This is a genomic window from Streptomyces roseofulvus (assembly GCF_039534915.1).
In the GTDB taxonomy this organism is placed as follows: Bacteria; Actinomycetota; Actinomycetes; order Streptomycetales; family Streptomycetaceae; genus Streptomyces; species Streptomyces roseofulvus.
Genome location: NZ_BAAAWE010000001.1, coordinates 3,568,692 through 3,679,633, shown reverse-complemented (window position 1 = coordinate 3,679,633; position 110,942 = coordinate 3,568,692). Strand labels below are relative to the sequence as shown.

Annotated in this window: 106 protein-coding genes and 3 rRNA genes (2 of these 109 cut by a window edge); 65 read left to right on the top strand and 44 right to left on the bottom strand. The window is 72.3% G+C overall.

All coding sequences use genetic code 11. The features are described 5' to 3' along the window. Positions 1-813: the final stretch of a BACON domain-containing protein gene (locus ABFY03_RS16830; protein ID WP_346170250.1), read on the top strand. The gene continues 1,008 nt to the left of window position 1, outside the view; only the last 813 of its 1,821 coding nucleotides appear in the window; its start codon lies beyond the left edge, outside the window; its stop codon occupies positions 811-813. A gap of 45 nt (positions 814-858) precedes the next feature. Here ABFY03_RS16830 and ABFY03_RS16825 read toward each other — a convergent pair whose 3' ends face one another. Beyond that, complete coding sequence (locus tag ABFY03_RS16825; protein ID WP_319009092.1) at positions 859-1,665, bottom strand: DUF3109 family protein; 807 nt, start codon at positions 1,663-1,665, stop codon at positions 859-861. A gap of 149 nt (positions 1,666-1,814) precedes the next feature. Here ABFY03_RS16825 and ABFY03_RS16820 point away from each other — a divergent pair, with 149 nt between their 5' ends. The 4 genes from ABFY03_RS16820 to ilvD all read left to right on the top strand — a co-directional run bounded on the left by ABFY03_RS16820 (position 1,815) and on the right by ilvD (position 6,336). Next, positions 1,815-2,759 carry a Ppx/GppA family phosphatase gene (locus tag ABFY03_RS16820; protein WP_319008981.1) on the top strand — a complete coding sequence of 315 codons (945 nt, stop codon included), beginning with the start codon at positions 1,815-1,817 and terminating at the stop codon, positions 2,757-2,759. A 107-nt stretch (positions 2,760-2,866) separates the two neighbouring features. Continuing rightward, entirely contained in the window at positions 2,867-3,691 is an 825-nt protein-coding gene (locus ABFY03_RS16815; protein WP_319008980.1) for a sugar phosphate isomerase/epimerase family protein, read from the top strand. After that, a complete protein-coding gene (locus ABFY03_RS16810) occupies positions 3,688-4,302 on the top strand; it encodes a TetR/AcrR family transcriptional regulator (RefSeq protein ID WP_319008979.1) in 615 nt (204 codons plus the stop codon). Before ABFY03_RS16815 ends, ABFY03_RS16810 begins: the two co-directional genes overlap by 4 nt. A gap of 180 nt (positions 4,303-4,482) precedes the next feature. Beyond that, a complete protein-coding gene (gene ilvD / locus ABFY03_RS16805) occupies positions 4,483-6,336 on the top strand; it encodes a dihydroxy-acid dehydratase (RefSeq protein WP_319008978.1) in 1,854 nt (617 codons plus the stop codon). Between the two features lie 99 nt (positions 6,337-6,435). On the opposite strand, the gene ABFY03_RS16800 is transcribed toward ilvD, so the two are convergent. Further along, on the bottom strand, positions 6,436-8,667 hold the full coding sequence (locus ABFY03_RS16800; RefSeq protein WP_346170249.1) for a protein kinase domain-containing protein: 2,232 nt from the start codon (positions 8,665-8,667) through the stop codon (positions 6,436-6,438). A gap of 138 nt (positions 8,668-8,805) precedes the next feature. Between ABFY03_RS16800 and ABFY03_RS16795 the strand changes: the two genes are divergently transcribed. The 5 genes from ABFY03_RS16795 (at position 8,806) to proC (ending at position 12,135) form a co-directional block, all read left to right on the top strand. Then, entirely contained in the window at positions 8,806-9,060 is a 255-nt protein-coding gene (locus ABFY03_RS16795) for an SH3 domain-containing protein (protein WP_319008976.1), read from the top strand. A 49-nt stretch (positions 9,061-9,109) separates the two neighbouring features. Beyond that, positions 9,110-9,616: a hypothetical protein gene (locus tag ABFY03_RS16790; RefSeq protein ID WP_319008975.1), complete on the top strand. Its 507-nt coding sequence runs from the start codon at positions 9,110-9,112 to the stop codon at positions 9,614-9,616. Between the two features lie 86 nt (positions 9,617-9,702). Next, positions 9,703-10,506, top strand: coding sequence for an ABC transporter ATP-binding protein (locus ABFY03_RS16785; protein WP_319008974.1), 804 nt, complete (start codon positions 9,703-9,705; stop codon positions 10,504-10,506). Next, positions 10,503-11,240, top strand: a complete 738-nt coding sequence (locus ABFY03_RS16780; protein ID WP_319008973.1) for an ABC transporter permease — start codon at positions 10,503-10,505, stop codon at positions 11,238-11,240. The genes ABFY03_RS16785 and ABFY03_RS16780 overlap by 4 nt, the downstream gene beginning before the upstream one ends. A gap of 85 nt (positions 11,241-11,325) precedes the next feature. Further along, positions 11,326-12,135, top strand: a complete 810-nt coding sequence (proC, locus tag ABFY03_RS16775; protein ID WP_319008972.1) for a pyrroline-5-carboxylate reductase — start codon at positions 11,326-11,328, stop codon at positions 12,133-12,135. Between the two features lie 3 nt (positions 12,136-12,138). Here proC and ABFY03_RS16770 read toward each other — a convergent pair whose 3' ends face one another. Further along, positions 12,139-12,723, bottom strand: a complete 585-nt coding sequence (locus ABFY03_RS16770) for a cysteine hydrolase family protein (protein WP_319008971.1) — start codon at positions 12,721-12,723, stop codon at positions 12,139-12,141. 75 nt (positions 12,724-12,798) lie between these two features. Here ABFY03_RS16770 and ABFY03_RS16765 point away from each other — a divergent pair, with 75 nt between their 5' ends. After that, on the top strand, positions 12,799-13,797 hold the full coding sequence (locus ABFY03_RS16765; protein ID WP_346170248.1) for a GlxA family transcriptional regulator: 999 nt from the start codon (positions 12,799-12,801) through the stop codon (positions 13,795-13,797). On the opposite strand, the gene trpS is transcribed toward ABFY03_RS16765, so the two are convergent. Continuing rightward, entirely contained in the window at positions 13,764-14,762 is a 999-nt protein-coding gene (trpS, locus tag ABFY03_RS16760; RefSeq protein WP_319008969.1) for a tryptophan--tRNA ligase, read from the bottom strand. The genes ABFY03_RS16765 and trpS overlap by 34 nt on opposite strands. A gap of 804 nt (positions 14,763-15,566) precedes the next feature. On the opposite strand from trpS, the gene ABFY03_RS16755 reads away from it, so the two are divergent. The 11 genes from ABFY03_RS16755 to ABFY03_RS16705 all read left to right on the top strand — a co-directional run bounded on the left by ABFY03_RS16755 (position 15,567) and on the right by ABFY03_RS16705 (position 27,540). After that, positions 15,567-17,092, top strand: a 16S ribosomal RNA gene (locus ABFY03_RS16755). A gap of 282 nt (positions 17,093-17,374) precedes the next feature. Further along, positions 17,375-20,490: ribosomal RNA gene (locus ABFY03_RS16750) — 23S ribosomal RNA — on the top strand. Positions 20,491-20,564: 74 nt separating this feature from the next. Further along, a 5S ribosomal RNA gene (gene rrf, locus ABFY03_RS16745) occupies positions 20,565-20,681 on the top strand. Together the 16S, 23S and 5S rRNA genes form the textbook arrangement of a ribosomal RNA operon. 78 nt (positions 20,682-20,759) lie before the next feature. Next, positions 20,760-21,407 (top strand): HAD family hydrolase, encoded by a 648-nt coding sequence (locus tag ABFY03_RS16740; RefSeq protein ID WP_346170247.1) that lies wholly within the window; start codon positions 20,760-20,762, stop codon positions 21,405-21,407. 43 nt (positions 21,408-21,450) lie between these two features. Next, positions 21,451-22,647, top strand: a complete 1,197-nt coding sequence (locus tag ABFY03_RS16735) for an MFS transporter (RefSeq protein ID WP_346170246.1) — start codon at positions 21,451-21,453, stop codon at positions 22,645-22,647. Further along, positions 22,616-23,791, top strand: a complete 1,176-nt coding sequence (locus ABFY03_RS16730; protein ID WP_346170245.1) for an acetoin utilization protein AcuC — start codon at positions 22,616-22,618, stop codon at positions 23,789-23,791. Before ABFY03_RS16735 ends, ABFY03_RS16730 begins: the two co-directional genes overlap by 32 nt. 72 nt (positions 23,792-23,863) lie before the next feature. Beyond that, positions 23,864-24,679 (top strand): phosphatase, encoded by an 816-nt coding sequence (locus tag ABFY03_RS16725; protein WP_319008496.1) that lies wholly within the window; start codon positions 23,864-23,866, stop codon positions 24,677-24,679. Between the two features lie 127 nt (positions 24,680-24,806). Continuing rightward, positions 24,807-25,016 (top strand): helix-turn-helix domain-containing protein, encoded by a 210-nt coding sequence (locus ABFY03_RS16720; protein WP_030495139.1) that lies wholly within the window; start codon positions 24,807-24,809, stop codon positions 25,014-25,016. Between the two features lie 153 nt (positions 25,017-25,169). Beyond that, entirely contained in the window at positions 25,170-25,268 is a 99-nt protein-coding gene (locus ABFY03_RS16715; RefSeq protein ID WP_003948845.1) for a 30S ribosomal protein bS22, read from the top strand. A 156-nt stretch (positions 25,269-25,424) separates the two neighbouring features. Next, positions 25,425-26,495, top strand: coding sequence for an NAD-dependent epimerase/dehydratase family protein (locus ABFY03_RS16710; protein WP_346170244.1), 1,071 nt, complete (start codon positions 25,425-25,427; stop codon positions 26,493-26,495). Positions 26,496-26,511: 16 nt separating this feature from the next. Continuing rightward, on the top strand, positions 26,512-27,540 hold the full coding sequence (locus tag ABFY03_RS16705; protein ID WP_346170243.1) for a lysophospholipid acyltransferase family protein: 1,029 nt from the start codon (positions 26,512-26,514) through the stop codon (positions 27,538-27,540). A 221-nt stretch (positions 27,541-27,761) separates the two neighbouring features. Here the strand turns inward: ABFY03_RS16705 and ABFY03_RS16700 are convergent, their stop codons facing one another. The 3 genes from ABFY03_RS16700 to ABFY03_RS16690 form a co-directional block, all read right to left on the bottom strand. After that, entirely contained in the window at positions 27,762-29,027 is a 1,266-nt protein-coding gene (locus ABFY03_RS16700) for a DUF5667 domain-containing protein (RefSeq protein WP_346170242.1), read from the bottom strand. A gap of 370 nt (positions 29,028-29,397) precedes the next feature. Next, the gene (locus ABFY03_RS16695; RefSeq protein ID WP_031013670.1) at positions 29,398-30,183 is read right to left on the bottom strand and encodes an ECF subfamily RNA polymerase sigma factor, BldN family; all 786 of its coding nucleotides are present in this window, start codon (positions 30,181-30,183) and stop codon (positions 29,398-29,400) included. 423 nt (positions 30,184-30,606) lie between these two features. Continuing rightward, a complete protein-coding gene (locus ABFY03_RS16690; RefSeq protein WP_346170241.1) occupies positions 30,607-31,572 on the bottom strand; it encodes an HAD family hydrolase in 966 nt (321 codons plus the stop codon). Positions 31,573-31,665: 93 nt separating this feature from the next. On the opposite strand from ABFY03_RS16690, the gene ABFY03_RS16685 reads away from it, so the two are divergent. The 6 genes from ABFY03_RS16685 to hemB all read left to right on the top strand — a co-directional run bounded on the left by ABFY03_RS16685 (position 31,666) and on the right by hemB (position 38,360). After that, positions 31,666-31,956, top strand: coding sequence for a glutaredoxin family protein (locus tag ABFY03_RS16685; RefSeq protein WP_319008501.1), 291 nt, complete (start codon positions 31,666-31,668; stop codon positions 31,954-31,956). A 272-nt stretch (positions 31,957-32,228) separates the two neighbouring features. Then, positions 32,229-33,017: a redox-sensing transcriptional repressor Rex gene (locus ABFY03_RS16680; RefSeq protein WP_319008502.1), complete on the top strand. Its 789-nt coding sequence runs from the start codon at positions 32,229-32,231 to the stop codon at positions 33,015-33,017. Beyond that, positions 33,014-34,369, top strand: a complete 1,356-nt coding sequence (locus ABFY03_RS16675; protein ID WP_346170240.1) for a glutamyl-tRNA reductase — start codon at positions 33,014-33,016, stop codon at positions 34,367-34,369. Before ABFY03_RS16680 ends, ABFY03_RS16675 begins: the two co-directional genes overlap by 4 nt. Continuing rightward, complete coding sequence (hemC, locus tag ABFY03_RS16670; RefSeq protein ID WP_319008504.1) at positions 34,366-35,352, top strand: hydroxymethylbilane synthase; 987 nt, start codon at positions 34,366-34,368, stop codon at positions 35,350-35,352. Before ABFY03_RS16675 ends, hemC begins: the two co-directional genes overlap by 4 nt. After that, entirely contained in the window at positions 35,349-37,019 is a 1,671-nt protein-coding gene (locus tag ABFY03_RS16665; RefSeq protein ID WP_319008505.1) for a bifunctional uroporphyrinogen-III C-methyltransferase/uroporphyrinogen-III synthase, read from the top strand. The genes hemC and ABFY03_RS16665 overlap by 4 nt, the downstream gene beginning before the upstream one ends. A gap of 336 nt (positions 37,020-37,355) precedes the next feature. Then, on the top strand, positions 37,356-38,360 hold the full coding sequence (gene hemB / locus ABFY03_RS16660; protein WP_319008506.1) for a porphobilinogen synthase: 1,005 nt from the start codon (positions 37,356-37,358) through the stop codon (positions 38,358-38,360). Positions 38,361-38,366: 6 nt separating this feature from the next. On the opposite strand, the gene ABFY03_RS16655 is transcribed toward hemB, so the two are convergent. Further along, positions 38,367-39,227 (bottom strand): DUF4253 domain-containing protein, encoded by an 861-nt coding sequence (locus tag ABFY03_RS16655; protein WP_346170239.1) that lies wholly within the window; start codon positions 39,225-39,227, stop codon positions 38,367-38,369. Positions 39,228-39,343: 116 nt separating this feature from the next. Here ABFY03_RS16655 and ABFY03_RS16650 point away from each other — a divergent pair, with 116 nt between their 5' ends. Continuing rightward, on the top strand, positions 39,344-39,616 hold the full coding sequence (locus ABFY03_RS16650; RefSeq protein ID WP_319008627.1) for a DUF1876 domain-containing protein: 273 nt from the start codon (positions 39,344-39,346) through the stop codon (positions 39,614-39,616). Between the two features lie 12 nt (positions 39,617-39,628). On the opposite strand, the gene ABFY03_RS16645 is transcribed toward ABFY03_RS16650, so the two are convergent. Beyond that, on the bottom strand, positions 39,629-40,345 hold the full coding sequence (locus ABFY03_RS16645) for a DUF4232 domain-containing protein (RefSeq protein ID WP_319008508.1): 717 nt from the start codon (positions 40,343-40,345) through the stop codon (positions 39,629-39,631). Between the two features lie 266 nt (positions 40,346-40,611). Here ABFY03_RS16645 and ABFY03_RS16640 point away from each other — a divergent pair, with 266 nt between their 5' ends. After that, positions 40,612-41,718, top strand: coding sequence for a helix-turn-helix domain-containing protein (locus tag ABFY03_RS16640; protein WP_346170238.1), 1,107 nt, complete (start codon positions 40,612-40,614; stop codon positions 41,716-41,718). 18 nt (positions 41,719-41,736) lie between these two features. Here the strand turns inward: ABFY03_RS16640 and argS are convergent, their stop codons facing one another. After that, on the bottom strand, positions 41,737-43,500 hold the full coding sequence (argS, locus tag ABFY03_RS16635; protein ID WP_346170237.1) for an arginine--tRNA ligase: 1,764 nt from the start codon (positions 43,498-43,500) through the stop codon (positions 41,737-41,739). A 245-nt stretch (positions 43,501-43,745) separates the two neighbouring features. Here argS and lysS point away from each other — a divergent pair, with 245 nt between their 5' ends. After that, positions 43,746-45,467, top strand: coding sequence for a lysine--tRNA ligase (lysS, locus tag ABFY03_RS16630; protein ID WP_319008511.1), 1,722 nt, complete (start codon positions 43,746-43,748; stop codon positions 45,465-45,467). An 82-nt stretch (positions 45,468-45,549) separates the two neighbouring features. Here lysS and ABFY03_RS16625 read toward each other — a convergent pair whose 3' ends face one another. The 3 genes from ABFY03_RS16625 to ABFY03_RS16615 all read right to left on the bottom strand — a co-directional run bounded on the left by ABFY03_RS16625 (position 45,550) and on the right by ABFY03_RS16615 (position 48,865). Next, positions 45,550-46,926 (bottom strand): DUF2637 domain-containing protein, encoded by a 1,377-nt coding sequence (locus ABFY03_RS16625; RefSeq protein WP_346170236.1) that lies wholly within the window; start codon positions 46,924-46,926, stop codon positions 45,550-45,552. Between the two features lie 172 nt (positions 46,927-47,098). Further along, positions 47,099-47,833: a DUF3558 domain-containing protein gene (locus ABFY03_RS16620; protein ID WP_346170235.1), complete on the bottom strand. Its 735-nt coding sequence runs from the start codon at positions 47,831-47,833 to the stop codon at positions 47,099-47,101. A 123-nt stretch (positions 47,834-47,956) separates the two neighbouring features. Beyond that, a complete protein-coding gene (locus tag ABFY03_RS16615; protein WP_346170234.1) occupies positions 47,957-48,865 on the bottom strand; it encodes a DUF3558 domain-containing protein in 909 nt (302 codons plus the stop codon). Positions 48,866-49,039: 174 nt separating this feature from the next. Here ABFY03_RS16615 and ABFY03_RS16610 point away from each other — a divergent pair, with 174 nt between their 5' ends. Next, positions 49,040-50,233, top strand: a complete 1,194-nt coding sequence (locus ABFY03_RS16610; protein ID WP_346170233.1) for an RtcB family protein — start codon at positions 49,040-49,042, stop codon at positions 50,231-50,233. Between the two features lie 71 nt (positions 50,234-50,304). Here ABFY03_RS16610 and ABFY03_RS16605 read toward each other — a convergent pair whose 3' ends face one another. Continuing rightward, positions 50,305-51,060 (bottom strand): SDR family oxidoreductase, encoded by a 756-nt coding sequence (locus ABFY03_RS16605; RefSeq protein WP_319008516.1) that lies wholly within the window; start codon positions 51,058-51,060, stop codon positions 50,305-50,307. Between the two features lie 129 nt (positions 51,061-51,189). Between ABFY03_RS16605 and ABFY03_RS16600 the strand changes: the two genes are divergently transcribed. Continuing rightward, entirely contained in the window at positions 51,190-51,756 is a 567-nt protein-coding gene (locus tag ABFY03_RS16600) for a hypothetical protein (protein WP_346170232.1), read from the top strand. Positions 51,757-51,769: 13 nt separating this feature from the next. On the opposite strand, the gene ABFY03_RS16595 is transcribed toward ABFY03_RS16600, so the two are convergent. Then, positions 51,770-53,221 (bottom strand): FAD-dependent oxidoreductase, encoded by a 1,452-nt coding sequence (locus tag ABFY03_RS16595; RefSeq protein WP_346170231.1) that lies wholly within the window; start codon positions 53,219-53,221, stop codon positions 51,770-51,772. Positions 53,222-53,324: 103 nt separating this feature from the next. Between ABFY03_RS16595 and ABFY03_RS16590 the strand changes: the two genes are divergently transcribed. Beyond that, a complete protein-coding gene (locus tag ABFY03_RS16590) occupies positions 53,325-53,885 on the top strand; it encodes a TetR/AcrR family transcriptional regulator (RefSeq protein WP_319008519.1) in 561 nt (186 codons plus the stop codon). 16 nt (positions 53,886-53,901) lie between these two features. Here the strand turns inward: ABFY03_RS16590 and ABFY03_RS16585 are convergent, their stop codons facing one another. Then, complete coding sequence (locus ABFY03_RS16585; RefSeq protein ID WP_346170230.1) at positions 53,902-54,636, bottom strand: Mut7-C RNAse domain-containing protein; 735 nt, start codon at positions 54,634-54,636, stop codon at positions 53,902-53,904. 110 nt (positions 54,637-54,746) lie between these two features. Here ABFY03_RS16585 and ABFY03_RS16580 point away from each other — a divergent pair, with 110 nt between their 5' ends. Continuing rightward, the gene (locus tag ABFY03_RS16580) at positions 54,747-55,187 is read left to right on the top strand and encodes a GNAT family N-acetyltransferase (RefSeq protein WP_319008521.1); all 441 of its coding nucleotides are present in this window, start codon (positions 54,747-54,749) and stop codon (positions 55,185-55,187) included. Here ABFY03_RS16580 and ABFY03_RS16575 read toward each other — a convergent pair. Together ABFY03_RS16575 and ABFY03_RS16570 are read right to left on the bottom strand one after the other, a co-directional pair. Next, positions 55,171-55,710, bottom strand: coding sequence for a GNAT family N-acetyltransferase (locus tag ABFY03_RS16575; protein WP_346170229.1), 540 nt, complete (start codon positions 55,708-55,710; stop codon positions 55,171-55,173). The two genes, ABFY03_RS16580 and ABFY03_RS16575, sit on opposite strands and share 17 nt — an antisense overlap. Positions 55,711-55,724: 14 nt before the next feature. Further along, positions 55,725-56,582: a helix-turn-helix domain-containing protein gene (locus ABFY03_RS16570; protein WP_319008523.1), complete on the bottom strand. Its 858-nt coding sequence runs from the start codon at positions 56,580-56,582 to the stop codon at positions 55,725-55,727. A gap of 147 nt (positions 56,583-56,729) precedes the next feature. Here ABFY03_RS16570 and ABFY03_RS16565 point away from each other — a divergent pair, with 147 nt between their 5' ends. Further along, positions 56,730-57,359: a TIGR03086 family metal-binding protein gene (locus ABFY03_RS16565; protein ID WP_346170228.1), complete on the top strand. Its 630-nt coding sequence runs from the start codon at positions 56,730-56,732 to the stop codon at positions 57,357-57,359. Between the two features lie 77 nt (positions 57,360-57,436). Here the strand turns inward: ABFY03_RS16565 and ABFY03_RS16560 are convergent, their stop codons facing one another. Then, a complete protein-coding gene (locus ABFY03_RS16560; protein WP_319008525.1) occupies positions 57,437-57,679 on the bottom strand; it encodes a hypothetical protein in 243 nt (80 codons plus the stop codon). 280 nt (positions 57,680-57,959) lie between these two features. On the opposite strand from ABFY03_RS16560, the gene ABFY03_RS16555 reads away from it, so the two are divergent. Next, a complete protein-coding gene (locus tag ABFY03_RS16555; RefSeq protein ID WP_346170227.1) occupies positions 57,960-58,814 on the top strand; it encodes a substrate-binding domain-containing protein in 855 nt (284 codons plus the stop codon). A gap of 15 nt (positions 58,815-58,829) precedes the next feature. Here ABFY03_RS16555 and ABFY03_RS16550 read toward each other — a convergent pair whose 3' ends face one another. Together ABFY03_RS16550 and ABFY03_RS16545 are read right to left on the bottom strand one after the other, a co-directional pair. Continuing rightward, on the bottom strand, positions 58,830-59,222 hold the full coding sequence (locus ABFY03_RS16550; RefSeq protein ID WP_319008628.1) for a MerR family transcriptional regulator: 393 nt from the start codon (positions 59,220-59,222) through the stop codon (positions 58,830-58,832). Positions 59,223-59,479: 257 nt separating this feature from the next. After that, positions 59,480-60,076: a hypothetical protein gene (locus tag ABFY03_RS16545; protein WP_319008527.1), complete on the bottom strand. Its 597-nt coding sequence runs from the start codon at positions 60,074-60,076 to the stop codon at positions 59,480-59,482. Positions 60,077-60,343: 267 nt separating this feature from the next. Between ABFY03_RS16545 and hemL the strand changes: the two genes are divergently transcribed. From hemL to ABFY03_RS16505, 8 genes are all read left to right on the top strand, one after another. Continuing rightward, entirely contained in the window at positions 60,344-61,651 is a 1,308-nt protein-coding gene (gene hemL, locus ABFY03_RS16540; RefSeq protein WP_319008528.1) for a glutamate-1-semialdehyde 2,1-aminomutase, read from the top strand. Further along, complete coding sequence (locus ABFY03_RS16535; RefSeq protein ID WP_319008529.1) at positions 61,648-62,343, top strand: histidine phosphatase family protein; 696 nt, start codon at positions 61,648-61,650, stop codon at positions 62,341-62,343. The genes hemL and ABFY03_RS16535 overlap by 4 nt, the downstream gene beginning before the upstream one ends. A 286-nt stretch (positions 62,344-62,629) precedes the next feature. Continuing rightward, positions 62,630-63,886: a polysaccharide deacetylase family protein gene (locus ABFY03_RS16530; protein ID WP_319008530.1), complete on the top strand. Its 1,257-nt coding sequence runs from the start codon at positions 62,630-62,632 to the stop codon at positions 63,884-63,886. 77 nt (positions 63,887-63,963) lie between these two features. Beyond that, positions 63,964-64,578 carry a TlpA family protein disulfide reductase gene (locus ABFY03_RS16525; RefSeq protein WP_319008531.1) on the top strand — a complete coding sequence of 205 codons (615 nt, stop codon included), beginning with the start codon at positions 63,964-63,966 and terminating at the stop codon, positions 64,576-64,578. A 6-nt stretch (positions 64,579-64,584) separates the two neighbouring features. Beyond that, positions 64,585-65,322 carry a cytochrome c biogenesis CcdA family protein gene (locus ABFY03_RS16520; protein WP_319008532.1) on the top strand — a complete coding sequence of 246 codons (738 nt, stop codon included), beginning with the start codon at positions 64,585-64,587 and terminating at the stop codon, positions 65,320-65,322. Beyond that, complete coding sequence (gene resB / locus ABFY03_RS16515) at positions 65,322-67,088, top strand: cytochrome c biogenesis protein ResB (protein ID WP_319008533.1); 1,767 nt, start codon at positions 65,322-65,324, stop codon at positions 67,086-67,088. Before ABFY03_RS16520 ends, resB begins: the two co-directional genes overlap by 1 nt. Further along, a complete protein-coding gene (gene ccsB, locus ABFY03_RS16510) occupies positions 67,085-68,164 on the top strand; it encodes a c-type cytochrome biogenesis protein CcsB (RefSeq protein WP_319008534.1) in 1,080 nt (359 codons plus the stop codon). The genes resB and ccsB overlap by 4 nt, the downstream gene beginning before the upstream one ends. A gap of 37 nt (positions 68,165-68,201) precedes the next feature. Next, the gene (locus ABFY03_RS16505) at positions 68,202-68,729 is read left to right on the top strand and encodes an SRPBCC domain-containing protein (RefSeq protein WP_319008535.1); all 528 of its coding nucleotides are present in this window, start codon (positions 68,202-68,204) and stop codon (positions 68,727-68,729) included. 67 nt (positions 68,730-68,796) lie between these two features. On the opposite strand, the gene ABFY03_RS16500 is transcribed toward ABFY03_RS16505, so the two are convergent. The 6 genes from ABFY03_RS16500 to ABFY03_RS16475 form a co-directional block, all read right to left on the bottom strand. After that, a complete protein-coding gene (locus tag ABFY03_RS16500) occupies positions 68,797-69,951 on the bottom strand; it encodes an FUSC family protein (protein WP_346170226.1) in 1,155 nt (384 codons plus the stop codon). Between the two features lie 182 nt (positions 69,952-70,133). After that, the gene (locus tag ABFY03_RS16495; protein ID WP_346170225.1) at positions 70,134-71,666 is read right to left on the bottom strand and encodes an ABC transporter substrate-binding protein; all 1,533 of its coding nucleotides are present in this window, start codon (positions 71,664-71,666) and stop codon (positions 70,134-70,136) included. Positions 71,667-71,670: 4 nt separating this feature from the next. Then, the gene (locus ABFY03_RS16490) at positions 71,671-73,731 is read right to left on the bottom strand and encodes a hypothetical protein (RefSeq protein WP_319008538.1); all 2,061 of its coding nucleotides are present in this window, start codon (positions 73,729-73,731) and stop codon (positions 71,671-71,673) included. 86 nt (positions 73,732-73,817) lie between these two features. After that, the gene (locus tag ABFY03_RS16485; RefSeq protein ID WP_346170224.1) at positions 73,818-74,753 is read right to left on the bottom strand and encodes an isopenicillin N synthase family dioxygenase; all 936 of its coding nucleotides are present in this window, start codon (positions 74,751-74,753) and stop codon (positions 73,818-73,820) included. After that, a complete protein-coding gene (locus tag ABFY03_RS16480; protein WP_319008540.1) occupies positions 74,746-75,198 on the bottom strand; it encodes a nucleoside deaminase in 453 nt (150 codons plus the stop codon). The genes ABFY03_RS16485 and ABFY03_RS16480 overlap by 8 nt, the downstream gene beginning before the upstream one ends. Positions 75,199-75,244: 46 nt before the next feature. Beyond that, the gene (locus tag ABFY03_RS16475; RefSeq protein WP_346170223.1) at positions 75,245-75,874 is read right to left on the bottom strand and encodes a flavodoxin family protein; all 630 of its coding nucleotides are present in this window, start codon (positions 75,872-75,874) and stop codon (positions 75,245-75,247) included. Between the two features lie 212 nt (positions 75,875-76,086). Here ABFY03_RS16475 and ABFY03_RS16470 point away from each other — a divergent pair, with 212 nt between their 5' ends. Then, positions 76,087-77,007 (top strand): DMT family transporter, encoded by a 921-nt coding sequence (locus ABFY03_RS16470; protein WP_346170222.1) that lies wholly within the window; start codon positions 76,087-76,089, stop codon positions 77,005-77,007. Here the strand turns inward: ABFY03_RS16470 and ABFY03_RS16465 are convergent. Then, positions 76,919-77,800, bottom strand: coding sequence for a LysR family transcriptional regulator (locus ABFY03_RS16465; RefSeq protein WP_319008543.1), 882 nt, complete (start codon positions 77,798-77,800; stop codon positions 76,919-76,921). The genes ABFY03_RS16470 and ABFY03_RS16465 overlap by 89 nt on opposite strands. Then, entirely contained in the window at positions 77,800-78,228 is a 429-nt protein-coding gene (locus ABFY03_RS16460; protein WP_319008544.1) for a PLD nuclease N-terminal domain-containing protein, read from the bottom strand. The genes ABFY03_RS16465 and ABFY03_RS16460 overlap by 1 nt, the downstream gene beginning before the upstream one ends. 90 nt (positions 78,229-78,318) lie before the next feature. Here ABFY03_RS16460 and ABFY03_RS16455 point away from each other — a divergent pair, with 90 nt between their 5' ends. The 3 genes from ABFY03_RS16455 to ABFY03_RS16445 are packed head-to-tail and all read left to right on the top strand — an operon-like array spanning position 78,319 to position 81,369. Next, the gene (locus ABFY03_RS16455; protein ID WP_319008545.1) at positions 78,319-79,770 is read left to right on the top strand and encodes a menaquinone biosynthesis decarboxylase; all 1,452 of its coding nucleotides are present in this window, start codon (positions 78,319-78,321) and stop codon (positions 79,768-79,770) included. Beyond that, entirely contained in the window at positions 79,767-80,669 is a 903-nt protein-coding gene (gene mqnP / locus ABFY03_RS16450; protein ID WP_319008546.1) for a menaquinone biosynthesis prenyltransferase MqnP, read from the top strand. The genes ABFY03_RS16455 and mqnP overlap by 4 nt, the downstream gene beginning before the upstream one ends. 10 nt (positions 80,670-80,679) lie before the next feature. Further along, complete coding sequence (locus tag ABFY03_RS16445) at positions 80,680-81,369, top strand: UbiX family flavin prenyltransferase (protein ID WP_319008547.1); 690 nt, start codon at positions 80,680-80,682, stop codon at positions 81,367-81,369. Here the strand turns inward: ABFY03_RS16445 and ABFY03_RS16440 are convergent. Continuing rightward, positions 81,366-81,491: a hypothetical protein gene (locus tag ABFY03_RS16440; RefSeq protein ID WP_267883599.1), complete on the bottom strand. Its 126-nt coding sequence runs from the start codon at positions 81,489-81,491 to the stop codon at positions 81,366-81,368. The two genes, ABFY03_RS16445 and ABFY03_RS16440, sit on opposite strands and share 4 nt — an antisense overlap. A 124-nt stretch (positions 81,492-81,615) precedes the next feature. Between ABFY03_RS16440 and ABFY03_RS16435 the strand changes: the two genes are divergently transcribed. Together ABFY03_RS16435 and mqnE are read left to right on the top strand one after the other, a co-directional pair. After that, on the top strand, positions 81,616-82,071 hold the full coding sequence (locus ABFY03_RS16435) for an Lrp/AsnC family transcriptional regulator (protein ID WP_031013392.1): 456 nt from the start codon (positions 81,616-81,618) through the stop codon (positions 82,069-82,071). A 49-nt stretch (positions 82,072-82,120) separates the two neighbouring features. Next, a complete protein-coding gene (mqnE, locus tag ABFY03_RS16430; protein WP_319008548.1) occupies positions 82,121-83,284 on the top strand; it encodes an aminofutalosine synthase MqnE in 1,164 nt (387 codons plus the stop codon). A 71-nt stretch (positions 83,285-83,355) separates the two neighbouring features. Here the strand turns inward: mqnE and ABFY03_RS16425 are convergent, their stop codons facing one another. Next, entirely contained in the window at positions 83,356-84,222 is an 867-nt protein-coding gene (locus ABFY03_RS16425; protein ID WP_319008549.1) for an AraC family transcriptional regulator, read from the bottom strand. 84 nt (positions 84,223-84,306) lie between these two features. Continuing rightward, positions 84,307-84,840 carry a GNAT family N-acetyltransferase gene (locus ABFY03_RS16420; protein WP_319008550.1) on the bottom strand — a complete coding sequence of 178 codons (534 nt, stop codon included), beginning with the start codon at positions 84,838-84,840 and terminating at the stop codon, positions 84,307-84,309. 168 nt (positions 84,841-85,008) lie between these two features. Between ABFY03_RS16420 and ABFY03_RS16415 the strand changes: the two genes are divergently transcribed. The 6 genes from ABFY03_RS16415 (at position 85,009) to ABFY03_RS16390 (ending at position 91,584) form a co-directional block, all read left to right on the top strand. Further along, a complete protein-coding gene (locus ABFY03_RS16415; protein ID WP_319008551.1) occupies positions 85,009-85,275 on the top strand; it encodes a DUF4229 domain-containing protein in 267 nt (88 codons plus the stop codon). A 477-nt stretch (positions 85,276-85,752) separates the two neighbouring features. Next, positions 85,753-86,298, top strand: a complete 546-nt coding sequence (locus ABFY03_RS16410; protein ID WP_346170221.1) for a GntR family transcriptional regulator — start codon at positions 85,753-85,755, stop codon at positions 86,296-86,298. Continuing rightward, entirely contained in the window at positions 86,298-87,065 is a 768-nt protein-coding gene (locus ABFY03_RS16405) for a GntR family transcriptional regulator (RefSeq protein WP_346170220.1), read from the top strand. Before ABFY03_RS16410 ends, ABFY03_RS16405 begins: the two co-directional genes overlap by 1 nt. Before the next feature lie 380 nt (positions 87,066-87,445). Beyond that, positions 87,446-88,741: a dicarboxylate/amino acid:cation symporter gene (locus ABFY03_RS16400; protein WP_386723815.1), complete on the top strand. Its 1,296-nt coding sequence runs from the start codon at positions 87,446-87,448 to the stop codon at positions 88,739-88,741. Between the two features lie 137 nt (positions 88,742-88,878). Next, a complete protein-coding gene (locus tag ABFY03_RS16395; RefSeq protein ID WP_319008629.1) occupies positions 88,879-89,496 on the top strand; it encodes a TetR/AcrR family transcriptional regulator in 618 nt (205 codons plus the stop codon). A gap of 228 nt (positions 89,497-89,724) precedes the next feature. Then, positions 89,725-91,584: an AMP-dependent synthetase/ligase gene (locus ABFY03_RS16390; protein ID WP_346170219.1), complete on the top strand. Its 1,860-nt coding sequence runs from the start codon at positions 89,725-89,727 to the stop codon at positions 91,582-91,584. A gap of 45 nt (positions 91,585-91,629) precedes the next feature. Here ABFY03_RS16390 and ABFY03_RS16385 read toward each other — a convergent pair whose 3' ends face one another. The 3 genes from ABFY03_RS16385 to ABFY03_RS16375 all read right to left on the bottom strand — a co-directional run bounded on the left by ABFY03_RS16385 (position 91,630) and on the right by ABFY03_RS16375 (position 93,984). Continuing rightward, on the bottom strand, positions 91,630-91,878 hold the full coding sequence (locus tag ABFY03_RS16385) for an SCO4226 family nickel-binding protein (protein WP_319008554.1): 249 nt from the start codon (positions 91,876-91,878) through the stop codon (positions 91,630-91,632). 32 nt (positions 91,879-91,910) lie between these two features. Continuing rightward, entirely contained in the window at positions 91,911-92,576 is a 666-nt protein-coding gene (locus tag ABFY03_RS16380; RefSeq protein WP_346170218.1) for a pyridoxine/pyridoxamine 5'-phosphate oxidase, read from the bottom strand. A gap of 229 nt (positions 92,577-92,805) precedes the next feature. After that, positions 92,806-93,984 (bottom strand): thiolase C-terminal domain-containing protein, encoded by a 1,179-nt coding sequence (locus ABFY03_RS16375; RefSeq protein WP_319008556.1) that lies wholly within the window; start codon positions 93,982-93,984, stop codon positions 92,806-92,808. A gap of 105 nt (positions 93,985-94,089) precedes the next feature. Between ABFY03_RS16375 and ABFY03_RS16370 the strand changes: the two genes are divergently transcribed. Beyond that, the gene (locus tag ABFY03_RS16370; RefSeq protein ID WP_346170217.1) at positions 94,090-95,199 is read left to right on the top strand and encodes an acyl-CoA dehydrogenase family protein; all 1,110 of its coding nucleotides are present in this window, start codon (positions 94,090-94,092) and stop codon (positions 95,197-95,199) included. Continuing rightward, the gene (locus tag ABFY03_RS16365) at positions 95,199-95,696 is read left to right on the top strand and encodes a nitroreductase family deazaflavin-dependent oxidoreductase (protein WP_346170216.1); all 498 of its coding nucleotides are present in this window, start codon (positions 95,199-95,201) and stop codon (positions 95,694-95,696) included. Before ABFY03_RS16370 ends, ABFY03_RS16365 begins: the two co-directional genes overlap by 1 nt. A 133-nt stretch (positions 95,697-95,829) precedes the next feature. On the opposite strand, the gene ABFY03_RS16360 is transcribed toward ABFY03_RS16365, so the two are convergent. Then, positions 95,830-96,477 (bottom strand): TetR family transcriptional regulator, encoded by a 648-nt coding sequence (locus ABFY03_RS16360; protein WP_319008559.1) that lies wholly within the window; start codon positions 96,475-96,477, stop codon positions 95,830-95,832. 257 nt (positions 96,478-96,734) lie between these two features. On the opposite strand from ABFY03_RS16360, the gene ABFY03_RS16355 reads away from it, so the two are divergent. Together ABFY03_RS16355 and afsK are read left to right on the top strand one after the other, a co-directional pair. After that, a complete protein-coding gene (locus ABFY03_RS16355) occupies positions 96,735-97,625 on the top strand; it encodes a VOC family protein (RefSeq protein WP_319008560.1) in 891 nt (296 codons plus the stop codon). Between the two features lie 125 nt (positions 97,626-97,750). Continuing rightward, complete coding sequence (gene afsK, locus ABFY03_RS16350) at positions 97,751-100,114, top strand: protein serine/threonine kinase AfsK (protein ID WP_319008561.1); 2,364 nt, start codon at positions 97,751-97,753, stop codon at positions 100,112-100,114. A gap of 14 nt (positions 100,115-100,128) precedes the next feature. Here the strand turns inward: afsK and ABFY03_RS16345 are convergent, their stop codons facing one another. After that, positions 100,129-100,734, bottom strand: coding sequence for a hypothetical protein (locus tag ABFY03_RS16345; RefSeq protein ID WP_346170215.1), 606 nt, complete (start codon positions 100,732-100,734; stop codon positions 100,129-100,131). Positions 100,735-100,872: 138 nt separating this feature from the next. Between ABFY03_RS16345 and ABFY03_RS16340 the strand changes: the two genes are divergently transcribed. Beyond that, entirely contained in the window at positions 100,873-101,430 is a 558-nt protein-coding gene (locus ABFY03_RS16340; protein WP_346170214.1) for a hypothetical protein, read from the top strand. Between the two features lie 23 nt (positions 101,431-101,453). On the opposite strand, the gene ABFY03_RS16335 is transcribed toward ABFY03_RS16340, so the two are convergent. From ABFY03_RS16335 to ABFY03_RS16325, 3 genes are read right to left on the bottom strand one after another with little or no spacing between them, the layout of a single operon-like run. Next, positions 101,454-102,230: an enoyl-CoA hydratase/isomerase family protein gene (locus ABFY03_RS16335; protein WP_319008564.1), complete on the bottom strand. Its 777-nt coding sequence runs from the start codon at positions 102,228-102,230 to the stop codon at positions 101,454-101,456. Then, entirely contained in the window at positions 102,227-102,658 is a 432-nt protein-coding gene (locus tag ABFY03_RS16330) for a Zn-ribbon domain-containing OB-fold protein (RefSeq protein ID WP_346170213.1), read from the bottom strand. The genes ABFY03_RS16335 and ABFY03_RS16330 overlap by 4 nt, the downstream gene beginning before the upstream one ends. Before the next feature lie 4 nt (positions 102,659-102,662). Then, positions 102,663-103,805, bottom strand: a complete 1,143-nt coding sequence (locus tag ABFY03_RS16325) for a lipid-transfer protein (protein ID WP_319008566.1) — start codon at positions 103,803-103,805, stop codon at positions 102,663-102,665. 101 nt (positions 103,806-103,906) lie between these two features. Between ABFY03_RS16325 and ABFY03_RS16320 the strand changes: the two genes are divergently transcribed. Together ABFY03_RS16320 and ABFY03_RS16315 are read left to right on the top strand one after the other, a co-directional pair. Further along, positions 103,907-105,457 (top strand): FadD3 family acyl-CoA ligase, encoded by a 1,551-nt coding sequence (locus ABFY03_RS16320; RefSeq protein WP_319008630.1) that lies wholly within the window; start codon positions 103,907-103,909, stop codon positions 105,455-105,457. 141 nt (positions 105,458-105,598) lie between these two features. Next, entirely contained in the window at positions 105,599-106,273 is a 675-nt protein-coding gene (locus ABFY03_RS16315) for an LppU/SCO3897 family protein (RefSeq protein WP_319008567.1), read from the top strand. Between the two features lie 4 nt (positions 106,274-106,277). On the opposite strand, the gene ABFY03_RS16310 is transcribed toward ABFY03_RS16315, so the two are convergent. The 4 genes from ABFY03_RS16310 to afsR form a co-directional block, all read right to left on the bottom strand. Continuing rightward, positions 106,278-106,418: a hypothetical protein gene (locus tag ABFY03_RS16310; protein ID WP_346170212.1), complete on the bottom strand. Its 141-nt coding sequence runs from the start codon at positions 106,416-106,418 to the stop codon at positions 106,278-106,280. A 252-nt stretch (positions 106,419-106,670) separates the two neighbouring features. Next, entirely contained in the window at positions 106,671-106,802 is a 132-nt protein-coding gene (locus tag ABFY03_RS16300) for a hypothetical protein (RefSeq protein WP_346170211.1), read from the bottom strand. Between the two features lie 307 nt (positions 106,803-107,109). After that, entirely contained in the window at positions 107,110-107,304 is a 195-nt protein-coding gene (locus ABFY03_RS16295; protein WP_319008572.1) for a hypothetical protein, read from the bottom strand. A 220-nt stretch (positions 107,305-107,524) separates the two neighbouring features. Continuing rightward, a complete protein-coding gene (gene afsR, locus ABFY03_RS16290; RefSeq protein WP_346170210.1) occupies positions 107,525-110,590 on the bottom strand; it encodes an SARP-family global regulator AfsR in 3,066 nt (1,021 codons plus the stop codon). A 155-nt stretch (positions 110,591-110,745) separates the two neighbouring features. On the opposite strand from afsR, the gene ABFY03_RS16285 reads away from it, so the two are divergent. Beyond that, a protein-coding gene (locus ABFY03_RS16285; protein WP_319008574.1) for an amidohydrolase family protein crosses the window boundary here: on the top strand, positions 110,746-110,942 show its start. The gene runs 1,030 nt beyond the window's last position; the window shows 197 of its 1,227 coding nt (coding positions 1-197); its start codon is at positions 110,746-110,748; the stop codon falls past the right edge of the window.

The window sequence follows — 110,942 nt, the reverse complement described above, 5'->3', positions numbered from 1 at the left end:
GAGGCGGGCCGGGACGGAGCCCGGGTCAGCGCCGGCGAGCGCGGGGACGGGACGGAGGAGGGGCGCCCGTACGACCGGTACGAGAACGCCGGCAACGCCCGTGCGACCCCCGACCCCCGTGCCACCCAGGGCAGCCGTTCCCCCGACGTCTCCGTCGAGGTCGTCACCCCGGCCCGGTCCGCCGGACCGGTCGCCCCCGCGCGGCCCGGAGACCCGGTGCCGGGCTGGATCGGCGTCACCGCGCGCTGCCTCGGCGACGTCACCCTCATCACGCTCACCGGCGAGGGCGGCACCCCGGTCGACTGGTCGCTGTGGACGGACGGGCCCTGGCTGTACGTGAGCCAGGCGTCCGGCACCCTCCGCCCCGGCGAGACCGTCACCGTCGCCGTCCGCGTCGACCGGGCCCGTGAACCGCGCGGTCCCTGGAGCGCCCGGATCGGCGTCGATCCCACCGGCGCGGTGCTGCGGATCAGCGGCCGGGGACCGGCCGCCCCGATCGACGACCGGGTGATCCCGCTCCCGCCGGTCACCACGGAGCCCACCACCCCGCCGACCGGGCCACCGCCCACCGGCGGGCCGGTCGACCCGGGCCCGACCGGCCCCACGGAGCCCACCGAGCCGACGTCGCCCCCGCCGACGACGGAGCCGCCCACCACGCCGCCGCCGACCACGGAACCCACCACCCCGCCCCCGACGACCGAACCACCGACGACGGAGCCGCCCACCACGCCGCCGCCCACGACGGAGCCGACGACCGCGCCCCCGACGGCCGAGCCGACGACGGACGCGCCGCCTCCGCAGCCCTCCTCCTGAAAGGAGGAGGCAGGGCCTCGCTGAAAGGAGGAGGCAGGGCCTCGGCTACCGCTTCGGGTCGGCCGGGTGCGGTGCCACCATCGGCAGCGCCGAGGCGAGCCGCGCCTCGCAGAGCCCGACCAGCACGTCGTACGCGTCCTTGCCCATCATCTCGATCAGCTCCGGCCGGTACGAGACGTAGACCGGCTCCCCGCCGCCGTGCGCCGAGGTCGCCGAGGTGCACCACCAGTGCAGGTCGTGACCGCCCGGGCCCCAGCCCCGCCGGTCGTACTCGCCGATGGACACCTGGAGCACGCGCGTGTCGTCGGGCCGGTCGATCCAGTCGTACGTCCGGCGCACCGGCAGCTGCCAGCACACGTCCGGCTTCGTCTCCAGCGGCTCCCGGCCCTCCTTCAGGGCCAGGATGTGCAGCGAGCAGCCGGCGCCGCCCGGGAAGCCCGGCCGGTTCTGGAAGATGCAGGAGCCCTTCCAGCGGCGGGTCTGCCGGTCGCCGTCCTCGTCGACCTGCGTCCACCCCGTCTCGCTGCCGACGTCGTGGAACTGCCACAGCTCCGGCGTCAGCTTCGCCACGTGCTCCGCGACCCGCTTCTCGTCGTCCTCGTCGGAGAAGTGGGCGCCCAGCGTGCAGCAGCCGTCCGCCGCCCGGCCCGCCTGGATGCCCTGGCAGCCGCTGCCGAAGACACAGGTCCAGCGCGAGGTCAGCCAGGTCAGGTCGCAGCGGAAGACCTGTTCCTCGTCGGCCGGATCCGCGAACTCCACCCACGCGCGCGGGAAGTCGAGCCCCTGTTCGTCCGGCTCCGCGCCCTTGCGCTGTTTCGTCACGCCCTTGACGGGCGGCTTCGCGCCCTCCACGTCGCGCGCGTACTTCACGTCCCGCACGTCGTGCGCGGCCCCGCCGCGCGCGGCACCGTCGCCGGAGGCGCTGTCTTTGCCCGGCTTCGCCTTTTTCGTCTTTGGCACAACGCCAAGCGTATGCGGGCGGGAGCAGTAGCGTTTCCGCCATGAGACTCGGAGTCCTCGACGTCGGTTCGAACACTGTGCACCTGCTCGTGGTGGACGCCCACCCCGGCGCACGCCCGCTGCCCGCCCACTCCCACAAGGCGGAGCTGCGGCTCGCCGAGCTCCTCGACCCGCGCGGCGCCATCGCGCCCGGCGGCGTCGAGCGGCTGATCGGGACCGTCCTGGCGGCGCTCCAGGCCGCCGAGGACAAGGGCTGCGAGGAGGTCCTGCCCTTCGCGACCTCCGCCGTCCGCGAGGCCACCAACGCCGACGAGGTCCTCGCACGGGTCAAGGACGAGACCGGCGTGGACCTGCAGGTCCTCACCGGCGAGGAGGAGGCCCGGCTCACCTTCCTCGCCGCCCGCCGCTGGTTCGGCTGGTCCGCCGGCAAGCTGCTCCTCCTCGACATCGGCGGCGGCTCCCTGGAGGTCGCCTACGGCATCGACGAGGACCCCGACGCCGCCGTCTCCCTGCCGCTCGGCGCGGGCCGCCTCACCGCCGGCTGGCTGCCCGGCGACCCGCCCGACACGGAGGACGTGAAGGCGCTGCGCCGCCACGTCCGCGCCCAGATCGCCCGGACCGTCGGCGAGTTCAGCCGCTTCGGCAAGCCCGACCACGTCGTCGCCACCTCCAAGACCTTCAAGCAGCTCGCCCGGATCGCCGGCGCGCCCGGCTCCAGCGAGGGGCTGTACGTGGAGCGGCTGCTGACCCGCGCCTCCCTGGAGGAGTGGGTGCCGCGGCTCGCCGGGATGACCGGCGGCGAGCGCGCCGCCCTGCCCGGTGTCTCCGAGGGCCGCGCCGCCCAGCTGCTCGCCGGCGCCCTGGTCGCCGAGGGCGCCATGGACCTGCTCGGCGTGGAGCAGCTGGAGATCTGCCCCTGGGCCCTGCGCGAGGGCGTCATCCTGCGCCGCCTCGACCACCTCCCCGAGGTCCTGCCCGTCGTCTGACCGGCTCCCGGTCGCCGCACGCGCGCGTACGGGGGCCGTACCGGCGGCGTGCGGAGGTGACCGGAACCACCCTCCCGCGCCCAGGTGCGCCCCGTACCCTGTCTGTCGTGGCAGAACCAGCGGTGCGCGTCCCGGATGCGAAGGTCGCCCTGTCGACGGCCTCGGTCTATCCGGAGTCGACGGCGACGGCCTTCGAGGTCGCCGCACGCCTCGGTTACGACGGCGTCGAGGTCATGGTGTGGACCGACCCGGTCAGCCAGGACATCGAGGCGCTGCGCCGGCTCTCGGACTACCACCAGGTGCCGATCCTCGCCGTCCACGCGCCCTGCCTCCTCATCACCCAGCGCGTCTGGTCCACCGATCCGTGGGTCAAGCTCCAGCGCGCCCAGGCGGCCGCCGAGAAGCTCGGCGCGTCCACGGTCGTCGTCCACCCGCCGTTCCGCTGGCAGCGCCAGTACGCCCGCGACTTCGTCACCGGCATCTGGCGGATGGCGGACGAGACCGACGTCCGCTTCGCCGTGGAGAACATGTACCCGTGGCGGTACCGGGACCGCGAGATGCTCGCGTACGCCCCCGAGTGGGACGTCACCAAGGACGACTACCGGCACTTCACGATCGACCTCTCGCACACCGCGACCGCCCGCACCGACACCCTGGCGATGATCGACCGCATGGGCGACCGGCTCGGCCACGTCCACCTCGCCGACGGGCGCGGCTCCGCCAAGGACGAGCACCTGGTGCCGGGCCGCGGCACCCAGCCCTGCGCCGAGCTGCTGGAGCGGCTGGCCGTCTCCGGCTTCGACGGGCACGTCGTCATCGAGGTCAACACCCGGCGCGCGATGTCTGCCGCCGAACGGGAGGCCGACCTCGCCGAGGCGCTCGCCTTCACCCGGCTCCACCTCGCCTCGGCGGCCCGGGGCACGCGCGCGTGAGCGAGGCGTCCCCCCGGCGCCGCGGGCGTCCCGCGCGCGGCGCGGCCGACGACAGCGGCCCCGGCGCGCGCGAGCGCATCCTGGAGGCGGCGCGGACGCAGTTCGCGGAGCGGGGCTACGACAAGACCTCGGTCCGCGGCATCGCCAAGGCCGCCGGGGTGGACCCGGCGCTGGTGCACCACTACTTCGGGACCAAGGACGAGGTCTTCGCGGCGGCGATCGAGGTCTCCTTCGAGCCGGCGCTGGTCGTCCCGGCCATCATCGGCGGCCCGCGCGAGGCGGTCGGCGAGCGGCTGGCCCGCTTCTTCATCGGGGTCTGGGAGAACCCGGTGTCCCGGGCCCCGCTGCTCGCGATCATCCGCTCGGCGGTCACGCACGAGGCGGCGGCCACGGTGCTGCGGAGCTTCGTGCTGCGCCGGCTCCTGGAGCGGATCGCCGCCGACCTCGCCGTACCGGACCCCGAGTTCCGGGCCGAGCTGGCGGCCTCCCACATGATCGGGATCGTGATCCTGCGGTACGTGATCCGGGTCGAGCCGCTGGCCTCCGCGGACCCGGAGCGGATCGTGGCCGAGGTGGCCCCGACGCTCCAGCGGTACCTGACCGAAGCCTGACCGATCCGGGTCGCATCCTGGCCGACCCCGGCCGAAGCCCGACCGTTCTCGACGCTTCGACCCTGACCGGCCCCTGACCGATCCCTGAAATCCCGTCCCGTATTCCGGACGTCCTGTCCAGATCTTGGAGCGTCGGCGTACGCTCGACACAAGCACACCCATCACGAGGAGCGAGCGACGATGCCCGAGCTGAGGTCCCGCACAGTCACCCACGGCCGCAACATGGCGGGCGCCCGCGCCCTTATGCGCGCCTCCGGTGTACCGGGCGCGGACATCGGGCGGAAGCCGATCATCGCCGTGGCGAACTCCTTCACCGAGTTCGTCCCCGGCCACACCCACCTCCAGCCCGTCGGCCGGATCGTCTCCGAGGCCATCACCGCCGCCGGCGGCATCGCCCGCGAGTTCAACACGATCGCCGTCGACGACGGCATCGCCATGGGCCACGGCGGCATGCTCTACAGCCTGCCCTCCCGCGACCTGATCGCGGACAGCGTCGAGTACATGGTCGAGGCCCACTGCGCCGACGCCCTGATCTGCATCTCCAACTGCGACAAGATCACCCCGGGCATGCTGATGGCCGCGCTGCGCCTGAACATCCCGACGGTCTTCGTCTCCGGCGGTCCGATGGAGTCCGGCCGCGCCACCCTCGTCGACGGCACCGTCCGCACGCTCGACCTGGTCGACGCGATCTCCGACGCCGTGAACGACAAGATCTCGGACGAGGACATCCTCCGCATCGAGGAGAACGCCTGCCCTACCTGCGGCTCGTGTTCCGGCATGTTCACCGCCAACTCGATGAACTGCCTGACCGAGGCCATCGGCCTCTCCCTCCCGGGCAACGGCTCGATGCTCGCCACCCACACCGGCCGCCGCGCCCTGTACGAGAACGCGGCCCGCACGGTCGTCGAGATCACCCACCGGTACTACGACGAGGACGACGCCTCCGTCCTGCCGCGCTCCGTCGCCACCCGCGCGGCCTTCGAGAACGCGATGGCGCTGGACATCGCCATGGGCGGCTCGACCAACACGATCCTGCACCTGCTCGCCGCCGCCCAGGAGGCCGAGCTGGACTACGGCCTGTCCGACATGGACGAGGTCTCGCGCCGCGTCCCCTGCCTGGCCAAGGTCGCCCCGAACGTCGCCCCGCGCGGCACGTACTACATGGAGGACGTGCACCGGGCCGGCGGCATCCCCGCCATCCTCGGCGAGCTCTACCGCGCCGGGCTGCTCAACGAGGACGTCCACGCGGTCCACTCCCGCTCCGTCAAGGAGTGGCTGGACACCTGGGACGTGCGCGGCGGCTCGCCCAGCGACGAGGCCGTGGAGCTGTTCCACGCCGCCCCCGGCTGCGTCCGCTCCGCGGAGGCGTTCTCCCAGTCCGAGCGCTGGGAGAGCCTCGACCTGGACGCGGCCGGCGGCTGCATCCGCGACGTCGCCCACGCCTACTCCAAGGACGGCGGCCTCGCCGTCCTGCGCGGCAACCTCGCCGTCGACGGCTGCGTCGTGAAGACGGCCGGCGTCGACGAGTCGATCTGGACCTTCGAGGGCCCGGCCGTCGTCTGCGAGTCGCAGGAGGAGGCCGTCGAGAAGATCCTCAACAAGCAGGTCACGGACGGCGACGTGGTCGTCATCCGCTACGAGGGCCCCAAGGGCGGCCCCGGCATGCAGGAGATGCTCTACCCGACCTCCTTCCTCAAGGGCCGGGGCCTGGGCAAGACCTGCGCCCTGGTGACCGACGGCCGCTTCTCCGGCGGCACCTCGGGCCTCTCCATCGGCCACGCCTCCCCGGAAGCCGCCTCCGGCGGCACCATCGCCCTCGTCGAGGACGGCGACCGGATCCGCATCGACATCCCGAACCGCGCGATCGAGCTGCTCGTCGACGACGCCACCCTCGCCGCCCGCCGCGAGGCCCTCGGCGGCGTCTACGCGCCGAAGAACCGCGAGCGCAAGGTGTCGGCCGCCCTCCGCGCGTACGCCGCGATGGCGACCAGCGCCGACAAGGGCGCCGTCCGGGACGTGACGAAGCTCGGCTGACGCCCCGCGCGCGTGGCGCCGTCGTCGTCCCCCGGCGGCTCCACGCGCGCGTACGTCCTGCCGCGGGCCCCGGAAGCGCGGGGCCTCAGAAGTGCGGCCCTACCAGGACTCCGCCACGCGCGCGTCCACCGCGAAGACCGAACCGTCCGGCGCCGTCCCGAACACCCGGTCCCCGGAGACCAGCGGGGCCGGCACCTGCGTCGCGTACCCGAGCCGCCCGTTCCGCAGCCGCGGCCGGGTCTGCCCGACGACCGCGCCGCGCGCGGTGTCCACCGCGAACAGCCGCCCGTCCGCCGCCGACAGATAGAGGCGCTCGTCGGGGCCCAGGACCGGCACGGAGACGTTCGAGGCCCCCGTCTCCAGCTCCCACAGCCGACCGCCCTTCTCCACCGCCGTGTCCAGGGCGAGCAGCCGCCCGTCCATGGAGAGCAGGTACACGACCCGGCCCCGCACGGCGATGCCGCTGAGCTGCATCCGCTCCTGGATCCCGACCCGGCGCTCCGCACCGGCGTCGGGGCCGCTGCCCGGGTCGCCGGGATCGCCCGGCGCGAGCAGCACGAGCCCGTCGACCAGGTGGCCCTGGTAGCGGGTGGCGAGGACCAGCGTCCCGTCGCCGGTCCGGCCCACCGGGGCGGCGTCCCCGGTCACCACCCGGCTCCACACGATCTCGCCGGTCTCCGGCAGCAGGGCCGCGATCCGGCTGCTCCGCCCGTCCGCCGCCGTCTCGGAGACGGTGAGCAGCCCCGTCGGCGCGTCGTAGGCGCCGAGCACCGGCGCGTCGAACCCGGCCAGCCGGTGCGCCCACCGCCGGGACCCGGTCCGCGCGTCCACCGCCCGCAGCGCGCCGCGTCCGTCGGAGAGGACCACCACCGGCCCGGCCGGCCGGTACGTCTCGGGCACGTCCGCGCGCGCGGTCCAGCCGGGCGTCCCCTCCCCGACCTCGTACGCGCGCAGCGGACCGGCCTTCGGCGCGGCGCCGACCAGCGGGTCCGGCCCGCCGGCCAGCGGCACGGGCGCGTCCGGCATCTCCGGGTCGACCGGCCCGGTCCGCTTCCACAGGACCTCGCCGGTGCGCGGGTCGAGGCGGGCGAGCGCCACGCCCCGCGCGGCGCAGTAGAGCGAGCCGGCCTCGTGGGCGCAGGCGGGCGCGGCGGAGCCGCCGTACTCCTGGAGCCGGGTGACCCAGCCGTCGAAGGAGGTCGCCACCTCGGCGGGGTGGGCGGGCCCCTCGACCGCGGGCCGGGCCGGCGGGCGCAGCGCCGCGTACGCCCCGGCCCCGGCGAGGACGAGCACGACCGCGGCGGAGACCGTGAGCCGCGGGGCGAGCCGGTGGCGCCGCCGTCGCGCGGGCGGGGCGGGCACGGCGTCCCGGGTCGTGGTGTCGCCCCGGGCGAGGTCGGCGGCCCGGGTCCCGGCGGGGCCGCCGGTGCGCCCGTCCGGCGCGAAGGGGTCGGCGGGCAGCGCGGGCCGCCGCCGCTGGGCCGGTATGAACGCCTCGGCCTCGTACGAGGGCGGCAGCAGGGCAGCCATGATCTCGGCGGGCGTCGGCCGGTCGGCCGCCTCCTTGGCGAGGCAGCGCGCGACCAGCGGCGCGAGCTCGGCGGGCACGCCGGACAGGTCCGGCTCGTCGTGGACCACCTGGTAGGCCACGATGTACGGGCTGTCCGAGTCGAAGGGGCCGTGCCCGGTCGCCGCGTGCACCAGCACCGAGCCGAGCGCGAAGACGTCGGCGGACGGCCCGACCTCGCGCGGCCGCTGGAACTGCTCGGGCGCCATGAACGGCGGCGAGCCGATCAGCTTCCCGGTCTCGGTGTGCAGGTCGCTGTCGACGGGCCGGGAGATCCCGAAGTCGATGACCTTGGGCCCGGAGTCGGTGAGGAGCACGTTGCTGGGCTTGAGGTCCCGGTGCACCACTCCGGCGCGGTGGATGTCGCGCAGCGCCTCGGCGAGCCCGGCGGTCAGCCGGCGCAGTTCGGCGGGGGAGAGCGGGCCGCGCTGGCGGACCTGGTCGGCGAGGGTCGGGCCGGGGACGTAGAGGGTGGCCATCCAGGGCCGCTCGGCGTCCGGGTCGGCGTCCACGACGGGCGCGGTGAAGGCGCCGCTGACCCGGCGGGCGGCGGCCACCTCCTGCCGGAAGCGGGCCCGGAAGTCGGGATCCTCCGCGTAGCGCGCGTGCACCACCTTCACGGCGAGCCGCAGCCCGGAGGGAGAGGAGGCCAGATGGACGACGCCCATTCCGCCCGCGCCGAGCACCGCCTGCAGCCGGTACTCCCCGGCGTACTCAGGACCCTCGGCGTTCCGTCCCGCGTCGGTACTGCTCAACGGCGGCATCTCCCACCCCCGTGTGGTTCCGCGTCCGTCCACGCGCGCGTGCGCGACGCGAGGAGCCTAGTCGATGGCCCTCGCGATGTCGGAGGAGCTTGCTAGCCTGCGCGCGTCGCACAGAGTGAAGCCAGGGGGAGAACAGTCATGACGGTGAAGTACTACCCGGTCGCGCCGGGCTACCGGGTCAACGTCCGCTCCGGTCCGAGCACCCAGTACCCGGTGGTCCGGGTGCTCGCCGAGGGCGTGACCGTCCCGATCTACTGCCAGAAGCCCGGCGAGTGGGTCTCCGGCCCGTACGGCACCACCCGCATCTGGGACAGCATCGCCCCGGGGCAGTACGTCTCCGACGCCTACGTGAAGACCGGCAGCGACGACTACGTCGCGCCGCGCTGCGCCTGAGGACCTTCGCCTCGGCCGCTTCGGCGCCCCACCGGGGATAATCGACCTCGTGAGCGAGGACAAGCAGACCCCCGGAACCGGCACGAGCGGACCCCAGCCCGAGGAGATCCGTTTCTTCGGGACGACCTGGGTCGACCACAGCGCCCACTACGGCCTGCGGCGCGCCGGCCTCGCGGTCGGCGCGCTCGCCGCGGCCGCCGCGGGCGCCTTCGTCCTCCGCTTCGCCTACCAGGGGCTCCAGGTCGCGGACGTCGGCGGGCTGGTGAACACGCTGGTCATCCTGATGTTCGCGATCTGCTCGGCGATCGCCTTCGCCAAGACCTGGGAGGGCTTCGGCCGGCGCCCCGCCGACCAGGCCCGCGAGGACTCCCTCAAGAGCCTCAAGGCCATCGGCTTCATCGGCGTGCTCCTCGCCTACGCCCTCCGCTGTCTCCTGGAGGCCCCCGGCGAGAAGCTCCGCCGCGCCGAGTACGAGACGGCCCGCGCCCGCCACGAGAAGCGGCGGGGCGCCCGCACCGGCAACCCGGCCGCCCGCAAGAAGCCCAAGCGCCCCTGAGGAACGGCCCGGCGCGTCCGGACCCGGCCCGTCCGAGCCCCCGCGATCCTTGACGCGGGGGCTTCTCCGTCCCCACTATTCATCACATGATGAATTACAGCGCGGGGGAGCCCGAACCCCCCGACCGGAAACCCGCGATCACCGCCCGGGACCTCACCGCCGTACGCGGCGACCGCACCGTCCTGCGCGGCCTCGGCTTCACCGTCCCCGCCGGCCGCGTCACCGGCCTCCTCGGCCCCTCCGGCTGCGGCAAGACCACCCTCATGCGCGCGATCGTCGGCACCCAGGCCAAGGTCACCGGCACCCTCACCGTCCTCGGCAGCCCCGCGGGACACCCCGGCCTCCGCCCCCGCATCGGCTACGTCACCCAGGCCCCCTCCGTCTACGACGACCTCACCGTCCGGCAGAACCTCGACTACTTCGCCTCCGTCCTCCTCCCCGGCCGCGCCCACCGCCCCGCCCGCCGCGCCGCCGTCGACCACGCCCTCGCCGACGTCGACCTCCCCGACCACGCCGACGCCCTCGCCGGACGCCTCTCCGGCGGCCAGCGCAGCCGCGTCTCCCTCGCCGTCGCCCTCCTCGGCACCCCCGACCTGCTCGTCCTCGACGAACCCACCGTCGGCCTCGACCCCGTCCTCCGCCGCGACCTGTGGGACCTCTTCCACCGCCTCGCCGCCGACCGGGGCACCACCCTCCTCGTCTCCTCCCACGTCATGGACGAGGCCGAGCGCTGCCACCGACTCCTCCTCATGCGCGAGGGCGAGATCCTCGCCGAAGGCACCCCCGACACCCTCCGCGAGCAGAGCGGCACCACCACCGTCGAAGAGGCCTTCCTCCACCTGGTCGACGCCGCCGCGGCCCGCGCCGCCCACCAGGAGACCCGCCCATGACGACCTCCCGCACCCTCGCCACCGCCGCCCGCGTCCTGCGCCAGCTCCGCCACGACCCCCGCTCGATCGCCCTGATGCTGCTGGTGCCCTGCGTGATGCTCTTCCTGCTCCGCTACGTCTTCGACGGCAGCCCGCAGACCTTCGACAGCATCGGCGCCTCGCTCCTCGGCATCTTCCCGCTCATCACCATGTTCCTGGTGACCTCCATCGCCACCCTGCGCGAACGCACCTCCGGCACCCTGGAACGCCTCCTCGCCATGCCCCTCGGCAAGGCCGACCTCATCGCCGGCTACGCCCTCGCCTTCGGCCTCGTCGCCGTCCTCCAGTCCGTCCTCGCCACCGGCCTCGCCGTCTGGTTCCTCGGCCTCGACGTCGTCGGCTCTCCCTGGCTCCTCCTCCTGGTCGCCCTCCTCGACGCCCTCCTCGGCACCGCCCTCGGCCTCTTCGTCTCCGCCTTCGCCGCCTCCGAGTTCCAGGCCGTCCAGTTCATGCCGGCCGTGATCTTTCCCCAGCTCCTCCTCTGCGGCCTCTTCACCCCGCGGGACAAGATGGCCCCCGCCCTCGAAGCCATCTCCGACGTCCTGCCCATGTCGTACGCCGTCGACGGCATGAACGAGGTCCTCCACCATCCCGACGTCACGTCCGCCTTCGTCCGCGACGCCCTCGTCGTCGCGGGCTGCGCCGTCCTCGTCCTCGCCCTCGGCGCCGCCACCCTCCGCCGCCGCACCGCCTGACCGCCCCTCGGACACCCCGCGCACCGGCCGCCCCGCCGGTGCGAGGATGACGACACGTACCCCCTCCGGCGAGGTGAACAGAGCCATGACCCAGACCGTCGCAGTCCTCGGCACCGGCAAGATCGGTGAAGCCCTCCTCAGCGGCATGATCCGAGCCGGCTGGCACCCCGCGCACCTCCTCGTCACCACCCGCCGCAGCGAGCGCGCCCAGGAACTCCGCGACCGCTACGGCGTCGAGACCGTCACCAACGCCGAGGCCGCCAAGCGCGCCGACACCCTCATCCTCGCCGTCAAGCCCCAGGACATGGGCCGCCTCCTCGACGAACTCGGCCCCCACGTCGCCACCGACCGCCTCGTCATCAGCGCCGCCGCCGGCATCCCCACCTCCTTCATCGAGGAACGCCTCAGCCCCGGCACCCCCGTCGTCCGCGTCATGCCCAACACCCCCGTCCTCGTCGACGAGGGCATGTCCGTGATCTCCGGCGGCAGCCACGCCACCCCCGAGCACCTCGCCCACACCGAGGAGATCTTCGGCGGCGTCGGCAAGACCCTCCGCGTCCCCGAGTCCCAGCAGGACGCCGCCACCGCCCTCTCCGGCTCCGGCCCGGCCTACTTCTACTTCCTCGTCGAGGCCATGACCGACGCCGGCATCCTCCTCGGCCTGCCCCGCGCCCAGGCCCACGACCTGATCGTCCAGGCCGCCATCGGCGCCGCCGTCATGCTCCGCGACAGCGGGGAACACCCCGTGAAGCTCCGCGAAGCCGTCACCTCCCCCGCCGGCACCACCATCAGCGCCATCCGCGAACTGGAGAACCACGGCGTCCGCGCCGCCCTGATCGCCGCCCTGGAAGCCGCCCGCGACCGCAGCCGCGAGCTCGCCTCCGGCAACGGCTGACCCCTACGCGGCCGTCCCCTTCAGGACGTCCTCCGTCGTCACGACCCGGGCGAACTTCCCGCCGTGCAGCGACACCGCCGTCGCCCGGGTCAGCTCCTCCGCCGTCCGCGTCCAGCCGAACGGCCCCGCCAGGTCGAAGGTGTGCATCGCGTCCAGCGGGAACACCACGTCGTACCCGAGGTTCCCGCCCATCCGGGCCGTCGTCTCGTTGCACATGTTCGTCTGGATCCCGACGATCACGACCTGCCCGATCCCCGCCCCCCTCAGCCACGCGTCCAGGTCCGGCTCCCCGTAGAAGGCGGAGTTCACCGTCTTCGTCACCAGCACCTCGGGCCCCGCGCCCCGGCCCCGCCGCTCCTCGACGAAGTCCTTGAACGCGTTCCCTTCCGTGCCCGGCATGAGCGGCGAACCCTCCCGCGGCGAGTCGTGCCGCACGAAGACCACCGGCCGACCCGTCTCCTGCCACCGGTCGATCAGGGCGGCCATGTTCTTCTCCGCCTCCGGGTTGTCCCGACGACCCCAGAACTCGTACTCGAAGCCCTTTTGGACGTCGATGACGATCAGCGCTGCGTTCTCCTCGATCTCCATGACCACGATCCTCCCGCCGCCCCGGCACACCTCCCAGAGGCGCGGAAGCCGACGATCGATGGTTTACTGCCAACCATGGCGGCCCCCCAGCGCATCGCTCTCCTCTCCTTCCCCGGCATCCGCGCCTTCGACGTCTCCGTCGTCACCGAGGTCTGGGGCACCGACCGCACCACCCGCGGCGTCCCCGCCTTCGACCTCCGCCGCACCGCCGCCGACCCGACTACCCCCATCCCGATCCGCGGCGGCCTGAGCCTCACCCCCGACCGTCCCCTCGACTGGCTCGACACCCTCACCCCCACCGACCTCGTCCTCGTCCCCGGCATCGAGGACCCCGACGCCGACGTCCCCGCTCCCGTCCTCGACGCCCTCCGCAGCGCCCACGACCACGGCGTCCCCGTCGCCTCCCTCTGCGCCGGCGCCTTCGTCCTCGCCCGCGCCGGCCTGCTCGACGGCCGCCGCGCGGTCACCCACTGGCGCCTCGCCGACACCCTGGCCGCCCGCCACCCCCGGATCCGCGTCGAACCGGAGGCGCTCTACATCGAGGACACCGGCATCTGGACCTCGGCCGGCACCGCGGCCGGCATCGACCTCTGTCTCCACCTCGTCCGTACGGCCCACGGCGCCGAGGTCGCCGCCACCGTCGCCCGCTCGATGGTCACCGCCCCCTTCCGCACCGGCACCCAGGCCCAGTTCATCGAGCGCCCCACCCCACGGGCCGACCGCGACGAGGACGCGCTCGCCGCCGTCCGCGCCCACGCGCTCGCCCATCTCGACCAGCCCCACACCGTCGCGAGCCTCGCGGCCCACGCCGGCATGTCCCCCCGCTCCTTCGCCCGCCACTTCCAGGCCACCACGGGCACGACCCCGCTCCACTGGCTCATCGCCCAGCGCGTCGCCGCCGCCCAGAAACTCCTCGAACTCACCGACCATCCCCTCCCCGAAGTGGCCCGCCGCGCGGGCTTCGGCAGCGAGGTCACGATGCGCCAGCACTTCGCCTCGCACCTCGCCACCAGCCCGCGCGACTACCGCGGCGCCTTCCGTCACACGGCCGGCAACAGTCCGATCGCCCGGTAGGCCCGGTCGACCAGCGGCCGCGCCATCCCCCGGGCCCGCTCGGCCCCGTCCCGCAGCACCCGGTCCACGTACCCCGGATCCGCCGCGAGCTCGGCATGCCGCTCCCGCACCGGCCGCAGCAGCTCGACGACCGCGTCCGCCGTGTCCTTCTTCAATGCTCCGTACGACTCGTATACACCGGCCAGCTCCTCCGGGTTCCCACCCGTCGCCGCCGCCATCAGATCGAGCAGATTTGCGAGACCCGGCTTGACGTCCCGGTCGTAGACGACCTCCCGCCCGCTGTCCGTCACGGCCCGCATGACCTTCCGCCGCACGGTGTCCGCGTCGTCGAGGAGATAGACGATCCCGGCCCCGTTCTCGTGCGACTTCCCCATCTTCGAACCGGGGTCCTGGAGGTCCATCACCCGAGCCGCCACCGCCGGCCGCGTCGCCCTCGGCACGGTGAAGGTGTGTCCGTACCGCTGGTTGAACCGCACCGCCAGGTCCCGGGTCAGCTCCACGTGCTGCGTCTGGTCCTCACCCACCGGCACCTCGTCCGCCCCGTAGGCCAGGATGTCCGCGGCCATCAGCACGGGATAGGTGAGCAGCGACAGCCGCACGCCCTGCCCGGCGTCCCGCGCCCGGACGCTCTTCTCCTTGTACTGGATCATCCGCCGCAGCTCGCCGTCGGTGGCCGTGCACTCCAGCAGGTACGACAGCCGGGTGTGCTCGTCCACGTGACTCTGCACGAACAGCGTGCAGACCTCCGGATCGAGCCCCGACGCCAGCAGCAGCGTCGCCGCCTGCCGACTGAGCCTGCGCACCCGCGCCGGATCGTGCTCCACGGTCAGCGCGTGCAGATCCACCACGCTGAACAGCGCCTCGCCCCGGTGCTGGTCCACCTCGGCCCACCGCCGTACGGCTCCCAGGTAGTTGCCCAGCGTCAGATGCCCGGTCGGCTTGACCCCGCTGAAGATCCTCGTCATCGCGTTCCGCTCCTTCTCCGTCCCGAGCCGGCCCGACGGCCCGGCTCCCGGAGGGGGATACGCGAACGGCCGCCGGATCGGCGGCCGTGTGCATGCGTCAGTACGGGCCGCCGTCAGGCGGCCCACCACTGGGTGGTGTGCGCACGCGTAGTCATACGGAGAGAGTACGCCCGAGGACGGGGGTTGACACGGGATTACCGCATCCGTAGTGTTCTCCGAGTTGTCCGACGTGAGCACCGGCCCCGGTCGGCCCCGGACAGCCATTCCGCAAGAACCACTGAGCCTGACGGCCGCGATTCGTCGTGCCGTTCTGCTTTCCGTGCGTTTTTGCGAAATGAGGAATCCACGTTCGAAGTCTGGACGCCGGCCCCGATTCGCTTCGGAGCCCGGGAATCCGCTAAAGTCTCACTCGTCGGAACGGCCCAACAGCCCGGAAGACAAACCCCGCTGACTGGGAATCAGACGCCGAAAGGATCTGATAGAGTCGGAAAGCGCCGGAAGGCCCCGAGGAATTGAAACTCAGGACCGGAAAGCACCGAGGAAATCGGGTCAGAAAGATCTGATAGAGTCGGAAACGAAGGAAGCGCCCGGAGGGCCTGGAAACAGGAACGAAGGAAGCGTCCGCACCTTGAGAACTCAACAGCGTGCCAAAAATCAACGCCAGATTAGTTGATACCCCGTCCATCTTCGGATGGTCGAGGTTCCTTTGAAACAAAACACAGCGAGGACGCTGTGGACGGTCGGTCACATTCCGACCTGACCGTCCCGCTCAACGCGAGTGTTGAACCCGATTACGGGTACACATTCACGGAGAGTTTGATCCTGGCTCAGGACGAACGCTGGCGGCGTGCTTAACACATGCAAGTCGAACGATGAAGCCCTTCGGGGTGGATTAGTGGCGAACGGGTGAGTAACACGTGGGCAATCTGCCCTTCACTCTGGGACAAGCCCTGGAAACGGGGTCTAATACCGGATATGAGACGGGGAGGCATCTCCTCGTCTGGAAAGCTCCGGCGGTGAAGGATGAGCCCGCGGCCTATCAGCTTGTTGGTGGGGTAATGGCCTACCAAGGCGACGACGGGTAGCCGGCCTGAGAGGGCGACCGGCCACACTGGGACTGAGACACGGCCCAGACTCCTACGGGAGGCAGCAGTGGGGAATATTGCACAATGGGCGAAAGCCTGATGCAGCGACGCCGCGTGAGGGATGACGGCCTTCGGGTTGTAAACCTCTTTCAGCAGGGAAGAAGCGAAAGTGACGGTACCTGCAGAAGAAGCGCCGGCTAACTACGTGCCAGCAGCCGCGGTAATACGTAGGGCGCAAGCGTTGTCCGGAATTATTGGGCGTAAAGAGCTCGTAGGCGGCTTGTCACGTCGGGTGTGAAAGCCCGGGGCTTAACCCCGGGTCTGCATCCGATACGGGCAGGCTAGAGTGTGGTAGGGGAGATCGGAATTCCTGGTGTAGCGGTGAAATGCGCAGATATCAGGAGGAACACCGGTGGCGAAGGCGGATCTCTGGGCCATTACTGACGCTGAGGAGCGAAAGCGTGGGGAGCGAACAGGATTAGATACCCTGGTAGTCCACGCCGTAAACGTTGGGAACTAGGTGTTGGCGACATTCCACGTCGTCGGTGCCGCAGCTAACGCATTAAGTTCCCCGCCTGGGGAGTACGGCCGCAAGGCTAAAACTCAAAGGAATTGACGGGGGCCCGCACAAGCAGCGGAGCATGTGGCTTAATTCGACGCAACGCGAAGAACCTTACCAAGGCTTGACATATACCGGAAACATCCAGAGATGGGTGCCCCCTTGTGGTCGGTATACAGGTGGTGCATGGCTGTCGTCAGCTCGTGTCGTGAGATGTTGGGTTAAGTCCCGCAACGAGCGCAACCCTTGTCCTGTGTTGCCAGCATGCCCTTCGGGGTGATGGGGACTCACAGGAGACCGCCGGGGTCAACTCGGAGGAAGGTGGGGACGACGTCAAGTCATCATGCCCCTTATGTCTTGGGCTGCACACGTGCTACAATGGCCGGTACAAAGAGCTGCGATGCCGTGAGGCGGAGCGAATCTCAAAAAGCCGGTCTCAGTTCGGATTGGGGTCTGCAACTCGACCCCATGAAGTCGGAGTTGCTAGTAATCGCAGATCAGCATTGCTGCGGTGAATACGTTCCCGGGCCTTGTACACACCGCCCGTCACGTCACGAAAGTCGGTAACACCCGAAGCCGGTGGCCCAACCCCTTGTGGGAGGGAGCTGTCGAAGGTGGGACCAGCGATTGGGACGAAGTCGTAACAAGGTAGCCGTACCGGAAGGTGCGGCTGGATCACCTCCTTTCTAAGGAGCACAGTACCGATTGCAGGCAAACGTTCTGCACGGTCAGCTCATGGGTGGAACGTTGATTATTGGATGCGAGTGACCTGAAGGTCTCCAAGTACTGCTTCGGCGTGGAACGGATGACACGGACGGTGCTCGCATCTGGCACGTTGTTGGGTATCTGAGGGTACGGCCGCAAGGTTGTATCTTCGCGATGCCGGCCCCAGTAAAGCTCTGCTTCGGCAGGGTGTGATGGGTGGCTGGTCGTTGCTTGAGAACTACACAGTGGACGCGAGCATCTGTGGCCAAGTTTTTAAGGGCGCACGGTGGATGCCTTGGCACCAGGAACCGATGAAGGACGTGGGAGGCCGCGATAGTCCCCGGGGAGTCGTCAACCAGGCTTTGATCCGGGGGTTTCCGAATGGGGAAACCCGGCAGTCGTCATGGGCTGTCACCCACTGCTGAACACATAGGCAGTGTGGAGGGAACGAGGGGAAGTGAAACATCTCAGTACCCTCAGGAAGAGAAAACAACCGTGATTCCGGGAGTAGTGGCGAGCGAAACCGGATGAGGCCAAACCGTATGCGTGTGATACCCGGCAGGGGTTGCGCATGCGGGGTTGTGGGATCTCTCTTCTGTCGTCTGCCGGCGACAGGACGAGTCAGAAACCGTTGATGTAGTCGAAGGACATGCGAAAGGTCCGGCGTAGAGGGTAAGACCCCCGTAGACGAAACGTCAGCGGCTCGTTTGAGAGACACCCAAGTAGCACGGGGCCCGAGAAATCCCGTGTGAATCTGGCGGGACCACCCGCTAAGCCTAAATATTACCTGGTGACCGATAGCGGATAGTACCGTGAGGGAATGGTGAAAAGTACCGCGGGAGCGGAGTGAAATAGTACCTGAAACCGTGTGCCTACAAGCCGTGGGAGCGTCGGGATCTTCGGATCCTCGTGACTGCGTGCCTTTTGAAGAATGAGCCTGCGAGTTTGCGGTGTGTTGCGAGGTTAACCCGTGTGGGGAAGCCGTAGCGAAAGCGAGTCCGAATAGGGCGTTTCAGTAGCACGCTCAAGACCCGAAGCGGAGTGATCTAGCCATGGGCAGGTTGAAGCGGAGGTAAGACTTCGTGGAGGACCGAACCCACCAGGGTTGAAAACCTGGGGGATGACCTGTGGTTAGGGGTGAAAGGCCAATCAAACTCCGTGATAGCTGGTTCTCCCCGAAATGCATTTAGGTGCAGCGTCGTGTGTTTCTTGCCGGAGGTAGAGCACTGGATAGGCGATGGGCCCTACCGGGTTACTGACCTTAGCCAAACTCCGAATGCCGGTAAGTGAGAGCACGGCAGTGAGACTGTGGGGGATAAGCTCCATGGTCGAGAGGGAAACAGCCCAGAGCATCGACTAAGGCCCCTAAGCGTACGCTAAGTGGGAAAGGATGTGGAGTCGCAGAGACAACCAGGAGGTTGGCTTAGAAGCAGCCACCCTTGAAAGAGTGCGTAATAGCTCACTGGTCAAGTGATTCCGCGCCGACAATGTAGCGGGGCTCAAGCGTACCGCCGAAGTCGTGTCATTGCAGTACATACCCCCAACGGGGACTGTGATGGGTAGGGGAGCGTCGTGTGCCGGGTGAAGCAGCCGCGGAAGCGAGTTGTGGACGGTTCACGAGTGAGAATGCAGGCATGAGTAGCGATACACACGTGAGAAACGTGTGCGCCGATTGACTAAGGGTTCCTGGGTCAAGCTGATCTGCCCAGGGTAAGTCGGGACCTAAGGCGAGGCCGACAGGCGTAGTCGATGGACAACCGGTTGATATTCCGGTACCCGCTTTGAAACGCCCAATATCGAGCCCATTAATGCTAAGCCCGTGAAGCCGTTCCGGACCCTTCGGGGAAAGGAAAGTGGTGGAGCCGGCGAACCAAGGTGGTAGTAGGTAAGCGATGGGGTGACGCAGGAAGGTAGTCCAGCCCGGGCGGTGGTTGTCCCGGGGTAAGGGTGTAGGGCGTGTGATAGGCAAATCCGTCACACATTAAGCCTGAGACCTGATGCCGAGCCGATTGTGGTGAAGTGGATGATCCTATGCTGTCGAGAAAAGCCTCTAGCGAGTTTCATGGCGGCCCGTACCCTAAACCGACTCAGGTGGTCAGGTAGAGAATACCGAGGCGTTCGGGTGAACTATGGTTAAGGAACTCGGCAAAATGCCCCCGTAACTTCGGGAGAAGGGGGGCCACGCCTGGTGATGAGTCTTGCACTCTGAGCTGGGGGTGGCCGCAGAGACCAGCGAGAAGCGACTGTTTACTAAAAACACAGGTCCGTGCGAAGCCGTAAGGCGATGTATACGGACTGACGCCTGCCCGGTGCTGGAACGTTAAGGGGACCGGTTAGTGACCTTTCGGGGTTGCGAAGCTGAGAACTTAAGCGCCAGTAAACGGCGGTGGTAACTATAACCATCCTAAGGTAGCGAAATTCCTTGTCGGGTAAGTTCCGACCTGCACGAATGGCGTAACGACTTCTCGACTGTCTCAACCATAGGCCCGGTGAAATTGCACTACGAGTAAAGATGCTCGTTTCGCGCAGCAGGACGGAAAGACCCCGGGACCTTTACTACAGTTTGATATTGGTGTTCGGTTCGGCTTGTGTAGGATAGGTGGGAGACTTTGAAGCAGCCACGCCAGTGGTTGTGGAGTCGCCGTTGAAATACCACTCTGGTCGTGCTGGATGTCTAACCTGGGTCCGTGATCCGGATCAGGGACAGTGTCTGATGGGTAGTTTAACTGGGGCGGTTGCCTCCCAAAGGGTAACGGAGGCGCCCAAAGGTTCCCTCAGCCTGGTTGGCAATCAGGTGTTGAGTGTAAGTGCACAAGGGAGCTTGACTGTGAGACCGACGGGTCGAGCAGGGACGAAAGTCGGGACTAGTGATCCGGCGGTGGCTTGTGGAAGCGCCGTCGCTCAACGGATAAAAGGTACCCCGGGGATAACAGGCTGATCTTCCCCAAGAGTCCATATCGACGGGATGGTTTGGCACCTCGATGTCGGCTCGTCGCATCCTGGGGCTGGAGTCGGTCCCAAGGGTTGGGCTGTTCGCCCATTAAAGCGGTACGCGAGCTGGGTTTAGAACGTCGTGAGACAGTTCGGTCCCTATCCGCTGTGCGCGTAGGAATATTGAGAAGGGCTGTCCCTAGTACGAGAGGACCGGGACGGACGAACCTCTGGTGTGCCAGTTGTCCTGCCAAGGGCATGGCTGGTTGGCTACGTTCGGGAGGGATAACCGCTGAAAGCATCTAAGCGGGAAGCCTGCTTCGAGATGAGTATTCCCACCTCCTTGAGAGGGTAAGGCTCCCAGTAGACGACTGGGTTGATAGGCCGGATGTGGAAGCCCAGTAATGGGTGGAGCTGACCGGTACTAATAGGCCGAGGGCTTGTCCTCAGTTGCTCGCGTCCACTGTGTTAGTTCTGAAGTAACGAACTCCCATGTTCCGGTTGAGTTCAACTTCATAGTGTTTCGGTGGTCATAGCGTTAGGGAAACGCCCGGTTACATTCCGAACCCGGAAGCTAAGCCTTTCAGCGCCGATGGTACTGCAGGGGGGACCCTGTGGGAGAGTAGGACGCCGCCGAACAATTTTTAGCCTCAACCCCCGGACCCTGTCCGGGGGTTGAGGCATTTTTGCGTTCAGGCCCGGATCTAGGCTGGGCACATGCGCTACGACCTGGTCATCTTCGACAACGACGGCGTGCTCGTCGACAGCGAGCCGCTCTCCAACCGGTTGCTCGCCGGCTATCTCACCGAGCTCGGGCACCCGACCACGTACGAGGACTCGCTCCGCGACTACATGGGGGCCGCGATCCACCGGGTCCACGACCTCGTCCTCGAACGGACCGGGCAGCGGCTGCCCGAGGACTTCGACGCCACCTTCCACGCGCGGGTCTTCGCCGGGTTCCGTGAGGAGCTGGAGCCGGTGGAAGGGGTGGAGGACGTGCTCAAGCGGCTCGCGGCCGCGGGGGTTCCGTACTGTGTGGCCTCCTCCGGGAGCCATGAGCGGATCCGGGTCGGGCACCGGAAGACCGGGCTCGACGCCTGGTTCCCCGAGGACGTCGTCTTCAGCGCCGAGGACGTCGGGAAGGGGAAGCCGGCGCCGGACCTCTTCCTGCATGCGGCCGAGCGGAGGGGCGTGGCGCCCGGGCGGTGCGTCGTCGTCGAGGACAGCCGGCTCGGCGTGCAGGCGGCGGTGGCCGCCGGCATGGACGTGTACGGGTTCACGGCGATGACGGCGGAGGACCGGCTGGCGGGGGCGCGCGGGTTCTTCTCGCGGATGGACGAGCTGCCCGGCATTTTGGGTCTGTGATCCATCTACCCATCGGTAGGTGGCGGGCCTACGCTGTGCCGCCATGACCGATGTGCGGCTGCGGCGGGGTCGGTCCTCGCTGGCCTTCAGCTTTCTCGTCCAGGGCGTGGCCTTCGCCCTGCTCGTGACCCGGATACCCGGGATCCAGGACCGGTACGGGATCTCCGACGGGCTGCTGCCGCTCTTCCTGGCGGCCGTGCCGATCCTCGCCGGGGTGGCCAGCGTGGCGACCGAGAAGCTCGTCGCCCGGGTGGCGCCCTCGGTGGTGCTGCGGTGGTCCCAGCCCGTCGTCCTGCTGGCCCTGCCGGCCGTGGGGGCGGGGGACGCGCTGTGGACGGCGGCCGTGGCGCTCGGGGTCTTCGGGCTCGCGGTCGGGGCGCTCGACGCGTCCATGAACATGCTGGGGGTGAGCCTCCAGCGGGCATACGGCCGGAGCATCATGCTCGGCTTTCACGCCGCGTACAGCCTCGGCGGGATCGCCGGGGCCTCGCTGGCCTGGGCGGGGGCGCACTGGCACCTGTCGCTGTTCTGGTCGTACCTGCCGGTGGTCGTGGCGCTGGCGCCGGCGGCGTTCCTCGGCAGCCGGTGGTACGTGGACGGCACGGCCGCCGCGGGCGGTGGCGGCGTAGGGAAGGGCGGGGCGCTGTCGTTCCGGCTGCTGCTGCCGCTGTGCCTGGTGATGACGTTCGCGTACATCGGGGACTCGACGGTCTCCAACTGGTCGGCGAAGTACCTCCAGGACGTCCTCGGCAGCTCCGAGGAGGCCGCTACCGTCCCCTACAACGCGTACATGGTGACGACGCTGCTCGGGCGGGCCGTGGGCGATCTCGGGGTGCGGTACTTCGGGGCGTCGGTGGTGGTGCGTGCCGGGGCGGTGCTCGCGGCGTGCGGGTTCGGGCTGGTGGCGGTGGCGACCTCGGCGTGGGTGGGGATCGCGGCCTTCACGGTGCTGGGGCTCGGGCTGAGCGTGATCGTGCCGCAGACCTTCGCGGCGGCGGGCCGGCTCTTCCCGGAGCACAGCGACGCCGCTGTCGCGCGGCTCAACGTCTTCAACTACGTCGGCTTCCTGGTCGGTTCCCCGCTCGTGGGGGCGCTGGGGGACGCGTGGAGCTACCGCGGGGCGATGCTCGTGCCGATGGTGCTCGTCCTGGTGACGGTGGTGTATGCCACGTCGTTCGGCGCGCGGGGGGCCCGATACGGTGGCGGGCATGAGCGGCCGCGCACTGTTGATGTGGGATGAAGCTGTCACGGGGTACGACTTCGGGCCCCAGCACCCGATGGACCCGGTGCGGCTCGCGCTGACCATGGGGCTGGTCCGGGCCTTCGGGCTCGACCGGGCGGTGGACGTGGTCGCCGCCAAGCCGGCCGGGGAGTCGACGCTGCGGCTCGTGCACCGCGAGGACTACGTGGCCGCGGTGCGGGCCGCCTCGGCCGATCCGCGCCACGCCGACCAGTCGTACGGGCTCGGGACCGTCGACGACCCCGCCTTCGAGGGGATGCACGAGGTGTCCGCGCTGATCGCCGGGCAGTCGGTGGCGGCGGCGGAGGCCGTCTGGCGGGGCGAGGCCGCGCACGCGGTGAACTTCGCCGGCGGGCTGCACCACGCGATGCCGGGCGGCGCGGCCGGGTTCTGCATCTACAACGACGCCTCGCTGGCGATCGCCCGGCTGCTCGAACTGGGCGTGGAGCGGGTCGCGTACGTGGACGTCGACGTCCACCACGGCGACGGGGTGCAGGCGGCGTTCTGGGAGGACCCGCGGGTCCTGACGGTCTCGCTGCACGAGCACCCGCGGACGCTGTTCCCGCAGACCGGCTGGCCGGAGGAGACCGGGGCGTCCGGCCCCGGTGAGGGCGGCGCGGTGAACGTGGCCCTGCCGGCGGGGACCGGGGACGCGGGCTGGCTGCGGGCCTTCCACGCGGTCGTGCCGGAGCTCCTCGCCGACTTCCGGCCGCAGGTGCTCGTCACCCAGCACGGCGCGGACACCCACTTCGACGACCCGCTGGCGCACCTGGCGGTGTCGCTGGACGCGCAGCGGGCGGTGCAGGAGGCGTGCCACGAACTGGCGCACGCGTACGCGGACGGCCGGTGGGTGGCGCTGGGCGGCGGCGGATACGCGGTGGTCGACGTCGTACCCCGGTCGTGGACGCATCTGGTGGGGATCGCGGCGCACGCGCCCGTGGAGCCGGAGACGGTCATCCCGTCCTCCTGGCGGGACGAGGTGTACGCGCGGACCCGGCAGCTGGGGCCCGGGCGGATGACCGACGGCCGGTGGCCGGTGGGCTTCCGGGAGTGGTCGGAGGGGTACGACCCGGCGGACCGGCTGGACCAGGCGGTGCTCGCGACCCGGCGGGCGGCCTTCCCGCTGCGCGGCCTGCTGGCCTAGTCGTTACGCCAACGGTGCGGCGTGCAACGGTTTCTGACGCTCCGGCAGGCCGGATCCGGCAGCATCGTGAGGGTGTTGAGTACCGGGGCGCTGCGGGCGCATCTGTTGGCGGCGGGGTTGGCGGGGACGGTGGCGACGTCGCGGGAGGAGAGCCTGCGGAGTTACCGGCTCTTCGCCGCGCGGGATCCGCGGGTGACGCTGGGGCTCGTGCCGGCCGGGTGCTGGGACGAGGCGGAGCTGCTGCGGCTGATGGCCGAGAAGTGCGGGGTGTCGGGGGATCCGGCGTACCGCTCGGGGCCGGACGTGATCGACCCGGAGCGGACGCTGGGCCGGCTGGACGCCTTCGCGGGGCGGCTGGCGGCGGCGGCCGCGCGGCGGGCTCCGGTGCTGTTCGGGACCGGTCATCCGCACCGGCTGCTCGGTTTCTACGCCGCTCTCGCAGACGCCCTGTCGGCGGCGGGATGTGACGTCCTCACCCCCGCGCAGGGGCGATGTGTCGACATAACGACCCGGTTCGGTCTACGCACGTACCTCGTCGACTACGTACGCGGGGTGGCGTTCGTGCGGGAGGCGGGGCCGCCGGAGGGCGGGCGCGAGCCGGGGGCGCACTCGCACTCGGCGCTTCCGGTGCGGGCCGTGCTGGAGAGCGCGGCGGAGGCCGGCGGGCCGCTGCCGGAGCTGGTCGTGGGGGACCACGGCTGGGTCTGCGGTGCTGGTCAGCTGGGTGTGGAGGCGATCGGGGTGGCCGACACGGACGATCCGGCGCTGTTCGTGGGGGAGGCCGAGGGGCAGGTGGCGGTGGCCGTCCCGCTCGATGACGGGGTGCCCTCGGCGTACTACCGTCCCCTGACGCGCTATGTACTCAATCGAGCGTGTCTGTCACGGTAAACGGGCGATAGGGGCTCCTCTTCCCCACTCGCACCACCCGCCCCTAGTCTGATGCGTGAGCGTTCGACGACGAAGAGTCACCGGAGGGGAAGCCGGTGGGCGTCTCGGCGGAAGGTACAGGTGGGTCATGGCTGCTGGCGATCGGCCTCTCAACGAGGTCAAGTTCCTGACCGTGGCGGAAGTCGCCGCGGTGATGCGTGTGTCGAAGATGACCGTGTACCGCTTGGTGCACAGCGGTCATCTGCCGGCGATCCGGGTGGGCCGGTCCTTCCGGGTCCCGGAGCAGGCGGTTCACGCGTACCTGAGGGAGTCGTACGTGGGGGTGGGGACCGCGTAGCGGGACGCGCGGCCGACCTGCGGCCGAACGGCGGGTGAGCCGTGTCCGGCCCTCGGATTACTCGTGTGGTGCCAGGGGCGGTAGGCTGACCCCTCGTAGGTCGTGTGGGCCCAGACGCCCCGCACCAGTGAGAAGAAGTGAGCGAGGGTAGTCGTGGGCTCTGTTATCAAGAAGCGGCGCAAGCGGATGGCCAAGAAGAAGCACCGCAAGCTGCTCAAGCGCACGCGCGTTCAGCGTCGCAACAAGAAGTAAGACCGGTGGCCGCGCGAGCGGCCTCCGTATGTGACACGGCGTGGCCCTTCACCGTCCTCGGTGAGGGGCCACGTTTTCATTGCGCCGAAACCCGCAGGCGCTACGGTGGCGGCTACGGGTAAGAACGGACGGAAGTTCGGACGGAAGGCGCTGATCTTGGGCAAGGTCGTGCTCGTCACCGGTGCCGCCCGGCATCTGGGGGGCCGTTTCGTGCGGCGGGTCCAGCGGGACCCGGAGGTGGAGCGGGTGGTGGCCGTGGACGCGGTCGAGCCCGGGCATCCGCTGGGGGACGCCGAGTTCGTCCGGGCGGACATCCGCCGGCCGGCCATCGCCAAGGTGCTCGCGGAGCACGAGGTGGACACGGTGGTGCACCTCGACGTGACGGGGACGGCGCTGGGCGCGGGCGGCCGGACGGCGGTCAAGGAGACCAACGTCATCGGCACCATGCAGCTGCTCGGGGCCTGCCAGAAGTCGCCGCGGGTCGGGCGGCTGGTGGTGAAGTCCAGCACGAACGTGTACGGCTCCGCGCCGCGGGACCCGGCGGTCTTCACCGAGACGACGCCGGCGAAGTCGCAGTCGAGCGGTGGTTTCGCGAAGGACGCGGTCGAGGTCGAGGGGTACGTACGGGGCTTCGCCCGGCGGCGGCCGGACGTGGCGGTGTGCGTGCTGCGGTTCGCGAACATCCTGGGACCGCGGGTGGAGTCCCCGCTGACCGAGTACCTGTCGCTGCCGGTGATGCCGACGGTCCTGGGGTACGACCCGCGGCTGCAGTTCGTCCACGAGGACGACGTGATCGACGTGCTGCGGCTCGTGGCGCAGGAGCCGCGCCGGGCGTCGCTGAACAGCGGGACCTTCAATGTGGCGGGCGACGGGGTGCTGCTGCTGTCGCAGTGCGCGCGGCGGCTGGGGCGGCCCACGGTGCCGGTGCTGATGCCCGCGGTGAGGTGGGTGGGGTCCGCGCTGCGGACGGTGGGCCTGACCGACTTCGCGCCCGAGCAGATCCGGCTCCTCACGCACGGGCGGGTCGTCTCGACCGCGCAGATGCGGGAGGTCCTGGGCTTCCGGCCGCGGTACTCGACGGCGGAGGCGTTCGCGGACTTCGCGGCGAGCCGGGGGCCGGGGCTGCTGCCGCCGGAGCGGCTCGCGGGGGCGGTGGACCGGCTGGCCGGCCGGGTCGCCGCGGGGGCGGGTCCGATTCCTTCCCGTGACTCTCACGACGGTGCCTGAGGAGCAGCGAACAGCGATGGCGGACGCCAAGGTGATTCCTTTCGACGACGACCGTTCGCGGGCCCGGCGGCGGCCGGGGCGGCCCGAGGAGCCGTCCGGGGCCGGGGCCGGGCCCGCGGCGGTACGGGCGCTGCCGGGGGCGGCCCGGGAGGCGGCGGCGGCCGTCCCGGAGCCGGACGAGCCCGTGGAGGCCCCCGCGCGGGCGTCGGACTGGGAGCGGCGGCTGGCGGGCGGGCTGGCGTTCCTGCGGCGGCGGGTCACGGGCGAGTACGAGGTCGACGAGTTCGGTTTCGACGCCGAGCTGACCGATCAGGTGCTGATGTCGCTGCTGCGCCCGCTGTACGAGAAGTACTTCCGGGTGGAGGTGAAGGGCGTCGAGAACATCCCGGAGAAGGGCGGGGCGCTGATCGTCGCGAACCACTCCGGGACGCTGCCGCTGGACGGGCTGATGATGCAGGTCGCGGTGCACGACCACCATCCGGCGGGCCGGCATCTGCGGCTGCTCGCGGCGGACCTGGTCTTCGTGCTGCCGGTCGTGAACGAGCTGGCGCGGAAGGCGGGGCACACCCTGGCGTGCGCGGAGGACGCGGAGCGGCTGCTGCGGGCCGGTGAGGTCGTCGGGGTGATGCCGGAGGGCTTCAAGGGGATCGGGAAGCCGTTCTCGGAGCGGTACAAGCTCCAGCGGTTCGGTCGGGGCGGTTTCGTCTCGACGGCGCTGCGGGCGGGGGTGCCGATCGTGCCGTGCTCGATCGTGGGCGCGGAGGAGATATACCCGATGATCGGGAACGCGAAGACGCTGGCGCGGCTGCTCGGGCTGCCGTACATGCCGGTGACGCCGACCTTCCCGTGGCTGGGGCCGCTGGGGATGCTGCCGCTGCCGACGAAGTGGACGATCCAGTTCGGGGAGCCGATCCCGACGGACTCGTATCCGCCGGAGGCGGCGGAGGACCCGATGCTGATGTTCAACCTGACGGACCAGGTGCGGGAGCAGATCCAGCACACGCTGTACAAGCTGTTGGTGCAGCGGAGGTCGGTGTTCTTCTGACCTGGCCATGGGGCGGGGCCGACCCGGCGGACGGAGTCCGGCGCAGCCTTTCGAAGCCCGGGAGGCCCCCTGGGGCCGAGCGGTGCGAGGACGGCGGAGCGAGAGGGGCCAAGCTGTTGGTGCAGCGGAGGTCGGTGTTCTTCTGATCTGTGAGGTCGGTGTTCTTCTGGGCGCATGGAAGAAGGGGCGCCCCCCGTCCGTGGGGGCGCCCCTTCTTCTTGTCAGCGAGCGTCCTCGCTGTCGATGCCGAGGCCCGGAAGGAGGCCCGGCAGGAGTGGCGGGATGGTGACGTCCGGGGGCGTGGGGGTCGCCTGGCTGTCCTCCGGGGCGGTCGTCGTGCCCGTGGGGGACGGCAGGAGGCCGCCGGTGTCGCCGCCGAGGAGTCCGTCGTCCTCGGGGGAGGTGGTGCCGGTGCCGGCGCCCGGGCTCGGGGTGGTGCCGGTGCCGGTGTTCGCCTCGCCGCCCGTGCCGGTGCCCTGGGTGGTGCCGGAGGGCCGGGGGGCGGTGGCCGACGGGCTGCCCTGGGTGGGGGCGTCCCGGGTGGCCGGGGGCTGCTGGGGGTCCGCGCCCTGCTGGTGTTCGCGGGCGGTGGGGCTGCTGCTGGAGCCGCCGGGGTCGACCGCGCCCGTCTCGGGGGTGCGGGGCAGCATCGACTGGAGCGGCTCGACCTCCTGGTCTATGGCGTCGAAGACGCCGGTGACCTCTTCGCCGACGTCCGCGAGCTGGACGGGGAGGCGGCCGCGCAGGCCGTTCCAGGTGTCGCGGTGGGCCTGCGCGAAGGAGTTCAGCCGGGCCATCGGGGCGATCTCGCCGTCCCGGTCGTACGCCCGGCGGAGCAGCCGGTGGCCCTCCTCGGCGTCGTGCTTCATGCCCCCGAGGGCGCGGCGGATCTCGCCGAGGGACTCGTGGTCGAGCTCGCCGGAGCGGGCGCGCTCCATGAGCCGGCGGGCCTCGCTGAGCCGGGTGGACGCCTGGTCGAGGTAGATGCCTCCGCGGTCGGCGTCGTCGTCGGCCATGCCGAGCTTGAGGTCCTCCATGCCCCGCTTGAGTCCGTAGAGCGAGTCACCGGGGAGGGCGTCGGAGCTGGCGGCGGCGACTCCGCCGAAGGCTCCGGCGGCCACGCCGACGGTGAGGCCGCCCGCGGCGAGCCCCTTGCTCCAGCGGGAACGGGGGCGGAGTTTCCGCAGGGGGGAGGCCCGGTGGGCGCCCCTCGTGGTCCGCTGTTCCGGGACGGTGGGGCCGGCGGCGGCCGTCCCCTGGGCGAACATCGCCTCCATGGCGGCCACGAGCTGGGCTCGCTGCACCACCTTGACCTCGGGGTCGAGCTCCGGCTTCGGCAGTTCACCGAGACCGCTCGCCAAGGCCAACAGCCGTCCCTGGTCGCCCGTGTCGGCCGTGGGGTCGGGCCGGTCGGCCTCGCCCTCGGGCGTCCGGTCCTCCAGGGCCTGGGCGAAGGCGTTCGCCCGCCGGTGCACGTTCGCGATCACTGGCGGCACCTCCTCTCGTCATGACGGTCGACTCCCCAAGGGGTCCGGAAGGTTGCCCGCCTTGAGCAGATCCACACGAACGAGTGAGTGTCTGCGGGCAGGGCGTGACCACAGGGAGCCTGCATTTCGCACAACGAGCGGCGCGGCACTTGGGTTACGCGCGAAAGATGATCGGACCAGTGCGTCATCGATGCGTCACCGACTGTGATTTGGGACGGGCAGTGGTGGCGTGGGGGGAGGGGTACGGGTGCAGTACGGGTGAGGGGGACAAGGTCTTCACTGGGGACGGGGACGTGGGGACCGGTGCGGGGGACACGCGGGGAGGGGAGGGAGAGCGGAGCGGCGGCGGTCGGCGGCCCGGACGGCCGGGCTAGCGGGCGTCTTCGGGCAGGAGCCGGGCGAGGGTGCGGACGGCCCGGTACTGAAGGGTCTTGATGGCGCCCTCGTTCTTCCCCATGACCCGCGCGGTCTCGGCGACCGAGAGGCCCTGGAGGAAGCGGAGGGTCACGCACTCCTGCTGCTGGGGGTTGAGGCGGCGGACGGCGTCGAGGAGCGCGGCGTTGGAGAGGGACTCGAGGACGGAGTCCTCCGGGCTGCGCTCTACCTCGTTGGCGTCGAGCATCTCGCCGGTGGTGACCTCCAGCCGGAAGCGGCTGGACTTGAAGTGGTCGGCGACCAGGTTGCGGGCGATGGTGACGAGCCAGGCGCCGAAGTCGCGGCCCTGCCAGGTGAAGGTGGAGATCCGGCGCAGGGCGCGCAGGAACGTCTCACTGGTGAGGTCCTCGGCCGTCGCCTTCCCGCCGACGCGGTAGTAGATGTAGCGGTAGACGGTGTCGCTGTACTGGTCGTACAGCCTGCCGAACGCCTCGGCCTCGCCGGCCTGGGCGCGTTCGACCAGGTCCATCATGCGGGCGCTGTCGCTGTCGGCGGTGGGGCGTCGGGCGGTGGCCGGGCTCCCGGCGCCCCCGCGCGCGCCCCGTCTGCCGACGGCGGCACCGCCGTCGGCCAGGGCATAGCAGGGGCCGGCGGGTGCCGGTGCGGCGAAGGCGAAGGCAGGACCGGCGTACGCGGTGGGGACGAAGCCACGCAAGTGGTCGAGGACCGTTGCGCGCAGCGTAGCCAGGCCCGAGGCGTCAACCCCGACGTGTGGGTACACGGGACTCCCAGAGGCAGAGCTTCCATCACGTGCAGTGCGGATCCGTTCACTCGTCGTGGCGACGGGAGGGTTCCGCTGTGCGTCTGAGGAGAATAACGCTTCGTACAGGCAGCGCTACACCCAGTTGCCTAAATCACCGATTACGTCGCTTCGGTTATAGGTTGCGGACGGATCAAGTCGCACTTGGTGACCGGTTATTGATCGAGTGGCTTCCGAGTGTGACTGCGTCGGCGTTGCGTTGTGCTCATGTGCGGTAGGGGGGAGTGACCCCGGCCGTTCCTGGGTAAGGGCGCGGAAATGCCCGGGAGTTCCGGGGCGCGCGGCTGTTCGACCACGGACGGGTGAGCCCCGCTGGTCCGTGGTTGTCGCAGATGATCGCAGCCGAAACGTATCGGCAGGAGAGGGGCGGGCGGACCGCCCGGCTCAGCGGCGCCGGCGGTGCAGGGCGACCGCGGCGGTGCCGCCGGCGACGGCGCCGAGGCCCGCGGCGGCCGGGATGCCGATCTTCGCCGCCTTGCGGCCGGTCCGGTAGTCGCGCAGCCGCCACTCGCGGTCCCTGGCGTGCCGGCGCAGCTTGGTGTCCGGGTTGATCGCGTACGGGTGGCCGACGAGCGAGAGCATCGGGATGTCGTTGTGCGAGTCGCTGTACGCGGCGCAGCGGGCGAGGTCCAGGCCCTCCGCGGCGGCCAGCGCCCGTACCGCCTCGGCCTTGGCGGGGCCGTGCAGCAGCTCGCCGACCAGGCGGCCCGTGTAGACGCCGTCCACCGACTCCGCGACCGTGCCGAGGGCGCCGGTCAGGCCGAGGCGGCGGGCGATGATCGTGGCCGTCTCGACCGGGGCGGCCGTCACCAGCCAGACCTTCTGTCCGGCGTCGAGGTGGGCCTGGGCCAGGGCGCGGGTGCCCGGCCAGATCCGGTCGGCCATGTACTCGTCGTAGATCTCCTCGCCGATCGCCATCAGTTCGGAGACGCGGTGGCCCTTGACGATGGAGAGCGCGCTGTCGCGGGCCTCCTGCATATGGGCCGGGTCCTCGACGCCGGCCAGCCGGAACCAGATCTGCGCCCAGGCGAAGCGGGCGAGTTCGCGGCGCTGGAAGAACTTCCGCTTGTACAGGCCGCGGCCGAAGTGGAAGATCGCGGCGCCCTGCATCACGGTGTTGTCGAGGTCGAAGAAGGCAGCCGCCCGTACGTCGCCGACGACCGGGAACTCGGGCTCCTCGGGGGCGGCTTCGGCGGCGCGGGCCGCTTCGAGGGCGGCGGCCTCCTCCTCTCTCTCCTGTTCCAGCTGGAGCGAGGTCTTGCGGGCCGCCTCGGCGGCGGCCTCGCCTGCCAGGACGCTGCGCGCGGTGGCGGAGCGCCTACGGGGGGTGAGCCATCCCAGAGCGGCCATGTCTGGAGCATAGCCAGTCTGTTCGGTCCTTCCCGACTTGTGGGGACGCCGTCGTGTGAACAGTGCGGGTCCCCGCCGTGACCGGACGGGACAATGGACGGCATGTTCGGACGTACGAAGAAGAAGGACGCGGCCAAGGACCCGGCCGCGCGGACCGTGACGCTGATCGGGAAGCCGGGGTGCCATCTCTGCGACGACGCCCGGGCGGTGATCGAGGCCGTGTGCGCCGAGACCGGCGCCCGCTGGGAGGAGCGCGACATCCTCCAGGACGAGGCGCTGTACAAGGAGTACTGGGAGCAGATCCCGGTCGTCCTGGTCGACGGCGAGCAGCACACCTTCTGGCGGGTGGATCCGGAGCGGCTCCGGCGCGAACTGGGTGCCTGACCGAAAGCCGGTTACCATCATGGACGTTTTGTAGGCATTCGGGGGCCACGTCGTGAGGAGTGTGTGCGGCTTTGCCCCCTTCGGCATCTCAACGCGTCGCGCCGTGCGACGGTTCCATCGCGGCGAGAACCGGTCGCGTGACCCCGGTCACTTTGGCCAGACAAAACGGACACCATCTTTGTGCACGCGTTCACAAAGACATAGCCTGCATTCGACGGGGCGGTCCTGGGACGTATGGCCGCCTGCAGCCCCGCTCATCCCGCAGGAGCACCGTGGCAACTGGCCGAACTCACCGACCGGCGACCCGTAGCCGAGGAATTCCCGAGGCCACCGTCGCCCGCCTTCCGCTGTATCTGCGCGCCCTGACCGCGCTGTCGGAGCGCTCCGTACCCACGGTCTCCTCGGAGGAGCTCGCGGCCGCGGCCGGCGTCAACTCCGCGAAGCTGCGCAAGGACTTCAGCTACCTCGGCTCGTACGGCACCCGCGGTGTCGGCTACGACGTCGAGTACCTCGTCTACCAGATCTCCCGCGAGCTCGGCCTGACCCAGGACTGGCCCGTCGTGATCGTCGGCATCGGTAACCTCGGCGCCGCGCTCGCCGGTTACGGCGGCTTCGCCTCCCGCGGCTTCCGCGTCGCCGCGCTGATCGACGCCGACCCCGCCATGACCGGCAAGCCGGTCGCCGGGATCCCCGTCCAGCACAGCGACGACCTCGAGAAGATCATCGCCGAGGACGGCGTCTCCATCGGCGTCATCGCCACCCCGGCCGGCGTCGCCCAGCAGGTCTGCGACCGGCTCGTCGCCGCCGGCGTCACCTCCATCCTCAACTTCGCCCCGACCGTGCTCTCCGTGCCGGACGGCGTCGACGTGCGCAAGGTGGACCTCTCCATCGAGCTCCAGATCCTCGCCTTCCACGAGCAGCGGAAGGCCGGCGAGGAGCCCGGCGACGAGTCCGCCCCGGCCGCCGCCGCCCCCACGGTGCCGCAGGCCGCGACCCGTACCACCGCCGAGAGCGGCCGCAAGGGACCCGACGGGGACGTCCCCGCGGTGATGCCGGCATGAGCCTCCTCGTCGTCGGCCTGAGCCACCGCAGCGCTCCCGTCTCCATCCTGGAGCGGGCCTCGCTGCCCTCGGACACCCAGGCCAAGCTCCTCCAGGACACCCTCGCCGCCGAACCGGCCGCCGAGGCCACCGTCCTCGCCACCTGCAACCGCATCGAGCTCTACGCCGACGTGGACAAGTTCCACGCCGGGGTCGCCGAGCTCTCCACGCTCCTCGCCCAGCACAGCGGCGTCGGCCTGGAGGAGCTCACCCCCTACCTCTACGTGCACTACGAGGACCGGGCCGTCCACCACCTCTTCTCGGTGGCCTGCGGCCTGGACTCCATGGTCGTCGGCGAGGGCCAGATCCTCGGCCAGATCAAGGACGCCCTCGCCCTCGGCCAGGACCTGCACACCGCCGGCCGGCTCCTCAACGACCTCTTCCAGCAGGCCCTGCGGGTCGGCAAGCGCGCCCACAGCGAGACCGGCATCGACCGGGCCGGGCAGTCGCTCGTCACCTTCGGTCTGGAGCAGCTCGCCCAGGACACCGCCGTCGAGAACTGGGCCGGCGGCAAGAAGGCCCTGGTCATCGGCGCCGGCTCGATGTCGTCGCTGGCCGCCGCGACCCTGGCCCGCGCCGGGGTCGCCGAGATCGTCATCGCCAACCGCACCCTCGCCCGCGCCGAGCGGCTCGCCGAGATCCTCGCCGAGCCCGGAGGTACGGGCGTGGCGGCGCGCGCGGCCGAGATGGTTGCCGTCGGCGACGAACTGGGCCGGGCGGACATCGTCGTCTCCTGCACCGGCGCCACCGGGCTCGTCCTCACCGGCGACGCCGTCGAGGCCGCCGCCGCGGGCCGCGACGAGCCGCTGTACCTGCTCGACCTCGCCATGCCCCGCGACATCGACGCCGCCGCCCACCGGATCCCCGGCGTCCGGCTCGTCGACATCGAATCGCTCGCCGACGCCTCCGCCGACGCCCCGATGGCCCACGACGTCGACCAGGTCCGGGGCATCGTCTCCGACGAGGTCGCCGCCTTCGGCGCCGCCCAGCGCGCCGCCCACATCACCCCCACCGTGGTCGCCCTGCGCACCATGGCCGCCGACGTGGTGGCCAGCGAGGTCGCCCGCCTCGAAGGCCGCCTCCCCGGCCTCGACGACAAGCAGCGCGCCGAGATCACCCAGACCGTGCGCCGCGTCGTCGACAAGCTCCTGCACGCGCCGACCGTGCGGGTCAAGCAGCTCGCCAGCGAGCCCGGCGGCGCCGGGTACGCGGACGCGCTGCGGACACTCTTCGACCTCGACCCGGAGACGGTCGCTTCCGTCTCCCGGGCCGACCTGAATGACGCCGACGTCAAGAACCGAGGGCGAGTATGACCGAGAGGGCACTGAGGCTCGGGACCAGGCGCAGCAAGCTCGCCATGGCCCAGTCCGGGCACGTGGCCGAGGCCGTCCGGCAGGCGACCGGCCGGTCCGTCGAGCTCGTGGAGATCACCACGTACGGGGACACCTCCCGTGAGCACCTCGCGCAGATCGGCGGCACCGGCGTCTTCGTCGCCGCCCTGCGCGACGCGCTGCTCGACGGCGAGGTCGACTTCGCCGTCCACTCCCTGAAGGACCTGCCGACCGCCCAGCACCCCGAGCTGGTGCTGGCCGCGATCCCGAAGCGCGAGGACCCGCGCGACGTCCTCATCGCGGGCGAGGGCCTCTCGCTCGACCGGCTCCCCGCGGGGGCCCGCGTCGGCACCGGCTCGCCGCGCCGCATGGCCCAGCTGCACGCGTACGCCCGCAGCCACGGCCTCGACCTGACCTGCGTCCCGATCCGCGGCAACGTCGACACCCGCGTCGGCTACGTCCGCAAGGGCGAGCTCGACGCCGTCGTCCTCGCCGCGGCCGGACTCAACCGCATCGGCGGCACCGAGGAACTCCTCGGCGGCCTGTCGGCCGAGCACCTGCCGGTCGACTCGGTCCTGCCCGCCCCCGGCCAGGGTGCCCTGGCCGTCGAATGCCTGGCGTCGAACTCCGACCTCGTCGCCGCGCTCGCCGCTCTCGACGACCCGCAGACGCGGGCCGCCGTGACCGCCGAGCGATCCCTGCTCGCCGCCCTCGAGGCCGGCTGCAGCGCACCCGTGGGCGCGCTCGCCGACATCCTCGCCGACGGTCCCGGTCACGGGCAGGTTGTCACCGAAATGCGCCTGCGCGGCGTCGTCGGCACCACCGACGGCTCGACGCTGGTGCAGCTGTCCACCACCGGTCCCGTCCCCACCTCGTACGACGAGGCGGCGGCGCTCGGACGCGAACTCGCGGCCGAGATGCTCGCCAAGGGTGCGGCCGGTCTTATGGGGGAGCGAGCACTTTGAGCCCCACCAGCCCGACCACCAGCCCCGTGCCCCCCGTCTTCGCGGGCCACGGCCACGTCACCTTCCTCGGCGCAGGCCCAGGCGACCCCGGACTCCTGACCCTCCGGGCCGTCGAGGCCCTGGCCGGAGCGGACGTCCTGATCGCCGAGCCGGAGGTCCTCGACGTCGTTCGCTGCCATGCGCGCGCGGGCGTGAGCACGCCTGAGCTGACGGTTGTTGACGAGGCGTCAACAACCGCCGGTGTCCCCGTGTTGAGGAATGCGACCAATCTTGTCATGGAGGCCGCGCGCGGCGGCAGGCGGGTCGTCCGTGCGGTGACCGGCGACCCCGGCCTCGACGGCAACGCCGGCGCCGAGATGCTCGCCTGCGCCGCCGAGGGCATCCCCTTCGAGGTGGTCCCCGGCGTCGCGACCGTGGTCGGCGTCCCCGCCTACGCCGGTGTGCCGCTCCGCGACGAACAGGGCACCGACGTCCGCTTCGTCGACGCGCGGACCGCCGACGACCGGTGCTGGGCCGAGGTCGGCGCCTCCGACGGCACCGTCGTCGTCTCCACCTCGCTCGACGCGGTCGCCGCGGCGGCCGGTGAACTGGTGGCGGCGGGCCGTAAGCCGGACACCCCGCTCACCGTCACCATCGCCGGCACGACCACCCGCCAGCGGACCTGGAACGCGACCCTCGGGACGATCGCCCAGGTCTTCAAGCAGGGCAAGGTGCTCCCCTCGCCCGAGGGCCACCGGCCGGTCATAGCCGTGGTCGGCGAGCGCAGCGCCCCGGCGCAGCGCGACCAGCTCTCCTGGTTCGAGTCCAAGCCGCTCTTCGGCTGGCGGGTGCTCGTGCCGCGCACCAAGGAGCAGGCCGCGTCGCTCTCCGACCAGCTGCGCTCGTACGGTGCCGTGCCGCACGAGGTGCCGACCATCGCGGTCGAGCCGCCGCGGACCCCGCAGCAGATGGAGCGGGCCGTGAAGGGCCTGGTGACGGGCCGCTACGAGTGGATCGCCTTCACCTCCGTCAACGCGGTCAAGGCCGTCCGCGAGAAGTTCGAGGAGTACGGGCTCGACGCCCGCGCCTTCGCCGGCATCAAGGTCGCGGCGGTGGGCGAGCAGACGGCCGCGGCGCTGGTCGACTTCGGTGTGAAGCCGGACCTGGTGCCGAGCGGTGAGCAGTCCGCCGCGGGCCTCCTCGAGGACTGGCCGCCGTACGACCCGGTCTTCGACCCGATCGACCGCGTCTTCCTGCCGCGGGCCGACATCGCGACCGAGACGCTGGTCGCGGGGCTCATCGAGCTCGGGTGGGAGGTCGACGACGTCACCGCCTACCGGACCGTGCGCGCGTCGCCGCCGCCGGCGGACACGCGGGAGGCGATCAAGGGCGGCGGCTTCGACGCGGTGCTCTTCACGTCGTCGTCGACCGTGCGGAACCTGGTCGGCATCGCCGGCAAGCCGCACAACGTGACCGTCATCGCCTGCATCGGGCCGGCCACCGCCAAGACGGCGGAGGAGCACGGGCTGCGGGTCGACGTGCTCTCGCCCGAGCCGTCCGTGCACAAGCTGGCGGAGGCGCTGGCGGAGTTCGGGATCCGGCGGCGGGAGGCGGCGCTGGAGGCGGGCGATCCCGTCACGCGCCCGAGCGAGCGCCGACCGGGCGCGAGGCGCCGCCGCACGACCTGACGAGCCCGCGCCGCCGTTTCTGGCGCACCTCGCCCTTCCGGCGCGGGTCCCCCTTGAGCGGGGGCCCGCGCCGGCGTCGTTTCGTTGTGGGCGTTCCGCTCGAGCAGGGGCCCCCATCGCCCTGCGGAACGCCTGCCCACACGGAGGGGCCGGCTAGCGGCGCCGTCCGGAAGCCGGGCCTGGGGAGGTGCGGCGATCGGGTCCCCCCAGCAGTCGCGCCCGGCGCGTAGCCGGATGGGCGGGGTGGGCGTCGCTCTGTGGGGACGTCTGCCCGTGGGGAGGGGCGGCAACAGGGTGTCGGTAAGTGGGGGGTGGGGGCGGGCGTAGATTCGGGGGATGAACTCGTATGGAAGCTTTCCGGGGGCGCGGCCGCGACGGCTGCGAACGACGCCCGCCATGCGGCGGATGGTGGCCGAGACCCGCCTGGACCCGGCCGACCTGATCCTGCCCGCGTTCGTGCGCGAGGGCGTCACCGAGCCCGTGCCGATCGGCGCGATGCCCGGCGTCGTGCAGCACACGCGGGACACGCTGCGCCGCGCCGCCGTGGAGGCGGTCGAGGCGGGCGTCTCCGGGATCATGCTGTTCGGCGTGCCGGAGGAGGCCAAGAAGGACGGCCTCGGCACGGCCGGGACCGACCCGGACGGGATCCTCCAGGTCGCCATCAGGGACGTCCGCGCCGAGGTCGGCGACGAGCTCGTGATCATGTCCGACCTGTGCCTCGACGAGTTCACCGACCACGGCCACTGCGGCGTCCTCGACGACCAGGGGCGGGTCGACAACGACGCCACCCTGGAGCGGTACGCCGAGATGGCTCAGGTCCAGGCCGACGCCGGCGTCCACGTCGTGGGGCCCTCCGGGATGATGGACGGCCAGGTCGGCGTCGTCCGGGACGCCCTGGACACCATCGGCAAGGAGGACGTGGCGATCCTCGCGTACACGGCGAAGTACTCCTCCGCCTTCTACGGCCCCTTTCGCGAGGCCGTCGGCTCGTCCCTGAAGGGCGACCGCAAGACCTACCAGCAGGACCCCGCCAACCTCCGCGAGTCCATGCGCGAGCTCGCGCTGGACCTGGAGGAGGGCGCGGACATGGTGATGGTGAAGCCCGCCGGGCCCTACCTGGACGTGCTCGCGAAGGTCGCCGAGTCCGTGGACGTGCCGGTCGCCGCGTACCAGATCAGCGGCGAGTACGCGATGGTCGAGGCCGCCGCCGAGAAGGGCTGGATCGACCGCGAGAAGGCGATCCTGGAGACCCTCACCGGCATCCGCCGGGCCGGCGCCGGCATGATCCTCACCTACTGGGCCACCGAGGCCGCCCGGATGATCTCCGCCGGCCGCCGCTGACCGGTCCTAGTCCCACCAGAAGGTCCAGACGGGGACGTTCAGCAGGGCCTCGCGGGCGTACGCGCGCAGGGTCTCGTGGTCGCCCTGCGTGATGTTGTCCGGGCAGAACGCGAAGTGCTCCGCCGCCAGCGCCTCGGCCTCCTCCACGGTCCGGGGCGGGGCGGCCACCGAGACCACCAGGGTGGCGGGGCCGAGCGCCACGACCCGGGTGCCGAAGCGGTCCTCCCAGGAGCGCAGCACCGCGCACAGGCGCGCCACGTCCTCCTCGTGGTTCAGCGGCCCCGACCAGCCGATGACCGCCGGTATGTCGGCGCTGCGCCGCGCCGGGACCAGCGCCGGCCGGGCTTCCTCCATCCAGGAGCCCGGCCTCGTCAGCGCCTCGGCCGCCGCGGCCGCCGCCCGGTCCGGGTCGGTGCGCGCGGGCCACGCCGGGGCCAGACCCGGCCAGCCCGCCGCGTACGGCGCCACGACCTCCGCGTACTCGGGCTGCTCGCCGAACAGCTCCTCGACGGCGGCGGTCACGGCGGCGTCCCGCTCCTCCTCGGATATCTCCGAGGCCAGGTACTCCTCCCAGAGCTCGGCGAGCACCTCCTCGGCGTCGTGGTCCGCCGGGTCGCTCACCTCCTCCGGCATCAGGTGCCACGCGGCCAGGTCGTCGTCGCCGCCCAGCAGCACCGGCAGCAGCCCCGCCGTGCGGGCCGCCGGGCGCAGGGCGTCCCAGCCGCCGGGACCCGCCGGGGCGTGTCCCGACCAGAAGGTCGGGTCGTCCGCCGGACCGGTGAGGGCGCCCGGCGGCAGGTCGAGGCCGAGGGAACCGCCCGCGGGGTCGGACGCGAGCCGGGGCAGCTGGTTCGGGATCATCGCCATGATCCGAACGTACGGGTCGCCACTGACAACGGCCCCGGGGCGAGTGGTGGGGGCGCACGGTACGGCGCACCCTGGAGGGGTAGCCGACAGGTACCTCGGTGGAGGTGATCCTCATGATGCACACGCTTGTCGGATGGCATGTGGAGATGGAGTTCAAGGAGGAGGGCGACCGCACGCGGGCCGCGGCCATGGTCCGGCTCACCGACGGCACCGAGTTCCGGGCCCACGGCACCGCGAACCGGCACCCCTCCGATCCGGACCAGCTCAGGGTGGGCGAGGAGATCGCCGGCGCCCGCGCGCTGATGGACCTGGCCTCGCAGCTGCTCCAGAAGGCGCACGCGGAGATCGACGAGGCCTCCGGCCGGACGTCGTACCCGATCAACCGCTAGGGCGCCGGGACCCTAGAACTGGAGGGCGTCCTCGAACTCCCGCTGCCAGTACGAGACGGCGGCGCCGTCGTCCACGTACGTGCCCTCCGGCGCCGTCACCGTCACCATGCTGTCGGCGGTCAGGTTCACCTTGATCGTGCGGACGGTCATGCCGTGGGTGTCCTCGCCCGGCTCCCCGGTCAGGATCAGGGAGGCGTAGGCGGACTCCCCGGGCGCCAGGCGCACCACGGCCTGCGGCTTGCTCTCCTCGACGATCCTGATCGGCGCCTGGCTGTGGTCGAAGCCGACCAGCGGCGCGCCGACGGCGTCGCAGGGGCGGGCGCCGGTGTTGGTGACGGTCAGCGCCAGATGGTTGAGCGGGCGGGTGACCTTGCTCGCCACCACCTTCACGTCGCCGGCGGTGCAGGGACGGAGGGTTCCGGCGTCGTCGTGGCCGGCACCGTCGTCGCCCTTGTCGTTCCCGGCGGTGGTGGGGCGGGGGGCCGGGGCTGAGGACGTGGCCGGCGGTGCGGTCGTCCGGCGCGGGGCCGTCGTCGCCGGGGCCGTCGTGGGTGCGGTGGTGGGCGTGGCCGGGGCCTGCGTGGGCGTGGCCCGGGGCGTGGTCTGGGTGGGCTGCGCGGGTGCCGGGACCGGCGCCGCCTCCTGGTCGGACGACTGGCAGGCCGTGAGGGCGAGAGCCGCGGCCAGGGCGGCGGCGGGCAGGGCGAGGCGGCGGACGGTCGTACGCATGGTGGTTCCCCCGTGGGCGGATCGGTCGGTCAGTGGCCGTCGAGCAGGGTGAGCACGATCGCGGTGCAGACGATCAGCACCGCCAGTGCCAGGGCGTCGGTGACGCGGCTGTTCGGCATGGCTTCATGCTGCGAGCCGGTGTGACCCGCTGTCGACGGGCACGGGACAATGAGGGACGTTGGAACGCTTCCACCCCCCTGACCAGGGGAGACGTACCTCGCCCGGAACGCGTTCCTGGGACGCCGACGGGGACGGGGGAGCGACGGATGGACACCGGGGACCGGTTCGCCGGACTGCTGAAGGGGCTCAAGGAGCGGTCGGGGCTCAGTTACGGGGCGCTCGCCAAGCGGCTCCACGTCAGCACCTCCACCCTCCACCGGTACTGCAACGGCGATGCCGTCCCGACCGACTTCGCGCCCGTGGAACGGCTCGGCCGACTGTGCGGGGCCACCCGGGAGGAGCTCGTCGCCCTGCACCGCGCCTGGATCGTCGCCGACGAGAACCGGGGGCGCAGTGGCGAGCCGGTCGTCGAGCCCGTGACGCCGCTCGCCGAACCGGCTGTCGGATCCGAGGAGCCGGTCGAGCCCCTCGTCGTCGTGACGCCGGAGGCCGTCGAGCAGGGCGCCGCGCCCACCCGCGGGCGGTTCCGGAGCGGTCTCGCCGCCGTGGCGGTCGTCGCCCTCGTCGTGCCCGGTGCCTACCTCGTGGTGGCGCGGGACGGGGAGAAGGAGCCGAGCGAGGGAGCGGTCGCCGCGCCGGCTCCGCTGAACGCCGGCGTCAGCTCGTACAACTGGACCGCCCCCTGCGGCCAGTACTACGTCCTCGACCAGAAGCCGGAGCACGTCCCGCCGCCGCCCCCGCCGCAGGACACCCGCCCGTGGGCCCGCGCGCTCGGCGGCGTCGACGGCGGGCACATGCAGCTCCAGGTCACCGTCACCGGCCGCACCCAGGAACCGGTCGTGCTGTCGCGGCTCGGCGTGCGGGTCGTCGAGCGCGGCCGGCCGCCGGAGCGGGCCGCGTACTCCATGGGCGACGGCTGCGGCAGCGGGGTCACCCCGCAGACCTTCGACGTCGACCTCGACGCTCCCCGGCCGTACGTGAAGGCCGTCGCCGGGCAGGACGGCGACCGGGTCGTGCCCGCGAAGGACTTCCCGTACAAGGTCGCCACCGGGGACCCGCAGGTCCTCAACCTCGACGTCCACACCGAGGAGCACGCCGTCGCCTGGTACCTGGAGCTGGAGTGGAGCACCGGCGACCGGAAGGGGACCGTACGGATCGACGACGGCGGACAGCCGTTCCGTACGCAGGCCGTCGAGGGCCGTACGGTCTACGGCTACTGGCCCGACAAGGGCGAGTGGGTCGCTCAGCAGTGACCCACCCGCCCGGCGGCGTCAGAGGCGCTCGGGCGTCCGGATGCCGAGCAGGGCCATGCCCTGGTGGAGCGTGCGGGCCGTCAGGTCGCAGAGGAAGAGGCGGTTCTCGACCTGCTCCGGGGTGTCCGCCTTGAGGACGGGGCACTCCGAGTAGAACGTCGTGTACAGCGACGCCAGCTGGTAGAGGTACGCGGCCAGCTTGTGCGGGGCGTACTCCGCCGCGGTCTCCGCGATCACCTCGCCGAAGCCGTCCACGTGCAGGCCGAGGGCCCGCTCCGACGGCGCCAGTTCCAGCTCCGGGTGGGCGGCCGGCTTGGCGTCCCCGGCCTTCCGCAGGATGGACTGGATACGGGCGTACGCGTACTGGAGGTACACGGACGTGTCGCCGTTGAGCGAGACCATCTGGTCCAGGTCGAACTTGTAGTCGCGGGCCGCGGAGGTCGACAGGTCCGCGTACTTCACCGCACCGATGCCCACCTGGGCACCCCGCTCGGTGATCTCCTCCTCCGTGAGGTCCTGGGCCTTCTCGCGGACCACGGCCGAGGCACGGTCGATCGCCTCGTCCAGCAGGTCCACCAGCCGGACCGTCTCGCCCTCACGCGTCTTGAACGGCTTGCCGTCCTTGCCGAGGACCGTGCCGAAGGCCAGCTGGACGGCCTTCACCTCGTCGTTCAGCCAGCCGGCGCGGCGGGCCGTCTCGAAGACCATCTTGAAGTGCAGCGACTGGCGGGCGTCCACCACGTACAGCAGCGTCGTCGCCTTCAGGTTCTGCACCCGGTCGCGGATGGCGGACAGGTCCGTCGCCGCGTAGCCGAAGCCGCCGTCGGACTTCTGGACGATCAGCGGGACCGGGTTGCCGTCCGGGCCCTTGATGTCGTCGAAGAAGACGCACAGCGCGCCCTCGGAGCGGACGGCGACGCCCGACTCCTCGAGGATCCGGCAGGTCTCCTGGAGCATGTCGTTGTACCCGGACTCGCCGACGATGTCGGGGTCCCGGATGTCCATGTCGAGCTTCTCGAAGACCGAGTAGAAGTAGATCTTCGACTCGTCGACGAACCGCTGCCACAGGGCGAGCGTCTCCTCGTCACCGGCCTGGAGGTCCACCACGCGGGCGCGTGCCCGGGTCTTGAACTCCTCGTCCGCGTCGAACAGCGCGCGGGACGCCTTGTACAGCCGGTTCAGGTTCGACATGGCCTCCTCGCCGGAGACCTCCGCGCCCTCGTCCTTGTGGTCCAGCTCGTGCGGGTGCTCGATCAGGTACTGGATGAGCATGCCGAACTGGGTGCCCCAGTCGCCGATGTGGTGCCTGCGGACCACGGTCTCGCCCGTGAACTCCAGGATCTCCACCATCGCCGCGCCGATCACCGCGGAACGGAGGTGGCCGACGTGCATCTCCTTGGCCACGTTCGGCTGCGCGTAGTCGATGACCGTCGTGCCCGCCGCCTCGTTCAGCGGCACGCCGAGGCGTGCGTCGGCGGCGCGGGCCGCGAGGGTCTCCACGATCGCCGCGTCCGAGACGGTGATGTTGAGGAAGCCGGGGCCGGAGACCTCGATCTCCTTCAGCACGTCGTTCGCGGGGATCGACTCGACGACCTTCGTCGCCAGCTCACGCGGATTGCCCTTGAGCTGCTTGGCCAGCGCCAGGATGCCGTTGGCCTGGAAGTCGGCCCGGTCGCTTCGTCGCAGCAGCGGGTCGGCGGAACCGGCCTCCGGCAGGGCTGCCGAGAGGCCTTCCGCGAGGCGCTGCTGCACGGTCGAAGCGAGGGAAGGGACCGAGGCCATGAGCTTCCGTTCCTGTTGTGTCGTGTCCGGGTGTCCCGGTGGTCTATATCGCTTGTCAAGTGTCCCATGGGCGGGCAACGTGTTTTCCCCGCCCTTCCCCAGCTGTGGACAAGTCGCGCCCGAGGAGAATCCCGCCTGTGGACAACCTCGGAGCGGCCGGTTCCGTCTGGGACAATGACTGATGTAGGGCTTTGAAGGCTCCGAGGGAATTCCCGCAAGGATCTGGAAAGAAGGACGTACCGACCGTGGCTCAGAGCAGCACCGAGACCGACTGGGTCTCCCGTTTCGCGGACGAGGTCATCACCGAGTCGGAGCGACGTGCGCCTGGCAAACCGGTCGTCGTCGCCTCCGGCCTCTCCCCCTCCGGCCCGATCCACCTGGGCAACCTGCGCGAGGTCATGACCCCGCACCTGGTCGCCGACGAGATCCGCCGCCGCGGGTACACCGTCCGCCACCTCATCTCGTGGGACGACTACGACCGCTACCGCAAGGTGCCCAACGGCATCGAGGGCATCGACGAGTCCTGGGCCGAGCACATCGGCAAGCCCCTGACGTCCGTCCCCGCCCCCGCCGGCTCGCCCCACCCGAACTGGGCCGAGCACTTCAAGGCCGCCATGGTGGAGGCGCTGGCCGAGCTCGGCGTCGAGTACGACCCGATCAGCCAGACCGAGCAGTACACCTCCGGCGCCTACCGCGAGCAGATCCTGCACGCCATGCGCCGCCGCGGTGACATCGACGCCATCCTCGACCAGTACCGGACGAAGAAGGCCCCCAAGAAGCAGTCCCAGAAGCCGGTCGACGAGGCCGAGCTGGAGGCCGCCGAGGGCTCCGGCGCGGCCGCCGAGGACGACGGCTCGGGCGGCGGCGCCGGCTACTTCCCGTACAAGCCCTACTGCGGGCAGTGCGAGAAGGACCTCACCACGGTCACCGCCTACGACGACGACACCACCGAGCTCTCCTACACCTGCGCCTCCTGCGGCTTCGCCGAGACCGTCAAGCTCAGCGAGTTCAACCGCGGCAAGCTGGTGTGGAAGGTCGACTGGCCCATGCGCTGGGCCTACGAGGGCGTCATCTTCGAGCCCTCCGGCGTCGACCACTCGTCGCCCGGCTCCTCCTTCCAGGTCGGCGGTCAGATCGTCACCCTCTTCGACGGCGTCCAGCCCATCGGCCCCATGTACGCCTTCGTCGGCATCAGCGGCATGGCCAAGATGTCCTCCTCGAAGGGCGGCGTCCCCACGGCGGCCGACGCGCTGGAGATCATGGAGCCCCAGCTGCTCCGCTGGCTCTACGCCCGCCGCAAGCCCAACCAGTCGTTCAAGATCGCCTTCGACCAGGAGATCCAGCGGCTCTACGACGAGTGGGACAAGCTGGAGGCCAAGGTCGCCGACGGGACCGTGCTGCCCGCCGACGCCGCCGCCCACTCGCGGGCCGCCCGCACCGCGGCCGGCGAGCTGCCGCGCACCCCGCGCCCGCTCCCGTACCGCACCCTCGCCTCGGTCGCGGACATCACCGCCGGCCACGACGAGCAGACCCTCCGGATCCTCAAGGACCTGGACCCGGAGTCCCCGGTCACCTCGCTCGACGAGGTCCGGCCGCGCCTCGACCGCGCCGAGAACTGGATCACCACCCAGGTCCCGGCCGACCAGCGCACCATCGTCCGCGAGGAGCCCGACACCGAGCTCCTCGGCTCCCTGGACGACGAGGGCCGTGAGTCGCTCCGCCTCCTCCTGGAGGGCCTCGACAGCCACTGGTCCCTCGACGGCCTGACCACCCTGGTCTACGGCGTCCCGAAGGTCATGGCGGGTCTCACCCCCGAGGCCAAGCCCACCCCGGAGCTGAAGGTCGCCCAGCGCGCCTTCTTCGCCCTCCTCTACAAGCTCCTCGTGAGCCGCGAGACAGGCCCCCGCCTGCCCACCCTGCTCCTCGCCGTCGGCGCGGACCGGGTGCGCAAGCTGCTCGGCGCGTGACCTGACGCAAGCGGAAGGGCCGCTCCCCCTGACGGGGGGGCGGCCCTTCGGCGTGTGGACGGGGTGGGGCGGACGGGGTGCGTCAGGACGGGTCGTACGCCGCCATGTCCTGCTGGACGAGCTGCTGGACCTCGGGGGTCACCCGCTGGAGCAGGTCGGACTGCTGGGCGGGAAGCTGCTGGACGTCGTACGCGGCGACCGCCACCAGCTGGTCCAGCTCGTACGGCGTCGGGAAGCGCCCGTACTCCTGCACGAAGCCGTACATCACCTTGTACGCGGTCTCCCGGAGCTCGTCCGTCTGCGGATCGGGCTCCTGCCGCGGGTCGGGATGCTGAAGCTCCCCGAACAGCTCGGGCCCCTGCGTCTCGGGCTCCGACGGGGGGACCTTGTCGAGAAAGCCCTCAGGGATGCCCTCGGGGAGGCCGTCCGGGACCGACTCCGCCGTCTGCGCGGTGTACGTGCCCCCGTACCCCTCCGGGGTGACCTGCGGGGTGTCGAACCACGGGCTTTCGTGGTTCGGCTGCGGCGCCTCCTGCGGCTCCTGAACCTCCTGCGGCTGCGGAGCCTGCTGAGCCTGCTGCTGGACCTGCTGGACCTGCTGGACCTGCTGGACCTGCTGGACCTGCTGGGGCTGGTGAGCGGGCTGCGGCAGCTGGTCCACGACGGTCTGGGCCGCCGGGAGCTCCTGGAGGGCCTGGGCCGGCGCCGGGACCATGGCCACCGGCTGCTGCGGGTTCGCGACCTGGGTCGGGTGCGGAGGGAGCAGGACCGGGTCGATGCCCGCCGCCGCCAGGCCCGCCGGGGCGGTCTCCGCGAGCGGGACGCCGTACCGGGCGAGCCGCAGCGGCATCAGCGCCTCCACCGGCGCCTTGCGGCGCCAGCCCCGCCCGAACCGGGCCTGGAGCCGGGCCTGGTAGATCAGCCGCTCCTGCTCCAGCTTGATCACCTGGTCGTACGAGCGCAGCTCCCACAGCTTCATCCGCCGCCACAGCCGGAAGGTCGGCACCGGCGACAGCAGCCAGCGGGTCAGCCGCACGCCCTCCATGTGCTTGTCGGCGGTGATGTCCGCGATCCGGCCGACCGCGTGCCGCGCGGCCTCGACGGCCACCACGAAGAGCACCGGGATGACCGCGTGCATGCCCACGCCCAGCGGGTCGGGCCACGCCGCCGCGCCGTTGAACGCGATCGTCGCCGCCGTCAGGATCCACGCCGTCTGCCGGAGCAGCGGGAACGGGATCCGCAGCCACGTCAGCAGCAGGTCCAGTGCGAGCAGCACACAGATGCCCGCGTCGATGCCGATCGGGAAGAAGTACGAGAACGTACCGAAGCCCTTGTGCACGGCAAGCTCGCGCACGGCCGCGTACGAGCCCGCGAAACCGATCCCCGCGATGATCACCGCGCCGCCGATGACGAGCCCGATGAGTATGCGGTGTGTGCGTGTCAGCTCCATCGCGGCCACCCGCGATCCCCTCCCGTGATTCGACGTCTCGCGGGCCCCAGGGTGGCACACATGAGCGAAGCCCGAACCCCTGGGGAGGGACGGGCTCCGCTCGGGCACGCCTGTCTGTGTTGATTTGTGTCACTACCCGTGCGGGCGCCGGAGGTTGGCCGGCCCGGCTGCGGGGGTAGGTCTACTTGTTGGCCGTGGCGACCGCGGCGACCGCTTCCTTCGCCGCCTTCGTCGCGCCCGCGACGATCTTCTTCGCGTCCGGCGTCGGCGCGCCCGCGTACCCGGCGCCGTTGTACGACAGCAGCACCAGGACGTTGCCCGTACGCGCCACGACCGAGGCGTACACGAAGTCCTCGCCGGTCTTCTTCACGGTGTACGTCACCGTCTTCGCCTCGTCGCCGACGCCGGTCGTCGAGGTGGTGCTCATCTTCTTCGCGCCGGTGGTGGCCTGGATCTTGCCGAGCTCCTTGGCGAAGTTCTCCTGCGCCCGGGCCTGGCCGCTGCCCAGCGACACCTCGGAGTCGTAGCGGTAGAAGGACACGTCGAGCCAGCGGTACTGCGAGCCCTTGACGCCCTTGTCCTCCAGGCCGTTCCAGGAGCAGCCGCCGCGGTGCGACAGGTCGGTGGAGGCCGCCGCCGTGCCCTTCTCGTTCTTCGCCTTCGGCACCAGCGAGGCCGTCGTCTTCGCGGCGATCGCCTTGCAGGCCGGCGGCAGCTTCGCGAACTTCGCCGGCTCGACCGTCGGCGTCGGGGAGGGGGTCGCCGACGCGGTCGCGGTCGCCTTGCCCTGTGCCGCGCCGGTGTCACCGGACCCGCTGCCGCTTCCCGAGTCCGAGGAGCAGCCGGCGACGACGAGCATCACCGGGACGGCTGCGGCGGCGAGAATGCGGGTGAGTCGCGGAGCTGATCGCTGCATGGTTCCTTCAGTCGCTTGTCGTACGGCCGGCGCCGGTCGGCGGCCCTGGCGGCCCTGGGTACGCCGACACGTTACGTGGTCCCCCCGCCGCCCGGGGGGTCGCGCGGGAGAGCGGGCGGCCGGCTACTCCTCCAGCCGGTCGGCCAGCAGCCGGGCCAGGTTCTGGGCCCTGTCCTGCAGTTCCTTGCTGTCCGGGGCCGCGGCCACCCCGGTCGTGCGCTGCCGGTACTCGACGGTCACGATCACGTTCGATGTGCGGAAGACCACGCTCACGACCCGCTGGTGGCCGTTCCCGCCGGCCTTCCCGAGGGTGTCGTCCACGAACGCGGTGTCGCCGAGTCCGCCCAGCGTCCGGGACTCCAGGCCGGTCGTCGCCGGCGCGGAGGGGGCGCCCTCGACGGGGGGCGTGGCGCCGGAGGACGGGGAGCCCGCGGGGGTGGTGGCGGGGCCGGTCGGCGACGTGGTCGCGCTCGTGGACACGGCCGTGGACGCGGTCGCCGGCGGAGCGGCGGTGGTGGGCGTGGCGGTGGTGGGGCCCGGCGTGGGGGTCGTCGGTACGGCGATCCCGGCGGCGAGCTGCTTGCGGGTGTAGACCTCCTGGGCCCGGGCGGCGTCGCTCACCGTCGGGTCGTACGAGACCACCCGCTCGACGTCCAGCACCAGCCGGTGGGCGCCGCCGTCCTCGGTGTCCGCGTTCCAGGAGCAGCCGACGCGCCGGTCCGTGTCGTACGTGACGGCGGTGGTGCCGCGGAGGATCTTGGCGCGTTCGGCGTCGGTCAGGGCCGCGGTCCCGGGCAGCAGCTCGCGCAGGGTGGCCGGGGGGACGGCGCCGCACGGCTCGAAGAGGGTGCGGTAGCGGCCGGGCGGGGCGACGGGCGCGGCGGCGGCGCCGGCCTTCGCGTCGAGGGCGACGTCCTCGGCGGGGTCGGCGGCCGAGCAGCCGGTCAGCGCGCCGAGCGTGACGGCGAGACCGGCGCCGAGGCCGAGGAGGGTGGCGGGGGCGCGGCCGGGTGAGAACCTCTTTCGCTGCACCGTCCCAGGCTCCCTTCTCCCGAAGTCTTTCCCGAAAACCCTTTGCCGCCCCCTGAAGGCGGATGGACACAATGTCTATCGCACGCGCAGCCGTTGATGCCGGTCCGCCGTCACCTGTACGGGCTTTGGCTCCGGTTTTTGCGTTATCGGACTTTTCGGGGGAATCGAGGAAGTATGTCGTACGTAGAGGTACCGGGTGCGCAGGTGCCCATCCGGATGTGGGCCGATCCTTCCACGGTCGAGGGCGGCGCGATGCAGCAGCTGCGGAACGTGGCGACGCTGCCGTGGATCAAGGGCCTCGCGGTCATGCCGGACGTGCACTACGGCAAGGGGGCGACGGTCGGCTCGGTGATCGCGATGAAGGACGCGGTCTGTCCGGCGGCCGTCGGCGTGGACATCGGCTGCGGCATGTCCGCGGTGAAGACCTCCCTGACCGCGGACGACCTTCCGGCCGATCTCTCCCGCCTCCGGTCGAAGATCGAGCAGGCGATCCCGGTCGGCCGGGGCATGCACCGCGAGGAGGTCGACCCGAAGCGGCTGTTCCAGTTCCCCACGGCGGGCTGGGACGACTTCTGGTCGCGGTTCGACGGCGTGGCGGACGCGGTGAAGTTCCGGCGGGACCGGGCGGCGCTGCAGATGGGCACGCTCGGGGCCGGCAACCACTTCGTGGAGCTGTGTGTCGACACGACCGGCGCGGTGTGGCTGATGCTGCACTCGGGCTCCCGGAACATCGGCAAGGAGCTCGCCGAGCACCACATCGGCGTGGCGCAGAAGCTGCCGCACAACCAGGGGATCATCGACCGTGACCTGGCGGTCTTCGTGGCGGAGACACCGCAGATGGCGGCGTACCGGCACGACCTCTTCTGGGCGCAGGAGTACGCGAAGTACAACCGCGCGATCATGATGGCGCTGTTCCAGGAGACCGTCCGGAGGGAGTTCCGGAAGGCGAAGGTGACCTTCGATCCGGTGATCTCCTGCCACCACAACTACGTGGCGGAGGAGCGGTACGACGGCATGGACCTGCTGGTGACCCGTAAGGGTGCGATCCGGGCCGGCTCCGGGGAGTTCGGGATCATCCCGGGCTCGATGGGCACGGGGTCGTACATCGTCAAGGGGCTCGGGAACGAGGCGTCGTTCAACTCGGCCTCGCACGGCGCGGGCCGGAAGATGAGCCGGAGCGCGGCGAAGCGGCGCTTCTCGACGCGGGACCTGGAGGAGCAGACGCGGGGCGTGGAGTGCCGCAAGGACTCCGGGGTCGTGGACGAGATCCCGGGCGCGTACAAGCCGATCGAGAAGGTGATCGAGCAGCAGACGGACCTCGTGGAGGTCGTCGCCAAGCTCAAGCAGGTCATCTGCGTGAAGGGCTGAGTGCCCGGCGGGAGTCTCGCCGACAGGGGCCCCGGTGCGTCGCACCGGGGCCCCTCGCCGTCTGTTCGCCGTTACGGCTCGCGGTGGAGCTTGGTGTTGGACGCCTGGGCGCGGGGGCGGACGACCAGGAGGTCGATGTTGACGTGCGGGGGGCGGGTGCAGGCCCAGGTGATGGTGTCCGCGACGTCGTCGGCGGTGAGCGGTGCGGCCACGCCGGCGTAGACGGCGGCGGCGCGGTCGGTGTCGCCGCGGAAGCGGGTGGTGGCGAACTCCTCGGTCTTGACCAGGCCGGGGGCGATCTCGATGACGCGGACCGGGGTGCCGACGATCTCCAGGCGGAGGGTCTCGGCGAGGACGCGGGCGCCGTTCTTGGCGGCGACGTAGCCGGCGCCGCCCTCGTAGGTGGCGTGGCCGGCGGTGGAGGAGAGGACGACGACGGTGCCGTCGCCGCTCGCGGTGAGCGCGGGCAGCAGGGCCTGGGTCATGTGGAGGGTGCCGAGGACGTTGACGTCGTACATACGGCGCCAGTCCTCGGGGTCCGCGGTGGCGACGGGGTCGAGGCCGAGGGCGCCGCCGGCGTTGTTGACGAGGACGGCGAGGGTGCGGAAGGCGGTGGCGAACTCGTCGACGGCGGCGCGGTCGGTGACGTCGAGGGCGTAGGCGGTGGCCTGGTGGCCCGCCTCGGTGATCTCGGCGGCGAGGGCCTCGATGCGGTCCTTGCGCCGGGCGGTGAGGACCACGCGGTAGCCGGCGGCGGCCAGCTGCCGGGCCGTGGCGGCGCCGATGCCGCTGCTCGCTCCGGTGATGACGGCGATGGGGGCGGACATGGCGGAGGCTCCTCGCACAGGTGGTCGGTCGTGGTGGTGGCCAGGATAGGCGGCGGCGCGGGAGCCGCGGGGGACACGCGGGCTGACGGATTGTCAGAATATGGGATGGTATCCGGCTATTTTTGGCTCATGCGTGTGATCTCTCAGGGTGTGCTCGGGGCCGCGCTCGCGGCGCTGGTGGTCATGGGTGCCGGGACGGCCGCCGGGGCGGCCGGAGGCGTGGACGACGGCGCGGCGGGCGGTGCGTTCGCCGCCGCGGTCGGCGGTGTGGCGGGCGGTGCGGTCGCCGGTGCCGGTGGTGAGGCGGCCGGGGCGGAGGCGGATCTGGCCCATCACGGTCATGTGTCCCTCTGGGACGGACGGGTCGGGGTCTGGCTGGTGACGGAGAACCACGGCCCGTCCGACGTCGTGGACGCCACCGTACGGCTGGCCTTCTCGGCCCCCATGGCGGGCGGCCAGGAGCTGCCGCCGGGCTGTCTGTGGAGCAGTTCCCGGGTGGTGTCCTGCCGGACCGGGGCGCTGCCCGACGGGGGCGCCGCCGGTGAGCTGGCGCTGGATCTGAGGGCCGTGGGCCGGCCGCAGGAGCTGACGGTGGACGTGAGCACGGCCTGGCGGGCCGGCGGGGTCGACCGCAACTCCCTCAACGACCGGCACCGGGTGCTGGTGCTCGCGACCGGGGACCCGTACGTGTTCTGACGGTTCCGGGCGGTCAACGGCTGCTCCAGAGCACGTACCCGTCCGGGCGGACGAGGGCCGTGGTGCGGCGGGCGGGGTCCTTCCAGGTGGCCCGGACGACGCGGGCGGCGGTGGTCGGGGCGAGGGGCGGCAGCGCCGGGGCGGCCCCCTCGGGGGCGATGAGGACGAACTCGCCCGCGCGCAGCAGCTCGTGGAGTCGGCCCTCGCGGAGCGGTACGTCGGGGGCGCGGCGGCCGGAGGTGCGCCCGGCGCCCGGGGCGGGGGCGTAGGAGATGCCGAGACCGCTGATCATGCCGATGGCCTTGGCGGAGGCGGGGCGGACGGCGCCGAGGACGGTGGTGGCGACGGCCCGCAGCGCCCGGGTGGCGGGCGTGTGGGCCATGGCGAGGCGGACGAGGGCGCCGCTGCTGCGCAGGACCATGGCGCCGACCGGGTGGCGCTCGGAGTGGTAGCTGTCGAGCAGGGCCTCCGGGTCGGGGACCTCGCCGCGGTGGACGGCGATGAGCTTCCAGGAGAGGTTGGCGGCGTCCTGGAGGCCGGTGTTCATGCCCTGCCCGCCGGCGGGGGAGTGGACGTGGGCGGCGTCGCCCGCGAGGAAGACCCGGCCGACGCGGTAGGCGGGGACCTGCCGCTCGTCGCTGTGGAAGCGGGAGATCCAGCGGGCGTCGTGCATGCCGTGGTCGGTGCCGAGGGCGCGGCGGGCGAGGGCGCGGACCTCATCGAGGTCGACGGGCTCGCTGTCGGGGACCTGGCGGGTGCGGTCCCAGCCCATGACGCGGTACCAGCCGTCGCCGAAGGGGGCGATGAAGGTGAAGCTGTCGCCGGTGCCGTTGACCGTGAGGGATCCGGCGGGCTCGTCGGTGAGGCGGACGTCGGCGAGGACGATCGAGCGGATGACGCTGCTGCCGGGGAAGGGCAGGCCGAGGGCGGTGCGGACGGTGCTGCGGTGTCCGTCGGTGCCGACGAGGTGGCGGGCGCGGAGGGTGAGGGGGGTGCCGCCGGGGCCGGTGAGTTCGGCGGTGACGCCGTCGGCGTCCTGGCGGAGGCCGTTCAGGGCGGTCTCGTGGCGGAAGGTGACGCCCGCGTCGGCGGCGCGCTGCTCCAGGAGGCGCTCCACCTCGTACTGGGGGGTGATGAGGAGGTGGTCGAAGCGGGAGGGGAGCCGGCTGAGGTCGAGGGAGAGCCGGCCGAAGAGCCGCATCCGGGTGAGCTTGGTGCCGGTCGCCTCCAGGGCGTCGGCGAGGCCGCGGGTGTCGAGCAGTTCGAGGGTGCGGGCGTGCACGCCGAAGGCGCGGGTGAGGTTGGAGCGGCCGGCGGGGCGGCGCTCGACGAGGGTGACGTCGAGGCCGGCGGCGGCGAGGTCGCCGGCGAGAAGGAGTCCGGTGGGTCCGGCGCCGACGACGATGACGTCGGTGTCGACGGTGGTCTCGCCGGCTTCGTGGGTGCGGTGTCCGGTGGTGCTCATGGCTGGCCCTCCGATCGGTCAACGCTTGTTGGCCTACGCTTGTTGGCAACGTTAGGGCCCTTCGGCGCGAAATGTCAACACCTGTTGGCCTACAGTTGTGGGCATGACGACCGCACGCCGCTCCGACGCCACTCGCGCCGCGATCCTGGAGGCCGCCCGCGAGCGCTTCGCCGCCGACGGGTACGAGCGCGCCACGATCCGGGCCATCGCCCGCGACGCCGGGATCGACCCCTCGATGGTCATGCGCTACTACGGGAACAAGGAGGGGCTCTTCGCCGCCGCCTCCGAGATCGACCTGGCCCTCCCCGCCCTGGGCGCCCTGCCCTCCCGGCACGTCGGGGCCGTCCTGGTGAACCACTTCCTCGACCGCTGGGAGCGCGACGACGTGCTCACCGGGCTGCTCAGAGTCGGCGTCACCAACGAGGCCGGCGCCGCCCGCATGCAGGCCATCTTCGGGGCGCAGCTCGGGCCGATCGCCCTCGGCGTCTGCCCGAGGCCCGAGGAGGCCCCGGCCCGGGCCGCGCTCGTCGCCTCACAGATCCTCGGCATGGCGCTGGCCCGCTACGTGCTCCGCCTGCCGCCGGCCGTCGACATGAGCCGGGACGAGCTGGTGGCCTGGCTGGCGCCGACCGTCCAGCGGTACCTCACCGCCGAGCGCCCCTGACCGGGGCGCGGCGGTGTCACGGGGCGGCGGCGCCGAACTCCCGGACCGCCTCGTCGACGATCGCCTCCAGACGGGCGTGGTGCGCGCCCCGCCAGTAGACCCGCTCGCACTCCTGGCACCGCGCGAAGACGTCGTACGTCTTCTCGGTGCCGCGCTCCAGCCGCTCGCGCACCTCCTCCTTGCCGGTGTCCGTCAGGAGACCGTTGCAGGCGGTGCAGCGGGTCCACGGCGCCAGCGGCGGCGCGAAGCGCTCCAGGACGTCGCGGAGCTGGTCGTCGGGCCGGTCGCTGTACACGTACGCCCCCGCCCACAGCTCGCGCCGGCGCAGCAGCCCCCGGTCGCGGGAGAGCATGACCCGCCGCTCCCGGGCGGAGAGCGCGGCGAGCGCCGGGTCGCCGATGTCCTCGTTCTCGTACGCGGCGTCCACGCCCAGCAGCCGGAGCCGCCGGGCCAGCGTGCCCAGGTGCACGTCGAGCAGGAACCGGAGGGGCGCGCCGGGCACCGGCTGCGGCCGGGTGACGTCCTCGACCTCGACGGTCTCGCCGGCCGCCGGCACGTGCGCGGGCGGCACCCGGCGCCCGTCGACCAGGAGCCGGCCGACCTCGGTGAGTGGGACCCCCAGGGACTCGACGACATGGCCCAGCGAGGACACCCCGTCGGTGGTCACGGCGGTCCGCCCCGTGCGCCGGTCGGCGGCGACGAAGACGGCCAGGCCGGGGGCGAAACTGATCTGGATCTCCGGTCCGTTCACGGGGACAGGATCGCATCGGCGTGTGACGGCGGGCCAGGGATTTCCGGCCGTGGCGCGGTGCGGGGCCGCCACCGGTGGGCACGCGGACGCGGCTGGGCTACCGTCCCCGCATGAAGATCATCGACCTCGAGCCCGGCGACCCCCGTCTGGAGAGCGATCTCCTCCCGGTCCTCCTCGAACTGCGACCGCACCTCACCCCGGACCTCTTCCGGGACGTGTACGCGCGCGGCCACGCGCAGGGCCTGCGCTTCTCGGCCGCCTACGGCGACGACGGCCGGTGCGTCGGCGCGGCCGGCTGGCGCCTCGTCTTCAACACCAGCTCGCTCAGCAAGCTGTACGTCGACGACCTGGTGACGGCCTCGGACGTCCGCTCCACCGGCGTCGGCCACGCGCTCATCGCCCACCTGGAAGAGCACGCCCGCGCGGCCGGCTGCCACGAGCTGAACCTCGACTCCGGCACCCACCGCACCGGCGCCCACCGTTTCTACCTGCGGGAACGATTCGACATCGCGGCCTTTCACTTCGTCCGGCCGCTCACCGGCCCGCAGTAGCCCACAGGTCGAGCCGCCAGTCGTTGCAGCGCATCGGACGACCCGGCGGGTACTCGAAGTCCTCCTCGCCGAGCAGCTCGAACCCCGCCTTGCGACACACCGCGTTCGACGCGGCGTTCGCGACCGAGGGGAAGGCGTGCAGATGGCGGTGGAGGCCGGCGGCCCGGGCCTCCGCCACCACCGCGCGCGTCGCCAGGGTCGCGACGCCGCGGCCCTGGAAGCCCGGCAGGACCGCCCAGCCCGTCTCGTACACCGGCTCGCCGTGCGCCGCGCTCGTCCAGTAGCCGATGCTGCCCGCGACCCGCTCCTCGGGCAGCAGCACGATCCGGAACATCCGGCCCTTCCCGGTCGTGTCGGCGGACAGGTCCGCGTACCGCCGGTGGCGGCGGTCCAGCTGCTCCTCGGTCTCCGGGCCGCCCAGGTGCTCCATCAGCTCCGGCGCGTTCAGCGCGCGCAGCAGACCGGCGTCCTTCTCGGACCAGGCGTCGAGGCGTACGGAGGTGGTCCCGCGCAGTTCGCTCATGCGCGGACCGTACGTCACGGCGCCGACAGTCCCCGGGCGTACGCGGTCGGGGACAGGCCGAGGGTGGCGGTGAAGTCCCGGGCCAGATGGGCCTGGTCGCTGTAGCCGAGCTCGGCGGCCAGCCCCGCCCAGTCGGGTGCGGCGCCCGCCTCGGCCCGTTCCAGCGCCTCGTGGAGGCGGTAGCGCAGGATCACCCACTTCGGGCCGACGCCGACGTGGGAGGCGAAGAGGCGCTGGAGGGAGCGGGACGAGAGCCCCGACAGCCGCGCGAGCCGGCCCACCCGCAGGACCGTGCGGTCGGCGCGGACCAGTTCCACCAGCTCCATCGCCTGGACGGCGGCGGGGTCCGGGGCGGGGCCGTGCGCGAGGAGGAAGGCGTCGAGCGCCGCCACGACCGCGTGGTCGTCGTCGGGGGAGAGGACGGCGGAGACCGCGGCGTCACCGGCGGCTCCGTCCGTGTCCGGGAACGCCTCGCGCAGCGGGACCCGGCGGCCCGTCCAGGCCGAGACCGGCCAGGCCGGGGCGAACGGACGGAAGCCGCCGGGCCGGAACTGCACCCCGCGGACCCGGCCCTCCCCTTCGAGCCGCTTCGTGAAGAGCCCGGGCCCGATCCCCGAGACCTCGGCCGTCGAGCGGGCGGCCCCGGCCCCGGCGCCGAGCGGGCCGTACCGCTGGAAGACGGCGTTCACCGACGGATGAGGGACGACACGGGTCGTGTACGGCTCCGGGAGCGCCCAGTCGATCAGCCAGTAGTGCTCCAGGTAGGGGCGCAGCTCCGGCGCGGGGAGCCGGCGGCGGAAACGCACCCGGGAGAGCAGGTCGGCGGGGGCGAGGATGCCCCGGGTGTCCCGGCGCGGGGCGGGGTCGGGCATGGCCCCGATCCTAGGCGTCCGGGCCTCTCCCGGGCAGCCGGACGACCTTTGGCCGGAGCGGCTCCTAGGGGTCGGGATCCGGGGCGGGTCGGGGTCGTGGCGCGTTTCTTCAAGATCCGGCCGGGGATTCTTCCTAGCGTCGGGTCCATGACGTACGACGACACGAACCTTGCCTTCGAGAACAGTGAGAGGGCCGGGAGGGGCGAGGCCCCCCTCGGCGATCTTCTCCGCGCCGCCGCCGAGCGGGCCGTCCCGCTGGTCGCGGCCACGGACGACTCCGCGCTCGGCGCGCCCACGCCCTGCGCGGAGTACGACGTGCGCGATCTGCTGAACCACCTGTTCGCGGTCGTCGTGCAGTTCCAGGCGCTGGCGGCCAAGAGGGAGGCCGACTTCTCCGCGACCCCGGACCGGCTCGCGGAGCCGGACTGGCGGGAGAGCTTCGCGGCGGAGACCGGGAGGCTGGTCGAGGCGTGGGCGGCGCCGGGGGCCGAGGAGGGGACCTCGGGGGCGATGGGGCTGCCCGCCAGGACGGTGGGGTCGATGGCGCTGCTCGACCTCACCGTGCACGCCTGGGACCTGGCGCGGGCGACCGGGCGGGAGTTCGAGCCCCATCCGGAGGTGGTGGCGGGACTGATGGACGAGGTGGAGGGGATGGCGCCGATGGCCCGGAAGATGAACGTGTTCGGGGACCCCGTCGAGCTGCCGGCCGGGGCGAGCGTCTTCGAGCGGCTGCTCGCGACGACGGGCCGCGACCCGCGGGTCCGTCCGGCGGCCTGACGCCCATGCCCACGTCGGCGCCCCCGCGCCCGGGGCGGTCCGGGGCGGTTCCTCCGCGGACCGCCCGTAGCCGGCCGTCAGCGCAGGCGGCCGGTGGAGGTCAGGGAGAGGCGGGAGACGACCTGGCCGAAGGCGCGCTCCTCCGCCGGCGTCAGCGGCACCGACTCCTGCGGGTGCCAGACGCGCTCCATCGGGGTCACGGAGCGGATCCGGCGGGTGCGGGCGCGCAGGCCCGTCGCCAGCCACACGCCCGTCGCGACGGCGAGCACCGCGAAGAGGGTCAGGACACGGGGGTCGGAGAACTGGTCGGGCACGGACATGGCGTTCACTCCAGGGCGCGAGGGCCGGCGCGCGGCGCACGCACCGGCAGGCGGCGTGCGGGCACGGCGGCGCAGACGATTCCTACTGCTTCCTCCCGACCCGTTCAGTTAACACCACCCTGGGGGACTTTCGGCAGGGGGGTACGGGACCAAAGTCCCGGAGGGCGAGGGCGGGCGGAGGGGGTGGGCGGCGGGGGCGGGAGGCCCTCTTGTGCCGGACGGAGAACCGTTCGAAGGTGGCGGCGGAGGCGGAATTTCGGGCCGGGGAGGGAGCAGCCACATGTCCGGATCGGGTGCGCACGGATGGGGATTCACGGACGACAGGGGGCTGGAGCTGGGGGCGCCGGACAGGCCGGCGCGGGTGGTCGCCTACGTGCGGGCCGGGGCGGCCCTGCTGGATCTGGGGGTGACGCCGGTCGCGGTGTACGGCTCCGCGCACGACGGGCCGGAGCCGGACCCGGCGAAGGACGGCGGGCTGGCGGCGGCCGGGGTGCCCTATCTGGGGCCGGGGCGGGCGCTGGACGCGGAGCGGCTGCGGGAGCTGCGCCCGGAGGTGCTGGTGGACGTCACGTACGACGGGAAGAGCCCGTACGCCGTGGACGAGGAGGTGGCCGGGCGGCTGGGGGTGCCGCTGGCGGCGCTGTCGGTGGGCAACGAGCTGAGCCTGCCGGCGATCATCGGGCGCTTCGGGGAGCTGGGGGCGGCGCTCGGGGCTCCCGGTCCCGGGCCGGACGGCGGGGTGCCGGCGGAGGCGGAGGCGGCGGTACGGGCGGCCGCCGTGGCGGCGGGGGCCGGGTTCGGGGTGCTCGCGCTCTCCGGGGCCGGTGACGGGCAGGTGCACCTGGCCCGTCCGGGGGCCTGGCCGGAGCTGGCGCGGCTGGCCGGTCTCGGGGTCCGGCTGCTCGACCCGGGGCCGGGGCCGGGCGCGAGCTGGCTGACCACCGGGTGGGAGCGGGCCCTGGAACTCGCCCCCGCGCTGGTGCTGTACGACGACAGGGCCCACGCGAGCCGGCCCGAGGGGCCGGAGCGGCTGCCGGCGGGGGCGCGGCTGGTGCCGTGGAACCCGGAGCTGCCGCCGAGCCCGGCGGCGTACGCCCGCTTCTTCCACGCGCTGGCGGCCGGCCTCGCCTCCTAGCGGGCGGCCCGTCGGTCAGTGCGGCAGGCGGGAGCGCAGGGAGGCGGCGAACTCCTCGGCTCGGGTGAGCTGGGCGCGGAGGTCCGCGACGCGGGCGGTCGCCGCCTCCTCGTAGCGGCGGACGCGGGCGACCAGGGCGTCGCGTTCGGCCGGTTCGAGTGCGCCGTCCGTGCCGGGGAGGTCGGCGGCGAGGCGGTCGACCGAGGTGAGGAGTTCGCGGGTCTCGTCGAGGCCGAAGCCGAGCGGCTGCATGCGGCGGATCACCATCAGCCGGGCCACGTCGGCGTCCGTGTAGAGCGGGAAGCCGCCCGGGGAGGACGCCGAGGGGACGACCAGTCCGCAGTCCTCGTACTGGCGGATGGTGCGCAGGGGGAGCTCGGTGCGGGCGGCGACCTCGGAGATCTGCATGGGTTCGCCGGCGGCGGCGCGGGCCCCGGGCATGCGGGCCGCGGCCGTCCGCGCTCCAGTGGTACCAGTCACTCCGGTCACGACAGGTCCTCCTCGTACGGCTCCGCTGTGAACCAACCTCCGTGCATTACATCCGATTCGTCCTAATTTCATGCGCTATGACGGTCGGAAACGCGGGAGAGCCAGCCGTCCGGGAGAGCCGGCCGTCCGGGAGAGCCGGCCGTCCGGGAGAGCCGGCCGTCCGGGCCGGGCCGGCGTCAGGGCCAGACCAGGCAGTACGGCTGGTGGCCGGCCTCGTGGAGGCGGACGGAGAAGTCCTGCCACTCGTGGAGGAGCTGGTAGACGTCGAAGGCGTCGCGCGGGCCGCCGCGGTCGGGGACGGTGGACCAGATGAAGGCGGCCGCGCCGACCGACTCCTCGCCGATCGCGCGCAGCGGGTCGACCACGGTCGTGGGGAGCTTCACCACGGCGTAGTCGGGGTGCAGGACGACCAGCTCCAGCGGCGGGACCTTGTGCAGCGGCAGCCCCTGGATGCCGGTGAGGACCATCGCCGCTATCGTCTCGGGCTTGATCTTGGAGAACATGCCGCCCATGCCCAGCTCGTCGCCGCCGAGCTCCTCCGGGCGCATCGAGATCGGGACGCGGGCGGCCGTGGCGCCGTCGGGCGCGCCGAAGTACTTGTACGTCACCGCCAAGCTGCGGCCTCCGAGCGGCGGGTCCGCCGCGGGCTGGTCCGGGGACACGCGCTCGGCCGGCGCCGGGTCCTCCGCCCGCCGGCGCCGGTGCCTCCCCCGCCGGACAGGCTCCGGACCCAGGTCGTCCGTCCCCTCGCCCGGTCCGCCACCGCGATGCATATCTCCACCCGACTGCTTTTTCTCGGCAACACGACCCCGCCGCGCAACCCGATCATCGTGTCAGTGACCTCCCCCGCGTTCCTGCGGTGAAACACCTGTCCGCAAGAAACGCCGCGGCCTCTGACACCATGGATCGCGTGAGCCAACCCCATGAGGTCCCTGCCGCCACAGTTTCGCAGACGCGGAGGCAGGCCGCCCCGGCGTGACGCACAGGGTGCCCACACCGTCCCTCCGTACCAGACGTCGTACTCGCAGGTCAGGATCACTGTGTCGTATTCATACGAAGCCCCAGTCTCACAGACGCTTTTCGACCGCGCGTCCCTTGTGACGCCCGGCGGCGTGAACTCACCGGTGCGGGCCTTCCGGGCTGTGGGCGGTACGCCCCGGTTCATGGTGTCCGGCACCGGTCCGTACCTCACGGATGCGGACGGTCGCGAGTACGTCGACCTCGTCTGCTCGTGGGGACCGATGATTCTCGGCCACGCGCACCCCGAGGTGACCGCCGCCGTGCAGGCCGCGGTGGCCCGCGGCACCTCCTTCGGCACGCCCGGCGAGGGCGAGGTGGCGCTCGCCGAGGAGATCGTGGCCCGCGTCGAGCCGGTCGAGCAGGTGCGCCTGGTCTCCTCCGGCACCGAGGCGACGATGTCGGCGATCCGGCTCGCCCGCGGGTTCACGGGGCGCGCGAAGGTCGTCAAGTTCGCCGGCTGCTACCACGGACACGTGGACGCGCTGCTCGCCGCCGCCGGCTCCGGTGTCGCCACCCTCGGCCTGCCCGACACGCCCGGTGTGACCGGCGCTCAGGCCGGCGACACGATCGTGCTGCCGTACAACGACCTGGAGGCCGTGCGGGCCGCGTTCGCCGCGCACCCGGGCGAGATCGCCTGTGTCATCACCGAGGCGTCGCCGGGCAACATGGGCGTCGTCCCGCCGCTGCCGGGATTCAACCAGGGGCTCGCGGACCTGTGCCGGGAGAACGGCGCGCTGTACATCTCCGACGAGGTCATGACCGGCTTCCGGACGAGCCGCGCCGGCTGGTACGGCGTGGACGGCGTCAAGCCCGACCTGCTGACCTTCGGCAAGGTCATGGGCGGCGGCTTCCCGGCCGCGGCGTTCGGCGGCCGCGCCGACGTCATGGGCCACCTCGCCCCGGCCGGCCCGGTCTACCAGGCGGGCACCCTCTCCGGTAACCCGATCGCCACCGCCGCCGGGCTCGCGCAGCTGCGGCTGCTGGACGACGCCGCGTACGCGAAGGTGAACGCGGTCTCGAAGGAGATCCAGGGGCTCGTCACGGACGCCCTGACGAAGGAGGGCGTGGCGCACCGGCTGCAGACCGCGTCCAACATGTTCTCGGTCTTCTTCACCGCCGACGAGGTGCGGAACTACGACGAGGCGAAGACGCAGGAGGCGTTCCGCTTCAACGCCTTCTTCCACTCGATGCTCGCGGACGGCGTCTACCTGCCGCCGTCGGCCTTCGAGTCGTGGTTCGTCTCGGCCGCCCACGACGAGCGCGCGGTCGAGCGCGTCGCCGCCGCGCTGCCCGCCGCCGCCCGTGCCGCCGCGGAGGCCACGGCATGAGCGACGGCACGAAGAACCCCGAGGACATCACGGTCGTGCACCTGATGCGCCACGGCGAGGTGCACAACCCGGACGGCGTGCTGTACGGGCGCCGTCCCGGCTACCACCTGTCCGAGCTGGGCCGCCAGATGGCGGACCGGGTGGCCGAGTCGCTGGCCGAGCGGGACATCACGTACGTCGTCTCCTCCCCGCTGGAGCGGGCGCAGGAGACGGCCACGCCGATCGCCAAGTCGCACGGGCTCGACCTGGCCACCGACCCGCGGCTGATCGAGGCGGCGAACGTCTTCGAGGGCAAGACCTTCGGCGTCGGCGACGGGGCGCTGCGTCGGCCGGCGAACTGGAAGCACCTCACCAACCCGTTCCAGCCGTCCTGGGGCGAGCCGTACATCGAGCAGGTCGTGCGGATGATGGGCGCGCTGGACGCGGCGAAGGACGCGGCGCGCGGCCACGAGGCGGTGCTGGTCAGCCACCAGCTGCCGATCTGGATCGTCCGGTCCTTCGTGGAGCGGCGCCGGCTCTGGCACGACCCCCGGCGCCGGCAGTGCACGCTGGCCTCGCTGACCTCGTTCACGTACAAGGGCGACCGGATCGTCTCGGTCGGGTACAGCGAGCCGGCGATCGACCTGGTGCCGGTGCACCTGCGGGCCGGTGCCAAGCCGGTGAAGGGCAAGCAGAAGGCGTTCGGGGCGTAGTCCCCCCCGGCCGCCCGGCCGCCCGGCCGCCCGGCCGCCCGGCCGCCCGGCCGCCCGGCCCCCGGCCCCCTCGGCCCGGGCCCGTCGTCGTCCGCCGCCCGTCAACCGCGCCACTGGACAGGAAGCGCTTGACGGGACATCGTCAGGGCGGTCGGAGAGAGGTTCCTCTCCGACCGCCCTGAAATTTTTGTGCGAATGACCGGAACCTCCGTGTTCCTCCCTGCATCTCACTCATTGTCGGTTTGGATGATGTTTCGGGTCATACAACAGCGCGAATGGGGATGACATGCGCGGGATCAGTCGAAGGGGCCTTCTCGGGGCGGGTGTCGGAGCGGCGGCGGCGCTCGGGATCGCCGGCTGCAGCGACAAGGGACAGGGCGGTACGGGCAGTTCCGGACCGGACAAGGGAGGCGCCCCCTCGGCCGGAGGCGACCCCACCACCCCCGCCCCGACCAAGGACGACGTCCGGCTCATCGGCGACGGTTCCACCGCGGACACCGGCAAGCAGCCGCACCAGCCCGACACCCCCGTCCCGCTCGAACCGGGCCAGACCCCGCCGCAGTTCGTGGTCTTCTCCTGGGACGGCGCCGGCGAGGTCGGCAACGGCCTCTTCCCCCGCTTCCTCGAACTGGCCCGCAACCACGACGCGGCCATGACCTTCTTCCTCTCCGGCATCTACCTGCTGCCCGAGTCGAAGAAGAACCTCTACCGCCCGCCGAACAACCCCGTCGGCGCCTCCGACATCGGCTACCTCACCGACGCGCACATCAAGGACACCCTGAAGTACGTCCGCGAGGCATGGCTCGACGGGCACGAGATCGGCACCCACTTCAACGGGCACTTCTGCGGCGGCTCCGGCTCCGTCGGGAACTGGACCCCCGCCCAGTGGCAGAACGAGATCGACCAGGCGACGAAGTTCGTCACCGAGTGGAAGACCAACAGCGGCTGGACCGACCTCGACCCGCTGCCCTTCGACTACTCCAAGGAGCTCGTCGGCGGCCGCACCCCCTGCCTCCTCGGCCAGGACAACCTGCTGCCCACCGCCAAGCGCCTCGGCTGGCGCTACGACGCCAGCTCGCCCGGCGGCCGCCAGACCTGGCCCGTCAAGCGCAAGGGCATCTGGGACTTCCCGCTCCAGGCCGTGCCCTTCCCCGGGCACTCCTTCGAGGTCCTGTCCATGGACTACAACATGCTCGCCAACCAGTCGAAGAACTCGACCAAGGGCATGCCCTCCCGCTATCCCGGCTGGCGCAAGCAGGCCACCGACGCGCTGATCGGCGGCTTCACGCGCGCGTACGAGACGAACCGCGCCCCCTTCTTCGTCGGCAACCACTTCGAGCAGTGGAACGGCGGCATCTACATGGACGCCGTCGAGGACGCGCTCAAGGCGATGGCCGGGAAGAAGGACGTCCGGCTGGTCTCCTTCCGCCAGTTCACCGACTGGATGGACGTCCAGGACCCCCGTATCCTCGACCGGCTCCGCGGCCTCGACGTCGGCCAGAAGCCGGCCGGCGGCTGGAGCACCTACCTCAAGGCCGCTTAGCCGATCTTGACAAGGGGCGTTCCGGGCACGTAGGGGGGTGCCCAAGATCCCCCAAACGCCCATGCGAAACTTTTCACATGAGCCTTAGCCGTGGCCTTCACCGTGCCCCCCGACGCGCCCTCGCCGCCGTCGGCGTGCTGTCCGCCGCCCTCGCGCTCTCCGCCTGCGGCGGCGACGGCAACGGCACCAGCGGCGGCGGGGGAACCAACTACGTCACCAGCAAGGGCGGCATCTCCACCGTCCCCAAGGGCGAGCGCGTCGGCATCAACACGATCGCCGGCGAGACGCTGGACGGCGAGAAGCTCGACGTCGCCGACCTCAAGGGCAAGGTCGTCGTCCTCAACGCCTGGGGCTCCTGGTGCGGCCCCTGCCGCGCCGAGGCCCCGCACTTCGCCAAGGCCGCCGACGACCTGAAGGGCGAGGACGTCGCCTTCGTCGGCCTCAACACCCGCGACGCCAACAAGCAGCAGGCGCTCGCCTTCGAGGCCGACTACAAGGTCCCGTACCCGAGCCTCTACGACCCCAAGGGCAAGCTCATCCTCTTCGGCTTCCCCAAGGGCACCCTCAGCCTCCAGGGCATCCCCTCCACCGTCATCCTCGACAAGGAGGGCAAGATCGCCGCCCGCTCGCTCATGGCCATCGACGAGACCAAGCTGCGGTCCATGATCGACCCGCTCCTCAAGGAGAAGTGACAGCCGGTGAACGAGACCGTCACCAGCGGAGCCCTCCTCCTCGCCGTCCCCGTCGCCCTCCTGGCCGGCCTGGTCTCCTTCTTCTCCCCCTGCGTGCTCCCGCTCGTCCCCGGCTACCTGTCGTACGTCACCGGCGTCTCCGGCACCGACCTCGCCGACAGCCGCCGCGGCCGGATGACCGCCGGGGCCCTCCTCTTCGTCGCCGGCTTCACCGCCGTCTTCGTCTCCGGCGGCGCCCTCTTCGGCTACTTCGGCGCCACGCTGCAGGAGTACAGCGAGACGCTCGGCACGATCCTCGGCGTCTTCATGATCCTCATGGGGCTCTTCTTCGCCGGCCTGATGCCCTGGTTCACCCAGCGCGAGTTCCGCTTCCACAAGAAGCCCGTCGCCGGCCTCCTCGGCGCGCCCGTCCTCGGTGCGCTCTTCGGCATCGGCTGGACCCCGTGCATCGGCCCGACGCTCGCCTCGGTCAACGCGCTCGCCCTCGAACAGGCCAGCGCCGGACGCGGAGCCCTGCTGGCCCTCGCGTACTGCCTCGGCCTCGGCGTCCCCTTCGTCCTCGCCGCCATCGCCTTCCGCAAGGCGCTCGGCGCCTTCGGCTGGGTCAAGAAGCACTACGTGTGGGTGATGAGGATCGGCGGCGGCATGATGATCGTCACCGGTGTCCTCCTCCTCACAGGCGTCTGGGACAGCATGGTCTCCACGATGCAGAGCTGGTCCAGCGGTTTCACGGTGGGAATCTGATGAGCAAGACCGACACGACCGACACGACGGACACCGCGGACGCGCACCGCGGGGCCGGTGACGAGGCCGCGGGAGCGGACCTCTCCACCGCGCCCCGGGAGGAGACCGTGGGCGGCCCCACCCTCGGGGTCGTCGGCTGGATCCGCTGGTTCTGGCGCCAGCTCACCTCCATGCGGGTGGCGCTGATCCTGCTCTTCCTGCTCTCCCTCGGCGCCGTCCCCGGCTCCCTCATCCCGCAGACCAGCGCGGACGAGCTGAAGGTCGCCGACTTCAAGAAGGCGCACGAGACCCTCACCCCGGTCTACGAGAAGCTCCAGCTCTTCGACGTCTACAGCTCGGTGTGGTTCTCCGCGATCTACATCCTGCTCTTCGTCTCCCTCATCGGCTGCATCGTCCCGCGCACCTGGCAGTTCGTCGGCCAGCTCCGCGGCCTGCCGCCGGGCGCCCCCAAGCGGCTCACCCGCCTCCCCGCGTACACGACCTGGCGCACCGAGGCCGACCCGGAGGAGGTCCGCGCGGCCGCCCTCGCCGTCCTCAAGGGCCGCCGCTTCCGCGCCCGCGCGACCGGGGACGCGGTCGCCGCCGAGAAGGGCTACCTGCGCGAGGCCGGCAACCTGCTCTTCCACCTCGCGCTCATCGTGATGCTGGTCGCCTTCGCCTGGGGCCAGCTCTTCAAGTCCGAGGGCGGCAAGCTGGTCGTCGAGGGCGACGGCTTCTCCAACACGCTCACCCAGTACGACGACTTCAAGTCCGGCTCCCAGTTCGGCGTCGACGAGCTGGAACCGTTCAGCTTCACCCTGGACAGCTTCACCGGTACGTACGAGAAGAGCGGCCCGCAGCGCGGCACCCCCCGCACCTTCGAGGCGGCCGTCAGCTACACCGAGGCCGACGGCAAGGACAAGAAGGCGGTCATCCGGGTCAACGAGCCGCTGGAGATCGGCGACTCCAAGGTCTACCTGATCGCCCACGGCTACGCCCCCGTCGTCACCGTCAAGGACGGCCAGGGCAAGACCGTCTTCCACGGCGCCGTCCCGCTGCTGCCGATCGACAACAACATCACCTCCACCGGCGCGGTCAAGGTGATGGACGGCTACCGGAACAAGAAGGGCGAGAAGGAGCAGCTCGGCTTCAAGGCGTTCTTCGTGCCGACCTTCGCGGGCGCCGGACAGGGCAGCATGTTCTCCCAGTTCCCCGCGCTCGACTTCCCCGTGATGGCCCTCACCGGCTACCACGGCAGCCTCGGCGTCGACTCCGGCCTGCCGCAGAACGTGTACCAGCTCGACACCGCCAAGATGACCCAGTTCACGCTCGACGAGGGCACCGGCGTAGCCAAGCGGCTGGTGCCCGGCGAGACGATGACGCTGCCCGACGGCGCCGGCTCGATCACCTTCGAGAAGGACATCAAGGAGTGGGCGTCCTTCCAGGTCTCGCAGCAGCCGGGCAACGGCCTCGCCCTCGCCGGCGCGGTCGCCGCGATCGCCGGACTCACCGGCTCGCTCTTCATCCAGCGGCGCCGGATCTGGGTCCGCGCCGTCCGCGGCGAGGACGGCACGACCGTCGTCGAGATGGCGGGCCTCGGCCGAAGCGAGTCCGCCAGGCTGCCCGAGGAGCTCGCCGATCTCGCGGTCGCGCTCACCGACCAGGCGCCCCCGGCGCCCGAACCCACCGCACCGGAATCCGTCGACCCGGACACCGCCGAGTCGGAACCTGCCGAACCGGAACCTGCCGAAGCCGTGGCAGACGCATCAGAAGGGGCCGAGAAGTGATCCTCGCCGCCGAGACCAACGAGAGCCTGGCGCAGATGAGCAACACGCTCGTCTACTCCTCGATGGCCGTCTACACCCTGGCCTTCCTGGCCCACATCGCCGAGTGGGTCTTCGGCAGCCGCAGCAAGGTCGGCCGCACCGCCGCCGCGCTGACGCAGCAGGACACCGCGGCGGCGAAGGTGACCGTCCAGGTCAAGAAGGCCGGCGGCACCGCCGTCCTGGAGCGGCCGAAGGTCGTCACCCGTTCCGCCGCCGGCACCCGCGACGTCCCCGACGGCCCCGGCGCCGCCGGCGGCACCGTCAAGGGCGACCTCTACGGCCGGATCGCCGTCTCGCTGACCGTCCTCGCCTTCGCCCTGGAGGCGGCCGGCGTGGTCATGCGCGCGATCTCCGTGCAGCGCGCCCCCTGGGGCAACATGTACGAGTTCTCCACCACCTTCTCCACGGTGGCGGTCGGCGTGTACCTGGCCTTCCTGCTCGCCGGGAAGAACGTCCGCTGGATCGGCCTTCCGCTGGTCACCACGGTCCTGCTCGACCTGGGCGTGGCGACCACCCTGCTGTACACCGAGAGCGACCAGCTGGTGCCCGCCCTCGACTCGTACTGGCTGTGGATCCACGTCTCCACCGCGATCTTCTGCGGCGCCGTGCTCTACCTGGGCGCCGTCGCCACCCTGCTGTACCTCTTCCGCGACTCGTACGAGAACAAGCTCGCGAACGGCGGACAGCCCGGCGCCTTCGCCCGCTCCGTCCTGGAGCGGCTGCCCGCCGCCGCCACCCTCGACAAGTTCGCCTACCGCGTCAACGCGGCGATCTTCCCGCTGTGGACCTTCACGATCATCGCGGGCGCCATCTGGGCCGGCGACGCGTGGGGCCGCTACTGGGGCTGGGACGCCAAGGAGGTCTGGTCCTTCATCACGTGGGTCGGGTACGCCGCCTACCTGCACGCGCGTGCCACGGCCGGCTGGAAGGGGCGGAAGGCCGCGTACATCGCGCTCATCGCCTTCGGCTGCTTCCTCTTCAACTACTACGGCGTGAACATCTTCGTCAGCAGCAAGCACTCCTACGCCGGCGTCTGAGCTGGCAGGGCCCCCCTCCGGGGGCCACGCTGGAGGTATGAGCGAGATACCCCGGGGCAGGAGCGAGGCCCACGACGGCGACACGCACCTGCTGCGGTACACGATCGAGCTGCCGCACCGGCAGGAGGAGGTCTGGGAGCGGATCGCCTCGCCGGAGGGACTGCCGTCGTGGTTGTGCGCGGCCGACCCGCTGGAGCCGAGGCTCGGCGGGAGGGTCACGCTCCGCTGGCTGAACGGCGACACGGAGGTCTCCGGGCGGGTCACCGCCTGGGACCCGGACCACGTCGCCGAGTACACGGTCGGCGCCCCGCACGGACGGATCCGGTTCCATCTGGAACCGGCCGCCGGCGGGGCGTCGACCGTGCTGCGTTTCACCAACGAGATGCGCGGCGACCGGGAGCTGCTGCTCGACTGCCTGGCCGGCTGGCACGACCACTTCGAGCGGCTGCGGGACGCGCTGGACGGCCGCCCCACCGACTGGCGGCAGTGGACCACCGGCCGCTGGAACGAGCTGCGGGAGCTGTACGCCCGGGACGAGGCGCCCTGGCCGAAATGGGTCCCCTGACCCTGACCCCTGACCCCTGCCCCCTGACCCACTGGCCCTGAGCTGCCCCCCGCCCCCCCGCTCCCCGTCAGCGGCGGGCGCGCGACCGCAGGGGGAGGAGGCGGTCACGGCGGGTGAGGCGGGCGCGTCGCGCCCGGCGCTCGGCGGCCTGCCGGTCCAGCTCCTCCATCAGCCTGCGGCCCCGGTGCTCGGGGTCGAGCTCGTCGAGGATCCGGTCGAGCTCGGCGAGCAGCGCCCCGTGCAGCTGCCAGGCGCCGGGGTCGGCGAGCGCGAGGGCGAGGAGCCGGTCGGCGGCGTCGTCCCGGCAGGCCCTGGCCGCCCGCAGCTCGCCCGCCAGCCGGCTCTCCGCAGCCTCGGCCGCCTCGCTGCCGCGGGCGGTGACGAGGACGGCGAAGCTGACGAGGGAGTCGGCGGTGTACTGGGCGGTCTCCCGGACGGCGAGCGCGGCCCGGTCCGGCAGCAGGGCCTGTCCGGCGCGGTGTTTCGCCAGGTCGGTGAGGGTGCGGGCGAGGACCCGCAGGACGACGGCGCTGATCTCCAGGGTGTCGAGGCCGGTGCGGAGCACCACCCGGTGGAGCAGGCCCTCCTTGACGCGCGGGTTGAACCGCAGGCTGTCCTCGGCGGTGCGCAGGGCCGCGTCGACGTCGGCGACGTCGTTGTCGAGGCGGCGGGCCTCGTGGAGCCGGGCGGCGGCCCGCTCGACGGGCGGCGCGCCGGTGAACTCGTCCGCCACGTCGAGGAGCAGCAGCCGCATGCGCCGGGCGAGGTCCTCGATGGACTCGCCGGCGGTGTCGACCCAGACGGGCGGGGCGAGGAACAGGTTGAAGAGCATGCCGACGACGGCGCCGATGAGGGTCTCCAGGACCCGGTCCCAGGCGGTGTCGGAGACCTGGGTGACGCCGAGGACGAGCATGGCGCTGATGGCGACCTCGGGGATGAACTCCTCGACGCGGACGAGCCGGCCGACGAGCAGCGACGCCAGGATCACCAGGGCGAGGCTCCACCAGGAGAGGCCGACGACGGCGCTGAACGCGATGGCGATGAGGACGCCGACGACGACGGAGTTCACCCGCCGCAGGCTGGTGGTGAGGGTGGAGTAGAGCGTGACCTGGACGACCAGGAGGGCGGTGAGGGGCGCCGTGAGGGGGACCGGTTCGCTGCTGAGCCGGAGGGCGACGACGTAGCTGAGGGTGGCCGCGGCCGTGGACCGTACCGTCTGCACGGCGAACGGGTCCCGGCGGAGCCTCGCCGTCAGACCGTCCCCCCGGCCCCGCCCCGCTCCACCGCGCGCCACGTCCCACCTCGTCCCGTCGCCTCGCCCGCCCCGGAGGGGCCCTCTGGACGACCGCCTGCCCGGCCGGCCGCGGAGTCATGCGCGGATACGGCCGGGCGGACGCGGGGGGATCACCCCCGCTTCGGCGGCAGGCAGCTGGTGGCCGGCGGGGCGTTCTCGGGCCAGGCGATCTGGACGAAGCGCTGCGTGCCGTCGGGGGCGAGCTCCACGATGGGGACCGCCTTGTTGTACGGGTTGCCGTGGTTGTCGAGGCAGATCCAGCCGCTCGCGCCTTGGACCCGCAGCGAGCCCTTGACCTGCGGCCACTGGGTGCCGACGTCGGCGAGCTCCGGGTAGGGGGCGTTCGCCGGGGTGGCCTGGCGGATCGCGTGGACGGCCGTCGCCATCGCGTCGTACGCGACGATCGCCTGCCCGTCCCGGAGCGGCACCGGCTTCTCGTCGGCGCGGGCGATGTCGGTCAGGAAGGTCTGGAAGGCGACGACCGAGCCGCCGGTCGTGGGCACCGGCCGGCCCGGCGCGGGCTTCCAGGCGTCCGGGTGGGCGAGGGCCGCGTACCGGACGGTCAGCTTCTTGCCGAGGGCCGCGCGGTTCAGCTTGGTGTCGGCGCCGAGGTAGGAGCCCTCGTCGCCGGTGAGGACGGTGAAGGCGCGGTCGGCGCAGCCGCGGGCGCCGAGCGCGTTGATGAACTGGCGGAGCTGGGTGTGGCGGCCGGCGAAGAAGACGGTCTCGGCGCGGGTGTCGCAGATCAGGTGGGTGATCTGGCGGAAGGTGTTGGCGGTGGTGCCCTCCTCGGTGTTGTTCGCGGGCGAGGTGTAGAGCTGCGGTTCGTAGGGGGCGCCCTTCAGGGAGACGGCGAAGGCGGTCCGCAGGGTGTCGATGTAGTGGTCGCCGGTGCGGGAGTCCTGGACGAGGATCGCGCGGGCGGCGTCGACCTTGCCGAAGTTCGCCAGCGCCTTCGCCTCGTCGCCGTTGGTGGGGGAGACCCGGGCGAGGCCGGGGAAGCGGTCGCGGCCGGGGCCGTTGGCGAGGTCGTCGGCGGTGATGGTGGTGCCGACGACGGCGATCCCGGCGCCGGTCAGCGCGGTGACCGCCTCCCGTACCTCGGCGGAGGAGGTGGCGACGCCGGAGACGGCGCGGAGCCGGTCGGGGGCGCCGGTCATGGCGGTGAGCCGGTCGACGACGGTGCGCCAGTGGGCGTTGCGCTCCCCGGTGTTGGCGAGGACCAGGCGGATCTTGGGGGTCTCGCTGTTGGACTCGTGGTTGGCCCGGTACTGGTAGGCGTACGCGCCCTGGAGTTCGCGGAGGATCTTCTCGCCGGTGCCGGGGTCGGTGGCGGTGATCGGGAGGAGCAGGGCGACGGTGGCGTACTCGCCGGCCTTCAGGGTGGCGTTCTCGCGGCCGATGGCGGCGGTGATCGCGGTGAGGGCGGGGACGCGGAAGTCGTGTCCGCCGCCGTCGACGCCGATGCACTCCGTGCTGTTCGCGGGCCGGACGACCCCGGCGGCGCAGGAACGGTCCTCCGGTTCGAGGTACGTGTAGAGGCCCCAGCCGCCGAGCCCGACGACGAGGGCGGTGGCGACGAGGGTGCTGAGGAGCTTCTGCCGGGGTGTCCAGAAGAAGCGGCGGCGCAGCCGGTCGAGCATGGCGTCAGACTCCGTCCTCGCGCCCCGGCGGCAGCGAGGGCTGCCGCCAGGCGCGGATGTCCCGCGGCCAGTGGCCGGCCGCGTCCCACAGTGGACCGCTGCCGGTGAGGTGGCGGCCGGACAGCCGGCGCAGTTCGTGCGCCAGCCGGTCGGCCACCTCCTCGTCGGGCAGCGCGAGTGGATCGGTGAGCAGCCATACGGCGTGCAGCAGCCGTCGTACGGCGAGGTGCAGTTCGGCGGCGTCCGGGCCGAGCCCGTCCGGCAGCGCCGGGTCGGGGTCCTGGCCGAGGGCGACGGCCCGGCGCGGGTCGGGTCCGGTGCGGCCCCGTTCGCGCGGGTACGGGGCGGAGGCGACGAACCGGAGCAGCCCGAGCCAGCCGAGGACGTCGGGCAGGGGGAAGGTGAGCCGCAGGTGGGCGACGGCCTCGGCGGTGTCGCCGAGGGCGAGGTCGTGGTGGAGCCGGTGCGGTCCCGGCTGCGGCCCGTAGTGCCGGCGGAGGGTCTCGTGGACGGCCCGCCAGGCCGAGTACGCGGGGTGGTCGTCGTCCTCGAAGCGGAGCCGGTGCAGCAGCAGGGCGCGCAGCAGCGGGTCGCCGACGAAGTGGCCGGGGTGGTCGCCCCAGTGCTCGGCGCGCAGCCGGTCGCGGACCCGGAGGGCGACGTCGCCGTCGAGGGACTCGGCGGGCAGCCGGACCTGGGCGAGGCGGCGGGCGGACTCCTCGTCGTGGGCGGCGGCGAGCACCGCGTACGGCCCCGTCCTCGGCACCGGCAGGAGGGCGGCGAGCAGGGCGGGGGCGACCGGCACGGGGGCGGTGTCCTCGCGCAGCTCCACGGTGAGGTCGAGCAGGTCGCCGGGGGTGAGCGTGGCGCGGACCGCGGGCGGCGCCTCGCCGGCGGCGCGGGCGAGCAGGTCGACGCCGAGGGGGCGGCCGCCGGTGAGCCGGTGGACGGCCCGGGAGAGGTCGGCGGGGGCGCGGTCGGCCGGGTCGTGGCGGTCGAAGGCGGCCCGGGTCTGGGTGGGGGTGAGCGGGGTGAGCTCGACGGCGAGGAGGCCGGAGCCGACCCGGCCGGTGCGCGGACAGGGCGCCTGGTGGGCGGTCTCGGGCAGCCGGATCCGGGTGGCGTGGCGGAGCGCCTCGTGTTCGGGGAGCCGGGAGGCGGCGAGCACCACGGTGTGGTCGCGGCGGCCGTCGGAGCGGGCCCGCAGAATCGGTTCGACGAGGGCGCGGCCGACGGGTTCGTGGGCGTTGTCGAGGAGCACCAGGGGCCGGCCGACGCGGCTGCCGAGCTTCAGCCCGGTGTAGGCGCGGTGCAGGTCCTCGGTGAGCGTGAGGGTGAGGAAGCCCTCGGCCTCCGCCCGGCGCGGGCCGCCCTGCGCGAAGTCGACGGCGAGCTGCTGGAGTCCGGCCCGGCCGCGCCCCCCGGCGTTGCGGTAGTCGCCGAACCAGTCCTCGGGGGCCTTCCTGAAGACGCCGAAGAACTCCTCGACGACGGTCTCGACGGTCGCCTCGGCGACCAGGCCGGCGAAGGGCGCGCCGGCCTCGGCGGCGGTGCCGGCCAGCTTGGCGAGGACCTTGCCGACCCAGGACGCGGCGGCGGCCCGCCCGGCGTCGACGGTGGCGAGCAGCGGGCCGAGCCGCAGCAGGTCGCGGCGGGCCCGCTCGTCGTCCTCCCGGGTCCAGCCGACCGAGGTGACGGCGACGAGTCCGAGCGACAGCCGCGGGAACGGCACGGCCTTGAACGTGTCGCCGCGCGGCGCCAGTTGGAGGGCCAGTTCGGTGAGGGCGCCGGTGACCGGCGACCAGCCGGTGCCGTGGTCGGCGGGTTCCTCGACGGCGGCGCAGTCGAGGAGGGCGAGCGGCGTGAAGCCGCGGTAGCGGTTGCGTATCTCCTTGAGCAGCACCGTCTTGCCCATGCCGCGGCCGCCGGTGAAGACGGTGACGGGCGGGTCCTCGCCGTGCTCGTACGCCACCCGGCCACGGCCGTACGGTCCGAGTCCGACGAGCCGCGCGGCGAGTCCGCGCGCCTCCAGAACCGCCTCGCGGCCGTACAGCTCTCGGTCCACCCGCCACCCCCGTCGCAGTCAACTGAAGGATATCGACGGCGTGTTGGGAACAGGAGAGTCTTTTCGAGTCTGTTGCTGAGGTGTTGTCACCCCGTGGCGGTGGGGGCGTCGGTGGTGTGCGCGGCGATCGCGTCGAGCTGGGCCCGCAGATACCGGTGGGACTCGATGCCGTGGATCCTGGTGCCGGGTGTGCACTCGTAGAAGTACACCAGCGACAACAGCTCCTCGGCGGGCGCGTCGGCCGGCGGCGGCAGCACCCGGTGCCGCCCCGAACGCCACCGCCCGCCGGTCCAACCGGCCATCAGATCGCCGATGTTGACGGTGAGCGCGGCGGGGTCGTGGGGCGCGTCCTGCCAGCCCCCGGCATCCGAGAACACCTGCAGCCCGCCCTTGCCGGCCTGCCGGTCGAGCAGCGTGACGGTCCCGAAGTCGGTGTGCGGCCCGATCCGGAACTGCCCGGGCTCGGGCGGCCCGGTCCGCTCCCGCGCCGGATACCAGTTGATGTTGAAGCCGAAGGTGGGGTGCCCGGTGTGCCGCGTGAAGAAGTCCCGCTCCTCGCCGAGCGCCGTCCCCAGCAGGTCGAGCACCCGGTCCGCCAGCGCCTTCATCCGCGCGAGGTACGCCTCCACCAGGGGCCTGAGCTCCGGCACCTCGGCGGGCCAGACGTTCGGCAGGAACCACTCGGCGTCCACCGCCGGGTCGCCGGTCGGCTCCTCCGCCGCGAAGGACAGCGACTCCTTCAGGTCGGGCGAGGTCGCCGTCCCCTCCGCGTACCCGTTCGCCTCCGCCCCCGGACCGAGCCACCCGCGCCCGCCGACCCGCACGGCGTACGGCGCCTTGGCGGCGGCGGGCAGGCGGAAGAAGGCGCGGGCGCTCTCCCGGATCGCGGACGGCAGCGCGGGGTCCACCCCGTGCCCCGAGACCAGCAGGAACCCTGCGTCGCGCAGGGCCCGGTCGACGGCGGGCAGCTGCGGCGCGGGGTCGCGGGCGAGGTCGATGGTCGGAAGCCGTGCCTCAGTCATGTCCGATGTCCTCGTTCCAGAGGTCGGGTCGCTCCGCGACGAAGGTACGCATGAGCTCGACGCACTCGGGATCGTCGAGCACGACCACCTCGACGCCGTGCGCCGCGAGCCACTCCTGCCCGCCGCGGAAGGTCCGGTCCTCCCCGACGACGACCCGCGAGATCCCGAACTGCCGCACGAGCCCGGAGCAGTACCAGCACGGCGAGAGGGTCGTCACCATCGTCGTCCCCCGGTACGAGCGCTGCCGCCCGGCGTCCCGGAACGCGGCGGTCTCTGCGTGCGCGGAAGGATCACCGTCCTGCACCCGCCGGTTCCGCCCCCGGCCGAGCAGCACCCCGTCGGCCCCGTAGAGCGCGGCGCCGATCGGCACCCCGCCCTCGCCACGCCCGCCCCGAGCCTCGCCGAGGGCGGTGGCGAGCCACCGGCGGGCTAGTTCCTGGTCCATGCGGGGACCCTTCCCCGCGGGGCCCGGAACCTCACACCCGGTGCTCTCACGCCACCGTGACGCCCGCCTCCTCCTTCTCGTACGCGAAGAGGGCCGGCGGGGTCTCGTTCTCGAAGAAGGTCTTGGCGCGGACGAGGGCCTGCGCGTCGGCGCGGATGCGGCCGGGGCGGGAGGCCGTGCCCAGGAGGACGCCGCCGAAGCGCATGCGCATGTAGGCCGCCGAGTTGTGGAGCGCGGTGACCAGGCCGTCCGCGACGACGTGCTCGTCGTGGGCCATGACCGTCACGCCCCACAGCCTGCGGCCCGCCATCCGCTGCTTGAAGTCCGAGCCCGGCACGTTCAGCCAGCCCGACCAGTAGTCCAGGTAGCGCTTGATCTGCGCGGAGAGGGTGTACCAGTACAGCGGGGAGACGATGACGACGTCCGTGGCCTCCAGCGTGGCCCGGAGCAGCCGCTGCTCCACCTCGCCGGGCTCGTGGCCCGCGCTCTCGTGCCGGCCGTCCTGGAAGTCGGGCAGGTCCAGGGTGTTCAGGTCCACCCAGCGCTGCGGTATGCCGGCGGGGAGGTGGGCGGCGGCCTCGCGGGCCAGGATCTCCGAGTTGCCGTCGGCGCGGGAGCTGCCGAGGACGAAGAGGAACGAGCGGTCAGCGCCGGGCTCGGCGTCGAGGGTCGTCATGTCTGCTGCTCCGGTTTCGGTTCGTGGGGGCGCGCCGCGCGGGGGAACGGTGTTCCGTTGCCAACCCGGCCGCCCGCAGGGGTATTCCGGGCCCCGCCGGCCCGCCCATCGGCCCCGCCGGCCCGCCCATCGGCCCCGCCGATCGGGGTCATCGGAAGGACGCCCCAGCAGGTCGTGGACCGGTCACCGGTCCCGTCCGTAGCGTCGTCGGCATGAGAAACGAGACCCGTGGAACCCTTGAACTGACCCTCGCCATGGTGCTGTCGGGCACCCTCGGCGTCTTCGTCGTCGAGTCCGGCGCCTCGCCCTACGAGGTCGTCTTCTTCCGGTGCCTCTTCGGGGCCGTCGCCCTCGGTCTCTACAGCCTCGCCCGCGGGTTCCTCACCGGGCACGGCTTCACCGGGCGGACGCTCGGCCTCGCCGTCCTCGGCGGGGTGTTCATCGTCTTCAACTGGGTGTTCCTCTTCGAGGCGTACGCGGCCACCTCCATCTCGCTCGCCACCGTCGTCTACCACACCCAGCCGTTCTTCCTGGTGCTGCTCAGCGCCCTCTTCCTGCGCGAGCGGATCCCCGCCGGGAAGCTCGGCTGGCTCGCGGTCGCCTTCGCCGGGCTCGTGCTGGTCTCCGGGGTGCGGCCGGGCGACACCGCCTCCCTCGCCGGGCTCGGCTACGCGCTCGCCGCCGCCGTCCTGTACGCGCTCGCCACCTTCGTGACCAAGCGGATCACCGGCGTCCGGCCGCACCTGGTCGCCCTCGTGCAGGTGGCCGCCGGCGTGCCGCTGCTGCTGCCCTTCGCCGACCTCGGCGCGGTCTCCGGCCTCGGTGCCGGGTGGGTGTGGCTGGCCGGGCTCGGGCTGATCCACACCGGGCTGATGTACGTCCTCATGTACGCGGCCTACGCCAAGCTGCCCACGCCGAAGATCGCGGTGCTCGCCTTCACCTACCCGGCGGTGGCGATGGGCGTCGACTGGGCGGTGTACGGGCACCACATCGGGCTCGTGCAGGCGCTCGGCGTCCCGCTGATCGTCCTCGCCAGCCTGAAGGTCACTCTCGGGCGAGCCGCCGCGCCTGCTCCACGAACAGGCGCACGTGGGCCGGAAGCCGCTTCCCCCGTCGCCACGCGAGCTGCGTGAAGAGCGTGAAGGGCGCCTCCCAGCCGAGCGCCACCAGCGCCCCGGACGCCAGTTCCTCCTGGACGGCGATCCGGGGCAGCAGCGCGATCCCGAGACCGGACGCCACCGCCCGCTTGCTCGCCTCGATCGTGCCGAACTCCAGGAACTCGGGCGGGGAGCCCGCCCCGGCCGACAGCTCCGCCTCGAAGAGGTCCCGGTAGGCGCAGCCCGGCTCGGTGCCGATCAGGCCGGCGCCCGCCAGCTCGGCGCTGACCAGGTCCGTACGGCCCGCGAGCGGGTGGTCCGGGGCGGCGACCAGCGCCAGCGGCTCCGGCGCCAGGACCTCCGTCTCCAGGCCCTCGTGCTCGGTCTCGGCCTCCATGAGGAAACCCAGGTCGTACGTGCCCTGCCGCAGCGCCTGCCGGGTCGCGTCGCCGAGCGTGGGGCGCAGGGCCAGCCGGACGGCCGGGTGGCGGTGGTGGACGTACTCCAGGAGCGGCGGGAGCCGGTAGGTGGTGAGGGACTCCATGGTGCCGATGGTGATCGTCCCGGCGGGCTCGCCGGCGGCGACGGACGCCCGTGCCTCCTCGGCCAGCTCGGCCATGCGGCGCGCGTACGGCAGCAGCCGCTCGCCGGCCTCGGTGAGCCGGATCCGGCCGCCGAGTCGCTCGAACAGCTCGGTCCCGAGGGACGACTCCAACGCCTTGACCTGCGAGGTCACGCTGGACTGGGCATAGCCGAGCTCGGCGGCGGCGCGGGTGAAGGAGAGGACTTCGGCGACCTTCTCGAAGGTGGCGAGGAGGCGCAGTTCCATCAGCTCTCCTTGTCCTCGCCCTCTTCACGACGCCCCTCGGGGCGGGGATCGGGGCGGTTCGGTCCGTCCTCGCCGCGCTTCGGCTCGTCGTCACCGCGGCGGAGGTCGTCCTCCCAGTCCTTGAACATCGCCTCGTCGCGCCCTTCGGCGGACGCCGTCCGGGGCTTCTCGTCGCCCAGCGACCTCAGGAACTCCGGGTTGTCGTCCGGGGCCACCCAGCCGCCGCCGCGCCCGCCGCGGGCCGTGGGCTGCCGCTTCTTCCCGGAGAAGAGCCACACGACCGGTCCGACCACCCAGAACAGCAGGATGATGATGACCCAGACCACCTTGGGCAGGTGCTTGACCTCGTCCTCGGGGGTGTTCAGGCAGTCGATGAAGGCGTAGATCGTCAGCGCCAGCGGCAGAAGGATCATCAGTGCCCTGAGCATGTGGAACAGCCCCCTGGAAGCGGTGGCGGGGGCGCGTCGAACCGGCCCCGGTGACGAGTCCAGCCTAGCCGGTGACCGATACTTGCCCGTATGGCTTACGACGATCTCCGCTCGCTGCTCAGGGCCCTTGAGCGCGAAGGCGACCTCAAGCGCATCAAGGCCGAAGTCGACCCGTACCTGGAGGTCGGGGAGATCGTCGACCGGGTGAACAAGGCGGGAGGGCCGGCGCTTCTCTTCGAGAACGTGAAGGGCTCCGCCATGCCCCTCGCGATGAACGTCTTCGGCACCGACCGCAGGCTCCTCAAGGCGCTCGGCCTGACGTCGTACGAGGAGATCAGCGAGAAGATCGGCGGCCTGCTCAAGCCGGAGCTGCCGCACGGCTTCGTCGGCGTCCGGGAGGCCTTCGGCAAGCTGGGCTCGATGGTCCACGTGCCGCCGAAGAAGGTGAAGGACGCGCCCGTGCAGGAGGTGGTCCTCACCGGCGACGACGTCGACCTCGACAGGCTGCCCGCGCTCTTCACCTGGCCGAAGGACGGCGGCTCCTTCTTCAACCTGGGCCTCACCCACACCAAGCACCCCGAGACCGGCGTGCGGAACCTGGGGCTCTACCGGCTCCAGCGGCACGACAGGCGCACCATCGGCATGCACTGGCAGATCCACAAGGACAGCCGGAACCACTACGCGGTCGCCGCCGAGCGCGGCGAGCGGCTGCCGGTCGCGATCGCCTTCGGCTGCCCGCCGGCCGTCACGTACGCCTCCACCGCCCCGCTCCCCGGCGACATCGACGAGTACCTGTTCGCCGGCTTCGTGCAGGGCAAGCGGATCGAGATGGTCGACTGCAAGACGGTCCCGCTCCAGGTCCCGGCGCAGGCCGAGGTCGTCATCGAGGGCTGGCTGGAGCCGGGCGAGATGCTGCCGGAGGGCCCCTTCGGCGACCACACCGGCTTCTACACGCCGCAGGAACCGTTCCCCGCGCTGAAGATCGACTGCGTCACCATGCGGAAGCGCCCGCTGCTCCAGTCGATCGTGGTCGGCCGGCCGCCGACCGAGGACGGGCCGCTGGGGCGGGCCACCGAGCGCTTCTTCCTGCCGCTCCTCAAGATCATCGTGCCGGACATCGTCGACTACCACCTGCCGGAGTCGGGCGGCTTCCACAACTGCGCGATCGTCTCGATCGACAAGAAGTACCCGAAGCACGCGCAGAAGGTCATGCACGCCATCTGGGGCGCCCACATGATGTCGCTGACCAAGCTGATCATCGTGGTCGACAAGGACTGCGACGTGCACGACCTGCACGAGGTGTCCTGGCGGGCCCTCGGCAACACCGACTACGCCCGCGACCTGACCGTCGTCGAGGGGCCGGTCGACCACCTCGACCACGCCTCCTACCAGCAGTTCTGGGGCGGCAAGGCGGGCATCGACGCCACGAGGAAGCTGCCGGAGGAGGGCTACACCCGGGACGGCGGCTGGCCGGACATGGTGGAGTCGGACCCGGCGACGGCGGCCCTGGTGGACCGCCGCTGGAAGGAGTACGGGCTGTGACCACGGCCGCGGTCCCGGGCGCGCAGCCGGGGCGTACGAAGGCGTTCCTCCGGCTCGTGATGATCGAGCACTCGGTCTTCGCGCTGCCCTTCGCCTACATCGCCTCGCTCACCGCGATGTTCCAGCTGGACCGGACGATCGACTGGTGGACGCTCTTCCTCGTCACCGTCTGCATGGTCGGCCTGCGGACCTTCGCGATGGCCTGCAACCGGATCATCGACCGCGAGATCGACGCGCGTAATCCCCGGACGGCCAACCGCGAGCTGGTCACCGGCGCGGTGTCGGTGCGGTCCGCGTGGACCGGGGCCGGGATCGCGGTCGTCGTCTTCCTCGGCGCGGCGGCGCTGCTCAACCCGCTCTGCCTGGCGCTCGCGCCACTGGCCGTCATCCCGATGGTGGTCTACCCGTACGGCAAGCGGTTCACGAACTTCCCGCACGCGATCCTGGGACTCGCCCAGGCGATCGGCCCGATCGGCGCCTGGCTGGCGGTGACGGGGGAGTGGTCGTGGGACGCGGTCATCCTGGGCCTCGCCGTCGGCATCTGGATCGGCGGCTTCGACCTGATCTTCGCCTGCCAGGACGTGCAGGCGGACCGGGCGCAGGGCGTGATGTCGGTGCCGGCCCGCTTCGGGATCCCGGCGGCGCTGTGGGGCGCCCGCGGGTCCGCGGTCGTCACCACCGGCCTGCTGGTCTGGTACGCGCTGGCCACCGGCGCCGGCCTGTTCTTCTGGATCGGCCTGGTGATCGTGGCGGCGGCCTTCTGCTACGAGCACTCGATCGTGAAGCCGCACGACCTGTCGAGGCTGAACAGGGCCTTCTTCACGACGAACGGCTTCATCGGCATCTCCCTCTTCGTCTGCGCCCTGCTCGACCTGCTGGTCCGCGGGCTCACCCTCTAGGCTCGGCGCCATGAACGACGGCAAGCGCACCCCGTGGGTCGTGGGGGTTTCCGGGGCGTCGGGGACGCCGTACGCCGCGTCCGTGCTGAGGGGGCTGCTCGCCGCGGGCGAGAGCGTCGACCTGGTGGTGTCGCGGGCCTCGCGGCTGACGCTGCTCGACGAGACGGGGATCGGCTTCCGGGACGCGCACTGGCGCGAGGACCTGGCGGCCTGGCTGGCGCGGGGCGCGGACGGGAAGCCGGACGCCTTCGAGGTGCCGGTGGGGTCGCTGGGCGACGTGCGGTACTGGGCGGCCGGCGACCTGGCGGCCGGGCCGTCCTCGGGGTCGTACCCGGCGAAGGGGATGCTGATCGTGCCGGCCTCGACCGCCGCGGTGGCGGGAGTGGCGCTCGGTCTGTCGAAGGACCTGTTGCAGCGGGTGGCGAGCGTGACGCTCAAGGAGCGGCGTCCGCTGGTCGTCGCGGTGCGGGAGACCCCGCTGAACGGGCAGACGCTGAAGCAGATGGTGGCGCTGGACGAGGCGGGCGCCGTGGTGCTGCCCGCCTCTCCGGCGTTCTACGCGGGGGCGACGCACATCCAGGATCTGGTGGACTTCGTCGCGGGGCGGGTGCTCGACGCGGCGGGAGTGCCGCACGAGCTGTACCGCCGGTGGCGGGGAGAACTCGGAGGAGGAGCTCCGGGGGTTCCCCGTGCCGATTAGCGCTTCTTCGCGGCCTTCTTCGGGGCGCGCTTCGAGGCGGAGGCGGTCTGGTGGGCACGCGAGCGGTTGGCCAGGTCCTGCAGCTCGCGCATTCGGGCGTAGGCCATCTCGATCGTGTACACGGTGTTCTCACTCCTGAAAGATCGTCTTTGATCTGCTGAAAGATTCGCAGGGCGACGGCCCTGCATGCCTTAGATTCTACACCTAAACTTGCGGTATCGCTGGACAATGGAAGGTCGTATACCTATGGACGCCGTGGACAGGCAGCTCATCCAGGCCCTGCGCGAGAACGGCCGCGCCTCGTACGCCGAGCTGGGACGGCTCGTCGGGCTCTCCGGCCCCTCCGTCACCGACCGCATCAACCGGCTGGAGGCCGCCGGGGTCATCACCGGCTACCGCGCCACCGTCGACGCCGCCTCGCTCGGCCTCGGCGTCACCGCCCTCATCGGCATCTCCCTCTCCGACGCCGCCGACCACGAGGACGTGGCCCGCCGGCTGAAGGACCTCGCCGAGATCGAGGACTGCTGGTTCATCGCCGGCGACGACTCCTTCATGCTCAAGGTCCGCGCCAACGACGTCGACGGACTGGAGAAGACGATCCGCCGCCTCTCCGGCACCAAGGGCGTCTCCCGCACCCGGACCACGATCGTGCTCTCGACCAAGTGGGAGAACCGGGTCGGGGATCTGCCGGAAGAGGGCTGAGAGTACGGTGGGTGAAGCCTGATTTCGGAGATATGGGAGGCGACCGGAGATGGACGCTGGGCTCAAGCGGGAGCTGGAGCAGAAGGTGCTCGCCGGTGAGCGGCTGAGCCGCGAGGACGGCATCGCCCTCTACGACTCCGACGACCTCGCCTGGCTCGGCGGGCTGGCCCACGAGGTCAGGACCCGCAAGAACGGCGACGTGGTCCACTTCAATGTCAACCGGCATCTGAACATGACCAACGTCTGCACGGCCTCCTGCGCCTACTGCTCCTTCCAGCGCAAGCCGGGCGAGAAGGACGCGTACACCATGCGCATCGAGGAGGCCGTGCGCCTCGCGAAGGCGATGGAGAGCGAGAACCTCACCGAGCTGCACATCGTCAACGGGCTCCACCCCAACCTGCCCTGGCGGTACTACCCGCGCTCGCTCTCCGAGCTGAAGAAGGCGCTCCCGAACGTCTCCCTCAAGGCGTTCACCGCCACCGAGATCCACCACTTCGAGACGATCTCGGGAATGTCCGCCTCCGACATCCTCGACGAGCTGATCGAGGCCGGTCTGGAGTCGCTGACCGGCGGCGGCGCCGAGATCTTCGACTGGGAGGTCCGGCAGCACATCGTGGACCACCGCACCCACTGGGAGGACTGGTCCCGGATCCACCGGCTCGCCCACTCCAAGGGCCTGAAGACCCCCTCGACGATGCTGTACGGGCACATCGAGGAGCCGCGCCACCGCGTCGACCACGTGCTGCGGCTGCGGGAGCTCCAGGACGAGACCGGCGGCTTCCAGGTCTTCATCCCGCTGCGCTACCAGCACGACTTCGTGGACATGCAGGACGGCAAGGTCCGCAACAAGCTCCAGGCGCGGACGACGATGGCGACCGGCGCGGAGGCGCTGAAGACCTTCGCGGTCTCCCGGCTGCTCTTCGACAACGTGCCGCACGTCAAGGTCTTCTGGGTCATGCACGGCGTGCAGACGGCGCAGCTGGCGCTCCAGCACGGCGCCGACGACATGGACGGCTCGGTGGTCGAGTACAAGATCACGCACGACGCCGACAACTACGGCACGCCGAACAAGCTGACCCGCGAGGACCTGCTGGAGCTGATCCGCGACGCGGGCTTCCGGCCGGTCGAGCGGAACACCCGGTACGAGATCATCCGCGAGTACCCGGGGCCCGACGCCGACCGGCGGGAGACGCCGCAGGCGATGCGCGTCTGACGTTCGCGGACAGGGCGTCTGACGCCTCATGGACAGGGGAAGGGCCGGTGGGGATCCCACCGGCCCTTCTCTCATGCCCCGGTGCGCTCCACCGGGATCCACACCTCCGCGTCCGCGTGGGTGCCGTCCTCGGACACCCGCGTGCGCGAGAGCGACGGTCCGGGCCGGCTCCGGTACGGGTTCGACGGGAACCACTGCGTGTAGACGTCCCGCCAGAGGTACTGCACCGCCTGCGGGAACGGGCCCGAGGACTCGAACACCGCCCACGTCCCCGGCTCGACGTCGAGGCTGTCCGAAGCGCCGGGCACCTCGGCGTCGCTCACCACCCCGTGGAAGTAGTCGATCTCGGTGCCCTCCGCGTCGTCCGCGGAGTGGTTGGCGACGGCGGCCACGACGCCGCCGGGCTCCCCGTCCGCGTACTCCTCCCAGCGCCCCAGCGTCTCCCTGCCGATGCCCTTGACGAACTCCACGATGGCCGGGTTCATCCCCTCGTAGACCAGCGGGACCCGTGTCCCCCTGCCCGTGAGCCGGAACCCGTCCTTCTCCACGACCCGGTACCGCATGCTGTTGCTCCCTTCGACGATCAGCCGGAAGGACATCCGCGGCTGGGAGTGCAGCGCCGCACCGGTCCGCCGCGCCTCGCCGGGGCCGATCCCGTGCACGGCGCGGAAGGCACGCGCGAACGCCTCGCCCGAGCCGTACCCGTACCGCACCGCGACCTCGAGCAGCGTCCGCTCCCCGGCGAGCACCTCCGCCCCGGCGAGCGTCAGCCGCCGCCGGCGGACGTACTCGGAGAGCGGGATGCCCGCGAGCGCGGAGAACATCCGCCGGAAGTGGTACTCCGACGTCATGGCGATACGGGCCAGCTCGGCCGCGTCGATGGGCTCGTCGAGGTGGTCCTCGATGTGGTCCATGGCCTGATTCAGCCGCTCCAGCACTCCTGGCCGTCCTTCCTTCACTGCTGTCCACGCTAGGGACGCCCCCTGTGCCGGACCCGACATCCTGTGCCCGGTGCGGTCGGGTCAGGTCAGGGGCAGCAGCATGGTGATGTCGTCCCGGTCGTCGCCGGGGGCCACGCGGATGCCGCCGGGGACGCGCCCGACCTCCTTGTAGCCGGCCTTGGCGTAGAAGGAGTCGACGCCGGTGCCGCCGCGGACGCCGAGCCGGATGGCCTCGACCGCCTCGAAGCCGGGGGCGGTGCGGGCGGTGTGCTCGACGGCCGCCATCAGGTCGCGGCCGTACCCCTTGCCCTGGTGCTTCGGGTGGACCATCACCGTGTACAGCCACACCCAGTGGGTCATCAGCCGGTGGCCGTTGAAGGCGAACACGGCGGTGGCCGCGATCGCGCCGTCCTCGTCCCGCCCCACCAGCAGCCGGTGGGTGCCCTGGGCCATGCCGGTGAGGTGCCGGCGGAGGGCGGGGCGGATGTCGTCCCGGGTGACGGGCGGGACGAAGCCGACGGCCCCGCCGGCGTTGGTGACGTCGGCCCAGAGGGCGAGGATGCCGTCGGTGAGGGCCTGGTCGACGGCCGGATCGGCCTCAAAGGTAAGGGTCATAAGTGAAGAGTATCTATTACTTAGCTCCGCGCTCAAGACCTTTCGTCCCCGCCCGCCCCCTCTCCCGCCCCCGACCCCGCCTCCGGCGCGGCCCCCGCGCCGTGCTTCACTGGGGGACGCTCGTCCCGTAATGGGAAGGTTCGGAACCTCGGAACGAAAGAGTGGGTCATGCTCCGCTACTCGCTGATGCGGCTCGGCATCTTCGCCGGGTGCTTCCTCGCCCTGTGGGGCCTCGTCTACGTCGGCGCGCTGCCGCGCGGCCTCGGTGACTCCAACCTCCTGTGGGTCCTCCTCCTCTCCATCGTCGTCTCGGCCCCCCTGAGCTTCGTCCTGCTCCGCAAGCAGCGCGACTCCCTCAGCGCCGAGATCGTCGAGAAGGTCGACCGCGCCAAGGGTCGCCTCCACGAGAACCGCACCCGCGAGGACGCGCTCTAGACAGACCGGCGGGGCGGCCCCCCGGGCCGGTCTGATGTTGTCCGCCGCCGTCGTCCAGGCGACGCCGGTGGTGGGCTGAATGTGGGCGATGCGGAGGAGCCGGCCGCCGTGCCGCTCGTGCACGACCGCCGTCAGTACGCCCTCGCCGCCGCTTGCGATGTCGCGCACCCTGCGGTGAAGGAAGGGGTGCCCGGCCTCCCCTTCACCGGCCGCGTCGTTCACCGCTCGACTCTTCCCAGGCCTCGAACCACCGGTCCAGAAACTCTCGCCACCCGGCCTCGGAGCGTGCCCGGAGCGCCGGGCTCAGACCGGCGGGTGGGACCGGGACGCCTTGCTGCGCTTCATCAGGATCCGTCGTCTCCATGGCCCCGACCTTAAGCGCAAGCGACTTTAAGTCGCAAGGCCTTAAGGTTGCGCTCGGTTCTGTTCGACGTGAGGAAGTAGGGTCGCTGGCAACAGTGAGCGGGAGGTTGGCACATGTCGGGCGATGCGTGGATCAGTGAGACCGCGCCGTATCTGGCCCCGCGCGAGCCCGGTCAGGGTGACGCGTGGACCGACGAGGCCGCCCGGCGTGGGCGTCGCGGTGGGCAGCGGCTCCTGTACGCGGGCGAGGGGGAGGCGCCCGACGCCGTCCGCGTCGCTCTGGGTCTGCCCGCGGGTGAGCGGGTGGTCGTCAGGAGGCGGCTGATCCTGCTGGACGACCGCCCTGTGGAGCTGGCCGACTCCTACTACCCCCTCTCCGTCGCCGGTGGCACGCCGCTGGCGGAGCCGCGCAAGGTGCCCGGCGGAGCCGTCACCCTGCTCAAGGAGATGGGGTACGTCGGTGCCGAGGTCGTCGAGGACGTGAGTGCGGGTCTGGCCACCGGCGGGGAGCGCGAGCATCTGGAGCTGCCCGAAGGGAGTGCCGTCCTCCGGCTGATCCGCCTGACGCGGACCGCCGCGGGAGCGCCGATGGAGGCGTCCCTGATGGTCATGCCGTCCGGCAGGCACCTCACGTACCGGCTCGGGAAGCGGGACGCGTGATGGCGAAGGAGTTCACGGACCCCAGGTCGCCGCACCAGAAGATCGCGGCGGAGCTGCGGCGGCGGATCACCCGCGGGGACCTCCCGCCCGGCAGCAAGCTGGGCTCGACCGCCGAGTTGATGGAGCAGTACGGCGGCGTGGCCAACACCACCGTCCAGAAGGCCCTGCAAGTGCTGAAGGTCGAAGGGCTCCTCGAAGGGCTGCCGGGCAAGGGGGTGTACGTATGCCGGCACGCGCAGGAATCCGTCGAGCCGGTCGACTATCTGCGCCCGGCCGGGCCGGACGAGCCCTATCCGTGGGTTTCCGAGGCCGCGAAGCGGAGGCAGGTCGGCCGGGTCCGGCTTCTGGGTGTCGAGATTGTCGTCCCGCCGACGGAGGTGGCCGAGGCCCTGCGCCTGGAGGACGGCGAGCGAGCCGTGCTCCGCAGGCAGCTCCTCCTCCTGGACGAGGAGCCGACCGAGCTCACGCGGTCCTACTACCCGCTGAGTCTGGTCGAGGGCACCGCCGTACTGGAGAAGAAGCGGATCCGGGGCGGCACCCCGGCCCTGCTGGACGCGATGGGCTTTCCCCCGCGCGAGTTCGTGGACGAGCTGTCGTCCGAGATCCCGACGGAAGAGGAGGTCGTGGCGCTGGAACTGCCGAAGGACATGCCCGTCCTCGTCGCCTTTCGGGTGGTCTACTCCGACGGCGGGCGCCCGATCGAGGCCACGCTGATGACGAAGGCGGCGCACCGGTACCGGATGCGCTACCGGCTGCCCCTGGTGTGAGGCGCCCCGGCGGTTCCGGACGTGCGGGCGATGCGTAAGGACTGCGTAAGGTTCCTCACAGATCACGCACCCCTGGTGTGAGCGTTGTGGCTCTCATCAGGGGTGTTCTGTGTTTCGGCCGGGGTGGCCGGTTCTTGGTCTCAAAGAACAGCTTTGAGGTTCTCAAAGTTCAAGTGTTAACGTATCGGCCATGACGACAGCAGTGCGCCCCTTCGACGCCCCGGGCATCCCGCTCGTGGCGCGCCTGCACGTCGATCTCTGCCGCTGTATGTCCGCGGTCTGTTGCCGCGTGCTCTGATCCGGCATCATGCAGCGGCCCGCGCGAGAGCGCGTGCGCCGCACCCCCGTCCCCCGTATTCCCCGATACGCACCTGTGGAGTGTGTCCGTGTCCGCGTCTGTTTCCGCGCGTATACCCAAGGTTCCCTTCTGGGCCCAGATCGTCGCCGGTCTCGTGCTCGGCGTCCTGCTCGGGTGGATCGCCCGCAGCCAGGACGTCTCCTGGCTGAAGGAGACCCTCGCGCAGGTCGGTGACATCTTCGTCCAGCTCCTCAAGCTGGCCGTCGCCCCGCTCGTCTTCTTCGCCATCCTGGTGTCCATCACCAACCTGCGGAAGGTGAACAACGCCGCCCGGCTCGCCACCCGCACCCTCCTGTGGTTCATGATCACCTCGCTGATCGCGGTCGCCATCGGCCTCGCCATCGGCCTGGTCACCAACCCGGGCGCCGGCACCGGCCTCACCCCGCAGGACGGCAAGCTGCCGAAGCGCGAGGGCTCCTGGATCGACTTCCTCACCGGCATCGTCCCGACGGACGTCATCACGCCCTTCACCGAGCTGAACGTCCTCCAGATCGTCTTCATGGCCGCCGTCGCCGGCATCGCCGCCCTCAAGCTCGGCGACAAGGCCCAGCCGATCCTCACCCTCTCCGAGTCGGTCCTGGAGCTCCTCCAGAAGGCCCTGTGGTGGGTCATCCGCCTCGCCCCGCTCGGCACCGTCGGCCTCATCGGCTTCGCCATCGCCGACTACGGCTGGGACCTGATCGGCAAGTACGCGACCTTCACCGCCGACGTCTACATCGGCTGCGCCCTGGTCCTCTTCGGCGTCTACCCGCTGCTGCTCGCCACCGTCGCCAAGGTCAACCCGCTCCAGTTCTTCAAGGGCGCCTGGCCCGCCATCCAGCTGGCCTTCGTCTCCCGCTCCTCGGTCGGCACCATGCCGGTCACCCAGAAGGTCACCGAGCGCCTCGGCGTCCCGAAGGAGTACGCCTCCTTCGCCGTCCCGTTCGGCGCCACCACCAAGATGGACGGCTGCGCCGCGATCTACCCGGCGCTCGCCGCGATCTTCATCGCGCAGATCTTCGACGTCCAGCTCGGCATCGGCGACTACCTGCTGATCGCCTTCGTCTCGGTCATCGGCTCCGCCGCCACCGCCGGCCTCACCGGCGCGACGGTCATGCTGACCCTGACCCTCTCCACCCTGGGCCTCCCCCTGGAGGGCGTCGGCCTCCTCATGGCGATCGACCCGATCCTCGACATGGTCCGGACGGCCACCAACGTCGCCGGCCAGGCGCTGGTCCCGGTGATCGTCTCCGCCCGCGAGAAGATCCTCGACGTCGAGCGGTACGACACCGTGACGGCGTCCCCCGTCGACGAGCGCGAGCCGGCGCTGGCCGCCTGACGCGCCCCGTCGCAGCACGCCCCACGTGCCCCGCACCCGCTCCGGGTGCGGGGCACGTAGGCTTCTGCGGGGCGTTCGGGTGATCATGGAAATCGAGGCGGGCGCAGGTGGGGAGAGGCGTGGCGGGGACCAAGAGGCTGCCGCGGGCCGTGCGGGAGCGGCAGATGATGGACGCCGCCGTGGCCTGCTTCGCGCGGCAGGGCTACCAGGCGGCGTCGATGGACGAGATCGCCGAGCTGGCCGGGGTGTCGAAGCCGCTGGTGTACCTGTACCTGAACTCCAAGGAGGAGCTCTTCACCGCCTGCATCCGGCGGGAGGCGGAGGCGCTGCTCGGGGCCGTGGCCGAAGCGGTGGGCGACACCTCCGCGCCGCCGGACGAGCGGCTGTGGGCCGGGCTGCTCGCGTTCTTCGGGCACGCCGCCGACCACCCGGACGCCTGGGCGGTGCTCAGCCGGCACGCGCGGACGCAGGGGGAGCCGTTCGCGACCGAGGCGGCGCGGATGCGGGAGGAGATCGCCGACTTCGTGACCGGGCTGATCGGCGAGGCCGCGCGGGCCGCGCACGGGACCGTCGCGATCGGCGAGCGGGACGTCGCGGCGCTGGCGCAGGCCCTGGTCGGGTCGGCCGAGTCGCTGGCGACCTGGGCCAACGAGACGCCGGGCGTGACCGCGCGGGAGGCCGCCGCCACGCTGATGGACTTCGCCTGGTCCGGTCTCGGAAACCTCATGAAAAACGAGCGCTGGTCTCGCCGTTGAGGCTTACCGCGCAGTAAGGTTACCGGCCAGTCGTCTTCTGGACGGCCGCACGCCCGCTGCACGCCGTACCGCCCCTGCCGTACGTTTCCGGCTCCGCCCGCTCCACGCCGTACGACTCCGCTCCACGCCGTACGACTCCGCTCCACGCCGTACGACCCCGCTCCACCACGCACGACTTCGCTCCACGACGCACGACCTTCGTTCATCGCGCAGACCGAGGAGCCGCCCGTGTCGACCGACCTTGCCCTCATCCGCGTCGACGGCCGGGTCCGGGAGGTCTCCGCGCCCGCCCTCGTGCCCCGGGTGGACCGCGGCTCCCTCGCCGACCTGCCGTACGACAACGCCCGGCAGCACCCCGACGTCGTCGTCTTCTCCCGGCGGGACGCCGAGGACGGCGGCTGGAAGGACGTCACCGCCGCACGGTTCGCCGCCGAGGTCCACGCCGTCGCCAAGGGCCTCATCGCCCACGGGCTGCGCCCCGGCGACCGGCTCGCGCTGATGGCCCGCACCACCTACGAGTGGACGCTCCTCGACTTCGCCGCCTGGGCCGCCGGGCTCGTCACCGTCCCCGTCCACCCGACCTCCTCCGCCTTCCAGACCCGCTGGATCCTCCAGGACTCCGGCGCCGTCGCCTGCGTCGTCGAGGACGCAGGGCAGGGCCGGACGGTGTCGGCGGAACGGCGCCGGCTGCCGGGCCTCAGCCACCTCTGGGTCCTCGACGCCGGAGCCGTACGGCAGCTGCGCGACGCGGGGGCGCGGGTGCCCGACGAGACCGTGACCGCCCGGCGCGGGTTGCTCACCCCGGACACCCTCGCCACCCTCGTCTACACCTCCGGCACCACCGGCCGGCCCAAGGGCTGCGCCCTCACCCACGCCAACTTCTTCGCCGAGGTCGACAACGCGGTCAAGCTCCTCCACCCGGTTTTCGCCCCCGAGGGCGGCGAGCCGCCGTCCACGCTGCTCTTCCTGCCGCTGTCGCACGTCTTCGGGCGGATGGTGGCGGTCGGCTGCGTCCGGGCACGGGTACGGGTCGGGCACGCGCCCTCCGTGGAGGGGGACGCCCTCCTCGACGACCTGGCGTCCTTCCGTCCCACCTTCCTCCTCGCGATCCCGTACGTGATGGAGAAGGTCTACAACCGCGCCCGCGCCACCGCCGAACGCTCCGGGAAGGGCGCCGCCTTCGACCGGGCCGCGCGGGCCGCCCGCCGTTACGGGCGGACCGAGGCGCCTTCGCTCCCGGTGCGGGCCGCCCGCGCCCTCTACGACCCGCTGGTCTACCGGCGGATCCGGGCGGCGCTCGGCGGCCGGGTGCGGTACGTGATCTGCGGCGGCTCGCCGCTCGGCGTGCGGCTCGCGGAGTTCTTCCGGGGCGCGGGCGTCGAGGTCTTCGAGGGGTACGGCCTGACGGAGACCACCGCCGCGTCCACGGTCACCCCGCCGCTCGCGCCCCGTACCGGCACGGTCGGCCTGCCGCTGCCCGGCACGGGGGTGCGGATCGCGGACGACGGGGAGGTGTGGCTGCGCGGCCCGCACGTCTTCGCCGGGTACTGGGACGCGCAGCGCGGCACCGCCGTCCCGTACACCGACGAGGGCTGGTTCCCCACCGGCGACATCGGCGCCCTCGACGAGGACGGCTACCTCACCATCACCGGCCGCAAGAAGGACCTCCTGATCACCTCGGCCGGCAAGAACGTCGCCCCCGCGCCGCTGGAGGACTGGCTGCGGGCGCACCCGCTGGTCGCCCAGTGCATGGTCGTCGGCGACAACCGGCCGTACGTCTCCGCGCTGATCACCCTCGACCACGAGGGCCTCGCCCACTGGCGGCGGATGCGGCAGAAGGACCATCTGGCGCTGTGGGAACTGGCCCGGGACGAGGAACTCCTCGCGGTGGTGCAGAAGGCGGTGGACGACGCCAACCGGCTGGTCTCGCGGGCCGAGTCGATCCGCGCCTTCCGGGTGCTGACCACCGAGTTCTCCGAGACCTCCGGGCACCTCACGCCGTCGCTGAAGCTCAAACGGCGGGCGGTGCTGCGGGACTTCGCACGGGAGGTCGAGGAGATGTACGGACCGGAGTCGGCGTACGAGTAGCCCTCTGGGGGAGCGTGCCCGCGGGGGCGGCCCCGCGGGCTGGGCTCACACCGTCAGCGTCACCTCGTGGATCTCGTCGGCCGCGTGGCCGGTCCGCTGGTGGATCCGCTGCACGGCGTCGGCGGAGGGGCCCGTCGACAGGCAGTAGACGGTGCCGGACTCGGGGTCCGCCCACGCCTTCTGGAAGTGGACCCCTTCCTCCTTCTCGATGGCGAGGTCGGCGCGGTGGGCTTCGAGGAGCTGGTCCTCCGTGATCCCGACCATGCCGCGGTGCACGTCCATGTAGGTGGCCATGGTTCTCACACCTCCCTCTCCATGGTGCGCCCTCAGGGCCAGAGCAGCTCCCTGGCCCAGCCGGCGGGGGCGGCGGGGTCGCGGCGGTAGCGGAGGCGGAGGTGGCGGCGGCGGGCGTCGCCCTGGAAGAACTCGACCTCGGCCGGTTCGACCACGTACAGGGTCCAGGTGGGCGCGTCGGCGTCCGGCTCGGCCTCGGCACGGAGCCAGGCCGCGTCGCTCGCCGCCGCGAGGGCCTCGGGGGAGTCGAGGGGTTCGCTCTGGCGGCCGGTGAGCGCGGCGGCGAGGGCGCCGGTGGTGCGCGCGTGCAGGTCCGCGTACGCCTCCTCCCGGCTCGCGGTGGTGACGTGGCCGCGGACCCGGACCTGGCGGCCCTGGACCGGCCAGTAGAAGCCGAGCGCGGCCTCCGGGCGGGCGGCCAGCTGACGGCCCTTGGCGCTGGTCGCGTGCGAGGCGAAGTGCCAGCCGCGGGCGTCGGCGTCGTGCAGCATCACGGTCCGGACGTCGGGGCGGCCGTCGGCGCCGGCTGTGGCGAGGGAGAGGGTGTGCGGTTCGGTCTGGCCGGCGGCGACGGCGGCGAGGAACCAGGCGTGGAAGAGGGGGAGGGGGGTGTCCGGCGCCTCGGTCGGGTCGAAGGCGGGCAGGGCGGTGTCCCACACCCGCAGCGACCGCAGCGCGTCGCGGAAGTCGTCGCTCATGGCCCGAGCGTAGGCCGTCCGGCCCCGTACGTGGCGCGGCACTCGCTGCCCTCCGGCTTCCGCGCCGGCTCGGCTGCGGGGCGGCGCCGTTGGCCGGACCGCCGTGTGGGCAGGCGTTCCGCCCAGCGGAACGATTGCCCACAACGGAGCGGCGCCGGCGCCGAGCCCGGGTGGGCACCGCCCCGGCGGAGCGATTGCCCACAACGGAGCGGCGGGGCCGCCGGTGGGGTCAGGTGCGGGAGAGGATCAGGGTGGCCGCGGAGCAGAACCAGCCGCCGGTGGCGGAGGCGAGGGCCAGGCGGGGGAGGCTGCCGTCGGGGCGGCGGACCTGCAGTCCCGGCGCCTCGCCGCGGAGTTGGCGGACCGCCTCCACCAGGAGGAAGAGGCCCCGCATCCCCGGGTGGCACGCGGAGAGCCCGCCGCCGTCCGTGTTGAACGGCACCGCGGACGTGTCCGTGACGTACGCCCCGCCCTCGCCCTTGCCGCAGAAGCCGAGGTCCTCCAGGGTCACCAGCGTCATGTAGGTGAACGCGTCGTAGATCTCGGCGACGTCGATGTCGGCGGGGGTGACGCCGGCCCGTTCGAAGGCGAGGCGCCCGCTGACGGCGGCGGGGGAGACGGTGAAGTCCTCCCACGCGGACATCGTCGTGTGGGAGGTGTGCTCGCCGGCGCCGAGGATCCAGACCGGCGCCTTCCGCGTGTCCGGCACGTACTCCTCGGCGACGAGCAGCACCGCGCAGCCGCCGTCGCTGCGGATGCAGCAGTGCAAGGTGGTGAAGGGGTCGGCGATCATCGGTCCGGAGAGGACGTCGTCGACGGTGATCGGGTCGCGGAACATCGCCTCGGGGTTCAGGGCCGCGTTCGCCCGCGTCCGGACCGCCACCTCCGCGAGCTGCTCCAGGGTGGTGCCGTACGCGTGCATGTGGCGGCGGGCGGCCATCGCGTACTTGGCGATCAGGGTGTGCCCGTACGGGACCTCGAACTGGAGCGGGCCGCGCGCGCCGAAGGAGAGGTTGGCGGTGCGGCGCCGGGCCTTGATGTCGGCGCGCGCGGTGGAGCCGTACACCAGCAGCACCGCGTCGGCGCGGCCCGCGGCGATCGCGTCGGCGGCGTGGGCGGCCATGACCTCCCAGGTGGCGCCGCCGACCGTGGTGGAGTCCACCCAGGTGGGGCGCAGGCCCAGGTACTCGGCGATCTCCACCGGGGCGAGCGTGCCGAGCCCGGCGGAGGCGACGCCGTCGACGAGCGAGCGGTCGAGGCCGCTGTCGGCGAGGGCGCGGCGGGCGGCCTGGGCGTGCAGCGCGTAGGGGGTGGCCTCGTCGACCCGGCCGCAGTCGGAGAGCGCGACGCCGGCGACGGCGACCCGGCGGCCCCGGCCGCCGCGTGAGGTGGTGCCGATGGCGGTCATGAATCTGACGGTACATCAGATTCTCTCGGAAGGGATCCGCTCCGGTATGGCAACCGCCCCTCCATCCCCCTAGCATGACGGACCGTCAGATACGGAGGGAGTCCCATGGAGACCGCCACCGAGGAACAGCGGGAGATCCGCCGCGCCCTGCGGGACCTGCTCGACCGGCACGCCGGCCCCCCGGCCGCCCGCACCACCGCCCCGCACCCCGAGGGGTACGACCCCGCCCTCTGGGTCCGGATGTCCGGCGAACTCGGCCTCGCCCGCCTCGCCCTCCCCGAACTCGCCCTCGCCTGCGAGGAGACCGGACGCGCCCTCGCTCCCACCCCGCTCCTCGCCACCGCCGCCCTCGCCGCCCCCCTCGTCGCCGCCCTCGGCACCTCCGGCCAGCGCGCCGACCTGCTGCCCCGCATCGCCGACGGCAGCCTCACCTGCGCCCTCGCCGTCCCCGGCGGCTCCCTCGCCCACGCCCTCGGGCTCACCGGCGACAACACCACCGGCGCCTGGTCCGGCGACGGCCGGGCCGGCGGCGTCCAGGCCCGCCCCGCCCCCGGCGGCCCCCCGAACGCCCGGCTCCTCTACGGCGAGGCCGACCAGGTCCTCGACGGACACAGCGCCGGCCTCCTCCTCGTCGCCGCGCACGCCGGCGGCTACGCCCGCAGCCGTACGCTCCTCCACCTGGTCCGCGCGGAGGACGCGGGCCCCGGACTCGTCCGCACCCGGCACGCCGCCCTCGACCCCACCCGCTCCCCCGGCCGCGTCCAGCTCCGGGACGTCCCGGCCGAACTCCTCGGCGAGGACCCCGCCGACCCCGCCGCCATCACCCGCGCCCTCGCCGCCGCCGGCCGCACCGCCGCCGTCCTCCTCGCCGCCGAGGCCGTCGGCGCCGCCCGCGCCGCCCTGGACGGAGCCCTCCGCCACGCCGCCGCCCGCGACCGGCACCGCCTCGCCGACCTGCACGTCCGGATCGAGACCGCCCGGACGCTCGCCCACTGCGCCGCCCGCGAACCGGGACCCGGCCCCGAGAGCGGCCCCCTCGCCCTCGCCCAGGCCCTCGACGCCCTCAGGGCCGCCGCCGGCGAAGCCGTACCGCCGCACGACGCCGACCGCTACGGGCGCCGCGCCGCCGCCGACGAGCTCCTCTTCGGGCCCGCCGCACGCCTCCGGGCCCGCGCGGCCGAACGGGCCGGACTCCTCGGAGAGGCGGCCGCCTGATGCCCGGAGAAGCGCAGCACCGGGCTCCGCTCGGCGTGAGACTCGTCCAGAAGGTCTCCGCCACCCGCGCCTTCGCCCGCGTCGCCCCCCACGTCATCCCCGCCGTCGACAAGGCCGTGCACCGGCTGAGCAGGGGAAAGACGCTGCTCAGCGCCCAGATGCTGCCCGGCGTCGTGCTCACCGCCACGGGCGCGAGGAGCGGACGGCCCCGGACCACCCCGCTCGCCTGCATGCCGGAACCCGAACGGGGGACCTGGCTGCTCATCGGCTCCAACTTCGGCCGCCCCGGCCACCCCGCCTGGACGGCCAACCTGCTCGCCCACCCGGACGCCGAGATCAGCTGGAAGGGCGAGACCATCCCCGTACGGGCCGAACGGCTGACGGGCGAGGAGCGGGCGGCGGCCTGGAAGGCGGCCCTCGCCTTCTGGCCCCCGTACGCCTCCTACCAGGCCCGGATCGACCGCGAGATCCGGCTCTTCCGCCTCACCCGCAGATGACGGGGGACAGGGTCCGGACACGACGACGCCGACGGCGGTCCCACCCCGCGAGGGGCGGCGGCCGGCGTCGGCGTCGACGACAGGACGGGTGAAGGAGAAGGCGCCGGGCGGTCCGCCCGGCAGCGGCGTCGGGCTATCTCACCGGCTTCTTGCCGGTGATGCCCAGATGCACCAACAGGGCCAGGTTCGGCTTGAGTTCGGCCTGCTTCACACCCCAGGTGGTGAAGCCCTTCTGGTGGCCGGCGACCGAGGCCAGCATCGCCACGAGCGAGCCCGCCATCGCCGCGGCGCTGACCTCCTTGTCGACCTTGCCCTTGGTCTGGAGCTCCTTCACCGCGTCCGTCAGGGAGTTGGTGACCGAGTTCAGGATCTTCATGCGGATCTTGTAGAACCGCTTGTCGCCCTCCGCGGCGCCGAGGTCCACGACCCGCAGGATCGCGTCGTGCCTCCGCCAGAAGTCGAGGAAGCCGTCGACGAGTTCCTCGGAGGTCTGCCAGGCCGCCTTGCCGACCCAGGAGCGCCCGGAGACCAGCTCGGTCAATCCGGCGCCCTCCTTCGCCATTTCCTCCGCGAGCTCCAGGACGGCGCCCTCGACGTCCGGGAAGTACTGATAGAACGTCGCGGGTGAAGTACCCGCCTTCCGGGCCACGTCGATCACCTTGACGTCCCGGTACGGCGAGGAGCTGAGCATCTCACCGAGGCAGTCGAGCAGCTTCTGCCGCGTCGCCTGGCCGCGTCGTCCGGCCACGCGGCCGTCGACGGTGCGTACTTGTCCTGTCATGCCGTCAGCTTACCGAGGGGGGATCGGCGCGCGATTCGGCCGACTGCAAATGGGGTGCACCCCGTTCCCCGAGGTCGGCGGGGGTCTGCTCGGCGCGTCGCGCGACGGCTTCCGGCCACGGCTCCCGCGCCCCGCTCCGTACCGCCCCCTTCGTGAACAGGCTGTGGACAACCCCGGCGGACGGGCCTGCGCCGCACCCCGCCCCGGACGGCGCACACCGGAGCGCGCCCCCGCCCCCGCCGCCCTAGCGTGGAGGCATGGCCGTATACACAGAGGGCACCCCCTGCTGGGTGGACGCGCAGCTCCCCGACCTGGAGGCGGGCAAGCGCTTCTACGGCGAGCTCTTCGGCTGGACCTTCGACGACGACCGCGACGAGGCCCTGCTGGACGGCCGCCGGGTCGCCGGGCTGCTCCCCAAGCGGGACGGCCGCATGCCCACCACCTGGACCGTCTACCTCGCCACCGGCGACGCCGGCACCGTCGCCGCCCGCGTCAAGGCGGCCGGCGGGCAGATGGTCATGGAGCCGTACCCCGTCGGACCCTTCGGCGTCCTCGCCCTCGCCGCCGACCCCGGCGGCGCCGTCATCGGCCTGCGCCAGGCCGGGGACGACGACGGCTTCGAGGTCGTGAACGAACCCGGCTCGTTCTGCTGGATGGAGGTCTACACCCGCCGCCCCGGGCCCGTGGACACCTTCTACGCCTCCGTCTTCGGCTGGCTCGGCCGCCAGGCCGACCCCGCCGAAGAGGGCAAGGAACCCGGCTTCGACTACCGCGTCTGGTCCCCGCCCGGCTCCCGCGCCGGCGACGACAGCGCCTTCGGCGGCCGGGCCGTCATCACCGACGCCTTCCCGGCCGAGATGCCCGGCCACGTCCTCGTCTACTTCGCCGTCCGCGACTGCGACGAGGCCTGCGCCACCACCGTCCGGCTCGGCGGCCGGGTCGCCGAACCCCCCGCCGACACCCCCTACGGCCGGATCGCCGTCCTCCACGACAACCAGGGCGCCCGCTTCGCCGTCCTCGCCGAACCGGCCCCCGCCGACCCCCTCGCCGTCGGCCGGGAGCCCGCCGCCCTCTCCACCGACACGGCCCCCCTCGCCGCCCCGGCACCCCCCGCCTCCACCCTCTCGGAGCCCCCCGCCGACAGGTGAGCGTTCCGCTCCGTATGACCTGTGACACCCCGATCCGCCCCCGGGTTCGCAACAAGGGCTCCGGACAGGAAGAATCAGCCCCCAGGGCCGTACCGTCATGGCCCGTACGGGGAGGTGGCAGGCAAGTGGAACAGCTGACGCAGCACGACCCGAGACGCATCGGGCCCTTCGAGGTGCTGGGCCGGCTCGGCGCGGGCGGCATGGGTCTGGTCTATCTCGCGCGGTCGGCGTCGGGCCGGCGCGTGGCGATCAAGACCGTGCGCACGGAGCTCGCGGAGGACCAGCTGTTCCGGGTCCGCTTCACCCGGGAGGTCGAGGCCGCCCGGGCGGTGTCCGGGTTCTACACGGCCGCCGTCGTCGACGCCGACCCGCGCGCCGCCGTGCCGTGGCTGGCGACCGCGTACGTCCCGGCGCCGTCGCTGGAAGAGATAGTGAACGAGTGCGGGCCGCTCCCGGCCCAGGCCGTCCGGTGGCTCGCCGCCGGTGTCGCCGAGGCCCTGCAGTCCATCCACGGCGCCGGGCTGGTCCACCGCGACCTCAAGCCGTCCAACGTCCTCGTCGTCGAGGACGGGCCCCGGGTGATCGACTTCGGCATCGCGTCCGGCGTCTCCAACACACGGCTGACGATGACCAACGTCGCCGTGGGCACCCCCGCCTACATGTCGCCCGAGCAGGCCCGCGACTCGCGCAGCGTCACCGGCGCCAGCGACGTCTTCTCGCTCGGCTCCATGCTGGTGTTCGCCGCCACCGGGCACGCGCCCTTCCACGGCGCCAACCCGGTGGAGACCGTCTTCATGCTGCTCCGCGAGGGCCCCGACCTGGAGGGCCTGCCGGACGAGCTGCGGCCGCTCATCGAGGCGTGCATGCAGATGGACGTGGCCCAGCGGCCGAGCCCGGCCGATCTCCAGGCCATGCTCGCCCCGCACCTCTTCGGTCCCGGCAGCGACGACAGCGGCACCGCCTCCGCGTGGCTGCCGGAGAGCGCCGTCACCATGATCGAGACCCGGCGCGGCGGCCGGCCGGCCCCGCAGCCGCCGGTCACCCCGCCGCCGATGCCGCCGCGCCCGCCCGTCCCGTACGACGGCCGCGATCCGCGCGACCCGGAGCCCGCCCACGCGGGCGGCCGGCACGCCGGCCCGGCGGAGGAGTCCGGCGGTCCGGTGCGGCTCGGCGGCGCCACCGTGCCGATCGGGCCCGGCCCCCGGGTCGCGGACACCCGGGCGGCGCTCGCCGTCGGCCAGGCCGCCGACCCGCACGCCACCGGCTGGCTCCGGCCGCCCGGCGGGGAGGCCGCGCCCGCGCCGGCGCCGGCGCCGGAGGCCCCCGCCGTACCGCCGCAGCCCTCGCCGGGCGCCTGGCGCCCGTGGCGTTTCCGCATGTCGAACGACGTGTGGGGGACGCCCGTCGTCGACGGCGACCTGCTGTACGTGACCTCCTTCGAGGTGCACGCGCTGGACACCGCGTCCGGCCGGCGGCAGTTCAAGACCCGGGACGTGGCCTGGTCGATGGCGGTGGCCGGGGGCCGGATCCACGCCTCCGACGGGCCGACGCTGTACGCCCTCGACGCCGCCGACGGCAGCGAGCGCTGGCGGCTGCGCACCGACGCCTGGGTGTACTCCCTCCGGGTGGACCGGGGCACCGTCGTCACCGGCACCCGGGGCGGCGGCGTCCAGGGCTGGGAGGCGTCGAACGGCGCCAAGCTGTGGGAGGTCACCGGCTGTCAGACGGACTTCGAGACCCCGGAGGCGGGGCCGGCGATCCACGGCGACACCGTGTACGTGTGGCGGGACGCCCGGCTCCAGGCCCTCGACGCCCGCACGGGCACCGAGCGGTGGTCGTACCCGATCGGCGACGCCGCCTCCTGCGGGCACGTGCCGGTCCGGGTCGCCCCGGCCGAGGACGGCTGCGTGTACGTCTCGGCCGGCACCCGCGTCCTGTCCATCGACATCGCCGCCGGGCACGTCCGCTGGCACTTCGAGGCGCCCGCCGTCTTCCTCTCCCCGCCCGCGTTCGCGCCCGGCCCGGCGGTGACCGGCGGCGGCGTGTACCTGGCCGACCACCTCGGCACGGTGTACGCCCTCGACGCCACCACCGGCCAGGACCGCTGGCGGATCGCGACCGAGCAGCGCCAGTCGTCCGAGCCGGTGCTCGTCGCGGACGGCAACGTGCACGTCGGCAGCGGCAGCGCGCTCTACACCCTGGACGCGGTCACCGGCACCCCCCGGTGGCGGTTCGCGGCCGGCTCCGAACTGGTCGGCACCCCCGTCGTCGCCGACGGGCGGGTCCACTTCGGCTCCGCCGACCACGTCCTCTACACCCTGGACGCGACCGGCGGACAGCTCCGCTGGAAGCTCGCCACCGGCGGCGAGATCACCGGCTCGCCGGTGGTGCGCGGCGGGGTCGTGTACGCGTGCAGCAAGGACCGCTGCGTGTACGCGCTGGACGCGGCGAAGGGCACGGCCACCGGGCGGGGCTCGGCGCCCCGCTAGCCGGAGGAGACGCCCTAGCCCCCCGGGTGCTCGTCCCGGCCGCGGTCGCGCGGCGGCTCGGCCGGGACGTCGAAGCGGCCGGGGGCGGCGTATGGCATGGACCGGGTCTCGGCGTCGTACGGCTGCCCCGCCGGGGTGTCGCCGGGCGGCGGTCCGTCGAGCGTGGGACGCGTGGGCGGCGGCCCGGCCGGTTCCAGCCGGTGGGTCCTGGCGCGGCCGGACATGACGAGCGCGCCGAGCAGCAGCAGGATCCCGCCGCCGAAGGCGTTGGCGACGCCGTCGCCGAGGCCGCGTCCGTCCCCGGAGACCACCAGGCTCCCCTCGGCCTGCCCGACCCGGACCATCCACAGGACGGTGAAGCCGAGGACGATCAGTCCGGCGACGGCGACCAGCACCCGGGAGCGCAGCACCACGCCGAGGACGGTGACGAGGGCGGCGAAGGCGAACGGCAGCAGGATCGAGCCGATCACCTCGGCCCTGGTGTCGGTGATGCCGGTGAAGAGGTCCTCGATCGGATAGTCGCGGCCGTGACGGCCGTCGTACCAGGCACGGAAGGGGCTCCAGACGGCGGCCGTCGCTCCGGCGAGGGCCAGGACCGAGCCGACGACGTTGCGGATCATCGATCGGCCTCCTCGGGGGCTGCGCGGTCCGGCTCTCGCTGTCGACGCTACGCCCGGTGCCGGGGGCTCGCCACGCGGCGGCCGGGCCGCCGATAGGGTGTGGCGCGCACACGGCGCGACGGGAGGGGAGAGACGGCGATGGTACGCACCCGGGTGAAGATGGCCGCCACGCTGACGGTCGTGGTGCTGGCGCTGACCGGCTTCCAGACGAGCTCCGGCGGCAAGGGCGGCGGCAGCGGCAAGAGCAAGAGCAAGAGCAGCGGCGGAGGCGGCTGCTCCAGCGACAAGAAGGACAACGACGACTACGCGGGCTCCGGGTCGGGCGGGGACGGTGGCAGCGGCAGCGGCTACACGTCCGAGCCGACGGCCACGGCCTCGCCGACGGGCCCGCTGAACGTGACCGTGGTCGACTGTGTGAAGCCCGCGCAGAAGAAGCGCAAGGGCAGGCCGGCCCGCAGGGCGGACACCTCGGCGACGGTGCGGATCGTCAGCGAGGCGTCGTTCGGCACCACCGAGATCTACAAGGTGACGGTGGAGTTCAAGAGCGCCGCCGGGGCCGTGGTCGACTCGCGGTCGAGCACGCTGCGGGTGGAGGACGGCGGGCAGAAGGACTTCGAGGTGAAGATGGCGAAGCCCGGCGTGGTGGACAAGGTGCGGAACTGCGAGGTCCGCGTCGACGACATGTCCGCCTACTAGACGACCCGCACGCCCGCCGGGGGCTACCGCGTCCGGTACCCCGTCCGCCGGCCGGTGAACAGCTCCGCCTGCCGGTCCGCCGGCAGGTTGCCGAGGGTCACCAGGTGGGGGGCCTGGGCGAGGGCCTGGGACCTGGCGGCCTCCCTGGCCGTCCACAGGGCCCGTACGGTGCCCTGCACGGCCTCCGTCGGGCAGGCGGCGACGACGGCCGCGGCGTCCCGGGCGGCGGCGAGCGCCCCGCCCGGCTCGGTCACCTCGCTGACGAGGCCGATCTCGTACGCCCGCCGGGCGGAGATCCGTTCGGCGGAGCCCATCAGGGCCATCCGGGCGACCTCCCCGAACGGCATCCGCTGCGCCATGTGGATGGTCTCGAAGGCGCTGACCATGCCGTAGGTGGTGTGCGGGTCGAAGAAGGCCGCCGTCTCGCCGGCGATCAGGAACTCGGCCTCGCCGAGCAGGTAGAAGGCGCCTCCGCAGGCCATCCCCTCCACCGCGGCGATCACCGGTTTCCACAGGTCGTTGGCCTTGGGCCCGATGGCGAGCAGCGGGTCGTCGAGGGTGTACGGGGAGGAGGGCTGCGGCACCCGGGCGGCGTCGTCGCGGTCGATGCCGGTGCAGAAGGCGCGGCCGCCGGCGCCGGTGAGGACGACGGCCCGGATGTCGTCGTCGTACCGGAGCCGTCGCCAGACGGCGCCGAGTCCGTCGGCCATGGCGAGGGTGAGCGCGTTGAGCCGCTCGGGCCGGTCGAGGGTGACGACGGCGACGCCGGTCGACGTGTCCCGTTCCAGGGTGATCGTCATCCGCGCTCCAGGAGCCAGCGGGGGACGGCGACGCCGTCGATCTCGGTGAAGGCGACGCGGACGGGGGCGCCGATCCGCAGGCGGGCGGGGTCGAGGGAGTTCAGGGGGGCGTCGGGGGCGGTGACGACGTTGCCGGCGAGGCGGATGCGGGGGGCGTCGGCGAGTTCGACGAGGACCGCGTTGTAGGGGGCCTGGGCGGCGTAGTCGGGGAGCAGCGGAGGGTGGGGGAGCACGTACGACCAGATCCGGCCGCGGCCGGACATGAGCCGCCACTCGGTGGCGAAGGACTGGCAGTGGGGGCAGCAGGGGCGGGGCGGGAAGCGGAGTTCGCCGCAGTCCTCTTCGGCGCACGCCTGGATCCGCAGCTCGCCGCGGGCGGTGAACTCCCAGAAGGGGGCGCCGTCTTCGTCGATGACGGGGTTCAGCATGGGGTCAGCTCCTGAGGAGTAGGGCCGAGGTGGGGACGCCTTCGCCGGCGGTGACGAGGCAGGTGGCGGCGGAGGGGACCTGGGCGGTGGAGGTGCCGCGGAGCTGTTTCACGCCCTCGGTGATGAGGTTGAAGCCGTGGACGTAGGCCTCGGAGAGGCCGCCGCCGCCGGTGTTGAGGGGGAGCCGGCCGCCGAGTTCGAGGGCGCCGCCCTCTGTGAAGGCGGCGCCCTCGCCGCGGCCGCAGAAGCCGTAGCCCTCCAGGGAGAGCGGGATGAGCGGGGTGAAGGCGTCGTAGATCTGGGCGACGTCGACGTCCTGGGGGCCGAAGTCGGCGGTCTTCCACAGGTGGCGGGCGGCGGTCCAGGCGGGGCCGGTGAGCGGGTCGTCGTTCCAGTAGTTGACCATGCCGTGGTGCTGGGCGGGCAGGCCCTGGGCGGCGGAGTGGACGTAGACGGGCTTCTGCCGGCAGTCGCGGGCGCGGGCGGCGGAGACGACGACGCAGGCGAGGGCGCCGTCGGTCTCCAGGCAGTTGTCGAAGAGGCAGAGGGGTTCGCTGATCCAGCGGGAGGTCATGTACATCTCGCGGGTCAGCGGGCGTTCGTACATGATCGCGGCGGGGTTCTGGTTGGCGCGGTTGCGGCAGGCGAGGGCGACGTTGAAGAGGTGGTCGCGGGTGGCGCCGTACTCGTGCATGTAGCGGCGGGCGAGCATGCCGATCTCGTCGGCGGGGCGGAGCAGCCCGTAGGGGCGGGTCCACTGGCCGGGGGTGGGGAGCTGGACGGCGGTGTTCTTCCAGGGGCGGGGTCCCGAGCCGCGTTTGCGGGAGCGCCAGGCGACGCCGACGCTCGCCTGGCCGGTGGCGACGGCGGCGGCGAGGTGGCCGACGGTGGCGCAGGAGCCGCCGCCGCCGTAGCCGACCTTGGAGAAGAAGGTGACGTCGCCGGCGCCGATGGCCTTGGCGACCTCGACCTCGTCGGTCTCCTCCATGGTGTAGGAGGCGAAGGCGTCGACCTCGGACGGGGCGATGCCGGCGTCGTCGAGGGCGGCGAGGATCGCCCGGCAGGCGAGTGCCTTCTCGGTCTCGGGGAGCTGTTTCGCGAAGGCGGTCTGTCCTATGCCGACGATGGCGGTGGCGTCCTTGAGCACCGGACCTCCTCAGGGGGCAGCACTGCTGACAGCGCGTCAGGCTACAACTAATCTGACGGATAGTCAGCTATTGGTCGGCTACCGGGAGGTTGGGGATGGACGTGCGCGGCGACCTGGAGTGGGGCACGATCCCGGGGCTCGTCCGGGCGGCGGGGGAGCGGTGGGCCGAGCGGGAGGCGGTCGCCGACGGCCGCGCCCGGATCTCGTACGCCGAACTCGCCGCCCGGGTCGAGCGGTCCGCCGCGGCCTGCCTGGCCACCGGGATACGGGCCGGCGACCGGGTCGCGGTCTGGGCGCCCAACAGCCTCGACTGGATCGTCGCCGCCCTCGGCGCCGTCACCGCCGGCGCCGTCCTCGTCCCGCTCAACACCCGCTTCAAGGGCGCCGAGGCCGCCGACGTCCTCGCCCGCTCCCGCGCCCGGCTGCTCTTCGTCACCGGCACCTTCCTCGGCACCTCGTACGTCGCCTCGCTGCGCCGTGCCGGGGTGCCCCTGCCGCACCTGGAGCGGGTGGTCGTCCTCGGCGACACCGCGCCCGACGAGGCCGAGTGGACCACCTGGAAGGAGTTCCTCGCCGAGGGCGACCGGGTCCCGGCGGAGCGCGTACGGGCCCGGGCCGACGCCGTCGACCCGGACGGTCCCTCGGACATCGTCTACACCTCGGGCACCACCGGCCGCCCCAAGGGCGCCGTCATCAGCCACGCCCAGAGCCTGCGCTGCTACGCCGAGTGGGCCGCGCTCGCCGGCCTGGCGGAGGGTGACCGGTACCTGGTCGTGAACCCGTTCTTCCACACCTTCGGCTACAAGGCGGGCGTCCTCGCCTGTCTGATGCGCGGCGCGGTGATCGTGCCGCAGTCGGTCTTCACCGTCGACACCGTCCTCGCCAACATCGCCGCCGAGCGGATCAGCGTGCTCCCCGGCCCGCCCACCCTCCACCAGTCGCTCCTCGACCACCCGGCCCGCGCCGCCCACGACCTGTCCAGCCTCCGCCTGGTCGTCACCGGCGCCGCCGTCGTCCCGCTGCTCCTGGTCGAGCGGCTCCGCTCCGAGCTGGGCGTCGGCACCGTCCTCACCGCCTACGGCCTCTCCGAGGCGAGCGGCCTCGTCACCATGTGCCGCCGCGACGACCCCGACGAGACGATCGCCACCACCTCCGGCCGGGCCGTCCCCGGCGTCGAGGTCCGGCTCTCCGGCACCGGCGAGGTGCTGGTCAGGGGTCACAACGTGATGCGCGGCTACTTCGAGGACGAGGAGGCGACGGCCGCCGCGATCGACGCGGACGGCTGGCTGCGCACCGGCGACGTCGGCGTCCTCGACGAGGCCGGGAACCTGCGGATCACCGACCGGCTCAAGGACATGTTCATCGTCGGCGGCTTCAACGCCTACCCGGCCGAGATCGAGCAGCTCCTGGGCCTGCACCCGGACGTCGCCGACGTCGCCGTCATCGGCGTCCCCGACACCCGGCTCGGCGAGGTCGGCAAGGCGTTCGTGGTGCGGCGCCCGGGCGCGCGGACCACCGCCGACGACCTGATCGCCTGGTCGCGGCGGGAGATGGCGAACTACAAGGTGCCCCGGCAGGTCGAGTTCGTGACGGAGCTGCCGCGCAACGCGGCCGGCAAGGTGGTCAAGGGCGAGCTGCGGAAACGGGGTTGAGGGCGACGGGGGCGGCGGGAGCCAATTCCGGAAGATTGGAATCCGTTTATAGAAATCGCTCCGCGGACGCAACCGGTCCGCCGCGTGTACACGTCATAGAGGCGCGCACACCCCGTCCCCCTCCGACCCGAGGAGCAGCAGGTGTCCACGCAGGAGATCCCCCTCACCCTCACCCCGCAGCAGGCCGCCACCGGAGTCGTCATCCCGGTCACCCTGCCCGGCGGCCCCACCCAGCTCCACGTCCCGCCCTGCCGCCACGGCGACCTCGTCCCGGTCCAGCTGGCCGGCGGGACCGTCCTCCTCCGCATCACCGTCGCCGGCGGCCAGACCCCCCAGCAGCGCAGGTCCGGCGTCGCCGGCTGCCTCGTCCCGCTGCTCGTCATCGGCGGGATCATCGGCGGCCTGTACCTCCTCGACGCCAACGACGACAAGGACACGCCCGACGCCCGGCCCACCGTCCCCACCTTCTCCGTCTCGCCCTTCCCCAGCCTCGACCTCGGCGACCTCGCCCCCACCGCGACCGCCACCCCCACCGAGGAGGAGCCCGACCCGTACGACAAGGGCACCTGCCTCAACGGCACCCTGCCGGACTCCGAGACCGCCCAGTCCGTCAGCGGCGTCGAGGAGGTCCCCTGCTCGGCCTCGGACGCCCACTACAAGGTCATCCAGACCTTCCCCTTCACCTCCGACATGAACAGGTGCAACGCCAACCCCAAGACCGAGTACGCCTTCTCGCACCGCTACACCATGAACGGCACCACCATCAGCGAGTACGTCTACTGCCTCGTCGGCCTCGGCTCCTACGCCCGCGGCTGACCGCTCACCCCGCCCGGGCGAGGAGGACGATCCCGGCCTCGTCCCGCAGCACCCGCCACGCCGGGTCCGAGGCCGCCTCCCGCAGCACCCCGTCCGTCGCCCCCGCCGGGAACCCGTCCGCCCGGTCCAGGACCAGCCACTCCACGGCCGGCTCCCGGTCGAGCAGCCCCGGCGCCGCGAGCCGGGCGGTCGGCTGGAGGGGCAGGAGCAGGAGGACGGCTCCGAGCGGTCTTCGACCGCTTCACCCGCCTCGACGCCACCCGCACCCGCACCACCGGCGGCGCCGGCCTGGGCCTCCCCATCGCCAGAGACCTCGCCACCACCACGGCGGCACCCTCACGATCGAGGACCCGGGCGAACGAGGCGCCCTGCTGGTGGCCCGCTTCCCGGCGGACGGTCAGCCGGCGCGGAGGCCGTCGTAGGCGGTGGTGCCGGTGATGTGCATGTTCGCCGACGCGGGTGCGGCCGCGCCGAAGGCCAGCGCGGTGGCGACGACCGCGAGGGCGACGAGACGCTTCGTGCGGCTCATGAAGGGCTCCTCATGAAGGGGTGGGAATCGGGCGGATCGATCCTCGTGGCGGGGCTTCCCGTCCGCGAAGTGGAACGGCCTACTTCGTCAGGTGGCCGGATACAGGCGGAAGGGGCCGGGCAGATGCCCGGCCCCTTCCGTCGGCGGTCCGATCGCGTTGCTCGCGGTCCCTGCCGGACGAATCCCCCCTGGTTCCGTCCGGAGTCCCCCGGGACCGTGTGCTCCCCCGTCGACCGGGCCCCCTGTGGGTGGCCCCGGCAGCTCCCCCGAAGTCGCCGCCGGTGCCGATATCCCCGTGGGGAGTGGTCTACTTGGCCGGCTCCGACGTGATGTGGAGGTTGTCCGTCGAGGCGCCGCCCTCGCCGAGCACCTTGTCCGCGATGGCGTCGGCCGGCTCGGAGGTGATGTGCAGGTTCTTGGTGCCGACGGCCTCGGTGCCCTCACCGGTGATGTGCAGGTTCTCGGGCGTGGCGATCGGGTCGGTGGCGTTGGTGTCGGCCATGACGGTCCCCTCCAGGTGGATGACTTCGTGTGCTGGTGATCGGGGCCCGCCCAGCCGTTCCCCCGTGGCCGGACGGACGGGCCCCTCGGAATCGCTCACCCTAGTGCGCCGGGCTGACGACCTCTCTTCCCGACCCGTCTGCCCCCCGACACGACGGATCGTTGAGGAAGACTCTGCCGGGTGGCGATAAACGAATGATGAACGGCCCCGAAGCCCGAGGTCAGGCCACGAGCGGCGGGGACAGGAGGGCCTTCACCTCGGCGGCCTCCGGCGAGCCCAGCTCCTGGTAGATGTCCAGGGCCTCCTGCCAGCAGACCTGGGCGCGCCCCGACTGACCGAGCCCGTGCAGGGCCTTGCCGAGGACGGTGAGGACGTTCCCGCGCCGCCACTCGCCGCCGATGCCCCTGAGGACGGTCAGCGCCTTCTCCGCGCCGGCCGCCGCCACGCCGTAGCGGCCGGCGGCGATCTCGACCTCGGCGATCCGGAACAGGGTCATGCCCTCCCACAGCCGCTGGCGGCTGTCGACGAAGACGCTCAGCGCGCCGTGCAGCTGGTCGCGCGCGGCGTCCAGGCGTCCGCCCTCGGTGAGGGCGAGGCCGAGCGCGTAGCGCCCGTTGGCGCCCTTGAGGGCGTGGCCCATCTCCTCGTACATGTCGGCCCCTTGCTGGGCCATGCGGATGGCGTCCTCCTTGCGCCCCGTCGCGAGACGGATGCGGGAGAGGTTGCACAGGGCGGCGGCTTCTCCGGCACGGTCCTCCGCCGCACGGAACTCGGCGATGGCCCGGGTCAGGTGCTCGTCGGCGTCGCCGAACCGCGCCTGGTAGTGGGCGATGGCCCCCCGGGCGTTCAGCGCCCAGCAGACGGGCAGGGGGTCGTCCACGGACCCCGCGAGCTCCGTCACCTCCGCCGCCTCCTGTTCCGCCTGGTCGAAGCGGCCCTGGTAGTGGTGGACGTACGCCAGCGTGTTGGCCGCGCGCCCCTCCGCCCGTACGTCGCCCGTCTTCGCCGCCGCCTCCCGCAGGACCGTCGCCACCGCCTCGTACTCCTTGGAGTTGGCGCCGGACTCCGCCAGGTCCAGGGACGCCCACAGGAGGTCCACCGCGCGGCGGAGGGTCGTGGGGGAGGCGGCGGACTGGCGGACGCAGGCGAGGAGGCAGTGGGACTCGGCGTAGAGCCAGTCCTGCGCGTCGTGGCGGTCGGTGAAGGCCAGACCTTCGTACTCGGTGCGCTCCAGGTGGTCGACGAGCCGGTCGCCGGGGCGCTCGATGGCGTACACCCGGGCCGCCGTCGACAGGTAGAAGTCGAGGAGCCGGGAGAGCGCCGCCTCCTTCTCCGTCGGCGGGTGCTCGTCCCGGTCGGCGCACGCGCGCGCGTACAGGCGGAGCAGGTCGTGGTAGCGGTAGCGGCCGGGCGCGGCCGACTCCAGGAGGGACGTGTCGACCAGGGCCTCCAGGAGGTCCTCGGTGTCCCAGAGGGGGAGGTCGAGGACGGCCGCCGCCGCTGCCAGGGAGATGTCGGGGCCGTCCGCGAGGCCCAGCAGGCGGAAGGCGCGCGCCTGGGCCGGCTCCAGCTGCCCGTAGCCGAGCTCGAAGGTCGCCTTGACCGCGAGGTCGCCCGCCTGGAGCTCGTCGAGCCGGCGGCGCTCGTCGGCCAGCTTCGCGGCCAGGACCGACACCGTCCAGGTGCGGCGGGCCGCCAGGCGCGAGGCGGCGATGCGGATCGCCAGGGGGAGGAAGCCGCAGGCGGCCACCACGTCCAGCGCCGCCTCCCGCTCCGCCCGCACCCGCTCCTCGCCGACGATCCGGGTGAAGAGCTGGAGCGCCTCCTCGGGGGACATCACATCCAGGTCCACGAGGTGCGCGCCCGCCAGGTCGACCATGCGGATGCGGCTGGTGACGAGCGCGGCGCAGCCGGCCGTGCCGGGCAGCAGGGGGCGGATCTGGGCGGCGTCCCGGGCGTTGTCGAGCAGGATCAGCACGCGGCGGCCGTCCAGCGTCGAGCGGTAGAGGGCCGCCCGGTCCTCCAGGGAGTCGGGGATGGCCGAGTCGGGCGTGCCGAGGGCGCGCAGGAAGGAGCCGAGGACGGTCTCGGGCGCGGCGGCGCGGGCGCCCGCGCCCTGGAGGTCGACGTACAGCTGCCCGTCGGGGAAGTGCGGCCGGGCCTCGTGGGCCACGTGCACGGCGAGGGTCGTCTTGCCGACGCCGCCGATGCCGGCCAGCGCCGAGACCGCCATCACGGAGCCCTCGGCGGTGGCGAGCCGCGCGCCGAGTTCGCGGACGAACGCGGTCCGGCCGGTGAAGTCGGCGACGGTCGCGGGGAGCTGGGCGGGGCGGGCGACCGGCGCGGCGGCGGGGGCCTGTTCCTCGACGGGGCGGGCCAGTTCGGTGTCGCCCTGGAGGATGCGCTGCTGGAGCCGGGAGAGTTCGGGGGTCGGGTCGACGCCGAGCTCGTCGGCGAGGAGCCGGCGGGTGTCGGCGTACACGGCGAGGGCCTCCGCCTGCCGTCCGCTGCGGTAGAGCGCGAGCATCAGCAGTTCGCGCAGCCGCTCGCGCAGCGGGTGTGCGGCGGTGAGCGCGGTCAGTTCGGAGACGGCCTCGGCGTGCGCGCCGATCTCCAGGTCGATGTCGACGCGGGTCTCCAGGAGGGTGAGCCGCCACTCCTCCAGGCGGGTCCGCTGCGCGTCGGCGTACGGCCCGGGGACGGAGGCCAGGACCTCTCCGTCCCACAGGTCGAGGGCCTCGGCGAGCCGGGCGCGGGCGGCGGTCCGGTCGCCGGCGGCCCGCAGCTTCTCGGCCTCGGCGGCCAGCTCCCGGGCGCGGGTGAGGTCGAGCGCGGTGGTCCGCAGCGCGTAGCCGCCGGACTCGCTGACCAGCACCTCGGCGCCGAGGACCTTGCGGAGCCGCGAGGCGTACGTGCGGAGGGCGGCGAGCGCCTGGGAGGGGGGTTCCTCGCCCCAGAGCGCGTCGATGAGCTCGGCGGCGGTGGCGGTGCGGCCGCTGCGCAGGAGCAGGGCGGCGAGCAGGGCCCGCTGCTGGGGCGAGCCGGTGGCCAGGGCCTCCCCGTCCCGCCAGGCCCGTACGGGCCCGAGCACGCCGAACCGCAGCCCGGTGCCGGTGTCGGCGCCGGCGTGACGCTCCTCCGGGACCGCCCCGGCCGGAGCGTCGGCCGCCGGTCCCGTGGCGGCTCCGGCCGTCCCGGCGCGCTGCCGCGGCACGCCGGATCCGGGCCCGGCTCCGTGCCCGCCGGGGCCCTGCGCCGGGACGCGCGGCCCGTTGTCCTGACCCATGGCTCCCCCTGCCCCTACCGGTGGTATCGCCCCGGACAGTCTGCCTTGTCCGGAGGGAGCGCGTCAGCATCGGGGCGCCGTTGTGGAGGAGCTGTGACCGGTACCGGCCGGCACAACAGCTGACGGTTCGTCAGATCGGCGCTACCGTGAAGGACATGGAGACCCAGGAGACCTTCCCCAGGATCATCTCGGTGGACGACCACACCGTGGAGCCCCCGCACGTCTGGCGCGACCGGCTCCCCTCCCGGTACCGCGACACCGGCCCGCGGATCGTCCGCGCCCCGCTGAAGGAGATGACCTTCCTCGGCGGCAGGTTCGCGCCGGTCATGGGCGCGCCGGGCGACGACGGGCC

What these genes read in the sequence shown, in the direction of transcription:
- argS (WP_346170237.1), bottom strand. Translation starts at nt 43,500, where the DNA reads ATGGCCTCGGTCCCTTCCCTCGCTTCGACCGTGCAGCAGCGCCTCGCG.
- proC (WP_319008972.1), top strand. Translation starts at nt 11,326, where the DNA reads ATGACCCAGACCGTCGCAGTCCTCGGCACCGGCAAGATCGGTGAAGCC.
- resB (WP_319008533.1), top strand. Translation starts at nt 65,322, where the DNA reads ATGAGCAAGACCGACACGACCGACACGACGGACACCGCGGACGCGCAC.
- ABFY03_RS16385 (WP_319008554.1), bottom strand. Translation starts at nt 91,878, where the DNA reads ATGGCCACCTACATGGACGTGCACCGCGGCATGGTCGGGATCACGGAG.
- ABFY03_RS16720 (WP_030495139.1), top strand. Translation starts at nt 24,807, where the DNA reads ATGGCTGCTGGCGATCGGCCTCTCAACGAGGTCAAGTTCCTGACCGTG.
- ABFY03_RS16420 (WP_319008550.1), bottom strand. Translation starts at nt 84,840, where the DNA reads ATGACCCTTACCTTTGAGGCCGATCCGGCCGTCGACCAGGCCCTCACC.
- afsR (WP_346170210.1), bottom strand. Translation starts at nt 110,590, where the DNA reads ATGGGTCAGGACAACGGGCCGCGCGTCCCGGCGCAGGGCCCCGGCGGG.
- ABFY03_RS16735 (WP_346170246.1), top strand. Translation starts at nt 21,451, where the DNA reads ATGACCGATGTGCGGCTGCGGCGGGGTCGGTCCTCGCTGGCCTTCAGC.
- mqnE (WP_319008548.1), top strand. Translation starts at nt 82,121, where the DNA reads ATGGACGCTGGGCTCAAGCGGGAGCTGGAGCAGAAGGTGCTCGCCGGT.
- ABFY03_RS16785 (WP_319008974.1), top strand. Translation starts at nt 9,703, where the DNA reads ATGATGAATTACAGCGCGGGGGAGCCCGAACCCCCCGACCGGAAACCC.
- ABFY03_RS16685 (WP_319008501.1), top strand. Translation starts at nt 31,666, where the DNA reads ATGGACGGCATGTTCGGACGTACGAAGAAGAAGGACGCGGCCAAGGAC.
- ABFY03_RS16765 (WP_346170248.1), top strand. Translation starts at nt 12,799, where the DNA reads ATGGCGGCCCCCCAGCGCATCGCTCTCCTCTCCTTCCCCGGCATCCGC.
- ABFY03_RS16405 (WP_346170220.1), top strand. Translation starts at nt 86,298, where the DNA reads ATGGCGAAGGAGTTCACGGACCCCAGGTCGCCGCACCAGAAGATCGCG.
- ABFY03_RS16655 (WP_346170239.1), bottom strand. Translation starts at nt 39,227, where the DNA reads ATGGCGATGATCCCGAACCAGCTGCCCCGGCTCGCGTCCGACCCCGCG.
- ABFY03_RS16575 (WP_346170229.1), bottom strand. Translation starts at nt 55,710, where the DNA reads ATGAGCGAACTGCGCGGGACCACCTCCGTACGCCTCGACGCCTGGTCC.
- ABFY03_RS16335 (WP_319008564.1), bottom strand. Translation starts at nt 102,230, where the DNA reads ATGACGATCACCCTGGAACGGGACACGTCGACCGGCGTCGCCGTCGTC.
- ABFY03_RS16340 (WP_346170214.1), top strand. Translation starts at nt 100,873, where the DNA reads ATGGTACGCACCCGGGTGAAGATGGCCGCCACGCTGACGGTCGTGGTG.
- ABFY03_RS16650 (WP_319008627.1), top strand. Translation starts at nt 39,344, where the DNA reads ATGCACACGCTTGTCGGATGGCATGTGGAGATGGAGTTCAAGGAGGAG.
- ABFY03_RS16355 (WP_319008560.1), top strand. Translation starts at nt 96,735, where the DNA reads ATGGCCGTATACACAGAGGGCACCCCCTGCTGGGTGGACGCGCAGCTC.
- ABFY03_RS16795 (WP_319008976.1), top strand. Translation starts at nt 8,806, where the DNA reads ATGACGGTGAAGTACTACCCGGTCGCGCCGGGCTACCGGGTCAACGTC.
- ABFY03_RS16730 (WP_346170245.1), top strand. Translation starts at nt 22,616, where the DNA reads ATGAGCGGCCGCGCACTGTTGATGTGGGATGAAGCTGTCACGGGGTAC.
- ABFY03_RS16445 (WP_319008547.1), top strand. Translation starts at nt 80,680, where the DNA reads ATGAACGACGGCAAGCGCACCCCGTGGGTCGTGGGGGTTTCCGGGGCG.
- ABFY03_RS16555 (WP_346170227.1), top strand. Translation starts at nt 57,960, where the DNA reads ATGTCCGGATCGGGTGCGCACGGATGGGGATTCACGGACGACAGGGGG.
- ABFY03_RS16460 (WP_319008544.1), bottom strand. Translation starts at nt 78,228, where the DNA reads ATGCTCAGGGCACTGATGATCCTTCTGCCGCTGGCGCTGACGATCTAC.
- ABFY03_RS16560 (WP_319008525.1), bottom strand. Translation starts at nt 57,679, where the DNA reads ATGTCCGTGCCCGACCAGTTCTCCGACCCCCGTGTCCTGACCCTCTTC.
- ABFY03_RS16360 (WP_319008559.1), bottom strand. Translation starts at nt 96,477, where the DNA reads ATGACAGGACAAGTACGCACCGTCGACGGCCGCGTGGCCGGACGACGC.
- ABFY03_RS16770 (WP_319008971.1), bottom strand. Translation starts at nt 12,723, where the DNA reads ATGGAGATCGAGGAGAACGCAGCGCTGATCGTCATCGACGTCCAAAAG.
- ABFY03_RS16330 (WP_346170213.1), bottom strand. Translation starts at nt 102,658, where the DNA reads ATGCTGAACCCCGTCATCGACGAAGACGGCGCCCCCTTCTGGGAGTTC.
- ABFY03_RS16485 (WP_346170224.1), bottom strand. Translation starts at nt 74,753, where the DNA reads ATGACTGAGGCACGGCTTCCGACCATCGACCTCGCCCGCGACCCCGCG.
- ABFY03_RS16780 (WP_319008973.1), top strand. Translation starts at nt 10,503, where the DNA reads ATGACGACCTCCCGCACCCTCGCCACCGCCGCCCGCGTCCTGCGCCAG.
- ABFY03_RS16345 (WP_346170215.1), bottom strand. Translation starts at nt 100,734, where the DNA reads ATGATCCGCAACGTCGTCGGCTCGGTCCTGGCCCTCGCCGGAGCGACG.
- ABFY03_RS16800 (WP_346170249.1), bottom strand. Translation starts at nt 8,667, where the DNA reads ATGCCGCCGTTGAGCAGTACCGACGCGGGACGGAACGCCGAGGGTCCT.
- ABFY03_RS16470 (WP_346170222.1), top strand. Translation starts at nt 76,087, where the DNA reads ATGAGAAACGAGACCCGTGGAACCCTTGAACTGACCCTCGCCATGGTG.
- ABFY03_RS16365 (WP_346170216.1), top strand. Translation starts at nt 95,199, where the DNA reads ATGCCCGGAGAAGCGCAGCACCGGGCTCCGCTCGGCGTGAGACTCGTC.
- hemB (WP_319008506.1), top strand. Translation starts at nt 37,356, where the DNA reads ATGAACTCGTATGGAAGCTTTCCGGGGGCGCGGCCGCGACGGCTGCGA.
- ABFY03_RS16495 (WP_346170225.1), bottom strand. Translation starts at nt 71,666, where the DNA reads ATGCTCGACCGGCTGCGCCGCCGCTTCTTCTGGACACCCCGGCAGAAG.
- ABFY03_RS16375 (WP_319008556.1), bottom strand. Translation starts at nt 93,984, where the DNA reads ATGACCGCCATCGGCACCACCTCACGCGGCGGCCGGGGCCGCCGGGTC.
- hemC (WP_319008504.1), top strand. Translation starts at nt 34,366, where the DNA reads ATGACCGAGAGGGCACTGAGGCTCGGGACCAGGCGCAGCAAGCTCGCC.
- ABFY03_RS16565 (WP_346170228.1), top strand. Translation starts at nt 56,730, where the DNA reads ATGACGTACGACGACACGAACCTTGCCTTCGAGAACAGTGAGAGGGCC.
- ABFY03_RS16600 (WP_346170232.1), top strand. Translation starts at nt 51,190, where the DNA reads ATGCGTGTGATCTCTCAGGGTGTGCTCGGGGCCGCGCTCGCGGCGCTG.
- ABFY03_RS16740 (WP_346170247.1), top strand. Translation starts at nt 20,760, where the DNA reads ATGCGCTACGACCTGGTCATCTTCGACAACGACGGCGTGCTCGTCGAC.
- ABFY03_RS16595 (WP_346170231.1), bottom strand. Translation starts at nt 53,221, where the DNA reads ATGAGCACCACCGGACACCGCACCCACGAAGCCGGCGAGACCACCGTC.
- ABFY03_RS16505 (WP_319008535.1), top strand. Translation starts at nt 68,202, where the DNA reads ATGAGCGAGATACCCCGGGGCAGGAGCGAGGCCCACGACGGCGACACG.
- trpS (WP_319008969.1), bottom strand. Translation starts at nt 14,762, where the DNA reads ATGACGAGGATCTTCAGCGGGGTCAAGCCGACCGGGCATCTGACGCTG.
- ABFY03_RS16645 (WP_319008508.1), bottom strand. Translation starts at nt 40,345, where the DNA reads ATGCGTACGACCGTCCGCCGCCTCGCCCTGCCCGCCGCCGCCCTGGCC.
- ilvD (WP_319008978.1), top strand. Translation starts at nt 4,483, where the DNA reads ATGCCCGAGCTGAGGTCCCGCACAGTCACCCACGGCCGCAACATGGCG.
- ABFY03_RS16410 (WP_346170221.1), top strand. Translation starts at nt 85,753, where the DNA reads ATGTCGGGCGATGCGTGGATCAGTGAGACCGCGCCGTATCTGGCCCCG.
- ABFY03_RS16620 (WP_346170235.1), bottom strand. Translation starts at nt 47,833, where the DNA reads ATGCAGCGATCAGCTCCGCGACTCACCCGCATTCTCGCCGCCGCAGCC.
- ABFY03_RS16550 (WP_319008628.1), bottom strand. Translation starts at nt 59,222, where the DNA reads ATGCAGATCTCCGAGGTCGCCGCCCGCACCGAGCTCCCCCTGCGCACC.
- ABFY03_RS16435 (WP_031013392.1), top strand. Translation starts at nt 81,616, where the DNA reads ATGGACGCCGTGGACAGGCAGCTCATCCAGGCCCTGCGCGAGAACGGC.
- ABFY03_RS16580 (WP_319008521.1), top strand. Translation starts at nt 54,747, where the DNA reads ATGAAGATCATCGACCTCGAGCCCGGCGACCCCCGTCTGGAGAGCGAT.
- ABFY03_RS16370 (WP_346170217.1), top strand. Translation starts at nt 94,090, where the DNA reads ATGGAGACCGCCACCGAGGAACAGCGGGAGATCCGCCGCGCCCTGCGG.
- ABFY03_RS16480 (WP_319008540.1), bottom strand. Translation starts at nt 75,198, where the DNA reads ATGGACCAGGAACTAGCCCGCCGGTGGCTCGCCACCGCCCTCGGCGAG.
- ABFY03_RS16705 (WP_346170243.1), top strand. Translation starts at nt 26,512, where the DNA reads ATGGCGGACGCCAAGGTGATTCCTTTCGACGACGACCGTTCGCGGGCC.
- ABFY03_RS16380 (WP_346170218.1), bottom strand. Translation starts at nt 92,576, where the DNA reads ATGAGCGACGACTTCCGCGACGCGCTGCGGTCGCTGCGGGTGTGGGAC.
- ABFY03_RS16535 (WP_319008529.1), top strand. Translation starts at nt 61,648, where the DNA reads ATGAGCGACGGCACGAAGAACCCCGAGGACATCACGGTCGTGCACCTG.
- ABFY03_RS16690 (WP_346170241.1), bottom strand. Translation starts at nt 31,572, where the DNA reads ATGGCCGCTCTGGGATGGCTCACCCCCCGTAGGCGCTCCGCCACCGCG.
- ABFY03_RS16610 (WP_346170233.1), top strand. Translation starts at nt 49,040, where the DNA reads ATGTCGTACGTAGAGGTACCGGGTGCGCAGGTGCCCATCCGGATGTGG.
- ABFY03_RS16545 (WP_319008527.1), bottom strand. Translation starts at nt 60,076, where the DNA reads ATGCATCGCGGTGGCGGACCGGGCGAGGGGACGGACGACCTGGGTCCG.
- ABFY03_RS16530 (WP_319008530.1), top strand. Translation starts at nt 62,630, where the DNA reads ATGCGCGGGATCAGTCGAAGGGGCCTTCTCGGGGCGGGTGTCGGAGCG.
- ABFY03_RS16525 (WP_319008531.1), top strand. Translation starts at nt 63,964, where the DNA reads ATGAGCCTTAGCCGTGGCCTTCACCGTGCCCCCCGACGCGCCCTCGCC.
- ABFY03_RS16590 (WP_319008519.1), top strand. Translation starts at nt 53,325, where the DNA reads ATGACGACCGCACGCCGCTCCGACGCCACTCGCGCCGCGATCCTGGAG.
- ABFY03_RS16475 (WP_346170223.1), bottom strand. Translation starts at nt 75,874, where the DNA reads ATGACGACCCTCGACGCCGAGCCCGGCGCTGACCGCTCGTTCCTCTTC.
- ABFY03_RS16820 (WP_319008981.1), top strand. Translation starts at nt 1,815, where the DNA reads ATGAGACTCGGAGTCCTCGACGTCGGTTCGAACACTGTGCACCTGCTC.
- ABFY03_RS16640 (WP_346170238.1), top strand. Translation starts at nt 40,612, where the DNA reads ATGGACACCGGGGACCGGTTCGCCGGACTGCTGAAGGGGCTCAAGGAG.
- ABFY03_RS16300 (WP_346170211.1), bottom strand. Translation starts at nt 106,802, where the DNA reads ATGAGCCGCACGAAGCGTCTCGTCGCCCTCGCGGTCGTCGCCACCGCG.
- ABFY03_RS16455 (WP_319008545.1), top strand. Translation starts at nt 78,319, where the DNA reads ATGGCTTACGACGATCTCCGCTCGCTGCTCAGGGCCCTTGAGCGCGAA.
- ABFY03_RS16415 (WP_319008551.1), top strand. Translation starts at nt 85,009, where the DNA reads ATGCTCCGCTACTCGCTGATGCGGCTCGGCATCTTCGCCGGGTGCTTC.
- ABFY03_RS16675 (WP_346170240.1), top strand. Translation starts at nt 33,014, where the DNA reads ATGAGCCTCCTCGTCGTCGGCCTGAGCCACCGCAGCGCTCCCGTCTCC.
- ABFY03_RS16295 (WP_319008572.1), bottom strand. Translation starts at nt 107,304, where the DNA reads ATGGCCGACACCAACGCCACCGACCCGATCGCCACGCCCGAGAACCTG.
- ABFY03_RS16570 (WP_319008523.1), bottom strand. Translation starts at nt 56,582, where the DNA reads ATGCCCGACCCCGCCCCGCGCCGGGACACCCGGGGCATCCTCGCCCCC.
- ABFY03_RS16465 (WP_319008543.1), bottom strand. Translation starts at nt 77,800, where the DNA reads ATGGAACTGCGCCTCCTCGCCACCTTCGAGAAGGTCGCCGAAGTCCTC.
- ABFY03_RS16605 (WP_319008516.1), bottom strand. Translation starts at nt 51,060, where the DNA reads ATGTCCGCCCCCATCGCCGTCATCACCGGAGCGAGCAGCGGCATCGGC.